This window comes from Pseudoduganella sp. R-34 (genome assembly GCF_049904655.1).
GTDB lineage: Bacteria > Pseudomonadota > Gammaproteobacteria > Burkholderiales > Burkholderiaceae_D > Rugamonas.
Map to the genome: position 1 here is coordinate 3,212,844 of NZ_CP184572.1, position 113,283 is coordinate 3,326,126.

Genomic DNA, 113,283 nt, shown 5'->3' on the forward strand with positions numbered 1-113,283 from the left:
AATCTCAAGCCGGGGACGCTGTTCTCGCACGCGTGGTCCTTGTGCGTGGAGGAGCAGTTCTACCTGTTGCTGCCGCCTGTCGTGCTGGCCATTACCGCCATCACGCGAGTGCGCCGCGCAGGCGGCCTCGCGCTGGTGCTGGGCTGGGCGGCGCTGCTGTCCGCCATTGCAGCCGGCATGTGGCTGCGCGACAGCTGGTGGCAGCCGGCGATGGACCTCGGTGAGCGTGGCAGCCGCAGCTACTACACCCTGATCTACTACTCCACGCTGGCGCGTTTCGATGAACTGCTGGCCGGCGTCGCCCTGGCCATGCTGCGCAACTTCCATCCGAAGGCATGGCAGCGCCTGACCAGTCATGGGAACTGGATGCTGGCTGCCGGCGCAGTGTTGACAGCACTGGCATTCTGGCTGTTCCTTGAGCACCATTTCAGCTGGGGCATGTCGGTCTTCGGCTATCCTCTGTTGGGCGTGGCGTTCGCCGCTTTGCTGCTTGCCGCACTCAGCGAAGGCTCGCTGCTGCACAGCACCCGGATTCCCGGCATGGGCGCGATCGCGCTCTGGTCTTATTCGATCTACCTGACGCACAAACAGGTTTGCATCCTGCTGGCCGAGCATTGGGAGCCGGTTGACCTGGACTCGATCGCCGTCATGATCGCCGCCAGCATTTTTGCCGGATGGCTGCTATATTTTGCGGTCGAAGCGCCATTCATGAGCCTGCGTGAGCGCTTCATTCCGAACAACTGCAGACGGAGAACGATTGACGTCCCCCCCGCCCTAAAGGACGGGGATTCCTGCTTCCAGCGTCGCACGTCCGCGACGGAGAATGTTTAACGCAGCATTACGATCACGATCATGTACCCCACCGCATTCGCTGCATTCCCACTCTCTTATTCCAAGGCCTGCGATACCCTTCGGCCTCGAATCGGGCAGTGCACCACAATTCGAGCAGGTCTGGGTGGTAAAGCGTTCGTCCACTTCCACGTACCGCGCGCCATGCCTCATGGCCTTGTACGCCAGCATCTTGCGGAAGGACGACCAGCCTGCATCAAGCACGGACTTCGCCAGGCTGGTTTGGGCGAGTCCACTGGCATTCACATTGCCAACAGCGATATGGTCGAAAGCGCGGGCAAGCTCCACCGACCTGTTATGCAAGAAGTCCAGCCGTCGCCGCGCCGTGCGCGCCTGGATGGCTTTGATGCTGCGCCGCTTGTGGGCTCGCTGCGCTACCGCCAGCGCAGCTTCAGCCTCACGATAAAAGCCCGGCGCCGGAATCTTTTCTCCCTCGGACGGTGTAGCGAGATCCTTCAAGCCAAGATCGATACCGACACCGTGGTCAAGTGGACGAACCGGCGGCTCGGCCACCTCGATCACGATATTGAGGAACCAGTTGCCGCGGCTGGCAAAGCTTTTCACGGGGCCCGAATTGCTGCGCAATTCGTCTTGCGCAAAGCAACTGCCGTCCTTGATCTTCCCTTCAGGAAGGGGGCGAGAGTAAAACACGCGGAAAGTATTACCTGCAAAGCGAAACGCGTTGCCTTCCCGGTGCAGGTCACGTCCTTTGAGCGGAACCCAGCCCAAGGACCTTCGGCCGCGGTAACGCAAATACGGCCGGCGGTGTTGGGCACGCGATTTGGCAAATTGTTCGCATACAGCATTGATCACACCAGAATGCAGCTCCAATTCTTTGCTGCTGCCGGTAGTCAGCTTGTTCAAGTCGAAGCCGGTCAGCCAAGGGCGCTCAAATCGCAAGGCATCTTTCTGCCGATCATTGCAGTAGTTCCAGACGAAATTCACCTTACGGGCTTGCAGATCAAGCAGCCCGTTTTTCGATTTCACACGGAAACGGTAGACGAGAAGCATACTGTAAGTTTATACAGTATTTCGCAAATCTCAAGGAGAACGGCAGCTTTGCGGCCAGCTCCTTTCACTCCCCGCCCTGAAGGACGGGGTTTCTCGGAGCAAATCTGATGAAGCACCTGTTGGCAACGTCCCTGTTACTCCTTAGCGCAAGCGCGTTCGCACAACCCGCCGCCGGGCCATTCGCCCGTATGGTGGTGATCCAGCCGAAGCCGGGCCAAAGCGCTGCCTTCGAGCAGGGCTACCAGCGCCATCTCGAATGGCACAAGGGCGCGAACGACCGCTGGACCTGGTACGGCTGGTCGTTCGTGCTGGGCGACCGGCTCGGCATGTTCATGGATGGCACTTTCGGCCATGCCGCCGCCAACTTCGACGCCGCCGTGCAGCCGGCAGGCGATGCGGCCGACAACGCGGCCAATGTCGTGCCGCACGCCGATTTCCTGAGTCATGGTGTGTTCCGCCGGCTGGAGTCGGCCAGTGTCGGCCAGCCGTTGCCCGACGCATCGCCGTTCCTGGCGATGGCGACCTACACTGTCGCGCCGGGTGAGGAGACGGCGTTCGAGCGCCAGCTGGTGGCCGGCGCCTCGGCGCCCGCAAACACCGGCCGCGCGGCGCCCGGGTTCACCTGGTACCGCCTGCAAGTCGGCGGCGCCGGCGGCCAGTATGTCCTGATGCGCGCCGTGCCAAGCTTTGGCGCAGCCGCAGAGCTGCCGGAGGTATTGCCGGCAGGGGCGAAGGCGCTGGTGCGAGGCGTCCGAACCGAATTGCTGCGCTACCGCGCCGACATGAGCTATATCCCTAAAGACTAAGCTAGCTGCGCATCTCGATGACGTTGTCGTTCTGGGCGTCCGTCAGGAAGGCAAACAGCGCACGGACGCGGGCAGGGGCTTCGTAGCCTTCGGTCGCTTCGATGGCGCGGCGCATGCCCGGCACCGCTTCGCTGATATGGGGGCTGCCGTAAGCGCGTATCAACAGCGCGGCGAGTTGCGCCGCTTCGCGCTCGTGGTTCTGGCGCAGGCGTCGCTCGATCACGTCGACCAGCACGCGCTGCATGCGCGGCGTCGGGTTTTCGATATGGGCAAATACCAGCGGCGTATTGGCGATCGCTTCGCATATGCGGCGTTCGATGTCGTCGGCCTTGGTGTCGGAGGGGATGTCGAAATATGCGCCCGCCCACCGTGTACGGGCGTACTGGTGGCCGGGCGGGAAGGAGTCGGCGGTGTCGAAGCCGAGCGCGTGGCTCAGCTTCTTCAACCAATCAAGGATGGCGGAGCTCATGGCGGCCATTGTACCGCCACTGCTTACACTGCGTGCGCTTCCTCGCCGAGGCGGCCGGCGCGGAAATCTTCGACGGCCTGGAAAATCTCGGCCTGGGAGTTCATCACGAAGGGGCCGTACTGCACGATCGGCTCATTCAGCGGCTTGCCCGACAACAGGATAAAGCGGCTGTCCGGGCCGGCCTTGATGGTCACGCCATCGGCGCCTGCATTATTGGCCAGGATCGCCATGCTTTGCGCAGGAACCGCCTTGCCATCCACCGACACCTCGCCGCGGTAGGTGTAGATGAAGGCGTTATGGCCCGCCCGGATCGCCTGGCTGAATGCTTCACCAGCCGGCAATTCCACGTCGATATACAGCGGTTCCGTCACTTCGCGTTGCACGGCGCCTTTCACGCCCTGGCTCTCGCCGGCGATGATGCGCACCGTGGCGCCGTTTTCAGTCTTCGCCACCGGGATTTCACCGGCTTCGAAGTCCTTGTACCAGGGTTGCTGCATCTTGTCCTTGGCGGGCAGGTTAAGCCACAGCTGGAATCCTTCCATCAAGCCTTCCGCCTGTTCCGGCATTTCGGAGTGGATCACGCCGCGACCGGCCGTCATCCACTGCACGCCGCCACTGGCCAGCAAACCTTCATTGCCGGCGCTGTCGCGGTGCCGCATGCGGCCGGTCAGCATATAGGTGACCGTTTCAAAGCCGCGGTGAGGGTGGTCGGGGAAGCCGGCGATGTAATCGTTGGCTTGCTCCGAACCGAAATTGTCCAGCATCAGGAACGGGTCCAGGCGACGCTGCAGGGGCTGGGTCAACACGCGGTTGATTTTCACGCCAGCGCCATCCATCACGGCCTGGCCGCGGATAATCCGTTCCACTGTGCGGGTTTGTGCGATGTTGTCCATAGTCTTTTCCTTTGTTGGTTAAGCCAGCAGTTCTTCAACGCGGGCATCGGCAGCGGCTTGCTGTTGGCCGGCCACTTCCGCGCCGTAGGCCTGGCCTTCGATGAACACATATTCCACGTCGGTCAGGCCGATAAAAGCCAGGAACATCTTCAGGTGCGGGAACTGGGTGTCAGTCGGCGCATCTTTGTGCATGCCGCCGCGCGAAGTGGCGACATAGACTTTTTTACCTTGCAGCAGGCCGACCGGGCCGTTCTCGCTGTACTTGAAGGTCACGCCGGCACGGGCAATCGCGTCGAACCACGATTTGAGCTGCACGGTGATGCCAAAGTTGTACATCGGAGCGCCGATCACGATGGCGTCGGCACGCTGCACCTGGGCGATCAGGGCGTCATCCAGGGCGACGCGGGCAGCTTGTTCAGCGGTGCGCTTGTCGGCTGGGGTGAACAGCGCCTGCAGGGTTGGCTCGTCCAGCACAGGGTGCGGGTTGGCTGCCAGGTCGCGCACTTCCACGGTGGCGCCAGGGTTGGTCGCCAGCAGTTTGTTGACGATATTGGTCGCTACGCGGGTGGATTCGGAACCGGAGCTTTTTGCGCTGGAGTTGATTTGCAGGATGTTCATGGTTTGCTTCCTTTCGAGTATTTGATTTGTTGCTGCGATGGAGTAACTATAGTGGTTCCAAATATGATCCAGAAGCCGTTAAAATGGATAACATCGTGCCATCAATGGAACAATCATGAGCGATATCGACCCCAGCGACCTACTGTTATTTGCCCGCATCGTGGAATTTGGCAGCCTGAGCCAGGTTTCCGAACGGCTGCAATTGCCCAAATCGACGGTTTCCCGCCGCCTGACCCAGCTCGAGGCCACGCTGGGCGAGCGGCTGCTGACGCGCACCACCCGCAAGCTGGTGTTGACAGAATTCGGCGCCAGCCTGTTGGAACACGCGCGCCGGGTAGCGGAGGAGACCGAAGCCGCCGGCGCCCTGGCCCAACATCGCCAGCAGGCGCCAAGCGGCTTGCTGCGCGTGTCGATGCCGGCGGACTTTGCCAACGTCCACCTGGCGCGGATGCTGCCGGCCTTCATGGCGAAGCACCCGGCAATTACCCTGGAACTGGACCTGTCGCCGCGCCGGGTCGACCTGGTGGCGGAGAACTTCGATATCGCGATCCGCATGGGGGCGTTGCCGGACGACGCCACGCTGGCGGCGCGCAAGGTGCTGATTTCTACCTGGGGCCTCTACGCAGCGCCGTCTTACACCGTGGTGCATGGCTTGCCCGAACATCCTGACGACCTGTTCAAGCACGAATTGCTCAGCCTGCGGCGTATGCCCAATGGTCTCGTGCGCTGGCCGCTCACGCGCGGCAAAATCACCTGGGAGCGCGACCTGCCAGTGCGGCTGATGGCGAACTCGCCCGAACTGTTGACGCGCATGGCGACCACCGGCATGGGCATCGCCACCTGCACCACGCAGTTCGCGGCGCCGCTGGTGGCGCGCGGTGAACTGGTGCGCGTACTGCCAGACTGGTGCTTCCCGGCAGTCACTGGCTGGGCTGTCTTCCCGGGGCGCCGCCTGATGCCGGCCAAGACCCGGGCCTTCCTCGATATGCTGGAGTCCAATTTTGCCGATCAGGAGCATGGCATTTCTTCACCAAACACGATGTGAGTGTTAAATTTGACAAAGTGGTCACATTGGATCACCCGTTTTTTGTCAAACATGGCGGGATATATTCGACGCTAACCGCGACGGGCTGGGGTGAAGGAGGGCGGGCTACTGCGTTGGTTTCGACGCGGCTTGACCTCGGCGGACGACTACGGCGGTCAGGTCTAGCGTTACTGGCCGGCCGCGGGGTGTTCGCGTGATTGCTGAGTAAGCGACGCTTGTGGCACAACGATGACTGTCGGTGCCGGCGCCGCTGTGGCTTGGGTCGCCCGCGGCACGGCGTTGTTCATCAGGAAGGCAACCAAGGTCGTATAAAGCAAAAGCGCGGTTGCTACTATGCCTGCGCACCATTTGACCGTATCGGCAGTTGTTTTGTGCAACTCGGCGCGCAATTCGTTAAAGCGAGAATCGATCTTTGCTTCTAGCGCCAGCCGGGTTTCGCCAACGGTGCTATCGACCTTGCTGTCCAGGCCGTTGAAGCGCGCATCGAAGTACTCTTTATCGCTGGTCGTCATAACGCCTCCTTTTAGCCAGTTTAGACCAAAGAGAGGCGGTGAATATTTGCGGCGCGTCAAGCGCCGTATGGTTTACTTGAGATTGGCCATCAGCTCACCCAGGCGAACCGGGCCGGCAGGCTGCCAGTGCTGATTAAAGTGCAGTGTGTCTTTCGGGAATAGCATGACAACAGTGGAGCCCAGCAGGAAGCGGCCCATTTCTTCGCCTTTTTTCAGCACGATGTCCTGGTCGGCATAAGTCCATTCGGTGACCTTGGGCAGGCGCGGCGGATTGACCAGGCCGTGCCAGACGGTCGCCATGCTGCCGACGATGGTCGCGCCCACCAGCACCATCACGAACGGGCCGAAGGCCGTTTCGAACTCGCACACCACGCGCTCATTGCGCGCGAACAGGCCCGGCACGCCGCGGGCGGTGGTCGGGTTGACCGAGAACAGTTCGCCCGGCACGTAGATCATGCGTTTCAGCTTGCCGTCACACGGCATGTGGATGCGGTGGTAGTCGCGCGGGCTGAGGTAGAGGTTGGCGAAGCTGCCATGCTCGAAGTGCCTGGCGAGGGAAGCGTCGCCGCCGACCAGGGCGGTGGTGCTGAACTTGTGACCCTTGGCCTGGAAGATCTGGTCGCCTTCAATGGCGCCGAACTGGGAGATGCGGCCGTCGACCGGGCAGACGAAATCGGCCTTGGCCAGCGGGCGCGCGCCCGGCTTCAGCGCGCGGGTGAAGAATTCATTGAAGCTGTGGTAGCTGGCGATATCCGGATTGGCCGCTTCGTCCATGTTGACGTCGTACTTGCCCACGAACCAGCGAATCAGTCGGGTGGTCTTGTCGCCGCCTTTGGCGCCTGCTACGCGGCCGGCGAAGTTGGTCAGGGCGCTTTTCGGAAGCAGGTATTGCGGCAATACGGCAAGTCGGGACACGGTCGGCATTCCAATTGTTTGAAGATCCCGAATTATATCCTTGCTACCGCCTGCACCATAGGGTACAGTTTCGGCCAAGAATTATTTACATTTTTTGCAATAATGATTCGCCTGTCACTCGCAGCAGCCGCCATTCTCGCCGCTACCCAGGCCATGGCGGAGGAAAAAAAGCCGGAACCTGTCCAGAAGGTCGAAATCAAGGGCGCGGCCGAAGTCTACAACCCGCGCAAAGACGACACAGCCAGCAAGATCATTGTCAGCAGCGATGAGCTGAAACGCTATGGCGACACCTCGATCGGGGATGCGCTGAAGCGCGTGCCTGGCGTGTCGGTTGGCGCCGGAGGACGCGATATTCGCATGCGCGGCCTCGGCAGCGGCTATACGCAAATCCTGCTGAATGGCGAGCGTGTGCCGCTGGGCTTCAATATCGAGACGCTGGCGCCGGACAGCATCGAGCGCATCGAAGTGATTCGCGCCGCCAGCGCGGAGTTCAGCACACAGTCGATCGCGGGCACCATCAATATCGTATTGAAGAAGGCGGTCAAGTCGGCGCAGCGTGAGTTCAAGTTCGGCGTCAGCCGCAGCAAGGAAGCGACCAACCCGAACGGAAACCTGGTCCTGTCGGATAAGGACGGCAATTTCTCCTACTCGATCAACCTGGGCGGCGGCCGTTACGAATTCGACCGCAACGGCCTGACCCATGAAGAACTGATTGACATGGTGGGCACGCCACTGATGGATCGCCGCATGCTGACGCATGACCGCGGCCATGCGCGCGGCCTGGAACTGTCGCCGCGCCTGAACTGGAACCTGGAGAATGGCGACACGCTGACTTCACAGTCCTTCATCAACCGTAATGTCTTCAAGAGCGCGATTGACCGCGACTACGACGTCGATGCGGGCGCGGCGCCATTCTTCGACGCCGTGCGGATCAAGAATGAAAACAAGAACCTGTTCGCGCGCACGGACCTGAACTGGGTGCACAAGTTCGGCGACGGGGCCAAGCTGGACGCCAAGATCGGCGGCCACCGCATGCGCAGCAACGGCAACTGGTTCGAGTCCGATGCACACGGCGGTGCGCCCAAGCTTCAGCATGACGTCTTTAGCGGCGTGCGCGAATGGGGCATCAGCAGTACCGGCAAATATTCCACGCCGATCGGGGCCGAACATGCCTTGGCCGCAGGCTGGGAAGCCGGCTACACCGACCGCGACGACTGGCGCAACCAGCGCGACCTGTTCAGCGCCAACGGCGCGCGCGACGACAAGGACGAGGGCTACCAGGCTTCGCTGCGCCGCGCCGCCGCCTATGTGCAGGACGAGTGGAACATCAGCAAGGCCTGGTCGGTCTATGCCGGCTTGCGCTGGGAGGGCATCCGTACGCAGAGCTCCGGCGCCGGCTTCGACCCGGTCAGCAATCGCAGCAGCGTATGGAGCCCGCTGGCGCAAACCTTGTACAAGCTCCCCAACGGCAAGGACCAGTTGCGCGCCGCGCTGACCCGCACGTACAAGGCGCCGCAAGCGTCGAACCTGTCTGGCCGCCGCTTTACTTCCACCAATAACAGCCAGATTGAACCTGACTGGATCGGCAACCCGAAGCTGAAGCCGGAACTGGCGACGGGCATCGACGCCGCGTATGAGCATTACTGGGGCGAGGGTGCGCTGTTCAGCGTGGCCGCTGCCGCCCGCCGCATCAACAACTTCACGCGCCGCACGGTCTTCCTTGACGATGCCGGCCGCTGGGTTTCGACCATGAGTAATAACGGCCGCGCCGACGTGCGCAGCGTGGACGTGGAATTGAAATTCCCGTTGAAAGCAGTCATGGACAAGGCGCCCGCGCTCGACGTTCGCGCCAGCGTCAGCCGCAACTGGTCGCGCGTCGATTCGGTGCCGGGGCCGCACAACACGCTGGACCAGCAAGTGCCGCTGACAGCCATTTTCGGCCTCGATTACAAGACGCCGGACGGCGCCTGGAGCATGGGCGGCAGTTTCAACCTGCGTACCAATGGCGCTGTGCGCATTGAAGAAAACCGATATAGCTGGGCAACAGTAGCGCGCCAACTGGATGCTTACCTGGCCTGGAAACTCGATAGCAAGACGCAGTTGCGTTTCTCCGCCTGGAATCTGCTGAAACAGGATTACCGGTCGAAGAATATCTACAATACCGATAATGGATCGCTGTCCTCGGAGCAGACCAGTTTCGGCGTGCGTAATATACGCCTGCAGCTGGAGACTCGCTTCTGAAAGTAAATGCCCGGCTTATACCGGAATTTAATAGAAATGAAATAAAAGAGCGCCGCCTGTCAAATGTGTGGCGCTTTTTTTTTAATATGGTTAAATTAGGTAGATAAAATCATCGTAACTATGGTACATTGCAGGGAAGAAATCTCACACATTGTCACACTTTGATTTTTCATACACTTAGGGTAAAGAAAGATGACCACTTACCAAGAATACCAGGCAAAAATTGCCGAACTGCAAAACCTGGCCGCTGATGCGCGCAAAGCCGAAGTGCAAAAGGCGAAAGAACAGATCTGGTCCATCATGCGAGAATACGACCTGTCTCCGGCTGATCTCGGTCCAGCGGCCAAGAGCAATAAGCCAGTCAAGCCGCGTGCTCGCGTGCCAATGAAATACCAGGACCCGGTATCGGGTTCCCAGTGGACCGGCCGCGGCCGTGCGCCGAAATGGCTGGAAGGCAAGAAGAAGGAAGACTTCCTGATTAAATAAGCCGTTCGCGGCGAGAGGGGCGGATTAATATCCGCCCCTTTTCTTTTTATACGGCGAGAATATGTCGAGCTTAGCTTTGCGGCCGCTGCTGGCCGCTTTCCTGCTTTCCCTTGCCTCATCCGTGCTGGCGGCAGGGCCCGTGCTGCTGATGCCCGAGCGCGTCTGGACGGGCGAAGGAGCGGCTCGCAGCGGCTGGTCGGTGCTGGTGGCCGATGGCAAGGTGGCGGCAGCCGGCCCGACGGCCGGCATGACGGTTCCCGCCGGCGCCGAGCGCGTCGACTTGCCGGGCAAGACCCTGCTGCCAGGCCTGATGGACCTGCATTCTCATGTGCTGCTGCATCCGTATAACGAGACCAGCTGGGACGACCAGGTGCTGAAGGAGCCGGAAGCGTATCGCGTGCTGCTGGCTGCGCGCCACGTGCAGGCGCAGCTCCAATCCGGTTTCACCACCTTGCGCGACCTCGGTTCGGAAGGCGCGGGCTATGCCGACGTGTCGCTCAAGCGGGCGATCGAGGAGGGCGTGCTGCCCGGCCCGCGGCTGTTCGTGGCTACGCTGGCGATCGTGGCCAGCAGCAGCTATGGCCCGAACGCCAGGTCCTACCGGCCCGACATGGTGCTGCCGGTCGGGGCGCAGGAGGCAACCGGCGTTGATGAAGTGGTGAAGGCGGTGCGCGAACAATCCGCGCGCGGCGCCGACTGGATCAAGGTGTACGCCGATTACCGCACCGGCCCGGATGGCTCGGCGCACGCCACTTTCAGCCAGCAGGAACTGGATGCGCTGGTGGCGGCGGCTCATGGTTCGGGGCGGCGCGTGGCGGCCCATGCGGCCACGGATGAGGGAATGCGCCGTGCAGTGCTGGCCGGCGTGGACACTATCGAGCATGGCTATGGCGGCAGTGAGGCCACCTTCAGGCTGATGGCGGAACGCAAGGTTGCCTATTTCCCGACCCTGGCTGCGCCGGAAGCGACCAGCGAGTACTTCCAGAAGCATGTGCGGGGCGGAACGCCTACGCCTTCCATGCAGGCCGCCGCGCGGGCGTTCCAGCTGGCGCGCAAGGCGGGCGTGACGGTTGGCCTGGGGAGCGACGTGGGCGTATTTGCCCACGGCGGCAGCGCGCGCGAGGCCGAATGGCTGGTCAGGCTGGGCATGACGCCGACCGAAGCGTTGCGGGCAGCGACCGTGGTCAATGCCGGGGTGCTGGACCGTGCTGGCTCGCTGGGCCAGGTAAAGCCGGGCTACCTGGCGGACCTGGTGGCAGTGGAGGGCGATCCGACCGCCGATATCACGGCCCTGTACCGTGTTGCCTTTGTGATGAAAGGCGGCATTGTCTATCGAAACGTGCGATGATGAAGTATGTCCGCGATTCCCTTATTCCCCTTGCATACGGTGCTTTATCCGGATGGGTACCTGCCGTTGCAAATCTTCGAGGTGCGCTACCTCGACATGGTGAAGCGTTGCATCGAACATAAGGAAGATTTCGGCGTCGTGGCGCTGGTGCAGGGCGATGAGGTGCGCAAGCCGGACCAGCACGAGACCCTGTGCGCGGTGGGCACCATGGCGCATATCGGGGAATGGAAGGCGATCTTGCCGGGCCTGATGCAGTTGCGCTGCAGCGGGCGGCAGCGCTTCCGCATTGTCGCCGCGGAACAGCTGAAGCACGGCCTGTGGATGGCGGATGTGGCGCCGATCGACGATGACATGTCGGTGCCGGTGCCTTCCGAGCAGCAGGATGTGGCCGACAGCCTCGGCATCCTGATCCAGACCTTGCAGGAGCGGGGCATTCCGGCCGGGCAGATGCCGATGCAGGCGCCTTATCGCCTGCAGGAAGCGGGCTGGGTGGCTAACCGCTGGTGCGAGTTGCTGCGCCTGTCGCTGGCGCAGAAGCAGCTCTTGCTGGCGCAGGAGAACCCGGTCCTGCGGCTGGAGCTGGTGCAGGATGTGATGGTTGAACATGGCCTGCTGAATTAGGCCATCGCTGGCTCTATGCGCGTTCCGGCGCCCCGCGCTACACTGGGCGCATGTACCTTCCTGCTGCTTTCGCTGAAGACCGACTTGAGGTCAAACATGGGCTGATCCGGGCGTATCCGCTTGGGATGCTGCTTATCCCTGGCGCTGTGCCGACGGCCGACCTGGTGCCGTTTGCGCTTTATCCCGATGAGGGAGAGGCGGGGCTGGGCGTGCTGCGGGCGCATATTGCGCGCGCCAATCCTGCATGGAAGGCGCTGGCTGCAGGCGGCGAGTGCCTGGTCGTGTTCCAGGGGCCAGAGGCTTATATCAGCCCTACCTGGTACGCCTCCAAGGCGACGTCGCACAAGGTGGTGCCGACCTGGAATTACGCGATGGTGCAGGTGCGGGGAAGGGCTCGGGTCGTAGAAGATCCTGCGTGGCTCGGCCAGCAGTTGCGTGCCTTGACTGCCCTGCAGGAGGGCGCCCTGCCGGAGCCCTGGGAAGTGGACGATGCGCCGCTTGATTTCATCGAAGGCTTGCTGAAGGCGATTATCGGTATCGAGATTCCCATTGCGTCCATCGAAGGGAAATGGAAAGTCAGCCAGAACCGTGGCAAGGCGGATGCCGAAGGCGTCGTCGCGGGCCTGAATTCGCGCGCCGCAGCGGCCGGCGAGGGGGCGGCGGCGATGGCCGCGCTGGTGGCGGAGCGCATCGCGCCTGGCTTCAGGCAGGACTGAGTTCTTCTTCCCGGGCGTGGACGTGCATCGACCACGTCACGCCGGCAATCAGCAGCACAATGGCGGCGACTTCCAATGGGCGCGGGAACTGCTGCTTGTAGATAAAGCCATACATCAGCGCAAACAGGGTCTCGAACAGGATCAACTGGCCGGACAGGGTAATCGGCACCCGGCGGCTGGCGACGTTCCACAAATGGTTGCCGATCACCGAGGCGCCGAGGGCCAGCAGGCTATTGCAGATCCAGAACAGCGTCCAATCGCGTCCCGAGGCCGCACCTGCGGCGCCAGTGACGTCGCCATGGAAGACCGCGAACGCCATCGCGCCCACCACCAGTGCAATCAGCCCGGTCGACAGGCCGTACAGTGCCGACCACTCCGCGCTGCTGTAATGCGGATTGCGTTTCAGGTAGCGTGCGTTATCCAGCGTGTACCAGCTCCAGCACAGCAAAGCGCCGGTCGCACAGGCGACGCCGATCACCGTATTCAGCATGGAGGCGCCGGCAGCGGCGGCGTGCTGGAACACGTCGATATTGATGCAGGCAATGCCGGCCGCCGTCACCAGCAACGGCATGGCCAGCTGGCGCAACGGCACCGCGCCATGGTCGTTGCGCCCCATCAATGTCACGGCGATCGGCAGCACGCCAATGATCAGGGAAGTCGGCGCCACCCCCGCCAGTTTGACGCCCAGCGCAAGGAACATGTAATACACCAGGTTGCCGGCCAGGGCGTGCCGCAGCAGTGCGAAATAATCATCGCGCTCCAGGCGGCCGACCAGGTTGCGCAGGCGTGGCAGCATCAGGACCAGGGCGATGGCGCCATAAGCGAGGTAGCGGCCGACCGCCATCTCGAGCGGCGTAAAGGCCGCCAGCAACTCCGGCACGATGAACACCATGCCCCACATCGCGCCTGCCAGCAGGCCGCACACCACACCAGTCCACATGCAATATTTCCCAATTTAAACCTGCGACAGTGTCGCACAGCTTGCGATATCTTGCTGAATCATGGACAAGACGTTGATCGCCGCGTTGCAGCGCGAGGCGCGGCCATTGGAAACAGCGGAGGACCTGGACTACCTGCTCGACTGCATCGGCGACGCTTCGCTGGTGCTGCTGGGCGAAGCCACCCACGGCACCCAGGAGTTCTACCGCCTGCGCGCCGACATCAGCAAACGTCTGATCGTCGACAAGGGTTTCGACGCCATCGCGGTCGAAGCCGACTGGCCGGACGCCTTGCGCGTCAGCCGCTACGTGCAGCATGGCGGCGACGACATGAGCGCCGACCAGGCGCTGTCAGGATTCAAGCGCTTTCCGCAATGGATGTGGCGCAACCATGAAATCGTGGAGCTGGTGAACTGGCTGCGGGTGCACAACCACCACGTCGCCAGTCCGGCGCGCCGTTGCGGTTTCTATGGCCTGGACTTGTACAGCCTGCAGCAGTCGATGCATGCGGTGATCGACTACCTCGACCAGGCCGACCCGGATGCGGCGGCCCGCGCGCGCCAGCGTTACGGCTGCATCGACCACTTCGCGGAAGACCCGCAGCGCTACGGCTACGCCACCAGCTTTGGCATGAAGCCCGATTGCGAGGCCGAAGTGCTGCGCCAGCTGGTCGACATGAACCGCACGGCCAACGAACACCTGCGCACCGGCACGGTGCCGGATGAATTCTTCTACGCCCAGCAGAACGCGCGCGTGACCCGCAATGCGGAGGTGTATTACCGCGCCATGTTCAAGGGCCGCGACGAATCGTGGAATGTGCGCGATTCGCACATGGCGGAAACCCTGCAGGCACTGCGCGAGCACCTGGGCCAGAGCATCGGCCGGCCGGCACGCGTCGTGGTGTGGGCGCATAACTCGCACCTGGGCGACGCGCGCTACACCGAAATGGGCAGGCATGGCCAGTTGAACCTGGGGCAACTGGTGCGCGAGCGTTACCGGCCGCAGGACAGCTTCCTGCTTGGCTTTACCACGCATGCGGGCAGCGTGACGGCGGCCAGCGACTGGGATGGCCCGGCCGAGCTGAAATCCATCGTGCCGTCCAGGCCCGACAGCGTGGAACGCGTGCTGCACGAGGTGGGCATGCCGGCCTTCCTGTTGCCGCTGCGCGGGCGCAACAGCGCCTTGGCGCGGGCAGGCGGTCGCTTGCTGGAAAGGGCGATCGGAGTGATCTACCGGCCGGATACCGAGCGCATGAGCCACTACTTCCGGGCGGACGCGGAGCATCAGTTCGATGCGTTGATCCACATCGACCGTACCACGGCACTCAGGCCGCTGGAGCGTTCAGCTCTGTGGCGCCACGAGGAACCGGCCGAGACTTACCCATCCGGCTTGTAGCGCGACCAGGGTTGCCAGGTTCGCGATGACCGTGAGCCAGAACTTGAGCAGGAATGAGGTCTTGGAAGATTTGTGGCGCAGCAGTTGCTGCGCCGCGAGAGCGCCGGGCCAGCCGCCGGCCAGGCCAAGCAAGAGCAGTGTGCGCTCGGGCGTGCGCCGGCGGCCCCGGCGGGCGGCCGATTTGTCGAGCGCATAGGCGATGAAGCAGGCCGCGCTGGCGATGGCATACAGCGCGGCGGCGAACAGCATCAGAAGTAGTTCAGGCCCAGTGCGGCCTTGACTTCATCGGTGGTGCGGGCGGCAACTTCGCGCGCGCGCATGGTGCCTTCCTTCAACACCTGCATGATGTAGCCCTTGTCCTTGGCCAGTTCTTCGCGGCGGGCGCGGATCGGGGCCAGCATGTCCTGCAGCACGGCTTCCAGGCGCTTCTTGACGACGGAGTCGCCCAGGCCGCCGCGCACGTAGTGGTCCTTCATCTCCTGCAGGCTGGCCTTGTCGGTGTCGAAGGCGTCGAGGTAGATGAAGGCGACGTTGCCCTCCAGGTGGCCAGGGTCCGACACTTTCAGGTGCAGCGGGTCGGTGTAGATCATTTTCACTGCGGCGGTGATTTCGGCGGCGCTCGCACCCAGGTTGATCACGTTGCCCAGCGACTTGGACATTTTTGCCTTGCCGTCGATGCCAGGCAGGCGGCCCACTTCCGGCACCACGGCCTTGCACTCGACCAGGATGTCCTTGTTGGCCAAGCGGTTGAACTTGCGCACGATCTCGTTGGTCTGCTCGATCATCGGGATCTGGTCTTCGCCGACCGGCACGATGGTTGCCTTGAAGGCGGAGATGTCGGCAGCTTGCGAAGCAGGGTAGGTCAGGAAGCCGGCTGGAATGTCGCGTTCAAAGCCGCGCAGCACGATTTCCTGCTTCACGGTCGGGTTGCGCTCCAGGCGCGCGACGGTGACCATGTTCAGGTAATAGAAAGTCAGTTCGGCCAGCTCCGGGATTTGCGACTGGATCAGGATGGTCGACTTGGCCGGGTCGATGCCGCAAGCCATGTAGTCCAGCGCCACTTCCACCACATTACGGTGCACCTTGTTGGTGTCTTCCATATTGTCGGTCAGCGCCTGCGAGTCGGCCAGCATGATGAATTGCTGGTAGTCGTCCTGGTAGGAAACGCGGTTGCGCAGGCTGCCGACAAAGTGGCCGAGGTGCAAGGGCCCGGTCGGACGGTCGCCGGTCAGGATGATTGGTTTGGAATTGGATGCTGGCTGGCTCATAGGGTTCTTTCTCTTGCCCCTACCGATTGCGCCAAGAAAAACGCCACCTGGTCAGAGGCGGCGCTGATATTAAAATCACATCACTTTACAGTGGCCGCGCTATGTCAGCGGCGCCACCAATTGCGGGAAAACAGATGTGATTGGATAAATTTCATCCCGCAATGGTTACAGTTCAGCGCGGCCCTGTCAAGCCCGCTTAATAGCGGTTGGGGTTGTTGGGGCGCTCGTCCACCCGGTTAGGGACGCCGTCGTTGTCGCGATCGCGGTCGTAGCGGTTGGGGATGCCGTCACGGTCACGGTCGCCGCGCTCCCAGCGGCCGCGCTCCATGCGCCAGCGGCCATTGTCCATCTGGGCCCAGGCCGGTTCGCGCCAATAGTAGCCGTGGCGGGCGCGCACGTATTTGCCGTTGACCCAGACGTGGCGGTGGCCGTTCCAGCGCCAATAGCCCGGCGTCCATACGAAGCCGGAACGGGCAGGGGGAATCACTTCTTCTCGTGGTGGCGGTGGAGCAACACGGACTACGACCACATCGGCGCTGGCGACTGGTGCAAAGGCCAGCCCGCCGCCCAGGGAAGCCGCCAGAAGGGTGGCAATGAGTAATTTTTTCATGATTGGCTCCTTCCATTTCATCATAGTGGCCATTGTTGCTGGGGCTGCCGCGGCCGTATGTGCGCGCACTAGCTTTCATATCAGCATTGATTTTCTAGTAATATTGCGAAGTTCATGCCCCACCGGAGTTCCCATGCGTTCTTGCCTCACCCTTATTTCCTTGCTGCTGGCCTCCCATGCAGGCGCGCAAACCTCGCCAATGGCGCCGGATATCGTGTCCGGCTTCGAGGCGCCGCAAGAGCAGGCGGATTACGTCAAACGCGTGGTGATGATCCCGATGCGCGATGGCGTGCGCCTGCATACCGTGATCGTGGTGCCGAAGGGCGCCAGCAAGGCGCCGATCATCCTGACCCGTACGCCCTACAACGCTGATGGCCGCGCGCGTCGCAATGTCAGCCCCTATATGCAGTCCTCGCTGCCGCAGGGCGACGAAGTATTCGGGCGCGATTTCATCCGCGTGTTCCAGGACGTGCGCGGCAAATACGGCTCCGAGGGCGATTACGTGATGAACCGCCCCGTGCGCGGCCCGCTGAATACCAGCCAGACCGATCATGGCACCGATGCCTGGGACACCATCGACTGGCTGGTGAAGAATGTGCCGGAAACGAACGGCAAGGTAGGCATGATCGGTTCTTCGTATGAAGGCTTTACCGTGCTGATGGCGCTGACCGAGCCGCATCCGGCGCTGAAAGCGGCGGTGCCAATGAGCGCGATGGTGGACGGCTGGCGCGGCGACGACTGGTTCCACAATGGCGCCTTCCGCGTCAATACGCTGGACTACATCGCCAGCCAGAATACGGTGAAGGGCCGCGGCGAGCCGCTGGCGACCGGGGCTTATGACGATTACGACGTGGTGCTGCGCGGCGGTTCGGTGGCTGGCCTGGCGCGCAAATATGGGCTGGACCAGCTCAATTTCACCAGGAAGCTGTTCGAGCATCCCGCTTACGACAGCTTCTGGCAGGAGCAGGCGCTGGACCGCATCCTGGCCAAGCGTCCTTTATCCGTGCCGACCATGCATGTAGTAGGGCAGTGGGACCAGGAAGATATCTACGGCACTTACGCGACTTATGCAGCGCTGGAAAAGCAGGACAAGGACAATAAGCTGAATTTCCTCGCGGTCGGGCCATGGCGTCACAGCGGCGTCAATTACGACGGCTCCTCGCTGGGCGCCTTGCAGTTCACCGGCGATACGGCGCTGGAATTCCGGCGCGATGTGATGGTGCCGTTCCTGAAGCAATACCTGGTTGACGGCGCGCCAGCCGCGGACACGCCACCGGTACTGAGCTACCAGACCGGCAGCAACAAGTGGCAGCGACTGGCGCAATGGCCGGTGTCGTGCGCGTCGGGCTGCGCGTCGGCGGCAAAGGCGCTCTATCTGCAGGATGGCTTCAAGCTGTCTTGGTCGCAGGCGGGCAATGCCAAGGGCTTCGACGAGTATGTGGCCGATCCGGCCAAGCCGGTGCCTTTCGTGCCGCGCCCTGTGCGCATGGGCGATGAAAACGTGTGGAAGCCCTGGCTGGTGCAGGACCAGCGCTTCGTCAGCGACCGTACCGACGTGTTGAGCTATGTGTCGGAACCCTTGAAAGAGCCGCTGGTGCTGTCCGGCGCGCCTCAGGTGCACTTGCTGGCGTCGACCTCGGGCAGCGACGCGGACTGGGTGGTCAAGGTGATCGACGTATACCCCGACGAGGTGCCGTCGCAGCCCAAACTGGGGGGCTACCAGCTGCCGCTGTCGATGGATATCCTGCGCGGGCGCTATCGCGACAGTTTCGAGAAGCCGTCGGCTATTCCGTCGAACAAGCCGGTGCAGTTCAACTTCGCGCTGCCGCCGGTGAACCACGTCGTGCAGCCGGGACATCGCTTGATGATCCAGGTGCAGTCAAGCTGGTTCCCGCTATATGACCGTAATCCGCAGACCTTCGTGCCGAACATCTTCCTCGCTGCGCCGGGCGACTACAAGAAGGCGACGCAGCGCGTGTTCCATGGCAGCTCGGTAGAGTTGCCGGTGGTAGGTAAGCAATGAATCTCGTACATGCCCGCTAGGAGCGTTGATGGAATTTCGCTGGACTGACTCGACCGAAAAGCTCGACTGGGAAGAAATGTCGGAGCTGTATCGCATCGCACCTCTTGGCATCAAGAGCGGCGAGTGGCTGAAGACCGGTTATTCGAACAGCATGTTCAAGTGCATTGCGTTCGACGGCGAACGAATCGTCGCCGCGGGGCGCGCTGTTGCCGACGGCGTCGATTGCTCCTATCTCTGCGACATTGTGGTTCACCCGGCTTACCAGGGTTCGGGGCTCGGGAAGGAGCTCATACAAAGACTGGTCGACCTGTCCCGGGGCCACCGAAAGATCATCCTGTATGCCGTTCCTGGGAAAGAGCCATTCTATGAAAAGTTCGGATTTCGCCGCATGAACACGGCCATGGCGATATTTGCGGACCCTCAGAAGGCGGCCGCAGACGGCTATACAGAGTGAGATGTACTCATATTTTATGAACTCTAGAAAGGAGGTTCGTTCAAATGCTGCACACAGCTAACTGCCGAATCACACAAAATGGAGCAACATATGCAAGTACATATCTTCAGAGGTCCCGGCCGCATCTTCGGCTTTACCGCACAACCATCGGGTGAAAACCTGCCACGGAAGTATGCGCCATGGTCGGAATTCAGGACCATCGAGCTTCGCAAGGGCGAGCATACACCGGGTGTTGATGCGAACGAATGCCTGGATGACATCGAGACTTATGGAGTGCACGTCACCGATGCGCACTCCCGAATCACTGAGGAAGCAATTCGTTAAGCGGTTCCCGCTACATGCGTCTGAATTGCGGCCGGGAAGGCCTGCGCTGGTGGCCTAACCCCACCGTTTACCGGTCTGTTGCGACGTATTGCGGCTGACCGGCACTTTGGGTCGCTTCGAAGGAGAAGAAGTTGCAGACCGTCCCATGCGTACTTTCAGGTCAAGTCTTAGCTACTATAGTTGAATGATTATGCGACGTCTCACGAAGGTCGAGGACCGGTTTCAAGTTGCCGGACTAGGTCTGATCGTCGTCCCAGGTCCATCGAGAACAGAAGTGGCGGGCGGGGCCAATATTCCTGTCGAACTCCGCCTACCAGATGGATCAGTCCTGCACGCGCATGCGACACTACGACACGTTTTCCAGTCGCCTCCGCCACCACCGGCTGTGGCAGCGCAGTGGGTTTGCATTCTATCGGGAGTATTAAATGAAAATGTTCCTATCGGTACCGAAGTCTGGAGCTGCAATGTTGCATGACCCATCGCTCCGGCGGTCCGCCCATTGTCATCGCTGGAAACCACAAAAATGAGTTACAGATTTCATTTCACCTTTGAAGCGGATTGGCGCAGTGCTCCGGGAGCGTACTGGGTGCACGTGCCGGCCGCTGATGACCCTGGAACATTTATTCCTTCGGCACCGAAGGAGGTGCCGCATAAGGGCTTCGCCATGCTGCATGTGGAGTTCGATGTATTCGATCTGTGGTTTAGTTCCCGAGCCCAAATCGACCATTACATAGAGGTTCTTTCGATGACCGCTTTGCCAACTACTCGCCAGCTTTCGAGGTCCCGCGGTGTCGGAGCAGGACCTAATCAACATTGGTTAAGCCGCCTTCCCGGTAGGCTAAAATCTTCGCGGGTACGCCCGGCGCTGGTAAAGGCGCTTCGCGAAGCGAGGGAGTTTGCGACCGCAAACTCGCCCAGGAATGCTTTCCATCTGTACTCGAAAGAGGGGACCGCATAATGCCTCGCGGGCAGCTCTTGGCCGCGTTTATTGTCGGCGGGCAAGCCAAACGACGACAGTGATATGCACATAGGGACCTTTTAATTGCTACGCATACTGCCATTTCTCGTACTGCTTCTCTGGTCTTCGATTGCGCTTGCCAAGGATATCTTCATTCATTCGCATCATCCGGTCTCGAAGAGGTTCGCGATCTTCGAAGATAATGAGACGGTTGCCTATCTTTACTTAACAAAACCAGGTGCGCAGCGGCCGGAGAAAGATGCCGTTGCTTACTCCCGCGTCCCGCCAGCTCCAGAAGTGGATTGGAAAGTCATTGGGCAGACCGGCGAAGTGCCTCCGCTTCCAAGAGACGTCGCGAGCTCTCAAGCGCTCATTCGAAATCCGCGTGAACAGGAGTTCACATTTAAATGGTCCTCTAGCGGCGAGGCAGTAGCGTTGCTACGCAGCGGAGTTCCCATTGCCTTCGCAGCTGCATCAGAAAAATTTGGATACTCAAAGGCGGTTTCAAAATCCAGCCACCTTGCCAATGCATGGGACCAGAAACGTTACGACGCCATCTTCGGGAAATAGCTTGTCGAGGGAGAAGAACCAAACTGTTCGCTGTCGCTAACTGCCGCTTAAGTCATAACTCTTATCGACGACCGGGAGAAATACAATTGAAGTCTTCACTGCTCTTTCTTACGGCGTTTGCGTATGCTGCCGTTAGCGCGGCCGAGCCGCCTTACACCTTCATCGAAGGCAAGGTGCCCGAAGATGTGCAGCCGGATGGGAATTCGATTGTGTTCGAGGGCCCAAAGGAGATCCTGGTGATCGATACCGGCCGTCATCCAGAGCACACCGACAAGATCATCGCCGTTGCAAAGGCGCGAAATAAACCCATCACGGCCATCATCAACACGCACTGGCACCTCGATCATGCGACCGGCAATGCTCGCATCCGTTCTGCCTATCCTGGCGCGAAGCTTTACGCGAGTACGGCCGTCGAGGGGGCGTTGCAAGGCTTCTTGATCCGGAATGTCGAAAAGGCGAAAGCGAGGCTGGAAGATCCATCGGTGCCCGAACCGCGCAAGGCCGATACGCGGCTGTACCTGAACGCGATCAACGATCCTGCCAACCTGGTCCCCGACCAGCCAGTCAAGGGAGCGATGTCGATAAATGTTGGCGACCGCGAACTGCAACTGCATCTGGCCAAATACGCGGCAACCGAAGGCGACGTCTGGGTCCATGATCCGGCCAGCAAGACCGTGTTCGTTGGTGACCTGGTGGTGGTGCCGTTGCCGTTCTTTGATACTGGCTGTGCGGAAGGCTGGCGGAAGGCGCTTGCTGAGATCGACAAAGTTGATTTCCAGACATTGGTGCCGGGCCATGGCTTGCCGATGGATCATGCCGCGTTCTCCAATTACCGCAGCGCGTTTGACGCATTCACCGCTTGCGCCGAAAGCAGTCAGCCTACGGCCAGCTGCGTCGCAGTCTGGATGCAGAAGGGGGCGGCCTTCGTGGCCATGCATCCGGACCCCAAGTATTCGGAAGCTGCGCTTGCGTACTATGTTGACCAGGTATTGCGCATACCCGCCAAGCGCGCTGAATATTGCGGCAATCCGAATGAAGCCGCTCGATGAGCCCATCATGGATACTCCCGGTGTGCGAGCTCACCGGCCAGTGGCGCAGGCTTTCCGGGCGAAATTAGTCTGGCGGAGCGTCCTCCTGGCGGCGGTATCGCTGGCGCCGGTCCAGTGTGGGGATATCCCTGGCGGCAGCCGTCGAGGCAGTGGAAGCTGGCTGGTGGCGGGCTTGTGTGGGGATGGGCGGTACTCGGGGAAGGCGTGAATGCCTGGCCGGTGCGGGCGCAGTGGTTGGCGGCAGTACGGTCGAAAATCCAGCCGGTGTCTGCGCGGGCAGCGGCGGTGCAAGCGTTTGCGCAGGCGCGGTTCGCAAGACGGGCATCCTTTCCAGTTCGCGGCGATAGGCATCGGCGCGCTTCCAGTTGTTTTCGTGAGGAAATAGCAGTGCCACTTCTGCCCAGGCACTGCGCGAAATGCCTTTGCAGCGGCAGATGAAAGCATGCGGCGAAACCCGTTCGCCTTGATACATGATGGAATCGCCAAGGACCTCGGCATATGCGAAGCCTGTACGGTTCCATGCACGCAACTGAGTGCCTTCTGGCAGGAAAACGGTTTTCCACTGGTAGCCGCGATGGCGGATGGCCGGTCCTTTGCCCAGCTCGCCACGGGTAAGCCACTCCTCGATCGCTAATGCCGCCAGTTCGCCGGCGCTCGCCTCGCCGGGACTGGCTTCAACATATTGCAATAGCCGGCACAAGGTACCGGCGGGTAACGCCAGAGTCGCTATGTCTTTCATGCTGTTTTCCTCCGCTGTTTTGCGCTGAAACGCGCTGTTTTCCGCTGCTCTTGTCTTGGACCGGGTCGTGCAGAGAGAGTTCCAGAAAAAGCAGCGGAAAACAGCGGAAAACAGCAGAAAACAGCGCGTCATTTCAGCGGAAACGCCATAGGCAGCCAGGTCGATTTACCTGTACCTGTGCCGGGTGCCGCGATCTATGCCAGACGCATCAGGACGGCGCCGGCGGCGATGGCTGCAATGGCGAGGGCGCGCTTGCTGCCTATGCGTTCGGACAGGAAGAATTTGGCGATCAGTGCGGCAAACAGGATCGAAGTCTCGCGCAGGGCTGCGACGGCGGCGAGCGGGGCGACCGTCATTGCCCACAAGGCCAGGCCGTATGCGCCAAGTGTGCCGGCGCCGCCGAGGATGGCGACATGCCAGAATTGTCTGGCATAGGCGCGCAGTTCACGCGGACAGCGGAACAGGCACCAGGCCAGCAGCCCGATGGCGCTCAGAACGTGCAGCCACATCACATAAGCTGCGGGAGCGGCGGAGGCGCGGGCGCCGAGGCCGTCGAGCAGCGTATAAGCGGCGATGACCAGGGCATTCAGCAAGGCGTAGGCGCTTGAGCGGCGGCGCGAACCTGCATCTGCGCCGTCGCCGTCAGCGGGACGTGTGGCGAACCAAAGGCCGAAGATGCCGCCGCTGATGCACGCTACGGCGGCGTATTGGGGCGTGCTAAGGTGCTCGCCCAGCAGGGGCACGCTGGCGATGGCGACCAGCAGCGGGGCGCTGCCGCGCATCAGCGGATACGCGTGGCTCATGTCGCCGTGGCGGTAGGCTGCCGCGAGCAAGCCGTAGTAAGCGTAGTGGATGACCGTGGAGGCCAGCGCGTAAGGCCAGCTAGCGGCGGCGGGTTGTGCGAGGAAGGGCAGCAGCGGCAGCGAGATCAGTGCGGCGCCGCTGGCCACCAGCACGCTGCTCAGGAAGGGATCGCGGCCTTTCTTGACCAGCGCATTCCAGCCGGCGTGCAGCAGCGCGCCGCACAGGACGATGGCGACTACCGAGGGCGCCATCAGCGGGGCCGCACGCTTTCGGCGAGGATTTCCGGGCGGTGGTAGCGCTGGAAGCCTTCCATTACCACGTTCGATTTGGCGGCGCGTTCCAGCAGCTCGAGCAGCAGGGCGCGGTCATCCGGGTCCAGCGAAGACCGGGAAACGTAGACGCCGGTCTGCTGCCATGGCAGTTCGGGAATCGGCTCCATGCGCAGCCGGTCCAGCATGCCGTTCACGCGTGCTTCCCGGTTGATGGCGCCGGCCAGGATGGTCGGCCCCATGATCGTGAGGTCCACCGCGCCAACGTATAGCAGGCGAGCGACTGCGCTCGGCTCCACTTCGGTGAACAGGCGGCCCTGGCGCGCCAGCTCGCGCACGATGGCCTGGTAGGCGTCGCCATAGTCGTAGCCGCGGACAATTGCCACGCGCAGGTCGCGCCGGTCCAGCAAGTCCTGGGCATTGGCAATTTGCGGCCGCGGGCTTTGCAGGGAAATCAGTACGGCGCGGTGCCCCGCCATCGGCACGAAGATGCCGCTGACGTCGCGCGCCGGTGTGCGGGTGGCCGGCACCAGCAGGTCGGCCTTGCCGGACTCGAACAGCAGTTCCTGCCGGGCGCGCGGGACCGAGCTGAAAACGAAGTGGCAGCCTGCGCGCGGGCCAAGGCTGCGGAATATCTCCGGATAGATTCCGCTGTATGTCCCGTTGTTGACGATGACGCTGACACCGGTGGTCGATACCGGCACCACGATGTCGCGCGAGCAGTCGGCATGGGACGGCAAAGCCGCCGCCGCCAGCGGCAGGGCGGCGAGCAACCGGCGGAAGAAGCTGTGCGCGCGTCCGGTCATGGGCTGATTATGCGCCTGTTTCCGAAGTCGCCGTCGTGGCCATATGGTGTTGGCGGAAGTAGCGCCGGGCGACGTAGATGCCGACCGCCTGCATCGCCGCGCACAGGAAGAAGGTGCTGCCGATGCGCCAGTCGCTCGGGGGCAGGTGGCTGACCGTGCCGAGGATGGCGCCGCCCAGCAAAGGCATGATCACCGTACCAAGGCTGCTGATCGACTGCAGGGAGCCCATCAGCTCGCCCTGTTCGTTGGCCGGCGTGGCCTTGGACACGATGCCTTGCAGCGCCGGGCCGGCGGCGAAGGCCAGCAGGTTGCACAGGATGAAGACATACATCATCCAGCCGTGCGTGGCCAGGCCATACAGCATGTAGGTGATGGCGCCCGAGGTCAGGCCCAGCAGCGACAGGCGTACCTCGCCGAACTTGCGGATCAGGACCCCGAGCAGGCCGGCCTGCACCACGGCTGCCGTCAGGCCAACGCAGAACAGCGCCGCGCCGTTCTCCGCCGGGCTCCAGCCGAAGCGGAAGTGGGTGTACAGCACCCAGGTCGACTGCAGCATCATTTGCGCGCCGGTCACCAGGGCGAACGTGATGACCAGGCCGCGGATATCCTGGCGCCGGGCCAGCTTGGCCAGCGAGTTGAACGGGTTGACCGACACCAGCTTGAATTTGGTGCGCTGTGCTTCCGGCAGCGATTCGGGCACGAAGAAGTAGCCGTAGATGAAGTTGGCGAACGATAGCGCCGCCGCGACGTAGAAAGGCAGGTGCAGGTTGACGTCGCCCAGCAAGCCGCCCAGCATCGGCCCGCAGATGAAACCGAGGCCGAAAGTGGCGCCGATTTTGCCGAAGCTCTTGGCGCGGTCTTCATGGCTGGAGATGTCGGAAGCATACGCGGAGGCGACCGACATGCTGGCCGAGGACATGCCGCCGATCACGCGGCCGATGAAAAGGCAGGCCAGGTTGGGCGCCCAGGCCGTGGTCAGGAAGTTGATGCCCATGCCGGCCATGGAGTACAGCAGCACGGGACGGCGGCCGACCCGGTCGCTGATCGCCCCCAGCATCGGCATGAAGATGAACTGCAGCAGGCCGAAGGTGGCGCCCAGGATGCCGTACCACAGCGCGTGCAGTTCACGGTCCTGCACATACTGGCCGACCAGGATCGGCAGCACCGGCACGATGATCCCGATGCCCAGCATGTCGATGAAGATGCTGACGAGGACGAAGTTCAGGTTGCCTTTCGATCTGGTGTCTGGCGCAAGCTCGCTCATGCTGCCACCGCCCATTCTGCGACGAAGCTGTCGCGAAAGGCCAGCAGCTCCTGCAGGCGCCGTTCGCCCAGCGCGCGGCCGGCGGCGGTCTGCATGGTGCCGGGCAGGGTGGCCAGCTTTACCTCAATGTGGTCCAGCGAATAGGCCTTGTCATTGCGCTCGCGGTTCAGCGCGAGCGGATCGTCCGGGTGCGCCAGCGCGGTGCCCAGGCGGCCTGCAATGTAGAACATGCGTGCGAGGCCGACGGCGCCCAGCGCATCCAGCCGGTCGGCATCCTGCACGATGCGCGCTTCCAGCGTGGTCGGCTGCAGCGCGGCGGAGAAGCTGTGGGTTTCGATGGCGTGGGCGACCGCATCCAGGCGCTCGGCCGGGAAGCCCGCTTCGGCCAGTTGGGCGCGCGCCAGCACGGCAGCCTGGCGCGAGGCGAGGTGGCGTTCCGGGTGGTTCTTCGGCAGGTTGACCAAGTCGTGCAGGTAGCAGGCGGCCATCACGACCAGGTGGTCGGCGCCGGGATGCTGTTCCAACAACAGGCTGGCGTTGCGCCACACCCGGTGCAAATGGTTGATGTCGTGGGCGCCGTCGTCGCCCGCTGCTGCGCTGGCCAGCGCGACCAGGCGCGGCTGCCAAGTGCTCAGAGAGATATCCATAAAACCTTGTTTCGTTTTTAGCTGCGCAATTGTGCCATGTATTTATCGCAAGCTTGTATGTTTCTCTAGAGCAAAATTCTTGGTGATTATTTTATTGGTCTACGGTAACATTATGCTGTCATCGTTCATAAGTGAAAAATTATCATGACTGCAACCACCAGCCAAGCTGCCGAGTTCCTGGCCTTTACCCTGGGCCAGGAAGAATACGGCATCGACATCCAGAAGGTCAGCGAGATTCGCAGCTACGAGAACCCGACCCGCATTGCCAGCGCGCCGGACTACGTGAAAGGCGTGATCAACCTGCGCGGCCTGATCGTGCCGATCATCGACATGCGCGTGCGCTTCCAGCTTGGCGAGCCGACCTACGGCCCGTTCACCGTGGTCATCATCCTGCACATCGGCAGCCGCACCGTGGGCATCGTGGTGGACGCCGTTTCCGACGTGACGACCCTGCAGCCGGAGCAGATCAAGGCGGCGCCCGACATCAGCGGATCGATGGATACTGAATACATCACCGGCCTGGGCACCATCGATGACCGCATGCTGATCCTGGTTGATATTGAACGCCTGATGTCTTCGGCTGACATGGGCCTGATCGAGAAGATGGCGGCATGAACTTCCTGAACAACCTGAGCATCGGCAAGCGCCTGGCATTTGGCTTTGCGGTGACGCTTGCATTGTCGATCGTGATTGCCGCCCTCGGCGTCTGGCGCCTGCAGCAAGTGGCCGGGGCCACGCGCCATATGATGGAGACGCCGCTGGCGAAAGAGCGCATGATCTCCGACTGGTATTCGAAGATCGACAGCGCGATCCGCCGCACCACGGCAATTGCCCGCAGCAGCGACGCCTCGCTGGGCTCCTTCTTTGCCGAGGAATCGAAAGTATCGAGCGCCACCTCGGCCGAGCTGCAAAAGAAAATCGAACCGCTGATCAGCGACGCCGACGAGAAAGCCTTGTGGGAGCGCGTGATGGAGCAGCGCAAGGCGTACATCGCTTCGCGCGACAAGGTGGCCAAGCTGAAGACCGACGGTGAGCTGGAACAGGCAAACGAAGTCTTCGAGAAGACCTACCGCCCGGCTGCCGCGCAGTACCAGGAGCTGGTGCAGGACCTGCTGTCGATGCAGCGCGGGAAGATCGACGCCATCGGCAAGGAAATCGACAGTATTTCTTCCACCAGCCGCAAGCTGTTGACGGTATTGGCGGTGCTGGCCGTGGTCTTCGGCGCGGCGTGCGCCTTTATGCTCACCAAGGGCATCACCACGCCGCTGTCGCGCGCAGTCGATGCGGCGCGCCGCGTGGCGGCGGGCGACCTGACCGGCGACATCCGCGTGCACGGCAGCGATGAAACCGGCCAGCTGCTGGGCGCCTTGCGCGACATGAACCAGGCCTTGCTGAACATCGTCAGCGAAGTGCGCAACGGCACCCATTCGATCACGATTGCATCCAGCGAGATCGCGGCCGGCAACCAGGACCTGTCGGCGCGCACCGAGCAGCAGGCCGCGTCGCTGGAAGAAACCGCCTCGTCGATGGAAGAGCTGACGTCGACTGTCAAGCAGAATGCCGACAATGCGCGCCAGGCCAACCAGTTGGCCGGGGCCGCGGCTTCGGTGGCGCGCAAGGGCGGCAGCGTGGTGTCGGAAGTGGTGGGCACCATGGAGTCGATCGATGCCTCTTCGCGCAAGATCGTGGACATCATCGCCGTGATCGACGGCATCGCGTTCCAGACCAACATCCTGGCGCTGAATGCCGCGGTGGAAGCGGCACGCGCCGGCGAGCAGGGCCGCGGCTTCGCGGTCGTGGCATCGGAAGTGCGCAACCTGGCGCAGCGCTCGGCAGCGGCAGCGAAAGAGATCAAGGAATTGATCGGCGACTCGGTCGAGAAGGTCAATGCCGGGACGCGCCTGGTGTCGGACGCGGGTAACACGATGGAAGAAATCGTCTCCAGCGTGCAGCGCGTGTCGGACATCATCAGCGAGATCACTGCCGCCAGCGCCGAGCAGAGCTCCGGCATCGATGAAGTCTACAAGGCTGTCGGCCAGATGGACCAGGTCACGCAGCAGAATGCCGCCCTGGTGGAAGAAGCGGCAGCTGCCGCCGAATCCATGCAGCACCAGGCCAGCAACCTGGCTGACGTGGTCAGCGTGTTCAAGGTGCGCTAAGCGGCGCCTGCGCGGATGGCCTGTTGCGACAGGCGGTCCGCATCGCCATTCCTGTGGCGCGGCACCCAGCGCACGTTCACCAGCGTCAGTGCCGCCATCAAATGCCCCACGCGGGCGCGATGTTCTTCCAATGCTTTGGCGCCAGCCTGCGGCGACAGCAGCACATCCTGCACCACCACCTGGCTGTCGCCGTACACCAGCAGTTCCGCTACGCCCAGTTCCACCGCCTTTTCCAGGGCGGCGATCAGGGCCAGGTATTCGGCGTCGCCGCTGCTGCCGTGGCCTGCGCGGCGGCATATTTCCACGCGTTCGCCGGCCGGGCCGGACAACAGCACGCCGATGCCGATGCGGCCCGGATTGGGATGGGCGGAGCCGTCGAACCAGGCGCGCCATGCTGCGGGAGAGGCGGCGACGGGCTGGCGCGCGAGTTTTTCAGCGCGCGCACGTTCTTGTCTTATCTGCATAGGTGAAGGGGCATGAAAAGGCCGCCTGGACCGCGCAACAGGCTGTTGCGGGCCAGGCGGCCATTTTCACACGCCGTTAGCGGCGGCGAGGATTGTCCGGGCGGTGGTCGTAGCGGTTGGGCACGCCGTCGCCATCGCGGTCGCGGTCATATCGGTTTGGCACGCCGTCGTTGTCGCGGTCGCGGTCATAGCGGTCCGGCACGCCGTCGTGGTCGCGGTCCCGGTAGCGGTCGCGATGGTGGTCGCGATAGTAGTAATTGTCGCGGTGGACATCGCGGTAGCCGTAGCCGGGGCCCTGGACGTAGCTTGGGCGGCTATCGTAGACGGTCCAGCCGCCTTCACGCCATCCCCAGCCGTTGTCGACACGGACCCATTGCGAAGGGGCGTAGCGGTAGCCCGGACGTTCCTGCAGCCAGTGGCCGGCGACCCAGACGTGGCGGTAGCCGTCCCAGCGCCATACGCCAGGGGCCCATACATAGCCGTAACGCGGCGGCGGCACGCTTTCAAAACGCAGTGGTGGAGGAGCGTTGCCGATCACGACGCTGAAATCAACCTGCGCCAGCGCGGCGGTCGGTGCTAATGCAACCGTGCCAAGTGCCAGGGCGGCTGCAGCGATGAGTTTCGATTTGAACATGGCTTTTCTCCTGTTTGGTGATGCGCTGAGTTCAATATACCAAGCGCTGCGAAGAGGCGAAAAGCCTGATTCAGTTTTTTACAAATCCCGCAGGGAAGTAACAATTGCTCAGATCTTGTCGCCCGGGGCAGCTTTGCGTTCTGCCGCCAGCGAGGCCTGCTTTTCCGCTTCGCTCATGCGCTTGGCAGCGACCACCACCACCGGCACCGCAGGCGCTGCCCGGGACGCGCTGGCGGCGGCAGCCGGCGCCGTCGTTTCATCGGCGCGGTTTTCAAGCACCAGGCTGGCGGCGCAGGCCAGGCCGATCATGGCGATGAACAGGGCTTCGAAATTTCGCAGGGCTTTCATGATGTTCTCCGCTTGAGGACTATCCATGTGCACACTGTATCCATGCCGCCTGCCGCCAGCCACCGGCGTGCGACAAGCGGTCCAAAACGTGGTGCGAAATGCAAAAAAGCCGGGCTTTTGCGGCCGAATCGCGAACAGAAGGGAAATCGTCCCTCATACGGAGCGAATGGATGGGCTGCCCATGTGCCAAGATAGGGAGGTGTGTAATGGGCAAATGGGCCCATGGCGCCCTGATACAATCGACAGGCGCAGGGTCAGACAAGGAGTGGGAAATGTTCAAGATGTTTGGTTTTGGCGGCGTGAAGTGCCCGCGATGCGGGCACCGCAACGGCGACAGCTCCGACTACTGCAGCCATTGCGGCCTGTCGCTCGGCGCGCCGCGCGGCGAGCCCGTGGTGCGCGACAACCGCTGGATCCCGGCCAGCGATGAGCTGGCGGTGTTCTTTGGCGTGCGCCAGCTCTCCGGCCTCTTCACCAAGACCCTGCACGTGCCGGCCGCGGCACGCGCTTTCATCCTGCAGGGCGAACAGGTCAGCGAGGTGCCGCAGGGCGACTACGAGCTGGACGGCCTGTTCGCGCGCCTGGGCAAGCTGCGGCGCGACGAGCCGGGCGAAATCCTGGTCACCCGCAGCTCGCCGCTGCCTGTCGAGTTCAATTTCACCGACTTGCTGAGCGCCGAATTCCTGAAGCTGGCCGCGCATTTCACGGTCGGCCTGGTGGTGCAGGACGTGCCCGCCTTTGCGCGCCATTTCATGACAGCGCCGGGTACCGTCACCACGCTGCAGCTGCACGACCTGCTGGCGCCGTCCATGCGCCAGCTTGCGGCCGAATTCCTGGGCAGCCGTTCTGTGCGCGACATGGCCAGTACCAGCGTGCTGCGCGAGCAGCTCAACGAACGCCTGCACAGCGCGCTGGGCCAGCGCCTGGCCGAATTCGGCCTGGCGGCGGCGCAGGTGGAAACCTTGTCACTTCGACACGATAAATACGATGACAACCGCGAGCGGGAGGGGAGCCTGTTCCTGGTGGCGGACGAGCGCCAGCGGCAGCTGGAGCACGTCAAGCAGCTCGACCAGCTGTACAACGAGGAAGAATGGCAGGCCATCAGCCGCCAGGAGCAGAAAATGCGCAGCGATTTCCGGCGCGCCGAGCTGAAGGCCGAAGCCGAGGAGCAGATGCAAGCCATCCGCGCCCGCGAAATCGACCTGTATGGCCGCATCGTGGCGGCCAAATCGCGCAAGCAGGCCTTCGAACACGGCGCCGGGCTGGCCCTGGCCGACCTGGAACATGAACTGGCGCGCCACAAGTCGCTGCATGCCGGCGAGGCGGCCCAGTGGGACCAGGTGCGCCGCCTGGCGCAGATCAAGATGCGCACCGAGATGGAACTGGCGCAGCAGGCGGGCCTTGAGGAAAAGGCACTGGCCAGGCAGCGCTTCTCGCACCAGTTGTACCAGCAGCAGCTGCAGTACCGCGTCCAGCAGGCGCTGGCCATCGAGGACGAAGAGCACCGCCGCAAGCAGCTCCAGCTGCTGCGCAAGGCCGAAACCGACGCCACGCAGCGCGAGCAGGAGATCGAGGCCGAGCACCACCGGGCGAAATTCCAGGGCCTGGCCCTGGCCAACGCCGCCCGCCATCGGGAGGCGGAGCGCATCGTCGAGTGGGAGGAAGAACAGCACCTGGCCCGCAAGCGCGAGCTGGCGCGCGGCGAGCAAGCCAAGGACGCCAGCGCGCATGTCCATGTGGCCGAAATCAGCGCCAAGCTGGAAGAATTGAAGCGCAGCGGCGCAGCCGCCGAATCGGTGGCCCAGTATGAAAAGCTGCTGCGCACCATCGAGGCCGACGGCGTGCAGCAGCGCCAGGGGCAAAGCCTGGCGCGCCAGGCAATGCTCGACCAGGTGGCCGTGGAAGAACAGCGCCTGCAGCTGAAACTGCGCGACCAGGAAGCGCAGTGGCAGCAGTCGCTGAAAAAGATGGAAGCGGAGCGAGAAGAGCGCTTCAACCGCTGGAAGGTGGAATACGACAGCATGGTGGCGCAGCAGCAGCACGCCGCCGACCTGGCGCGCATCGACATCGACCGGCTGGAGGCAATCGGCCGCATGAGCGATACGGCCAAGATTGCGCTGGCAGCGACGCCGAACGCCGAAGCGCTGTCGCGCCTGATGCGCCAGCAGGCCCAGGCCGCGATGTCGCCCGAGCAGCTGCAGGCACTGGCCGGCGTGGTCGCCGCCGAGAACAGCATCACCACGGCCGAGGCGCTGCGCCTGGCGCGCGAGGAAGTGCGGGATGAACGCTCTTATCGCGACACGGTGGGCGACAAGGAACGCCAGCACCAGCTCGACCTGCTGCGGGCGCAAGCGAGCGTCGGCGTGTCGGCGGCGCGCCGTTGCCGGAATGGCCATATGGTGCCGACCGATTGCGGCGACGCGAAATTTTGTCCAGAATGCGGGGCGCCGCTGGCGAGGTAAAGCACGAGAGAGATGCAGACAGCCCGAGACAAGATTCGCGAACTGCGTGCCCTGCACGAAGATGGCCTGTTAAGCCTGCAAGAGTTCGACCGCCGCAAGAATGCCATCCTGGACGCCGAATACGCGCCGCCGGGAGGGGCGGCAGCACCCATCGCCATCCCGCGCCAGGGCACCGAGCTTGGCCTGATGGCCGGCCAGGAAATCGGCCCGCACAACCGGCGCTACCGGCTGGAGCGCCTGATCGGCATGGGCGGCATGGGCCAGGTATGGCAAGCCACTGACCTGGCGACCCATGCTGAACTGGGCCACAGCGCCGTGGTTGCGCTGAAGATCCTGCCGCCGCAGCTTACCCAAAGCCCGGCCCACGCCAAGCTGCTGATCGAAGAAGCGACCCAGGCGCGCCGCCTGGCGCATGACAATATCGTGCGCGTCTACGAATGGGCGCAGGACCCCGCTACTTCCAGCTATTTCATCATCATGGAATGCCTCGAGGGGCAGGATCTCGAGGCTTGGCTGGCGGAGCATGGCAAGGCTACGCCGGCACAGGTCGAGCAGATGCTGCGGCCGGTGGCCAATGCGCTGCAATACGCCTGGGGCAAGCACCGCCTGGTGCACCGCGACCTCAAGCCGGGCAATGTGTTCCTGACCGCGGCCGGCGAAATCAAGCTGCTCGATTTCGGCATCGCCTCGCGCGCGCGGTCGACCGGCACCGACCTTGGCATGGCGACGCCCAATGCCGGCACTGCCGGCTACCGGGCGCCGGAGGCCGGCACCGGGCAGGGCGCGCCGCGGCCGCAGCTGGACGTCTATGCGGTAGCGGTGATGATCTACCAGCTGCTGGAAGGGCGCCTGCCGTTCGACCAGCCCACCGCCCTGCTCGAGCCGCCCAAGCCGGCGGCGCTCAACGCGCAGCAATGGGAAGTATTGAAGCACGGCTTCGCCAACCGCGCCAGCGAGCGGCCGGAATCGGTGGCCGCGCTGCTTGACGCATTAAGGGATGCCGCCGGGCCGAACGCCGAAGAAGCGGCGCAGCGCGAAGCAGCCAGCAAGGAACGGGCCGCTGCGGAACAGCAGGAACGCGAAGCGCGAGCCGCGCGTGAACAACGGGCCCGCAACGATGCCATCGCCCGCGCCGAGGAGGAAGAGCAGCGGCGCCAGAAGGAAGTTGAACTGGCCGCCCGGCGCAAGGCGGAAGCGCAGGCCGCGGCGCAGGAAAAGGCGCGCCAGGAGCAGCTTCGCCGCGAACAGGAAAAGCAGCGCAAGGCGCAGGCCGAGCAGGAAGCGAAGGAGCGCAAGGAGCGCCTGCGGCAGCAACTGATTGCGCGCCGCGATGCCGATGCGTTGAAAGCGCGCCAGGCCGAGGAAGAATACCAGCGCAAGATGGCGCAGCTGAAGGCGGAAGCAGCCTACCGCGCAGAGCAGGAGCGCCACCGCAAGGAGCAGGCGGCGCGCAAGGCCGCCGAACTGGCGGCGCTGCTGCCGAGCGCCAGCAGCCCGGTAGCCGATGCGGAAGGCGTGCTGCGCGACCGCTTCACCGATGGCAGCGGCGTCGGGCCGGACCTGGTGCTGATCCCGACCGGCCGCTTCCAGATGGGCTCCAACGAACATGAGCACAAGGCTGCCGTGAAGGCCGGGGCGCAGAAAACTTCGCTGGACAAGGAATTGCCGGCGCACTGGGTCGGCATCGAGCACTCCTTTGCACTGGGCCGCTATCCGGTGACCGTGGGCGAGTGGCGCGTCTTCGTGAAGGCGACGGGCTGGCAGTCGAAGCTGGACGTCGACTGGCAGCACCCAGGCTTTGCGCAGGATGAGCGCCACCCCGTGGTATGCGTCAGCTGGCACGACGCGCAGCTGTACCTGCAGTGGCTTGGCGAGAAAACCGGCCAGCAATACCGCCTGCCGAGCGAAGCGGAATGGGAATACGCCTGCCGCGCCGGCAGCCACACGGCGTTCAGCTTCGGCGACCAGATCACGCCGGAACACGCCAACTACGACGGCCATTTCACCTACAACGACGGCCCCAAAGGCAACAGCCATGGCGGCACGACCCGCGTGGGCAGCTACCAGCCCAATCCATGGGGCCTGTTCGACATGCACGGCAATGTATGGGAGTGGACGCAGGACACGGTGCACGATAACTACCTTGGCGCACCCATCGACGGCAGTGCATGGGAGCAGGGCGGCGACAAGGCGCGCCGCATCCTGCGCGGCGGAGCATGGCTGTACCAGCCGCGCTACCTGCGTTCGGCCATGCGCAATGGCTATTCGGCACTGCTGGCAAACGATGTGGTGGGCTTCCGCGTAGCGCGCAAGTTGGTGTAAATTGCTGGCTAAATCAACAAGCAGGAAACCAATATGACCGTTAAAGTAGCCCGCGACCAGTCGCTTCCAATGCGCAGCATCCTGCATGTGCGCAACCACATCGTCTCCGTCGACGGCACGATCGAAGAAGGCGGCAACGATGCCGGCCCGTCGCCGCACGACCTGTACGACGCCGCCGTCAGCGCCTGCAAAGCGCTGACCGTCATCTGGTACGCTCGCCGCAAGGGCATTCCGGTCGAAGATGTGCAAGTGACCACTGAGCGCGATGCCAGCGAAGAGCGCAAGGGCGTGTACCGCCTGGCTGCTACGCTGCACCTGACCGGAGAGCTGAGCGCGGAGCAGCGGGAAGAGCTGCTGGCCATCTCGCAGAAATGCCCGGTGCATAAGCTGATGACGGCCGTGACCACCGAAATCTCCACCAAGCTGGGGCCATTGCCATGAACATTGCGCAACTCCTGAAAGGCCATGAGAAGGACCTGGGCGGCGGCTTTGTGGTGCGCCGCTATTTGCCGGCGGCCATGAAGCAGGCGGTTGGTCCATTCATATTCTTCGACCATTTCGGCCCGGTCGACGTGCCTGCCGATGCCGACCATGACGTGCGGCCGCACCCGCATATCGGCCTGGCCACCGTTACCTACCTGTTCGAAGGGGCGATGGAACACCGAGACAGCCTGGGCACCTTGCAGCGCATCGAGCCGGGTGCCATCAACTGGATGACCGCAGGGCGCGGCATCGTGCATTCGGAGCGCACTCCGCAGGACCTGGTGGGCGTGCCGCACCGCACGCACGGCCTGCAGTTGTGGGCCGCCTTGCCCAAGGCGCATGAGGAGGACGAACCTTCGTTCGCCCATACGCCTGCGGCGGCAATTCCGGAAATGCTGGTCGACGGCGCCAGGGTGCGCGTGCTGATCGGTTCCGCCTTTGGCCACGTTTCGCCGGTGAAGACCTTCAGCCAGACGCTGTACCTGGACGTGAGCCTGAAGGCGGGCCAGCAACTGGAACTGAGCGGCTTGCCGGCGGAAGCTGCCGTCTATCCGGTAAGCGGTTCGGTCGACGTCGATGGTGCTCCGGTGCCGCAAAACACGATGGCGCTGCTCGACACATCGAATTCGCAGCGGGTCAGCGCAAACACGGATGCGCAATTCGTGATCATCGGCGGCGAGCCGCTGGACGGCCAGCGTTTCCTGTTCTGGAATTTTGTTTCGTCGAGCAAGGAGCGCCTCCTCAAGGCGGCCGACGACTGGGAAGCGCAGCGCTTTGCCAAGGTGCCCGGCGAGACGGAATTCATTCCGCTGCCGAAAAGGCCTTCTGCCGCGACTTAAGCGGCAGCTTCGGCTGGCGGGATGTGCGCGGCGGCGCTGCGCACAATCCAGTGCTCCGGATAAGGATCGCTGGCGAAACGGGTATGGGCCGGAATGCGGCTCAGTTTTTCCTGCTTCGGTGTTGGCGCCAGCGCGGTTTCCTTGCCGGTGAGCTGGTCGACATGCCAGAAGCCGCCCTGGTGGTGCATCAGCAGCGGCAGGCTGGAGGCCTTCGGCAGCGCGTTATGGCGCGGCAGCGGATAGCCGGGATGGGTGTCCGCCGCCAGCAGCACGAAGCATTCGGCGCGCGCGCCTTCGTCGATACGGTGCAGTATCACGCCGTGCGGCATCACGGCGCTCACTTCCAGCAGCACGATGCCCTTGATGCTGGCGCTCATTTCAATCTTCATGCCGGTGCGCAGCGGCACCGGCTTGTTCTTGCCCGGCCAGACCCCGTCCAGCAGCAGCCCGTAGCGCGACACGTCTTCGATCTCGAAACCATTGCGGGTGCGGCGGATCACGGCATGGCGGCCGGACAGGCGGCGCGTCAGGCCGGCGCAATCGGGTCCTTCCGCGCTGAAGTGGTGCAGCAGCACATCGGCTTCGGGATCGGCCAGTTCGAAGCGGCCGAACGACACTTCTTCCATCGCGAACAGGCGGATGTGGCGGCAGGCGCCATTTTCCGGGGCGGCATTGATGAAGCTTGCGGCCAGGGTAGGGTGGGGATGCGAAGGACCGCTGCGCGGCTGCTCGATCTCGATCAGGTCTTCATCCCAGGCGATGGTCGAATAGCCAACATCCACCTTGCCCGGCGGCGCCCCGAGGTCGAGGTGGGCGATGCCGGCATTGCGGGCGGTGACGTCGATGTCCATGGTATTGCCGCCTTGCGCGGACACGCGGGCAATCGCGGCATCGTCGGCCATGACGCGCACATTCTTGTGGGTGCTGAGGAAGGTGCGGTGAATTTCGTTCAGGCTGGCGTCGACCCGCGGCACCAGGATGACAAAAGTGCATTCCCATTGGCGCTGCGAGCTCTCGTCCTTGCTGACGATTTCGGCGTGGATCTGGTACTGCCCATGTTCCTTGCCGCGCGAGGAGAATTCCACGAATACAGGGCGCCAGTCGCCATGGACAGAGCGGATGAACTGCTGCAGCAGGACGCCATTCGGAATCAATTCGGAGCGCAGCCGGATCGACAGCTGCGGCGCGCAATCCTGCGGCATGCCGCGCAATTCCATTTTCAGCGACTGGCGGCCGCCGGCGGCGCGCGGGTCGAAGCCGCTGATGTGCAGCTGGGGATAGACGCGTGCCGGCGCGGAATAGCCGGCGACCGGGACGACCGGCGGGCCGCTGCGGGCGTTGCGCATGGTGCTCAGCAGCTCGAAGCTGCCGCCTTCCGCATCGGCTGCCGGCTGCGCGTGGCCGCCGGCGCAAGTGCTTTCCCCTGGCATGACCCAGTAGGTGCAATGCGGATGGTCTGGGTTACAGCACTTGTTCATGGGAGGACGTTCGTAGGGATACCGCAACTTTACGCGTTTACACCGTTGCTTGGCAACACGCCTTTCCTTCGATAAAGGGTGTTTTTACCCCTGTATTCCCGATGAAGCAAAAGCGCAACGGTTTGCCGCCCAACGCTTTGCCAAGCCATTGCCAATGGGTAAGATAAACTTCACCAGAGAAGGAGTTGATGGAATGGCATTATTGAAGAAACTGTTGGCGCTGCGCGATCCCCGCCGTGCGGTGCGCGAAAGCCTGCATCGCCAAGCCATTGAACGTGCCCGACTGGACCCGATGCAAAATGCCAAAGCCGGCAGCCGCGAACTGGCAGGCATGGTCGCCGAACAGTTGCAGGCGCGCGGCGACAATCGTCCTGCATCACTGCTGAGTGCCTTGGGCGCCCTGGCCGGGTTTGCCTGCCAGGTCAGCGCCCGCAACAATGCCTTCGCGCATGGGATGCCGCAGCGTGACAGCCTGTCGGAAGACCTGGGCCTGCTGCTGTTCGGGATGGAATTTTCGGTATGGTCACTGGTGGCCGGCGCCGCCCGCCACAACGGCTGCACGCAATTCGTGGAGCCGGCGGAGATCTGGGCGCATGTCGGCAAGTCGATCGGCACACCGGAATTCGGGGTGCCGCGCCTGCCTCCCGAGCATGCAGCAGGAGAGCTGCCTGCCGAATACCTGCAGCTGTTCTGGCCCATGGTGAAGCCGGTGATTGCGCGTTATTGCAGCAATCCGGCGCACTGGCCGGTGATGTGCGCGCTGGCGCTGCAGCAGGCGATTGAACTGGGACCGGGAAAACTGGAGGCAGGGATGGCGATGCGAGTGGCGCTGGAATCAGCGCTGCCGATGGCAAGAATACACGCTGACTTCAGCTGAGAGCGGCGGACAAAAATAGGGACGCCCCCATTTTCTGCTTTCGCGGAAAATGGGGCGTCCCCATTTTTTATGGTTACCAGCGGCCGTGGTGGTGGCCGTGTCCGTGGCCGCGGTAGTAGCGGTCACCGTAGTAGTACACCGGGCGCGGTTCCACGTAGACAGGCGCTGGCTGGTAGTACACGCGTGGCGCCGGTTCGTAATATACGCGAGGAGGCGGGTTGTAGTAGACCGGAGCTGGCTCGTAATACACAGGGGCCGGCTGCGAGTACACGCGGGTCTCGACGTAGCCGCGGCTGTGACGGCCGGTCGGCAGGGAGTTACCAACTGCGGCGCCTACCAGGCCGCCCACCACTGCACCGCCGCTGCCGTTCTGGCTGCCGATCGCGGCGCCGATCACGGCACCTGCTGCGGTGTTGAAGTCACGGTCGCCCGCGGCAAAGGCGGCGGAGGATGCGGTCAGGGCTGCGCCCATCAAAACCAGCCCGGCAAAACGTTTGTTGAACATGGTAAGTTCCCTTTCAATCTCTGTTGGAGTGTAGATTAGCCAGCCGCAAAAAATTGCGCCAGTGCATATACACATTCTTACAAACTCCACAGAGGGGAGAGATTTGTATCGTTAAGTTGCCCTCCATGCAGGAACTTATTAAATACGCTATTGTGTCAAGTTCCGAGCGAAACTTAACCTTCTCACAGGAAACGCATGAACCTCCGCAAGCCCGCACTTTCCGCCCTGTTTGTCTGCCTGCTGGGCGCAGGCTTCTCCGGCATCGCCAGTGCCGCCAGCCCGAACGACGCCGCGACGCTGGGCAAGATCCGCGATGCCGCGATGCAGAGCGACTACGCCTACCAGCGCCTGGAAGACCTGACCGACCTGGTCGGCCCGCGCCTGTCCGGTTCCGTCGGCGGCGCGGCCGCGGTGGAGCAGGTGGCTGCCGCCATGCGTGCGATGGGCGCCAAAGTCACCCTGCAGCCGGTCAAGGTGCCGCATTGGGTGCGTGGCGAAGAGACGGCTGAGCTGGTCGATTACAAAGGCCGGCCAGCCAATATCACCCAGCGCGTGGTGCTGACCGCCCTCGGCGGCTCCGGCGCCACCCCGGCTGCCGGCCTGACCGCGCCGATCGTCGTGGTGCGCGACTTCGATGAACTGAAAGCGCGCGCGGCGGAAGTGAAGGGGGCGATCGTGCTGTTCGACGTGGCCTTCGACCAGGGCATGGCGGACCGCGGCCTGGCGGGCAACGCCTATGGCCAGGGTTCGCGCTACCGCACCAACGGCCCGCGCATGGCTGCGGAGCTGGGTGCTGTGGCCGCACTGGTGCGTTCCGTTGGCGGCGCCGATTACCGCCTGCCGCACACCGGCGCCACCATCCTGAAAGACGAGCAGCGCATCCCGGCCGCAGCGGTGACGGCGGAAGACGCGATGCTGATCAGCCGCCTGATGAGGCGCGGCCCGGTCAAGATGAAGCTGACCCTGACCCCGCAGATACTGCCGGATGCCGACACCTTCAACGTGATCGCCGACCTGCCGGGCAGCGACAAGGCGGATGAAGTCGTGATCGTTTCCGGCCACCTCGATTCCTGGGACCTGGCCACCGGTGCGCACGACGACGGCACGGGCGTGACCACTTCGATGGGTGTGCTTGAAACCATCAAGCGCCTGGGCCTGCAGCCGCGCCGCACCATCCGCATGGTGGCGTGGGCGAACGAAGAGAACGGCCTGAAGGGCGGGAACACCTATTACGAAGCGAACAAGGGCAAGCTGGAAAAGCAGTTCGCAGCCATCGAGACTGACGGCGGCGTAGGCCGTACCTTCGGCATCATGGGCAGCGTGCGCCGCGAAGCGGAGAAGTACTTCGCACCGGTGAGCAACGCCTTGCTGCCGATTGGCGCCGGTGTGTTCAACCGCCGCGATTCGGCATCGGGCTCCGACGTGCACCAGCTGGAAGCTGGCGGCGTACCGGCCTTCATGCCCTACGTCGACACCAGCGCCTACTTCAACTACCACCACACGCCGGCCGACACCTTCGACAAGGTCGACCCGGTGAACATGAAGAAGCACGTGGCGGTCATGTCGGCACTGGCCTGGTACCTGGCCAACACCGACGACCCGATCGGCCGCGCCCCCGAGCAGCTCAAATAAGCCGAGCCCGTGTCACACCTTGGGGTCTGACCCCATGGTGTGACACGGGCTGAGCTGTAGTTGTGCTTACAGGGCGTTGAGGGGGATCTTCAGGTAGCGCACGCCGTTGTCTTCGGCCTCGGGGAGGTGGCCTGCGCTCAGGTTGACCTGGATGGCCGGCAGGATCAGCACCGGCATCTGCAGCGTGGCGTCGCGCTTGGTGCGCATGGCAACGAATTCTTCTTCGCTGACGCCATCGCGGATGTGAATGTTGGCAGCGCGCTGCTCCGCCACCGTGACTTCCCAGCGCGGCTCGCGGCCGGCTGGGGGGTAGTCGTGGCACATGAACAGGCGGGTTTCCGGTGGCAGCGACAGCAGGCGGTGCACCGACTTGTACAAGTCGCCTGCGCAGCCGCCAGGGAAGTCGCAACGCGCGCTGCCCACGTCGGGCATGAACATCGTATCGCCGACAAATACCGCATCGCCGACCTGGTAGGCCATGTCGGCCGGCGTGTGGCCCGGCACATGCAGGGCGCGCGCTTTCAGGCTCCCGATCATGAATTCTTCGTCGGCCTGGAACAGGTGGCCGAACTGCGATCCATCTTCTTTCTCGCCCTTGCGGTTGAAAATCGCGGAGAAGGAATGCTGTACCTTGCAGATGCCGGCGCCGATGCCGATGCGGCCGCCCAGCTTCTCCTGCAGGTAAGGCGCGGCGGACAGATGGTCGGCGTGGGCATGAGTCTCCAGCAGCCAGTTCACCGTCAGCCGATGCTCGCGCACAAAAGCGATTATCTTGTCGGCGGCGGTGGTCGAGGTGCGCCCGGCCTTCGGGTCGTAATCAAGCACCGAATCGACGATGGCGCATGCACTGCCGTCGGTCTCGTAAATCACGTAGCTGACAGTGGAAGTTACGGGGTCGAAGAACCCCTGGATCTCAGGCTTCATATCAAGATAGTAGGATGATTCAAGCCCAACTATTATAAAGAATCCTGATATGGCGGGCGAGGCTTATTCGTTTTGTGATGCAAGTCATCTGTGTGGCGGGAAAAACTATCTCCGTGATAAGATTTTTTCACAGTGCTTCCAGGAAGAGAGGCCGCGATGCCCAAGACAGGCGATTCACTGAAGTGGGTACTGGTTACCGGCTGCATCTGCAGCCAGTCGCTAACGGCAGTCGCTGCCGCCGGCGGCGCTGCTGCGCCGGAAAACTTTGCCAACCTCTCGCTCGAGGAATTGAGCGACGTGCGCGTGGTGTCCGTGTCAAAGCGCGAAGAGCGGCTGGGCGACGCCCCGGCCTCCGCCTTCGTGATTACCGCCGACGATATCCGCCGCAGCGGTGCGCGCAGCCTGGCCGAAGCGCTGCGCATGGCGCCCAACCTGCACGTCGCGCAGACGCCTGCCGGCAATTACACCATTACCGCGCGCGGTTTCGCCGGCAACAGCGCCAACAAGCAACTGGTGATGATCGATGGCCGCTCGGTGTATACGCCGCTGCTTTCCGGGGTGTCCTGGGACGTGCAGCAGGTGCCGGTGGACGCCATTGAACGCATCGAAGTGGTCAGCGGGCCAGGCGGCACGCTTTGGGGGACCAATGCGGTCAATGGCGTGATCAATGTGATTACCAAGCACGCGTCGTCCACCCTTGGCGCGATGGCCGACCTGCGCTGGGGGCAGGCGCAGTCCGGCGCAGCCTTCCGTTACGGCGCGGCGATGGACGATGGCGCCTGGCGCGCCTATGGCATGGATTACGCCATGCCGCACGGCGAAACGCTGGCCGGCAAGCCGCTGGGCGATGCCTGGCACAACGCGCAGGCGGGCTTTCGGGCCGACTGGCTGCGCGGCAGCGATGCGCTGACAGTGCAGGGCGATGTGTACCGTATCGGCGCAGGACAAATACCGACGCCCCCTGTCACCATGCTGCCTGCCGCATCCATGCGCGGCGCCAATCTGATGGGGCATTGGAGCCGCCAGTTGTACGGCGGCGCCAGCTTGTCCTTGCTGGCCTATTACGATCGCACCGAGCGCGACCAGGTCGGCGTTTACAAAGAGAACCTGGATGTGGCCGACCTGCAGGCACTCTACAACTTCGCCCCGCTTGGGCGGCATACGCTGGCGGCCGGCGCCGAATACCGCTTCGCGCGCGACAAGGTGGCGGTCACCAGCGGTACCGCCTTCCATCCCGAGCGCGCCGCCATGCATTGGGTGAGCTTGTACGGGCAGGACACCGTCGCCCTCAGCGAGCAACTGAACCTGACGGGAGGACTGCGCATCGAGCGCAATCAGTACACCGGGACGGAATTCCTCCCCAACTTGCGCCTGGCGTGGAAAGCAACAGCCTCGACCTCCTGGTGGGCCGCCTTGTCGCGCACGGTGCGGGCGCCGTCACGCGTTGACCGCGAGATTTTCTTCGCCAGCCCGCGCGGAACGCTGAGCGGCGGGCCGAATTTCCAGTCCGAGACGGCCCGCGTGCTGGAAACCGGCCTGCGCCAGCAGTTCGGCAACCGCGCCAGCTATTCGCTCACCGTTTATCGCGCACTGTATGACAAGCTGCGAACGATCAAGCCGGTTGCCCTGCAGGTTTTCGAGATCGGCAATGGCATGGAAGGCGAAACGCGCGGGCTGGAAGCCTGGGGCAGTGTCCAGGTCACGCCCGGCTGGCGGCTCAACGCGGGCCTGACCCTGATGCATGAAGAGTTTTCGCTCAAGCCGGGTGAAGCCGATTTCGGCAACCGTTCGGTCACCGGGAACTGGGATCCCCGCCGCGTGGCGAAGCTGCGCTCTTCTTACACCTTCGGCGAAGGGCGCGACCTCGACCTGACCTTGCGCCATGTCGGCCCGTTGCGCTTTACCGCGGTGGCCGGCTATACCGCGCTGGACGTGAACTTCAACTGGCAGGTCAAGCCAGGGCTTGAGTTGGCGCTGGGCGCCAGCAATGCGCTCGACCGCGATCACGAAGAGTTCGGCGGCAACAACCGGCTGTCGCTGGGACGCGGCGCCTATGTCAGGGTGGTAAGGCGCTTCTAAGGCGGGCATGTTAATATCGCTGCCCATGAAATCCATGATCCGTGTCATTGTACTTTGGCTAATGCTGGTGGCTTTGCCTTTCCAGGGTTTTGCCTCGGCCAGCATGCTGCTGTGCGGTACAGCCAAGCCGGCGGCACAGGCGATGCCGGACGGACCACACGATCATGCCGCCATGCAGGCGGCCGCCCAGCACGACGGCGATAAAACCGCCCATTGTGCCGGAGGCCAGCATGGCAGCCCCATGGGCGCTTGCTGCGTCGGCGCCGCGCCGGCCTACGCGATGCCGCAAGCTGCATCGCAGCCGCAGCTTGCCGAGCGCCTGCGCCTGCCCGAACCCGTGCCGCCGTTGCCGGTCGACCTTGCCCTTCCCAAACGCCCGCCGCGGGCGATCCTTGCCTGATCCATGCCAGCCGTGGCGGCTGGCTCATTCCTGCGTCCCCGCGCAGGACGACCAAGCATTGGAAAGACAAACATGAACCAAGCATTCAAGCTGGCGGCAATGGCCGCCGCGGCTGCGCTGCTCTCCGGTTGCGCCACGTTCTCGAACGATGGCGGTTTCGGCGCAGTGGCACAAGCCACGAAGAGCCGTAGCGGCGCCGAGACGCGCCTGTTGCGCAACGACGATGACCGGCGCGCGCTGGACGAACAGCTCAGGAAATTGCTGGCCGAGCCGCTGAGCGCCGACGCGGCTGTCCAGATCGCACTATTGAATAACCGCGGCCTGCAGGCCCGCTACTGGGATCTCGGCATCGCCGAAGCGGAACTGGTGCAGGCGGGCCGCATGGCCAATCCTGGCTTCAGTTTCAAGCGCACGCATGGCGGCGGCGAAGTCGCCATCGAGCGCACCTTGAGCATGAACTTCATCCAGCTGCTGACGCTGCCGCTGGCCAGCCGTATCGAAGCCCAGCGTTTCGAGCAGGTCAAGCTGGAACTGGCGGGCGAGGCGGTCTCGATGGCCCACCAGGCCCGCCTGGCCTGGATCGAGGCGGTGGCGGCGCAACAGGGCGTTGCGTATGCCCAGCAGATCAGCGATGCGGCGGAAGCCAGCGGCGAACTGGCGCGGCGCATGCAGGCGGCCGGCAACTGGAGCAAGTACGACGCCGCCCGCGAAGAAGCTTTCCATGCCGACGCCATGGCCGATGTGGCGCGCGCCCGCAAGGCCGCTAGCGCCAGCCGCGAAAAGCTGACCCGCATCCTGGGCCTGTCCGGCGCGGAAGCTACCAGCTACCGCCTGCCGGAGCGGCTGCCGGAACTGCCGGCAAGCCCGCGCAAGGTGGACGATGCGGAGGCCGCGGCCTTGCGCGACCGGCTTGACGTCCAGGCTGCCCGGCTGTCGTCGCAGCACACTGCCAGTTCCCTCGGACTGACCAAAACCACGCGCTTCATCAACGTGCTGGAGCTGAGCGGCATCAGTGAGCGGGACGGCGAGCGCCGTTCGCGCGGCTACGAGATTTCGCTGGAGGTGCCGCTGTTCGACTGGGGCGGCGCCCGCGTGGCGCATGCCGAAGCGACTTATATGCAATCGGTGAACCTGCTCGCCGCGGCCGCCGTCAATGCCCGCAGCGAAGCGCGCGAAAGCGACCAGGATTACCAGGCTTCCTACGAGCTGGCGAAACATTACCGCGATGTGGTGATACCGCTGCGCCAGAAGATCTCCGAAGAGACCCTGCTGCGCTACAACGGCATGTTGCTGTCGGTGTTCGAACTGCTGGCCGATGCCCGCGAACAGACTACCGCCGTCAATAATTACATCACCGCGCTCAAGGAATACTGGATCGCGGACGCCAATCTGGATGCCGCGATTGGCGGTAAAGGAGTACAGCAATGAGCAATCGTAGAACTTTTCTCGCAAATGGCGCTGCCGCCCTGATCGGAGCAGGCCTGGTGAGCCGCGCCGGCGCCGCCGGCCTGCCGGAAGCGCCTGTGCAATCGAGCGCGTCGACCGCGCCGCCGCTGATGCCGCCCAATGGCCGTCCTTACAACCCGGTCGTCACCCTGAACGGCTGGAGCCTGCCGTGGCGCATGAAAGATGGCGTCAAGGAGTTCCACCTGGTCGCCGAACCGGTCGTGCGCGAAATCGCTCCCGGCATGTATGCCAAGATGTGGGGCTACAACGGCCAGAGTCCGGGCCCGACCATCGAAGTGGTGGAGGGCGACCGCGTGCGCATTTTCGTCACCAACAAACTGCCTGAGCACACCAGCGTGCACTGGCATGGCCAGTTGCTGCCAAGCGGGATGGATGGCGTGTCCGGCGTGAGCCAGCCCGCGATCCAGCCTGGCAAGACCTTTGTCTATGAATTTGTCGCCAAACACGCCGGTACTTTCATGTACCATCCCCATGCTGACGAGATGGTGCAGATGGCGATGGGCATGATGGGCTTCTGGGTGACCCACCCGAAAGACCCGCGCCAGCATGCGGTGGACCGCGATTTCGTGTTCCTGCTCAGCGCTTACGATATCGAACCGGGGAGCATGGTCCCCAAGGTCAACACGATGACGGACTTTAATATCTGGACATTCAATAGCCGCGTCTTCCCCGCGATCGACCCGCTGGTCGTGCGCCAGGGCGACCGGGTGCGCATCCGCGCCGGCAACCTGACCATGACCAACCACCCGATCCACATCCACGGCCACCGCTTCGAGGTCACCGGTACCGACGGCGGCTGGGTGCCGCCAACCGCACGCTGGCCGGAAGTGACCACCGATGTCGCGGTGGGCCAGATGCGCGCCATCGAGTTCGTCGCCGACAATCCGGGCGACTGGGCCTTCCACTGCCACAAATCGCACCACACCATGAACGCCATGGGCCACAACGTGCCGACCCTGATCGGCGTCGACCACAAAGGCGTGGCCGAGAAGATCAACAAGCTCGTGCCGGGCTATATGGTGATGGGCGACAAGGGCGGTTCGATGGGCGGCATGGAGATGGAAATCCCCGAAAACACGCTGCCGATGATGACCGGCACCGGCCCGTATGGCGATATCGAAATGGGCGGCATGTTCACGCTGATGAAGGTGCGTGCGGACCAGAAGAAGGGCGATTACAGCGATCCGGGCTGGTACAAGGCGCCGCAAGGCACTACGGCTTACGAGTGGACTGGCGAACTGCCGCCGGCCCCCGCCGCGCCGAACGCAGCGCCGCCTGCCGGCGTCAAGCCGATGGAAGTGACCCGCGACAAGAAGGGACACGACCATCATTAAGCGACTGCGCTACCTGGGAAAATGGAGCCTGCTTTCCGGCATCGTCGCGCTGCTGGCGGGCAGTGCTTCCGCATTTTTCCTGCTGGCGCTGGACGTGGCCACGGCCTGGCGCGATGCCTATCGCTGGGTAGTGTGGCTGCTGCCGCTGGCCGGCTTTGCCGTCGGCTGGATCTACCTGCACGTCGGCAGCCGCGTCGAGGCGGGCAATAACCTGCTGATCGACGAAATCCACGATCCGAAGAATGTGGTGCCGCTGCGGCTCGCGCCGCTGATCCTGTGCAGCACTGTGGTGTCGCACCTGTTCGGCGCCTCCGTCGGGCGCGAAGGCACGGCTGTGCAGATGGGCGGCGCGCTGGCCGACCAGCTCACCCACGTATTCCGCCTGCCGCGCGAAGATCGCAGCACCGTGCTGATGGCTGGGATCAGCGCCGGTTTCGCCTCGGTGTTCGGCACGCCGCTGGCCGGCGCCATCTTCGGCCTGGAGGTGCTGGTGATCGGGCGCATGCGTTTTACTGCGATCTATCCCTGCATGCTGGCGGCGGTCCTGGCCGACCAGGTCACGCGCTGGTGGGGCGTCGGGCATACGCATTATCCTGCTGGCACGCTGGGAGCACCGGACGGCCCGCTGCTGCTGGCGCTGGCCGCGATCGTTGCCGCGGGCGTCGTGTTTGGGCTGGTGGGACGGGCCTTTGCCGCTGTCACGCATGGCTTGTCGGCATGGTTCAAGGAGCGCTTTGCGTACGCGCCGCTGCGGCCCCTGGCTGGTGGCGCGGTGATCGCGCTGGCCGTGGCCGCCGGCGGCGCGTCCGGCATCGACTTCTACCGCTATCTCGGCCTCGGCATCGGGCCGATGGTGGAGGCCTTCCGCGTACCGCTCGACTGGTGGGACTGGCTGGGCAAGTTCGTGTTCACCGTCGGCTCGCTTGGTTCCGGTTTCAAAGGCGGCGAAGTGACGCCACTGTTCTATATCGGCGCCACGCTTGGCAATGCCCTGGCGCCGATCCTGCACCTGCCGTTCCCGCTGCTGGCGGCAATCGGCTTTGTCGCCGTGTTTGCCGGCGCGGCCAACACACCGCTGGCCTGCACGGTGATGGCGATGGAATTGTTCGGCCCTGAAATCGGGCCATACGCCGCGCTGGCTTGCGCGGTCGCCTTCATGTTTTCCGGCCACTCCGGCATCTATCGCGCCCAGCGCCGGCCGTCAGCCGAGTAGGCGCTGCGCCAGGTTTTGCGCGTCGAACGGCGCGTGCACTTTCACATCGTTGTCGAAGTAGCAGTAGATGTCGCGCGGGGCGCGCTTGGGCGGGGCGCTGTCGGTGATCAGTTTTGCATCTGCCGGCTGCCCTCCCTTTGACCAGGCACGAATGCGGTCGGCCCAGCGGTCCAGGGACTCCGGCGTGTAGCCGCTGGCGTAAAGTTCCTTCTCGCCATGCAGCCGAAGGTACATGAAGCCGCCTGTCACATCTTCGTAGTCGGGCCATTTGCCCGCGGTATCGGCCACGACCAGTGCCACCTTGTACTTGCGCAGCAGCCGCACGAAGGCAGGATCGGCGAAGGATTCGTTGCGGATTTCTACAGCGTGCAAAAGCTTGCGCCTGGCGTCCGTTTCGGTGGCGGCACGGCCATTCATGCGAGGCTCGTGGCGGCGGGCGAGGGCAGATGCCTGTTCGGTGTCCCTCGGCAGCAGGCTGAAAAAGTGCTCGAACAGCTCTTCATCGAACTTGAAATTGGGCGGAAACTGCCACAGGAAAGGGCCAAGCTTCTCCCGCAGCAGCAGGACGCCGCTGGCAAAGACGTTGGCCAAGGCTTTATCAGGTTCGCGCAGGCGGCGGATGTGGGTGATGTAGCGGTTGCCCTTGTGTGCAAACACGAAGCCTTCGGGAGTGGCGTCGTACCAGGCCTGGTAGCTTTCGGGCCGCTGCAGCGAGTAGAAGGAGCCGTTGATCTCGATGGTGCGAACGGCGCGCGAGGCGAACTCCAGCTCGCGCGCCTGGGTCAGGTCGGGCGGGTAGAACACGCCGCGCCACGGGGTATAACGCCAGCCGGAAATGCCGATACGGATCACCGCGCCAGGTGCTTCAATGTGCCAAGCATGGCCAGGCCGGCCAGCAGCATTGCGTATTGTCCGGGCTCGGGGATGGGCAAGGGGGCGCCGCCGACCGTGATGGCATCCAGTGTGAGCCCGGAGTCGAAGTCGCGGTCATCCCAGTTGGTCACGCCGAATTCAAGCCGGTACTTGCCTGCGTTGGCGATGGCATACTGGCCGCGCACCCAGCCAGTGGCGCCGCAACCGGTGTCATAACATTCGTCGGAATCGGGACCCAGCGGCGACCACATGGTCTGGCCCGGCGCCACGGCGACCGGGAAAGGCGTCAGCGTGGCCTCGGACGGCGGCATGTCGAAGCCGGGGATGGCATTGCCGTCTTCGCTGGTGCGGGCAGTGAACAGTAGCGCCACTTGCTTGTCATCGGCATCGAGCAGGCGCGCCCACGCATAGTCGGCGTAGCCCGCACCATCGGTCGTCACGTAATTGAAGCGAAAGTCGAGCGCGGCGTTTGCGCCGGCCATGAACGAGACCGAGCGCAGGATCGAACCGTTGTTTGCGCCCTCAACGCCACCAGCGCCGGGTAGCGAGACTTCACTTGTGGAGTTATAGGTGGAAATCCAGCCGTAGGCGCTGCCTCCACCAGGCGCAAGGCCCACTACGCCGTCCGCGCCCAGGGTGCCGCACATCCCGGTGCAGCGCCAGGGAGCAGGCAAGCCGTTGTCAAACGTGCCTGCGAAAGCAGGTACAGCCAGTGCTGACGATGCCACGCAGGCGGCAAGCATCAGAAAGTTTCTTAGCTTCATTTTGCAACCCCGTCGAAGAGAACGCCATCATTCTCCACGCACAGGACGCATCCGCCGAAAGCTTGCCGCTATCGTGCGGGCGAGGGCCATAGCTAGTTTCGCGAAGGAACGGTAATAATGATGGGCTGCGGAGGCGGTTGGAACGCCGCTTGCCGAAGTGGGGAGGCATAGTTGAGCACGAAGGTCATGATGGTATTTCCCGCGATCAGGCTGCCGGCCAGCGTGTCGTTCTGAACGGGTTTCATACTTCCCCCATGTTCAATATAGGACATGGACTTGGAGTGCGCGGAGCAGGAAAAGTTCTATCTGAATGGTGCGGCAGGGCCCGGCCAGACGGTATCGGCCAACGGGCGGCCCTGGCAGCGCGATGGATCGACGAGGGCGCCGGTCTGTACGCCGCGGCAGGCCCAGATCTGGCTGCCATTCTCGCCGGTGTAGCGATCCCATGCCCACTCGCGGTCGGTGTTCGGGGCGTAGGTTGGCTCGGAAGAGTACCAGTCGTCGTTGTACAGGCCGATCGTGCCGCCAACCCCAATGCTGACATCGTTATGCTTGCTGGCCGCGACGGCGAGCGCGACCACGCCGGCCGTTACGCCGACCGTCACCCAGGTTTCGCGTTCCTTGATGACTTCCGGACAGGCCGCTTCGGCAACGCCGCGCCGCCCCAGTTCCATGCGCAGGGCATTGGCAAAGTTCATGTCGGGCGAGCCGGTCGCGAGCGTCTTGCACATCTCGAACGGGCTCGCTGCCGATGGATTGGCGTAAAAGCTCTGCGCGCCAATGCCGGCGCAGCCAGTGAGGAGCGCAGCCAGTGCCGCGACGGGAAGCAGGGTTTTCATGGCGCTAGTATAGCAACCTCGGTAACGCCCAAGTCATGCCAAGGGCCAGCTGGTGCGCTGCGCCGGGCGTTTTTGCAACGCTGGCGTCAAGGTCCAGGCGCCCCTCGACCAGGGCGTAACGCAAGCCTGCTTGCCTGGTTGGTGGACGGCGATGGCTGCCGTAGCTTTCCAGGGAGACGCTCCAGCGCGGCGCGAATGCATATTCGCCGCCGATGCTCCAGGTGGCACGGCCTGGCGCGCCGCGGGGCCGCATCCAGCCTGCGTTCAAGTGCAGCAGCAGGGCATCGTCCGCAAAGGAAACTGTCAGCGGCACGTTGACATGTGCTGGCGCGTCATGCTATGCTGGGTTGCGATAGCCAAGCCCAGGCCCCAGCCATTCGTTTCCAGCCTGCGCAGGACGGTTTTGGCCTGCAAGGCTGCATTGCTCGCCTGGCCTTTGCCTGCAGCCAGTTCCCATCCGCCGACGCGGCAGGCAGGCATGGCCCACCATTCGCGAAGGTTGCCGGTGTGCTGGTGCCAGGCTTCGACCTGGCAGTCGCTCGGCTCGAGGATGGTTGCATCGTCAGTGGCCAGAGGGCGGCCGGCCCACGCTGTTGTCGACAGCAGCGCGCCGGCCACCATCAGCAGGCAGCGCTTATCAGGCCAGCTGCAGGCGTCGCGTGTGAAAATCAAACTCATAAATTTCTCCATAACGGCCCCATTCAATAGCGGTACGCATGATGCGGCGCGCTTCCTCGGGTTCGTTGGATTCCAATAGCGGCGACAGCACTTGTTCTTCCGGCAGAGCACCGTCGGCGGATGCGCGCAGCCTGCTGTAGATGTGTTGCGGCAGCGTGACGTGGGCCAGAAGCTGCCGTCCGAAGATAGCCTGGCGTCCTGCATGGTCGGCTGCCTCGTAGCGCCGGCCGAGCGTTGTCATGGTGATGTCGCCGCCTTCCACCGTGGCCAGCCCCAGCTGGGATAGCGCTTCGCAGGCCGGGAACAGGGCTTCGTCCGGCAGTTCGCTTTCGTCGGAAAGACGCGGCAAGTCGGCGCGGCCTTCGAAGGGCTCGGATGCCAGCAGCGACAGCACCGCTTCGATGCGCTCGATATCGGCATCGGGCAGGCGGTAGTCAGGACCGGCCTCGCGCGCCGGGCTGGCGGCCGGTGCGCGCATGGTCATCAGGCCATACACTTCGTCGATCAACTGGCGCACGGCCGGGCTGTCCGGATTACGCGGGCGTGGCAGGTCGATGCGGATCTCGGTACGGATGCGGCCCGGGTCGCTGGAGAGCATGATGATCCGGTCCGACATCATCACCGCTTCCTCGATATTGTGCGAAACGACCAGGATGCCACGCGTCGGGATGCGGCCATGGTCCCACAGCTCGAGGATGTCGTTGCGCAGGGTCTCGCCGGTCAGCACGTCGAGGGCGGAGAAGGCCTCGTCCATCAGCAGCACGTCCGGGTTGGTGACCAGGGCGCGGGCGATGCCCACGCGCTGGCGCATGCCGCCCGACAGCTCGCGTGGCAGTGCGCCTTCGAAGCCGGAAAGGCCCATCAAGTCCAGCATCGCTTCGCTGCGTGCTGCGCGTTCGGCAGCCGGAACGCCTTGAGCCTCCAGGCCAAGTTCCACGTTCTGCTGCACGGTCAGCCAGGGGAACAGGGCGAAGGACTGGAACACCATGGCAATGCCCGGCACCGGCTCCGCCAGCGGCGCGCCGCGATACTTGGCAGCGCCGGCGTCGGCTTGCACCAGGCCCGCGATAATGCGCAGCAGGGTCGATTTGCCGGAACCTGACTTGCCAAGCAGCGCCACGATCTCGCCCGACTCCAGCGCGAAGTCGACGCCATCGAGCACGGTGCGGCTGGCGCCATCGCCAGTGCGGAAGGATTTGCCGACGCCTTGCAGGTCGACCAGGATTTCTTTTTTCATGCTTGCTCCTGATACAAACGGCTCCAAACGAAGCGGTTGATTGCCATTACAAATACACACATGACGCCGATGCCGAGGGCGATCCGGGGGAAGTCGCCTGCATCGGTCATCTGCTTCACATAACTGCCAAGGCCATGCGCCACCAGGGTGGTTTTGCCCCAGGTGACGTATTCGGCCACGATGCTGGCGTTCCACGAGCCGCCGCTGGCCGTCACTGCGCCTGTTATGTAACTGGGGAATATGGCAGGCAGGTAGACCCGCCACCATTTCAGCCAGCCCTTCAAGCCCAGATTCGCCGCCGCCAGCCGCAGGTCGGTGGACAGGGTGGACGCACCGGCGACGACATTGAACAGGATGTACCACTGGGTACCGAACACCATTAGTGGACTGAGCCAGATGTCCGGATTGAGCCGCAGGTGCAGAACTGAATACACCACCACCGGGAACAGCAGGTTGACCGGGAACGCGGCGAGGAACTGCGCCACCGCCTGGATCTTCTGTGCATAGCGCGGGCGCAGCCCGATCCACACGGCCACCGGCACCCAGAACAGGGAAGCCAGCGCGATCAGCACTGCCACGCGCGCCAGCGTCGCCAGGCCGAGGCCAAACACGCCTGCTGCCTCGCGCCAACCAACCTCGGTATGGATGAAGGCCGCCACGCGGTAGCTGGCCCAAACCGCGAGCACCAGCAACAGCGTATCGGCGGCGCGCGCCGGCAGGCGCCAGCTGCGCGTGGCCTTGGCCGCAGCGGCCGCTTCGACCGGACGGGCCGGAAACCAGCCCAGGGTCAAGCGCATCAGCTTCCACGCGTTGTCGGTGAGGCGGCTGGCGATACGGCTGCGGCGCACCCAGTCCAGCAGCCAGGAACGGCGGCCCACTTCACCGTCCAGTTCTTCAAAGCGGAACTTGTCCGCCCACACCAGCAAAGGACGGAAGAAGAGCTGGTCATACATGACGATGCCGACGAACATGGCGCCGATAGCCCGTGCGATGGCACGGCCGTTTTCAGCTTCGATGGCCACCGCGATGTAGGCGCCGATGCCGGGCAGCTTGACGTCCTGCCCGGCGACGGAAATGGCCTCTGCCGCCACCAGGAAGAACCAGCCGCCGGACATGGACATCATCATGTTCCACAGCAGGCCCGGCATGGCGAACGGCAGCTCCAGGCGCCAGAAGCGCTGCCAGGCCGAGAGGCGGAACATGCGGCTTGCCTCGTGCAGTTCGGCCGGCACGGCACGCATCGACTGGTACAGGCTGAACGCCATGTTCCAGGCCTGCGAAGTGAAAATCGCAAAGATGGCCGCGCATTCGACGCCCATCTGGCTGCCCGGGAACAGCGCGATGAAGGGCGCGATGGCAATCGCCTGGAAGCCCAGCACCGGCACCGACTGCAGCACGTCCAGCAGCGGCACCAGGACCTTTTCAGCCAGCCGGTATTTGGCCGCCACCGCCGCGAAGACGAAGGCGAATACCAGCGACACTCCCAATGCGGCGAACATGCGCAAAATGGTGCGCAACAGGTAATAGGGCAGCGAGGCCGGGTCGAGGCTGACCGGCATAGACTGGCCAAGCACGAAGGGGCGCGCCATCTGCATGGCGCCATAGGCGACAGCAATCAACACTGCCAGTACCAGTGGCAGCAAGGCCCAGTCCCAGCGATTGGGACGTGTGGTGAATGAAGCGAACATCAGGCTCTCCGCAAAGGATGCGGGCCCGCTATCTTGCGCGCTTGAGTATCAGAGTTTGGGATGGGTGACCATCATCCGCGACGGCGGATGACGTGAGGCGGGAGCCCAGGACGCGATCGTGCCGTTATGCGGGGCCGGAATGAACCGGCTGACAACTATGACTCGAACAAGTGCCCATGAAAGGGGACTCCAAAAATTGATAACGGTGCGGAGTGTAGGCGCATAAGCTCCCCGGAGTCAACTTAGGGAGTCACGTAATTTAATGGCTCTCGGGCCGAATCAACATTGCCCTACCAATGCGGCGGCTTGCGAATTGGCTTTTTGTTTGTGGGTACTATGTCCGGTAAGCGGGCATGCTCAAGTTGACCGTCCTGGAGGTGAGGTAGGACCCAGTCCGCATGCCTGGACAGCGACCCGCTCGTCCGACGGTGCTTTTCTGTGTCAACGTAGACGGCGATCCTTAGAGGAGGCTTTGGAATTGTCGACACCACTGATATCTTTCCAAATGTGAAAAAGCCGCCCATGTGAGCGGCTTTTCCGTCTCAAGAGGAGCCAACCTAATGACACCTCAAAAGATGAGTGGTATGGATAGTGTGACGGATGCTGACAGCACTGTCAACTAGCACGGATCAGAGTGCTGAGCGAAGTTGAAGTTAGTTCAAATTAGTCAGCCGCACTGCAGCACATCTTCGGATATGCAGGCTTGGTGCCCCGGGCCGGAATCGAACCGGCACGCCCTTGCAGGCAACGGATTTTAAGTCCGGTGTGTCTACCAATTTCACCACCGGGGCACTTTGAAGCCCGCTATTATGACATGACTGTTCGTTAACATCCAGTAGTGGCTAATCTGGCAACGCTTGTAATCGCCGCGGAATGTTGTAGCATGCTGGTCGCAGAATCCCCTGGAAAGACCCCATGCAAATCAAGATTAACGACGTCCTGCGGGACTATATCGAGCCGTTGACCGAGGCTGAGCGTACTGCGCTGGAGCGCAGCCTGCTGGCCGAAGGCTGCCGCGATGCGCTGGTGCTGTGGAACGATGTGTTGGTCGATGGCCATAACCGCTATTCGATCTGCCAGCAGCACGGCATTCCTTTTAAAGTCACCCAGAACACGAGCTTCAAGGATATTGAAGACGTGATGCTGTGGATGATCGATAACCACCTGGGCCGCCGCAGCGTGTCGGACTTCCAGCGTGGCGTGCTGGCCCTGCGCCAGCAGGAAATCCTGGGCAAGCGCGAACAGGCTGTGAAAGAGCAGGCCAAGGCGGAAGATGCCGCCATTGCGCCGCCGGACCCGGAAGCCGAGGAACCGGCGGCTCCGCCGAAGGCCAAGGCCAAGCGCGAAGACATTGCCCGCGCGGCGCGCCTGAGCGCCAATACTCTGGGCCAGATCGAAAAGATCACCCGCAGCGCCACGCCGGAGCTGGTGGAAGCCGTGCGCTCCGGCACGATCTCGATCAATGCCGCCGCCACCGTGGCTTCGTTGCCGGAAGAAGACCAGAAGTCGGCTGTCGCCGGCGGCCGCAAGTTCCTGCAGCAGGCAGCGCGCGAGATCCGCGAACAGCGCGCCGCCAACCGCCCGCCGAAACCTCCGAAAGAAGATGCTGGCGAGGCGCATTACGAAGCAGCTGAGCGTCCGGCCCCGCTGACCGAGGTGGAGGTGCTGCGCCTCGAGATCTCGCAATTGAAGGAAAAGAATGCCGCGCTGCGCGCCGAAAACGCCGAACTGCGCGAACGCATTGCACAACTGGTGGAGCAATAAAGCATGCTGAAGCTGAATGCCGCGCTCGTCGCGTTCTGCGCCATTCCTGCGATTGCCGCCCCCGCCGCTTCACAGGCGGGTGGAGCCTTGAGTCCTGCGGAAGTACTGCGCCTGCAAGCGATTGCCAAGCGCGTCACCATCCTGCGCGACAAATGGGGCATTCCGCATATTTACGGCAAGAGCGACGCGGAAGCGGTATTCGGCATGATGTACGCGCAGTCGGAAGATGATTTCAAGCGTATCGAGCTGAATTTCATCAACGCCATGGGCCGGCTGGCGGAAGTGGAAGGCGAAAAGGCGCTGTATCAGGACTTGCGCATGAAGCTCTTCATCACGCCCGAGCAGTTGAAGGCCCAGTACAAGGCCAGCCCGGACTGGCTGAAGAAGCTGATGGTGGCATGGGCCGATGGCCTGAACTTCTACCTGCACACCCACCCGCAGGTGCAGGCGCGCTTGCTGAACCGCTTCGAGCCCTGGATGGCGCTCAGCTTCAGCGAAGGCAGTATCGGCGGCGACATCGAAACCGTCAATATCGAGCAGTTGAAGGCGTTCTACAGCAAGCGCCCTGCGCCGTCCGTGGCTGCCGTTGGCAGCGATCTGGATAACGAGCCGCGCGGCTCGAACGGCTTCGCGATCGCGCCGGCCATGAGCAAGTCTGGCCACGCGCTGTTGATGATCAATCCGCACACCTCGTTCTACTTCCGGCCGGAGATCCACGTGAACAGCCAGGAGGGCCTGAACGCCTATGGCGCGGTAACCTGGGGGCAGTTCTTTGTCTACCAGGGCTTTAACGACCGCATCGGCTGGATGCACACTTCCGGCGGCGGCGACGTGATCGACGAATACCTGGAGACCGTGGTGGAGAAGGACGGTAAATTCTTCTACCAGTATGGCAAGGAGCTGCGCCCCTTCCGCACCGTGCAAGTGCAACTGCCGTACAAGGCGGAGGATGGCAGCCGGGCTGAGAAGACGGTAACGGCCTATTTCACGCATCGCGGCCCTGTGGTGCGCGAACAGGATGGAAAGTGGGTCTCGGTGGCGATGATGAACGAACCGCTGAAGGCGCTGACACAGTCCTTCATTCGCACCAAGGCCCGCAACTATCCGGCTTTCTACAGGTCGATGGAGCTTCGCACCAACTCATCCAACAACACCGTGTATGCGGATGCGGACGGCAATATCGCCTATTTCCACGGCAATTTCATCCCCGTGCGCGACCCGCGTTTTGACTACAGCAAGCCGGTCAACGGCGCCGATCCGGCGACCGACTGGAAAGGCTTGCACCAGGTGCGCGAAACCATCCAACTGTTCAACCCGAAAAATGGCTGGATTCAGAACACCAACAACTGGCCGTTCTCGGCCGCCGGCCCCTATAGCCCGCGCCCCGAGGATTATCCGGCCTACATGTCGGTCAACCCCGAGAATGCGCGCGGCATTCACGCCGTTCGCGTCCTGCAAGGGAAGAAGGACTTCACCATCGACAGCCTGATCGCCGCCGCCTACGACAGCCAGTTGCCCGCCTTCGAACCGCTGCTGCCGCTGCTGGTGCGCGCCTATGACGAGGCACCGGCCAGCGACCTGTCCAAGGCCGCCGTGATCGAACAGGTCACGCTGCTGCGCGATTGGGATATGCGCTATTCGCTGACATCGGTGCCGACTTCGGTCGCCATCTACTGGCTGCAGGACCAGGTGAAGCAATACGGTGCCGCGGCGAAAGCCAAGGGCATGCCGGTCCTCGATTACCTGGCGACCCAGCTGACGTCGAAACAGCGGCTGGAAGCGCTGGTGCGTGCTTCGAACAAGCTGGCCGCCGACTTCGGCAGCTGGAAAACACCATGGGGCGAGATCAACCGCTTCCAGCGCCTGACCGGCGATATCGCGCAGCCGTTTGACGATAACAAGCCAAGCATTCCAGTACCTTACGCGTCCGGCAATTTCGGCGCGCTGGCTGCTTACGGCATGACGTCGCAGCAGCGCACCAGGCGTATTTATGGCGAGCGCGGCAATAGCTTCGTGGCGGCTGTTGAATTCGGGCCGAAGGTGAGGGCCAAGAGCATCCTGGCCGGCGGCGAAAGCGGCGATCCTGCGTCGCCGCACTTCAATGACCAGGCCGAGATGTATGCGCGCGGCGAATTCAAGGACGTGCTGTTCTACAAGGAAGACATCGAAAAGAACCTGGAACGCAAGTACCATCCGGGCGAATAGGGTTCACGTTTGAGCTAGCGCAAAGTCCTCCCCGCCTTGGCAGGCGCACAATGAAGTGACAACATGCTAATAGGGAGGCGGGCATGTCTTCCAATCGTGAGGAAAATGGCGGCGAAGCCTGCCAGCGGATCGAAGAATTCATCTTCGTGCGTGAGCTGAATGAAGTCTTCCTGCTGCTTGACCACATCTCCGGACGCTGGGACAAGAGCCTCTACAATTTCCATAACCACGACGACGGCGAGCCGCACATCGATGAACTGTGTGCGATCGGCCTGGCGCAGCCCGATAGCGAGCAACAGCGCGTGGCGCAGGCGGTCAAGGTATTGTGTGCGAAGGATAAGCTGAATGCCGCGGCACGCCCGGCGACGGGCCTGACCATTGCCTTTACTTTGCTGGTGGTGGGCGAGGACAACCGGCGCGACTGGCGCAACTGGTTGCGCGACAAGATGTTCGGGGGCGGCGGCAGCGGGAACGGCTCCGCACACAGCCCGCACTGGGACAAGCCGACACGCCTGACCCTGGCCCGCACTGCATTTCCAGGCCTGGTACGGGTGGCTTCTAGTTTCAACCTGCGCATGAAGCTGGTGGTCTACCTGCTGCTGATTGGACTGGTGCTGACCTGTGTGACGTCCTGGCATGTTGCCGGTGGCAGCGCCATCCTGCAGCACCTCGATGCGGTGCAGGCCGCGCAAGCCGCCCTGTCCAAAGAGATTGCGGAAGCTGAATTCAAGCACACGGCCAGCACTACCGCGCCTCCGATGCAGTTCTGCACTGAGGCCGATACGGCGGGCTCGCCGCACTTCCGCAGTACGGAGGAGTACCAGCTTTGCACGCGGCACCAGCAGCTGACGGCGCAGGCGGCCGCAATCAGCATGAACCTGCGCGATTGGCTTGTCCCTTGGCAGGCCTGCTACAGCGTGCTGGCTCGCCCGTTCGGCCGCATGCCGGAGAACGGCGCAGTGCAGGCGAGTGCGACACCGGCGGAAATGCAAGGCCGCGTTCAACGCGCCCTGGAGGAGCAGGCGCGCGTCGTCACGCTGGTGGTCGGAACGGCTGTGCTGCCGTTGTGCTACGGCGTGTTGGGCGCGGGCGCCGCAGTGGTGCGCGGCCTGTGGGCCAAGATGCGCGAAAGCCTGTTGTCGCCGCGCGATTTCACCCTGGCCTTGCTGCAGTTGGCGCTGGGCGCCACGATTGGCGCCTGCATTGCCTTGTTCGTCAATCCATCCGGCCAGACGCCGGGCAGTGAGATCGGGCTGTTGGGCAACTGGGCACTCAGCACGTCGGCGTTATCGTTCATTGCCGGCTTTGGGGTGGAGGGCGTGTTCGTGGCGCTGGAAAGCCTGGTCCGGCGCGTCTTCAACATCAGCGATCCTGCACGACGGCCAGCCGATTAACGCGCTTCCAGCACCTCGATGATGTGAAAGCCGTCCTCGGCAAGTAGTGGCGGGCTGATTTCATGGACAGGCAGGCAGAACGCTGCGCGTTCCACTGCGGCCAACGCTTCGCCGCGGCGAAAGAGGCCTGTCGGCAGGCTGCGTGGGTCCGCATTCGGTACGCCGAACTGTTGCTCGAGCATGTCAAATGCGCCGCTGGCTTCCCATTCGGCTCGCACGGTCTTGGCCTGCATGTAGGCTGCCTGCATCGCGCCGTATGTGGCGTTGGCCGGCCCCGGCCCCGGCGCACCTGGCGCGACAATCAATTGGCGCACCCGCACTTCGCGCCTTACCGATGAATGCAGGTCGCACTTCAGCTCCGCCTCCTTGAAGCGCGGAGCGTACGAAATCAGCGGCGCCTCCTGGCGTTTCCAGTTGGCACGTTGCGCCGGCTGCCGGTACCAGGCCATGAGTGTGAGCGCAATGCCGCCAAGCAGGAGTCCGACGGCCAGCCGGAATTCGACATTCCGCAGCCGCTGCGTGCGGCGGTCTTCGCCAAAATTGACCACCGCATGCTGGCTTTCTGTCTTGAGTCGGTGGGAGTCGTCCCGCACGGAGGCCAATGCCGCCTCCGCCGCGCTAGCGGCTGCCGTGGCGGAAGCTGAGGCATCTTCTGTGTCCCGGCGCAATACCGGCGCCTGGCAGTGGGGGCAATGGATGTCGCGTGTCAGGTCAATGGCGCCGCCGCAGGCGTGGCATTGATGCTGCTCGACTGCCGGGGCATTAACGCTACTGGCCGGACCGTCCGGCGCGACGGCCAGCGCCAGGCGGGCGGGGTCGATTACCCCGACGGCCGAGTGACAAGCCGGACACGCTTCGACCGGCCGCGCGGGAAGCGGACAGCCGCAGCCTGCGCAAAAAACTTCCTTCCCTGCGGCATGCAGGGAACGGATATCGGACCATGCGAGGGGGCGGGCAAAGCCTTTCTCGGCCAGGTAGAGAATGTAGGTCTGGTAATAGCCATGCCCGTGCGGGCACTGGAGTTTGGAAGTGCGCCCGAAGCGCGACATGTCGAACACACGCTTGAGCGGCGCGCTGCAGACCGGGCAGGACTGGATGCGCGCCAGCGACACCGCATGCGCGTGCTCGCCGCCGGCTTGCATTGCCCCATGGATCTCGCGCACGAATTCGGCGATGCCGGGGCCTGCCAGCCGCACCGATTCCGTGTCGTCGAACCACACCAGGCAGCAATGCGGGCAGGTGTCGATCTCCACCCGCCGCTGGTAATGGCCGGAGAGATCAAGCACCCGCATCGGGCGCTTGCAGTTGCTGCAGTGGCGTTCAGATGGCGTCAAGGGCATTGCGCAGGTCTTGGCGCAAATCCTCGATGTCTTCGATCCCGACGGAGAGACGGATCAGGCCATCGCCGATGCCCAGCGTGGCGCGCTGGGTCGCCGGAATCGATGCATGGGTCATCAGGGCAGGGTGCTCGATCAGCGATTCCACGCCGCCCAGGCTTTCCGCCAGCGCGAACACTTCGCAGCGTTCCAGGAAGCGGCGCGCGCCAGCCAGGTCGGTATCGAGGTCGATCGAGATGATGCCGCCGAAGCCGTCCATCTGCGCCTTGGCCAGGGTGTGCTGGGGATGCGACTCGAGGCCTGGATAGAACACTTTCCTGACCTTGGGCTCGCGTTCCAGCCAGCGCGCCAGCTCCAGTGCGCTCTTGCAGTGGCGCTCCATGCGGATCGCCAGCGTTTTCACGCCGCGCAGGGCCAGGAAGGCGTCGAACGGACCGGCAATGGCGCCGACGGAATTCTGCAGGAAGGCCAGTTGCTCGCGCCAGGCCGACTGGCGTTCTTCGCCGCCAACCACCGCGATACCGCCGATGATGTCCGAGTGCCCGTTCAGGTACTTGGTGGCGGAGTGCACGACGACGTCGAAGCCCAGCTCCAGCGGGCGCTGCACGATCGGGCTGGCGAAGGTGTTGTCGGCCACGGCCAGGATGCCGCGTTCGCGGCAGATACGCGCGATGGCGGCCAGGTCGGCCAGTTTCAGCATCGGGTTGGTCGGCGTTTCCACCCACACCATTTTCGTTTCCGGGCGCAGGGCGGCCAGCAGGTTTTCCGGGTTGGTCAAGTCGGCATAGGTGAACTCATGGCCCGCGCTGCGCCGCCGCACACGTTCGAACAGGCGGAAGGTGCCGCCGTACATGTCGTCGCCGGCCACGATGTGCGAACCCGCATCGAGCAGTTCCAGCACGGTGGAGATCGCGGCCAGGCCGGAGGCAAAGGCGAAGGCCTGCGCGCCGCCTTCCAGGTCGGCCACGCAGCGCTCCAGCGCCCAGCGCGTCGGGTTGTGCGAGCGGCCGTAGTCCAGGCCCTTGTGAACACCGGGGCTTTGCTGGACGAAAGTGGACGTGGCATAGATCGGCGGCATGATGGCGCCGGTCGATGGATCAGGGTGCTGGCCAGCGTGGATGACGCGCGTGGCCAGGTGGGCTTTGGTCTTTTTTTCGCTCAAGATAAGGTCCTGCGCAGGTGGTTGAGTAAGTCGTAGCGGGTGATCAGGCCATAGAACTTGCCGCCTTCGGCGATCACGGCGGTCAAGCCACGGTCGAGGGTATCACGAAGGGCGGGCATGCCGGCAGAAGGCGCCAGGGTTTCGACACGGCTAGTCATGGTGGCGCCAACGTCGCCCTTGAACCGGGCCGCATCTTTTTCGACCTTCAGCAGGAGGTCTGACTCGTCGATAAGGCCGACCAGCTTGCCGTTGTCGATCACCGGCAACTGCGCCAGGTCGGCCGCACGCATGCGGTTGAAGGCGATCAGCAAGGTGTCGCCCGGCGCCACGCTGACCACGTCGCCGTTTTCGAACAGGCGTCCGATCAGGTCGCGCAGGTCGCCCAGCTTCTGGCGCTGCAGCAGACCCTGGTCGAACATCCAGCTGTCGTTGTAGACCTTGGACAGGTAGCGGGTGCCGGTGTCGCAGACGAAGGTCACCACACGCTGCGGCTTGCTTTGTTCGCGGCAGTATTTCAGGGCCGCCGCCAGCAGGGTGCCGGTCGAGGAGCCGGCCAGGATGCCTTCGGCGCGCAACAGGGCGCGTGCGCTGTCGAAGCTTTCCTGGTCAGTGATGGTGTAGGCCTGCGAGATCGCCTCCATATCGGCGATAGCGGGGATGAAGTCCTCGCCGATGCCTTCCACCGCCCAGGAGCCGCTGGTATCGGCGACTTTGCCGGTATCCACGTATTCCTTCAGGATCGAACCCTTGGGATCGGCCAGGATGAACCTGACGTGCGGGGCGACCTTGCGGAAGTAGCGCGCCAGGCCGGTCAGCGTGCCGGAGGAGCCGACGCCGACCACGATGGCGTCGATCTCGCGCGCCATCTGCTCCCAGATTTCAGGGCCGGTGGTGGTTTCGTGGGCCAGCGGATTGGCCGGGTTGTTGAACTGGTCGGCGAAGAAGGCGCCGGGGATCTCGCTGGCCAGCCGGGCTGCGTAATCCTGGTAATACTCGGGGTGTCCCTTGCCGACGTCGGAACGGGTGATGCGCACGTCGGCGCCGAGCGCCTTCAGGTGCAGGATCTTTTCGGTGGCCATTTTGTCCGGCACCACCAGCAGCACCTTATAGCCTTTGATGGCGCCGACCAGGGCCAGTCCCAGGCCGGTGTTGCCTGCCGTGGCTTCGACGATGGTGCCGCCCGGCTTGAGCAAGCCTTCGCGCTCGGCGGCTTCGATGATGGACAGGCCGATGCGGTCCTTGATGGAGCCGCCGGGATTTTGCGATTCAAGCTTGAGGAACAGCCGGCACGGGCCGGTGTCGAGGCGGGTGACTTCGGCAAGCGGTGTATTGCCGATCAGGCTGAACAAAGCTGCAGGACGGGTATTCTGCATTTTCTCTCCTTGCGAAAAACGCGCATTGTGTGGCGATTCGATTGAACCAAGAAGGAATTTCTTTGCGCTAGCTTATACCTTTTTTGGCGGGTTGAGCCTCGCGTATAATCGCGCAGCGACTTTTAATATAATTTCCACCGTGGCAAAACTCTACTTCCGCTATTCTGCGATGAACGCAGGCAAATCGACCTCCATGCTGCAGGTCGCCCATAACTACGAAGAACAGGGCTTGATCGTGCGCCTGTTCACCGCCGCCATTGACGACCGCTATGGCGTGGGCAAGGTGACTTCCCGCCTGGGGCCGCAGCGCGAAGTCGAGCTGTTCTCGTCTGAGACCAACTTCCTGCAAGACATGCAGAAAGTGGCCTGTGTGCTTGTCGACGAGGCGCAGTTCCTGTCACCGGAGCAGGTCAAGCAGCTGCACCAGCTGGCGCAGGCCAAGGGCGTGCCGGTGATCTGCTACGGCTTGCGCAGCGACTTCCGCGGCGAGCCGTTCCCGGGTTCGGCCTACCTGCTTGCGCTGGCCGACGATATCGAGGAAATCAAGAATATCTGCACTTGCGGCAAAAAGGCCACGATGAACATCCGCGTGGACGAAAAGGGCGAGCGCATTCGCGAAGGCGAGCAAATCAGCATCGGCGGCAACGAGGCTTATCGCCAGGCCTGCGGCCGCTGCTTCTATACGGGTTAATTGGATAGACTGTTTTACCTGATGCCGTCGCTATGCCTTGCGGCGGCAATCTGGGTGCTGTCGCAGCGCTATGTGGCGTTCACGCTGATGCAGCTGCCGGGCACCCTGTGCCATGAATTGGCCCATTTCGTGGCCGGGCTGCTGACGTTTGCGCGGCCGGTTTCCCTGTCCATCATCCCGCGCCGCGAGGGCAAGGGCTACCGCCTGGGCGAGGTCAAGCTGGCCAACGCGCGCTGGTACAACTCCGCTTTCACCGCGCTCGCGCCGCTGCTGCTGGCGCTGATCCCGTGGTGGGTTGCCGTGCTGCGCACGCGCGGCCCCTGGCATTTCGAAGCGCTGGACGCCGGCCTGGCCTTCCTTGTCGCGCCGCAGTTCCTGGCCTGCTGGCCGTCTGCGACGGACTGGAAGCTGGCCGTGCGCTCATGGCCGTTGCTGCTTATCGCAGGCGCAGGGTGGTACGCCTGGACGACGATCCCGTGGCTGCATGGCCTGGTAGCTTGAAGGCGCGCACTTCGCGGACCAGCGCTTCGGCCTGATCCTGCATGGCGCCGGCGGCTGCGGCGGCTTCCTCTACCAGGGCGGCATTCTGCTGCGTGACCTGGTCCATCTGGCCGATGGCCTGGTTGACCTGGTCGATGCCGGCGCGCTGTTCCTCGCTGGCGGCACTGATTTCGCCCATGATGTCGGTCACGCGGCCGACGCTGTTCACCACTTCTTCCATCGTCGCACCGGCCAATTCGACCAGTTTGGCGCCGGCTTCGACTTCACCCGTGGAGTTGGCGATCAATCCCTTGATCTCCTGTGCTGCAGCGGCGCTGCGCTGGGCCAGGTTGCGCACTTCGCTCGCCACCACGGCAAAGCCGCGGCCCTGTTCGCCCGCGCGTGCCGCTTCGACAGCCGCATTCAGGGCGAGGATGTTGGTCTGGAAGGCGATGCTGTCGATCACGGAGATGATGTCTTCGATCTGACGGGAGGCCTCGTTGATGGCTCCCATCTTCTCCACCACTTGCGCCACCTGCGCTCCGCCGCGCGAAGCCACGTCCGATGCTTCGCGCGCCAGCGCATTGGCTTGGCGGGCGTTGTCGGCGTTCTGGCGCACGGTCGAAGTCAACTCTTCCATCGAAGCGGCGGTTTCCTCCAGGCTCGAAGCCTGCTGCTCGGTACGCGCCGACAAATCCTGGTTGCCGGCTGCGATCTGCGACGAAGCAGTGGCGATCTGGTCGGCACCCTCGCGCACGCCTCCAACCACGTTCGCCAGGCGTTCGCTGATGCCGTTCATGGCGCCCAGGACCTTGCCGATTTCATCGCCGGTGGTCACGTCCAGCCGCACGGTCAGGTCGCCGCCGGCAATACGGTCGGCCGCGCCCTGCACCTGCAGCAACGGGCGGCTGACAATGGCGCGCACCAGCAGCAACAGGCTGGCGGCAAAGGCGAGCAGGGCGACGATGCCGCATCCCGCATAACGGTTGCGAGCAGTGACGGCATCCCTGGTGATCTCCTGGACGTAGGTGCCGCCGGCAACGATCCATTTCCAGTCGTCGAAGTAGCGGTACACCAGCAGTTTTTCCTGGGGCGAGGTCTTGCCCTCTGCATCGGACCACATGTAGCGCACCTCGCCCGATTTTTGCTCAAGCATCTCGCGGATGAAGGCCTTGCCGTTGCTGTCTTTGGTCTCCAGCATCGATGCGCCTTCGCTGGAAGGGTGGACCAGCAGCGTGCCGTAGTCCTTGCCGGGGGCTGCATTCAACACGTAGACGTAGCCGGTTTCGCCAATGCGGATGCCCTTGATCTTGTCCTTCAGGGCCGTAATGTTCTTGCTGATGTCCAGGCCGATGAACAGCACGCCGACAACCTTGCCCGAGGCGTCCTTCACCGGGTCGTATTGGGTGATGTAGGGCTTGCCGAACAGTTGTGCGAGTCCGGTATAGGAGCGGCCTTCGCGCAGCCGCGCATAACTTGGGTTGTTGTGATCGAGCTGGGTGCCGACGGCGCGCTCGCCGTTCTCTTTCTTCACCGAAGTGGTCACGCGCACGAATTCGTTGCCGTCGGCTGCAAAAATGGTGGCGATGGCGCCCGTTTGGGCGGTGAAGTTGTCGGGAATGCTGAAATCGTTGTTGACGGCCTTGCCGCCGGCGGCCAGCTCGCTGCCTTCCAGCGAGAACGGGCCGGGCACCTTGGCGGCGAATTGGCGCGCGTAGCTGGCGGCATCGTTGACCATCGCAGCGTTGAACACGTCCAGCATATTGGAGACGCCATTCAGGTCGGCAGCAACCTGGTTGCGAGCGCGCTGCTCCAGCATGGCAGTGCTGTTCCAGTTGATGAAGACAATAAGTAGCGCTAACAGGGCGCTGACAAGGATAAACGTGAAGGCGGCAATCTTGGTGCCGACGCTCCAGCTGCGAATGGGAGGCGTTGGATGGGACATGGTTCTTGATTATTTTTGAGGCAGGGCCGATATGATATCGCGTTGCCACCTGGAAATTTCACCTGTTACAAAATGTTTCTTCGAAAATTCAATGACTTAGCGTAAATCTTGTCAGATGGCTCAGCCTTCAGGCTGGCTTAAGTGAAGCCCAGCACACTGCCCATCGTCCCCTCTCTCCCAGAGAGTGTCCTATCCTGTAGAATGGGATCAGCACTATTCTTATAGAATCACCTACGTTCGGAGCAAGCCGATGAAGAAGCACACCCTGTTGGCCACCCTGTCCCTGGCACTGGTCACCGCTTATGCGGGCGCCGCCCAGGCAGACAAGGCGACAGACGTCACCGTCAAGCCTGCAGCACAGCAGACCCAGGCCGCCTTGTGGGCGTCCCGCGTGCTGTCGCGCTACCATTACAAGGCTACGCCGCTGGACGACGCGATGTCGGAGAAGATCTTCGACCGCTATTTCAAATCGCTCGATGGCGAGAAACTGTTCTTTACCCAGGCCGATATCGATTCCTTCAGCAAGGAAAAGTCGCGCCTGGATGACGCGATCAACAGCGAAAACCTGCAAACGCCTTTCGCTATCTACAACCTGTACCAGCAGCGCTTCGCCGACCGCATGGCCTATGCCCGCGAACTGCTGAAATCCAAGTTCGACTTCACGCAGGACGAGAGCTACCAGTTCGATCGCGAGAAGGCCGACTGGCCGAAGTCGGAAGCCGAAGTGAAAGACCTGTGGCGCAAGCGCGTGAAGAACGACTGGCTGCGCCTGAAGCTGGCCGGCAAGGACGAGAAGTCGATCCGCGAGACGCTGGACAAGCGCTACGAAAACTACGTGACCCGTTCGCGCAAGCTGAATAGCGAAGACGTGTTCCAGATCTTCATGAACGCCTACGCCATGTCGATCGAGCCGCACACCAACTACCTGGGCCCGCGCGCTTCCGAGAACTTCGACATCGCCATGCGCCTGTCGCTGGAAGGCATTGGCGCCGTGCTGCAGAACCGCGACGAGTACACCGTGATTCGCGAAATCGTGCCGGGCAGCCCGGCCGGCCTGTCCAACAAGCTCAAGGTGGGCGACCGCATTGTTGCCGTGGCACAGGGCGAATCTGAGAAATTCACCGACGTGCTGGGCTGGCGTATCGACGACGTGGTGCAGTTGATCCGCGGCCCGAAAGACTCGACCGTCAGGCTGCAGGTGCTGGGCGCTGATGCAGGCCCGGACGGCAAACCCTTCGTGCTGTCGCTGGTGCGCAAGAAAATCAGCATGGAAGAGCAATCGGCCAAGCGCTCGATCCTGGAAGTCAAGGATGGCGCTGTCAAGCGCCGCATCGGCGTGATCTCGCTGCCGACCTTCTACCAGGACTGGGATGCGCGCCGCAAGGGCGACAAGGACTACAAGAGCGCCACGCGCGACGTCGCCCGCCTGCTGGGTGAGCTGAAGAAAGAGAAGGTCGACAATGTGCTGATCGACCTGCGCAACAACGGCGGCGGTTCGCTGACCGAGGCGGTCGAGCTGACCGGCCTGTTCATCGACCGTGGTCCTGTGGTGCAGCAGCGTAACGCCGAAGGCCGCGTCGAAGTGGAGGCGGACAATGTGCCTGGCCTGTCGTGGGATGGTCCGGTGGGTGTGCTGATCAACCGCGGCTCGGCTTCGGCTTCCGAGATCTTTGCGGCGGCAATCCAGGATTACGGCCGTGGCCTCGTGATCGGTGAACCGAGCTTCGGCAAAGGCACCGTGCAGACCCTGGTCAACCTGGACCGCTTCGGCCAGAGCGACAAGTCGCGCTTCGGCGAGCTGAAAATGACGGTGGCCCAGTTCTTCCGCATCAACGGCGGTACCACCCAGCTGCGCGGCGTGACGCCGGACATCAAGCTGGCTTCCACCAGCGATGCTGAAAACTTCGGCGAATCGAGCTACGACAACGCGCTGCCATACACCCAGATCAAGCCTGCGGTGTATATCCCGGCCGGCGAGTTGAAGGAAATCGTGCCGATGCTGGATAAAAAGCACGAGGCGCGCGTTGCCAAGGACAAGGACTACCAATACCTGCTGGACGACATCAGCTATGTCAAAAAGCAGCGCCAGGACAACGTGGTGTCCCTGAACGAAACCGTGCGGCGCAAGGAGCGCGACCAGCAGGAAGCGCGCGCCAAGCTGCGTGAACAGCGCCTGGCTGCCGGTCCATCGCCGGATGATCCGATCCTGGTGCCGGACCCGAAAGATGCGCTGAACAAGGCGATTGCCGCCAAGCCAGCCAACCCGCGCGCCGCCCAGCGCCAGGCCAACCAGGTGCGTGGCGCGATCCGCACCGATGACGGCCTGCAAGCGGACGAGCGGTCGCTGTCGGCGGAACTGGATGCCGAAAAGGCCGCCAAGAATGCCAAGGACGTACTGCTGAACGAAGCAGTGCATATCCTGGCCGACGAGGTCAGCGTGCTGCGCACCGATACCCGTCTGGCCAGCCGTGTGCTGCCTTACGTCAGCGACAAGTGATATTCCGGATGGTTATATCTAGTATTACTACAATAAAGTAGACAGATATACCGCGCCGCAGCATACTTGCACCTGTCTCCTCTATTCTCCTCCAAGGAAATAGACTTCAGCCCGCTCCCAGAGCGGGCTTTTTTTTGGTTCATCGCGGATGACCAGGCCAGTGCCGGCGGCAAAGGACGGGTCAGACCCTTGGGTCTGACCCGGATCCGCTACGGCCGCTCCCGATGAACCTTGTTTGATTGCCCCGGCGATGGGACGGTAAAATCCCGCCTGTGCGTACATCTATCAAATTGACTGTTTTTGCGGCTGCAGCACTGGCGATTGCCGGGGCGGGTGGCTATTTCTATTATTCTTCGCCGGCGAACACCGTAGCGGCGCGTTTGCCCGAACTGGTCAAGCGCGGCCCGGCGCCGACCGAGCGCGCCTGGCCAGCGCGGCTGGAAACCTTGCTGGACGCCGGCTTGGCCGACCCCTACGGCATTGCTGCCGACAAGCAGGGCAACGTCTATTTCTCGGACGGCGGCGAGAAAAATACCGTGTCGGTGTTGGCGCGAGATGGCAGCGTGCGCGTGCTGGCGGGTGGCATAGAGGGTTACCGCGACGGTGCAGGCGTCGCCGCCGCCTTCAACACTCCTTCCGGCATCGCGCTGGACAAGCAAGGCAACGTCTACGTCGCCGATACTGGCAACCACGTGATCCGCAAGATCGCAGTGGACGGCACGGTATCGACCCTGGCCGGCAGCGGCATTGCCGGCTTTGCGAACGGGCAGGGCGCCCAAGCCCAGTTCAATGGCCCTGTCGGCGTGGCGGTCGATGCAGCCGGCGCGGTGTATGTCGCCGATACCTATAACGACCGGATTCGCAAAATCGCTCCCGATGGCACCGTCACCACGCTGGCGGGCAGCGGGCGCCCCGGTTTCGTTGACGGCATGGGCGAGGGAGCGCAATTCGATACACCTTGCGGGATTGCGCTTGGCAAGGACGGCATCTACATCGCCGACACCAGCAACGATGCCGTGCGCCGCATTAACAATGACGGCTCGGTGGTGACGATTGCCGTCGCGCCGGAGCTGGAAAAAGAGCCGCTGCTGCGCCGCCCCATGGCGCTGGCGGTGACGCATGATGGATTCGTCTACATCGCCGTGTCGTCGCGCGGACGCCTGCTGCAACTGGCGCCCGACGGCAACCTCGCCGGAATGCCGGACGCCGCGCGGCCCGCCGATCCTGTCACGGGCATCGATGGCAATATCCAGCTCTACGGCCCGCGCAGCCTCGCGCTGGCGGCTGACGGCACCCTGGTCATCGCCGACGGCTCCGCCCAGCGCCTGCACCGCGTGGTACATGCCGGCGCGGGGGCTGCCCCTGCGCAGCCAGCCGCGCAGGTCGCCAAGGCGCTGTCATCCAGCCCGGGCGTGCAGGCTGGCGCGCCGCTGATCGGCGCTGCACACGCCGCGGAGCCGATGCCGCCCGCCGGCGCACCGGCCGCGGCAGCCAGCGATCTCATGGCCCGGCGCAACGAAGGCCCAATGCCGTGGCCCGTTCTTCCGCAAAACCAGCCGCACGAGGTGGTTGGCCTGATGGGCGAGGTGAGGGGAAGCTATGACGGCGACAGCCGCCACCACTTCCACGCTGGCCTCGATGTACAGGCCGATGTCGGCAGCTCGGTCCATGTGGTCGAGAAAGCCAAGGTCAGCGACCCTCTGCCCAACTGGGCGTATGGTTCGCTCGGCGAGGGCATCAACCTCGGCACGACCAGCTACATCCATATGAAGGTCGGCCGCGACAAGAAGAACCGTGCGCTGGACGACCGGTTCCAGCTCCTGCTGAACGATCAAGGTAAGCCGGAACGGGTGCGCGTCCGCCGTGGCACGCGCTTCTATGTTGGCGAACAACTGGGCGTGGTGAACCAGATGGCCCACGTCCACCTCAACCTGTACGACCACGGCCGCGTGGTGAATCCGCTTGCGCTGCCATTCCCCGGCCTGCGCGACACCATTGCGCCGGTCATCCAGGGCATTGCGCTGTATGACGCCAGCGACAAACGCCTGCCGGCCAGGAAAGGCAAACGCCTGGAAGTAGCGCGCATACTGGGCGAAGTGAACGTGGTGGTGGACGCTTTCGACCAGATGGACGGCAACCTCGCACGCCGCCGCCTGGGCTTGTACAAGCTGGGCTACCAGTTGCTGCAGGCTGACGGCACGCCGGTTGCGGGCTATGAGCAGCCCCGCATCATGCAAACCTACGACCAGTTGCCCAAGCAGCGCGAAGCGGTGAAGGTGGTGTACTCCGCCGACAGCGGCATCACCGTTTACGGGAGCAAGGCCACGCGCTTCACCTATTCGCTGCTAAGCCATCTGTCTGAGGGCGAAGTCGTACCCGGCCGCTGGCAAGTAAGCGAACTGGCGCCGGGCGACTACACGCTGCGCATTTACGCCGCCGACTACGCCGGCAATACCGCCACCTCCGGCCGCGACCTCGCACTAACGGTCAACTGACTTCGTTATTGTATCGAGGTATTGCGGCCGTACAGGCTGCGCTGGGATGGGTTGCCGGTGACGGCGATGCGTCCGGAACCGTTGGCGCGGGCGTCGACCTTGTGCTGGACCCAGGCTTGCACGCCGCCGGAGCCGTTGCTGGTGATGTTGGCTTCGTCGGCGCGCAAGTCGTTCAGCTGGGCGCTACCCGAGCCTTGCACCTGCACGTCAAGCGCGTGCACGATGCCGCGCGCGTAGAAGCTGCCGGAGCCGGATGACGTGACGCGCAAGGCATTGCCGCGCACGGAGCCGATATTCACGCGGCCCGAGCCGACCATATCCACCACCGCCGACTTGCTTTCCAGGCCGTCCGCATACAACTGGCCCGAGCCGGCGTGGCGCAAATCCAGCTGCTCGACGCGGCCGCGCAGCTCGAGATAGCCGGAGCCTGTGTGCGAAACGGCCAACGGTCCGCCTGCCAGGCCTTGCACCTCCGTGCGCACGGAGCCGCTCGATTCCAGATTGTCCAGGCGCTGGACCGTGTACCGCACGTGGATCGGCTTGCGGCTGTCCAGGCGATCTTCCGTCCACACGCGCAGCGTATCGCCGCGCACTTCGGTATGCACCAGCGGCACCAGATTGCCGTCGCCCTCGATCACCAGCGATGGCGCGCTGCCTACCTTGACGTCGACATCCATATCGACGCGATGGCGGTTCTCGATTCGCAGGCCGGTGGCGCTGGTGATGTCGCGGGTTTCAGTAATGGTCGTTCCGTTGCCCTTGACGTAGTCGCTGCTGTCGTTCAGCACGATGACGCAGCCTGCCAGGGTGAGGGAGATCATGGCGGCGAGGGGGAGCTTGGTGCGCATGGTTGTGTCCTTGTTGTGCGAGCCAGTTTGGATGAGAGCATCCTATCGGCCATCTCGGTTGCATATGGCGGGAATGCGACGAAATGCAGAAATTGAGTGCTGAGTTGTAAAAATTGATAATATGAAAGTGTCGGCATACGGCCGGCCCGGCAGCTCCGCTGCTGAGAACAATCTAGGTAATACCCCTTACTTACGCCGCGGATAGGCCATCTGCGGCGCTTCTTTTTGAGTAAAGAATTTTCGCAATAGATTCAATCGCTTATTCCTTGTTGATAGCGGTCGTCTTCCAAGAACGACGGAGTGCAGGCCTCACCGCATCTTACCAATCGTCCGATTTCGTAGATGTATGCCTGGCAATTACGTTTAAGCCGTTGGTGAAGTAGACGAATTGCACTGATGTTAAGGCAACGGAGCGCTTTAATCGACAAACTCCCTTGTTTTGTTGGCAAGTTGCATTATTATGATGCAATTACTTTGGCCCGAGCGCGTCTCGGTCGTGCCATCATCTGGAGTGCCAATGAGTCAGTACCTCTTGAGCTTTGCCAAGGAGAACTTGGCCGATAAGTCTGACGCTTATCTCGCGCTGCTGTGGTGTATGTACAAAGGGCGCCAAGATAAAGGCAGATATTCCGATCACATTAAGGTTCACCTGAATTCTGCCAACAGCGATTTAGTCAAAACCAACTATCAACGTATTGCGGCGCGCTTCAAACGCATTCTAAATGCGCGGCCAGAGTTGGACTGGGTCGCCCCTGCTGGGCTGAGGCCATTGGCGACACTGCAAGTAAAGAACTTCCGTGGATTTGGAACTTTCGGTCCCGACGACAAAGGCTCGTTGCTTCACTTTAGCAAGATCAAAAACATCTTTTACGCACCCAACGGCGGCGGCAAGTCCTCGTTATGTGAAGCGCTGGAATATGGCACAACCGGCCATATAAAGGAGGCGGACCGCCGTAAGACTAAGGTTAAGCAGTACATTGCGCGGGGTGCCGGTAAAGTCGAACTGACCTTGATGGGCACGGACCGGAAACGCGTTCAAGCCAACTTGACGTGGAGCAGTTGCTTTATCGATCGCAATCGCCTGCAGGAATTCTCATTGTTGGGGTCAAAAGACACCAATAGCGCCGAGGGCGATGTGATCGCGACCTTGTTTGGACTCGAAGAATTCCAGGAAGTGATCTCGCGCTTTGTGAAGCCCGAGAGTTTCAATCTCGCACCGCATCGGCGGCCGAGTCAAAATGATGCGGTGCAAGCGCTGGACTCCAATAGAAACACGCTCCGTGAACAGAGACGACGGCACCGCGACAACGTAGCTCTCATTAACAAGGATGTCTGCGCGCGCCTGGGCCTAGAGACTGATCAGCAATTCGCTGTGCGTGTAAGACATGCGCGTCTAGCACGACTGGCGGAACTCAAACTTCGAAATGCTGAGCGGTTGAAGGCCGCGACTGTGCCATTCACCGCACCGATGTCGCAGATCGTATGCACCATACGGATTGCGTCTCGCTTGCTCAGGCGAAAAGTCAAGGTGGATGAAGCGTTCATGCAGAACGTCGTCGCGGTCAACTATCGTGCCGTCTACCAAGCTTTGCAGGTAATTGAACACAATAGCGCCGACGAGTACTGTCCGGCCTGCTCGACGCCATTGGATCGCGTAGTCGAGAATCCTTTGAGAAAGCACGACGCGAGCTGGCGTCACTTGGAGTACTGGACCAACTGAACACGTCACGAAAGCGGCTCGAAGGACGCATGACTCAGTTGGTCGTTGCCGTTGGCACTGCCATTTCAGCGGTTGATGCCAACACCCGTCTGGGTCTTCCTTGTTTCCTGGCGTTGGAGACGCTTCGGGTTAGCTACGCTGCTTTTCATACTGCAACCGATAGGGTGGAAGCCGCCACGCATGTGCTCACTAATTTGACTAAACTGTTCGCGAACGATGAAGCCGGGATCGAGGCTTACTTGCGCGCTTGTCAGTTGAAGTACGACGAGGTCACGCAGTCGGACTTTCAGGTTAAACGCCTGGAGCATGAAGCGGCGCTGCTTAAGCACGAGGTAGAAGTCCTTCGAGGTCTGTTTGATGAAAAAAGGACATCACTGGCAGCATTAAAAGAAGTTGGCCGACAACTCGCCGCTCTCGCGCTGCAGCGCGCCACCCTGCAAGGGAACGACGCAGATAATCTGCGCTTCAATGGGCTCATAGACCAGTTACAGTTCGAGTACGGCAACCTCTATCGTGATTTAATGGGATACAAATTCAGGCTAGAGAAAGATCGCATCGCGGGCATCGAAGGCAAGGCGGCTGAATACTACAAGGCGATCAATCATCATGACGGTGACCACGAACGCATTGACGCGCTCAGTTTCAAAAAAGACGGAGAGAATTACCGCATTAAGATCTTAAATTCGGATGGTAGCGTCATGGATGCTTTCTCTGTGTTGAGTGAGGGGCACTTACGAGCATTGGGTTTGTCGTTACTGTTGGCGATGGCAGAAAAGAACAACTTTCCATTAATCGTGTTTGACGACGTCGTTAACGCCATCGACAGCGACCACCGGTCCAACATCATTGACCTGTTCTTTGCCGACCCGTACCTGCGGCAGACGCAGATGATCATCACGACGCATGATCGCTTATTCTGGGAGCGTTTCTGCATTATCGCGGACCGCCATCCGCAGGATGTGCAATACACCAGCAGTGTACTGAGTTACACGAACCAAGGCGTCGTGATGGTCGACCATGCCGGTGGATTCCAGGAAAAAGTTCTTCGTGCCCTTGAGGTGTACGATATTCGGCAGGCTCTAATCTACTGCCGCATCTGGTTCGAATCGATGGTCTTGGAATATTGCCTCGAAAACGCGGTCTCAGTCACGGCGAAGTTCCAGAAGTCGGCTTTGAAGAAGAACATCTACTTGCAACTCAGTTTAGAAAGGACCTTCACGCTTGTGGAGCCGCACATCGCATATGACCGCGTACACTTTGATCTAATTAAACAGGACCTAGTGAATTGGAGCGGCCAGAACCAGGAGCATCACGCGTTTGACGAAGGAAGCTTGAACTTCGTTCATTCGAAGACCAGCAAGGAAGTCGTCAAGATTTACGATGCGATTCGGCTGTTCGAATGCCAACTGTTCCCGCAGAAAAAGCACGACGCCAGCACCAAATTGCTCGCGGACTTGGGCCAGAAGATAGCTGCGTGCGCAACCAAGATTGCACAGTTAAGTAAAGCGCCAATGGAAGTCCAGAAGGAACACCAGCAACGCTTGGAAACGCTGCAAAAGCGCGAAGAGGAAGTGAACCAGGAACTGGCCTACGCCAGGATATGCCTTGCTGCGTTAGCCGCACAGGGCGGCGAAGTGTGATCCACTTGTAAGAATTTATACTTGAATTGACATACAAAGACCCATTGCCCTCCGGCGGCGTCCGCCCCTATTTGAAGTAGGACGATAACCCAATTATCGTGTTAAAACTCGGAGGTCGTAAGGAGTGGCTGAAAATGGGCACAATATGAAGGAAACGTCGCAGTCGAAGTGCCCGTTCGTTCCCTGCGGCATCGCAATCGCAGAGTGTCAGTCGAGTAGTGTTGAGATCAGCGTAAGGAGCTCGTCTCCCTTCATCGACGACATGTGCTGTCGATGAATCGAGATTTTCTCTCCGTCGTTGAGATCTCCAAAAAAATGCGGGTTTAACCAGTTGTTGACTACGACTGCGGGTGCAGGTTCACTGCCATCAAGAATCAGGAGTTTTTTTCCTTCAGTGTTCGCAAAACGCAAGAGACGGGCTGCTATGCCTTCGTCGTTCCAGCCAAACCCGGCGACGACGACCAAGCGGACACGCGAAAGCGCGATCTCGAATGCTGAAAAGAGCTCGGCGTAGATTCCGTATGCATACACATGAGCCTTTGACATCGAACCGCGAAGCATTTCAGGTGAGTGCTTCGATGAGAAGTTACACGGTGGCATATGTATCGATGCCTTAAACCCGTCGTCAGCCGATAGCTCGGGATCGCCCACGGCAAAGACACCAGCGTCGCTTCCGAGCGTGTCGTGGGCGCGGAACCAATTGATGGAGCCATGAAGCTTCAGCAACGCGCTGCTGCGAGCGCCAAAGAACACGAGGTGATTTCCAACTCGCCAGCTACGTCCCGCGTCGTCCAAGTACCTGCCCGAGGGGAAACCGTCGTGGAACGGGACCTCTATCTGCGTCAATAAGCGCTCAATGTTGCAATCGTAGTTTGTCGTAACGAAGTGGCTCTTGTAGCCTCGCTTGCCCAGTCCTTTGACCGCGGATGCGAATGCCTCATATCCGTTCAGAGGTGGAGCTATTTGTATGCGTTTTGCAACCAGCCATCCTACGAAGTCCTCGATCACCATGAGTTGCTCAGCGGGGTCCATGTTGAAGTAGCGGTGGTTCGAGGGAAACTTGATTGCCGCAAGTCTGGCGACGATGTGATGCTCTTCTAGAAAACTATTGATCAGCGGGTCGTTGGTGCGGCGACGGCTCGCTCCGGCGATAACGCTCAACAGCCCGCAAACATCCTCGTAGTTTGGTTTCTGGACCCACGACGGGAGCTCAGCGATGTAGCGGAGGAATGCCTGAATGGATGCTGCTGGTGTTCTCCAAGGGGCGAGCTGCTCGGTAGTTGCTTTAGGGTCGAATGCTTGCAATTCTTCCACTGTGCCCCAACGCGGATACGAGCCGTCAAGCCCGTAATAAAATGCTGATTGGTCATCCAACCCCTCCATAAGGTAAAGCTCGCGCGTGAGCATGTCTCGGGTGAGATCCCCAACCATCGGCTGTCCAGAAGGCCTTGAGCAACCAGAACCCAGAAAGAACGCAATTTGATCAGGCATTCCATAAACCTCACAGGGCAGTAAAGGGTACTATGGTCGACGCTACAACGGATAGCACTCAACATGTCTCAATTTGCACGAGGTGGGGCAAAGGCTCCTACGGATTGGAGAATAGGTGGCATAACGAGATCCCCAAGCCGACTGCCCCTGATGGCCGGCTTTGCTGGTAGCGGCCTTTCAGAACTCTAACTCATCTGGCCACGGGTGTCAGGTCGCATCTGCGCGGGTACAACCACAGCGTGTTTCATGCCATCCGAAAGGGAATCTCTGGGCAAGCCCACGGTACTACAACTAAAGTCACGGCCATCTTGGATCCTTGCCAGTCGTTCCACCCTGACATATCCATTCAGCTTTTTTTGGAGTCTGTTGTGGTCTGGCCACGCGCCGAGATAGGCCATCTGCGGCGTTTCTTTTGCATGCCCGTGCTTTTTCGGCCAGCCCAGGCTTGTGCCCGAACAAACCCCTCTAACGCCGGGCTACCTAAGCTGTTGAAAGGTTCAGTCTTTTTCAGAGGGGAGGGCTCTATCATGTGCGCAATTGCAAGAAAGCTGGCCTTGGCCGCCACCAGTCTGTTATTGGCGGCAAGCGCTTTTGGCGCGACTGGCATCGGCAATACATCGGCCGATGACGTCACGCTCGGTGGTTTCGACGCGGATGCCTTTGTCTTTTCCGCAGGCTGGAATCCGCATGCAGGGGTGAACGGCGACACCAGTGGATTTGGTACTGCCTTCGATGCGTATGGCAGCGGTGCCTGGAGCTTGCTCGACAAATACGACCTCAATGCCGGCTTCGCCAATATGGGCGTGTTGCAGTTCGGCTTTGCAATGAACAGCGGCACGGCGGGTACCTGGTCGGTGCACAACGCGGGCCCAGCGAACATGGTGCTTGACCTCGTCTTCGCCATGCACGCGGCAGATGCGGGCGCGGGCTTCCTGTTCGATAACCAGGCCATCAACGCCGGGCAGACCCTGAACGGTACCTGGCGCATCGAATGGTTCACGGGGGCCAACAACGCGTATCCGGACTTTTCCAACCTCGCCTTGTTTGGGCGCGACGTGTCGGCCCTGCCTGAGCCTGGCGAATACGGCATGCTGCTGGCGGGCCTTGGCGTGCTTGGATTGCTTGCCCGCCGGTGCAGCACGGAGTGACTATATTTCGGAAAGGTAATGAACGCCGTCGAGGTCGCTAAACCGCTACATTGAAGTGGCAGTCTTAACTTCACCAGAAGGGGAATCGGAATGGAACCAATTGCAAAGAAGTTTGCATTGGCTGCCAGCAGCATGCTCCTGGCGGCAAGCGCCTTCGGCGCTACAACTATCGGTAATACCTCCGCAGACGATGCCACGCTCGACGCGCAAAGCGCCGACGCCTTCGTTTTCACCTCGGGCTGGAATCCTCAGGCGGGCCTGAGCGGCAACACCAGCGGCATGGGCGCCACCTTCGACAGCTTCGGCAGCGGCGACTGGACCTTGCTGGGCAAGCACGAAGGCGGTTCCGGTACGGGCTTCAGCCTGTTTAACGCGTTGAATTTCAGCTTCGATGCAGGGGACGGCAAGACCGGCACCTGGACCGTCACCAATACCAGCGCGCAAAGCGTTTCGCTGGACCTGGTGCTGTCGCTCAAGGCTGCAAACGGCGCCGGTGCCTTCCTGTTCGATAACCAGGCCATCAATGCCGGCCAGACCCTGAGCGGCACCTGGAATATCGGCTGGTTCACCGGAAATAATCAAGCCCATCCCGACTTTTCCAACCTGACCATGTTCGGCCGTGATATCGCTGTTTCGCCGGCGCCTGAGCCTGGGGAATATGCCATGTTGCTGGCTGGCCTGGGCCTGATCGGCTTTGTGGCGCGGCGGCGCAAAGCGCTGTAGACTCTTTGAAACGGTCGTGCTATTTTGCTGGCGCGACCAATTCAAGGAGACAGCATGGACCTGAATTACTCTGCCAGGGATGAGGCCTTCCGCGCTGAAGTGCGGGCTTTCCTGGCAGCGAACCTGCCCGCCGACCTGCAAGCCAAAGTCCGCAAGCACCTTCGCCTGAAGCGCGAAGATTATGTGCGCTGGCACAAGATCGTCGCCAAACAAGGCTGGGCTGCACCGGCCTGGCCGACCGAATTCGGCGGCCCGGGTTGGGATGCTACCCAGCGCCACATATGGGAAGAGGAGTGCGCAATTGCCGGCACCCCGCCCATCCTGCCCTTCGGTGTCAACATGGTGGCGCCGGTCATCATGGCTTTCGGCAGCCCGGAGCAGAAGGCCTATTACCTGCCGCGCATCCTCGATTGCACCGACTGGTGGTGCCAGGGCTATTCCGAGCCGGGCGCAGGGTCCGACCTGGCGTCGTTGAAGACTACGGCGGTGCGCGCGGGCGATCATTACATCGTCAATGGACAGAAGACCTGGACCACGCTGGGCCAGCACGCCGACATGATCTTCTGCCTGGTGCGCACCGACCAGGACGTGCGCAAGCAGGAGGGCATTTCCTTCCTGCTGATCGACATGAAGACCCCAGGCATCACCGTACGGCCGATCATCATGCTGGACGAAGACCACGAGATCAATGAAGTCTTCTTCGACAATGTGCGTGTGCCGGTTGCGAACCTGGTCGGCCAGGAGAACAAGGGCTGGACTTACGCCAAGTACCTGCTTGGCCACGAGCGCACCGGTATTGCGGCGGTGGGACGCTCCAGGCGCGAACTGCTGTTCCTGAAAAAGATAGCGAACCAGCAGCAGAAGAACGGCAAGTCCTTGCTCGAGGACCCGCTGTTCGCGACGCGCGTGGCGAACCTGGAAATCGAGTTGATGGCGCTGGAGGTCACCGTGCAGCGCACCATCGCGCAGGAAGCGCATGGCCCCGGGCCGCAGGCTTCGGTGCTGAAGGTGCGTGGCTCCGAGATCCAGCAAATGCTGACGGAGCTGATGGTCGAAGCACTGGGCCCGCAAGCCTTGCCCTTCGATCCGGATTACCTCGATGGCAAGCGCGAACATGCATTGGCCGGTGACGACGAGGCGTCGCCCCTGGCAGCCTGCTATTTCAACTTCCGCAAGACTTCGATCTACGGCGGCTCGAACGAAATCCAGAAGAACATCATCACCCAGATGATCCTGGGACTGTAAGGAGGCGGCATGGACTTCAGCTTCAAGGAAGAGCAACAACAATTTGCCGATGCGCTGCGCCGCTGGGTCGACAAGGACTACAGCTTTGAAGCGCGCAAGAAGATCATCCATTCGGAGGCCGGTGTTTCCAGCCAGGCCTGGGCTACGCTGGTGGAGCTGGGGATGCTGGCGCTGCCTGTGCCGGAGGAGCAGGGCGGTTTCAACGGCAGCGCGGCCGACATGATGGTCGTGATGCAGGAACTGGGTCGCGGCCTGGTGGTCGAGCCGTACTTCGCCACCGTGCTAGGGGCGCAGTTCCTCAAGCTGGAGGGAGGCCATGACGACGTGCTGGAGCGCGTTGCCGCTGGCGAGCTGAAGCTGGCATGCGCGCTCGGTGAGCAGCAGTCGCGCCACGCGCTGAACGACATCTTGGTTACCGACGGCGCCGGCGCTGGCCGCATTTCGGGCCGCAAGACGGTGGTGCTGCATGGCGGCCAGGCCGGCGCCTTGATCGTCTCCGCACGCAGTAGCGGCGCCCAGGGCGATACTGACGGCATTTCGCTGTACCTGGTGCAGCGCGACGCGCCAGGCGTGCAGGTCACCGACTACCGGACCATCGACGGCCAGCGCGCCGCAACGGTGGAATTCAAGGACGCGCAAGGCACGCTGCTCGGCGCGCAGGGCCAAGGTTGGCCGCTGATCGAGGCGGCCACCGACTACGGCGCTGCGCTTCTCTGCGCGGAAGCCATTGGCGCCATGGACGCGCTCTTCGCCGCCACGCTCGAGTACTTGAAAACCCGCCAGCAGTTCGGCGCACCGATCGGGAAATTCCAGGTGCTGCAGCATCGGATGGCTGACATGTTCATCCACCTCGAGCAGGCGCGCTCGATGGCCATGCTGGCGGCGGCCAAGGCCGGGTCGGACGACCACGAAGAGCGCCGCCGCGTGGTTTCAGCCGCCAAGGCGCGGATAGGGCAAGCTGCACGCTTTGTTGGCCAGCAGGCGGTGCAGCTGCATGGCGGCATGGGCGTGACGGACGAACTGCCCGCCGCACACTATTTCAAGCGACTGGCGATGATCGAGGTCACGCTGGGCGACGCAGATCATCACCTGGAGCGCTTCATCGCGCAGCCGGGATTCAAGGAGGCAGCTTGATGGCGCGCTTGGTACGTAACGTGGCGGAACTGGAAGCATTGGTGGGGCAGGAAGTCGGCGTCTCCGGCTGGGTCGACATCACGCAGGATCGTGTCAACAGCTTCGGCGTTTCCACCAACGACGAGCAGTGGATCCACACCGATCCGGCGCGCGCCGCTGCTGAATCGCCCTATGGCGGCACGGTGGCGCATGGCTTCCTGACGCTGTCATTGTTGCCCGGGCTGCTGCAGGATGCCGTGTTCATGGAAGACATGCGCATGGGCGTGAACTACGGCCTGGACAAGGTGCGCTTCCCCGCGCCGGTCCCGGTCGGCAGCCGCGTGCGCGGCCACGTCGTCCTGCGCAGCATCAGCGCGGTGGCCGGCGGCCATCAGCTGGCATGGGAAGTCACGGTCGAATGCGAAGGCAGCGAAAAGCCCGCCTGCGTAGCGGAATTCCTGATGCGCCGCTACTCCTGATCTCAAACCTCGACATAGAAGCGGTTGCGGCCATCTTTCTTGGCCCGGTACAGGGCGTTGTCGGCGCAGCGCACCAGCGCATCCGGGGTGCCGCCCGTGCCGGGCAGCAGGGTGGCCACGCCCAGGCTGACCGTTACCGTGTCGCCGGCTGACGACATGCGGTGCGGGATTGCCAGCGCGCGCACGCTGGCCAGGATCCGCTCGGCCACCGTCTCCGCGCCCTGGGCACCGACCTGGGGCAGCAGGATGACGAACTCCTCGCCGCCGTAGCGCGCCAGCAGGTCCGGCGAACGGCCAGCGCATTGCAGCATGGTGTCGGCGACTTGCTTGAGGCAGGAGTCGCCGGCCTGATGGCCGTAGGCGTCGTTGTAAAGCTTGAAGTGGTCGATGTCGATCATGATCACTGAAAGCGGCATGGCCGAACGGGCGCAGCGCCGCCATTCGTTCTGGATTGCTTCGTTGAAGCTGCGGCGGTTGGCGACGCCTGTCAGGGCGTCGGTCAGCGTCAGCTCACGCATGGCGTCGGACTGGCGCTTCAATGTAAGGTGGGTGCGCACCCTGGCGCGCACTACGGCTACATTGAATGGCTTGGTGATGAAGTCGACCGCGCCCGCTTCCAGCGCCCGGGTCTCGTCCTCGGGCGTGGTCAGCGCGGTGACGAAGATGATCGGGATATCGCGCACATCCGACGCGGCGCGCAAGGCGGCGCATACTTCGTAGCCGTCCATGCCCGGCATGACTGCGTCCAGCAGGATCAGGTCGGGCTGGTGCTGGTGCGCCAGTTCCAGCGCCTTCTCGCCATTCATGGCAAACAATACTTCATGCTCCTCGCCCAGCACGTGGTTGAGGATCTGGATATTCTCCATGGCGTCATCGACGATCAGCAGGCGCCCATTGTGCGCCTGGTCGGTCCATGTCATGCGGTTTCCTCCCGTTTCATGATCTCCTGCAGCCATTGCTCGGCGTCGCTGAAGTCGAGCGTTTCGATGGCATTGGCCAGGCCGGGCAGCAGGTCCGGGCAGCGCTGCTCAAGGATGGGGGTGAGCGCCTTGAACGCCGCCAGGGCGCGCATATTGCTGTTCCGGAGCAGCATTTGCAGGTCCCCAAGGGCTTGCGGCAAGTTGGACACGGGCGTGCTGCCGGCGGCGGAATGCACCGGCGCCGGCAATTCGCGTGCGGCGTTGATCACCACGGCCAGTGCCTGTTCAAGCGCCAGCAGCAGGGCGGCGGCCGAACTGTCCTGCCCTTCGGCGACAGCGCTCTCGGCCTGGGCGCTCAGGCGCGCCACATCGGTGGCGCCGAGGTTGGCGGCCACGCCTTTCAGCCGGTGCAGCACGCGCGTGGCGGCGTAGCGCTTGTCCTGGGCCAGGCAATCGCGCACTTCGCGCACGGCGTCGCCCTGCGAATTCTCGAAGCGCTTCAGCAGGCCGGCGAAGGCCGAATAATTGCCGGCCACGCGCCGCAATGCAGCTTCCAGGTCGATGCCGGGCACCGTGGACGGGCGGCCATCCTTGCGCTGCTCAGCGCGCGTTGCGGCCGATGGACCGTTCGCCAGCTCCGGGTGCAGGGGCGCGAGGCGCCTCAGGGTAGCGATCATTTCGTCGACGTCGATCGGCTTGGCGATATGCGCGTCGACGCCTGCCTCGATGGCGCGGATGCGGTCTTCCGGCATGACGTTGGCGGTCATGGCGATGATGGGCATGCTGCGCAGGCCCATGGAGCGAATCGCTTCGGTGGCGCGGTAGCCGTCCATCACGGGCATCTGCAAGTCCATCAGTACCGCGTCGAAACGTTGCGGGTCGTCGCGCAGCATGTCCAGTGCGATCTCGCCGTTGGACGCCACTTCCACCAAGGCCCCGCAGTGAAGCAGGATGTAGCGCGCCATTTCCTGGTTGATCTCATTGTCTTCCACCAGCAGCACGTGCATGCCGGCCAGGCTGCCGGAAAGCGCCGCCTGGCTGCCGCGGTGCTCCGGCTGGTTGATGCCGGTGATTGCGGCCAGGGCCGCATCGTGCAGGCGCGACGGGGTGAAAGGCTTGGCCAGCACCGCATCGATCTGCAGGCTGTCGGCCAGTTGCTGCAAATCGTCGCTGGCGCGCTCCGGCGCCATCAACACGACCTTGGGCAATGCCAGGTTTTCGTCGCGCGCCTGCACCAGCATGGCGATGCCGTCCGTGGCGGGCATTGCGCTGTCGAGCAGGAGCAGATCGAAGCGACGCTGGCGCAGCGCCTGCAGGGCCTCGGCAGCGGTGGCCAGGGTGGTTGTCGTCCATTGCATGGCGTTGCCCGCCCGCTGCAGCATCTGGCGTACGCTGGCGTTGTCGTCGACAGCCAGGACCTTGAGCCCGTGCAGGCTGGCTGTTGATGCGCGCGGTGCGCTGCCGGCAACGCGCTGCAGGGGACAGGTAAAGCGGAAGGTCGAGCCCCGGCCCAGCGTGCTTTCCACGGCGATGACCCCGCCCATCAAGTCCGACAGGCGGCGCGCAATGGCCAGGCCTAGCCCCGTGCCGCCGTAGCGGCGGCTGGTGCTGCTGTCGCCTTGCGAAAAGGCGTCGAACATATGGGGCTGCTGTTCGGCCGGGATGCCGATGCCGGTGTCGCGCACGGTGAATTCCAGCGTCAGCGAATTGGCGCTGCCTGGCGCCTCGCGTACCGTCAGCACGACTTCGCCCCGCTCGGTGAACTTGATGGCATTGCTCAGGAGGTTGAGCAACACCTGCTGCAGGCGCATCGCATCGCCCACCATTTCCGGCGGCAGCGCAGGCGCGATGTCGAACACGGGCTCCACGCCTTTGTCCCAGGCGCCGTTTGCCACGAGTACGGCAGTCGCGGCCAGCAACTGCTCGAGGTTGAAGCGCGCTTGCTCGAGCTGCAACTGGCCGGCCTCGATCTTGGAAAAGTCCAGCACGTCATTCACGACGCCAAGCAGGCTTTGCGTCGCGAGCTGGATCTTGCTGACGTAGCTGCGCTCGCGCCGTTCCAGCGGCGCCTCTTCCAGCAAGCGCGCCAGCCCGGTGATGGCGTTCATCGGCGTGCGGATCTCATGGCTCATGTTGGCCACGAATTCACTCTTGGCCCGGCTGGCGGCTTCCGCCCGGTCGCGGGCGCGCATCAGTTGTTCGTTCAGCTCCTGCAATTTCAATTCGCCGCGCTTTAGTTCGGTCACATCCGAGCCTAGGGCATAAAAGCCTCGCACGGCGCCCGCTTCGCCGCGGTCCGGAATGAAGTTGATCCACGCATAGCGCGGCTCGCCCGTCGGCAGTTCCAGCTCGCGCAGAAAGTGCTGCGGACTGCCATCGAGCACGGCATTGATGTGCGGCCGGATCTGTTCCAGCAGCGCGGCTGGCAGCACGTTGCCGATGGGTTCGCCCATGGCCTGCTCCAGCGTCTTGCCGAACCAGGCCAGGAAGTACTTGTTGGCGAAATGGCAGCGCAGCTCCGCGTCCCAGTAAGCCACCAGGCCCGGCAGGTTTTCCGTCACCGTATGCAGGAAGCTGGTGCTGCGCGCCAGGCTCAGGGAGGTTTGCTGCAGGGCTTCGTCGGCACGTTTGCGGTCCGTGATATCGAGCGAGATGCCCAGCAGGTGGGTGGCGATGCCCTGTTCGTTGCGCAGGGCCACCTTGCGGGTGGTCAGGTAGCGCATTTCCCCGGCGGCGATGCGCACCGCTTCTTCAGGTATTTCCATCACCTGTTCCGACGCCAGCACCTTGCGGTCGGCTTCCACGAACGCCGCTGCCTGCTCCGGCGGGAAGAAATCGCGGTCGCTCTTGCCGAGCAAATCCTCGCGCGGCCGGCCAAGCAGCAGTTCACCCTGGCGGTTGAGCAGTTCAAAACGCAGGTGCTGGGCATCCTTGACGAAGACCATGGCCGGCATGTTCTCCAGCACCGACTTGAACAGGGCCTTGGACTGGCGCAGCGCCGCTTCCGACTCCTTCTGCTGGGTGATATCCATCAGCACGGCGGTAATGCCGGCCATCGCGCCATCGGCGCCAAAGACCGGGTAATAGCCGGCAATGAAATGGTTGCTGCGGCCGGGGCGCGAAGCGGTAGTGCCGCAGATTTCGGTGTTCGGCACCGCTTCCCCTGTGGCGAGTACCCGGCGGTAGGCCTGGTTCACCTGGGCCACCAGGTTGCGGTCGCTGATGACTTCATCGAAGCGGCGCCCGATATGGTCGTTGACCGCCAGTCCGTTCATCGAGGCGAGGTAATCGTTGATCATCAGGATGCGCAGGCGGGTATCGACAAAACTCAGGCCCACCGGCGCCGTGGCGTAAATCGTTTCCAGCAGGGCGTTGGAATTTTCCAGTTGCTGCGTGCGCTCTTCGACCACGCGTTCCAGGTCTTGCCGATGGCGGGTCAGGTCGCGGTCGAGCCGCAGCAGGGTGTCGCCAATCTGCTTCGCCTCCTGGAAGGATGCGCGCGGCGCTTCGATGGGCGCGCCGCTTGCCAGCGCCTGGGCCGGCGCGTGCAGGGCATCGATCGAGCTTGCGATGCGGCGCGCAGCCAGGGCAGCTGCGGCAAAGCCGGCCAATACCAGCGCCGCCAGCACGGCGAACACCGCGAAGAACAGGCCGTCGAAAGCAAGCAGCGCTTCCGGCCTTGGCGAGGCCACCGCCACGCTCCACGGGCTGGCTGCACCGCGCAGGTAGCCGACCTGCAGCGGCAGGCCATGCAAGGCGTCGGCCGCCGGCTCGCCGCTGGCCCGGCCGTCGTCATGGCTGCGGGCCACCAGCTTGCCGTCGGGCGCCAGTACGGCGATCACGGCGCCGGGGGCAAGCTGCATCTCCTCGGCCACCTTGTCCAGCGCGTCGCCGGGCAGCAGGACGCTGAGGGTGGCGGGCGCCTTGGCGGCGCGCTGGATCGGCACGTCAACCGCCAGGTGGGCCGGCTCCTTGCCGTTCGCGCGCAGCAGGCTGACTGCGGAACGCGCATTCGGCGCTAACCTGATGCGGGCCGCGTTGGCGGCGCGGTCGACCGGCAGCTCATTGCCGGCAATGAGCTGTGCCGCGCCGCTTTCGGTGAACAGGATGTGGGATTGGTAGGGCAAGGCTGGCGGCAGCGCGCCGCTTGCCTGGCTGCGCAGGGCCACCAGGTCGCCGCTACGGGCGCTGGGGCTGCTGGCCAGCGCGAGGGCCGCAGCTTCCGCGGCCAGCAACTGGCGGTCCACGATGGCGGCCGCAGCGCGTTCGACGCGCTGGACCTGCAGCTCGGCGCGGCCCAGGTCGCGCTGCTGGAAATACACCAGCAACAGGGCCACCGCCAATAGTGCTGGCGCCGCGCAGGCCGCGGCCAGCAGTGCGAGCTGCGACCGCAATGGTGGCAAGGGCTTGCTGGATTCATCCCGCACGGCACGTCCTTTCGGAAAAGTGACTGCAGGATGATGATAGCTTAGCTTGTCGTGGACGAGAAGCGCGCAATCTCCAGTTTGGCGATGGCGTTGCGGTGCACTTCATCCGGCCCGTCGGCCAGGCGCAGGGTGCGGTTGCCCGCCCACTGGTAGGCCAGCGGGAAATCGTCCGATACGCCGGCCGCGCCGTGGGCCTGGATCGCCCAATCGAGCACCTGTTGCGCCACATTGGGCGCCAGCACCTTGATCATGGCGATCTCGGACTGGGCGACCTTGTTGCCGACCGTGTCCATCATGTAGGCCGCTTTCAGGGTCAGCAGGCGCGCGGTATCGATCCTGATGCGCGATTCGGCGATGCGTTCGCGCCACACGCCCTGGTCCGACAGCCGCTTTCCAAATGCAACTCGCGAGGTCAGGCGCTGCACCATCAGTTCCAGCGCACGCTCGGCGACACCGATGGCGCGCATGCAGTGGTGGATGCGGCCCGGACCGAGGCGGCCCTGGGCGATTTCAAACCCGCGCCCTTCGCCGAGCAGGATGCTGGAAACAGGCACGCGCACGTTTTCGAACACCATTTCGCAGTGGCCGTGCGGCGCGTCGTCGTAGCCGAAGACCGGCAAGGGACGCAGCACCGTCAGGCCCGGCGCATCGGCCGGCACCAGGACCATCGACTGCTGCGCGTGGCGCGGGGCGCTGAAATCGGTCTTGCCCATGGCGATATACACCTGGCAGCGCGGATCGCCGGCGCCGGAGATCCACCATTTGCGGCCGTTGATCACGTAGTGGTCGCCGTCGCGCTCGATGCGCGTTTCGATATTGGTCGCATCGGACGATGCCACCGCCGGTTCGGTCATCGCAAAGGCGGAGCGGATCTCGCCGCGCAGCAGCGGTTCCAGCCAGCGCTGCTTGTGTTCTTCCGTGCCGTAGCGCTCAAGCGTTTCCATATTGCCGGTATCGGGTGCGGAGCAGTTGAACACTTCCGCCGCCCACGGTACGCGGCCCATGATTTCGCACAAAGGGGCGTAATCGAGGTTGGACAGGCCTTCCGGGGCGCGGCTGGAGCGGGGCAGGAACAGGTTCCACAAACCCTGCTCACGGGCCAGCGGCTTGAGGCGCTCAATCAGCTCGGTGGGAATCCAGCGGTTGCCTTTCTCGCGGCCGTTGCGGTCCACCTCCTCATGGAAGGCTTTCTCGTTCGGGTAGATGTGCTGGTCCATGAAGGCCAGCAGGCGCGCCTGCAATTCCTTGGTGCGCGGGGAGTAGTCGAAGTCCATGCCGATTCCTTATTCGATTGCCTTGCCCTGGGCATAGGCCCAGCCCATGGCCGCCATCGGGCGGGCCAGCTTGCCTGATTCCAGTGCCTGGGCGCTGGATGCCGTGCCGTCCACGTAGCGCTTCATGATGCCCTGCATGATGCTGGCCAGGCGGAACATATTGAAGGCGAGGTAGAAGTTGAAGTCCTCCAGGCGGATTGCCTTGCCGGTGCGTTCGGCGTAGCGCGCGATGTATTCGCGCTGCGAGGGAATGCCGAGCGCCTTCAGGTCCAGGCCGGCGATGCCGCGGAACTTGCCCGGCTCGATGTGCCAGCTCATGCAGTGGTAGCTGAAGTCCGCAAACGGATGCCCGAGCGTCGACAGTTCCCAGTCCAGCACTGCGAGGATGCGCGGCTCGGTCGGATGGAAGATCATGTTGTCGAGGCGGTAGTCGCCGTGCACGATCGAGGTGTCCTCGCCGGGCGGGATGTTGGCAGGCAGCCAGGCGATCAACTGGTCCATCGCCTCGATGGTCTCGGTCTCGGATGCCTTGTACTGCTTGCTCCAGCGTTCGATCTGGCGCTGGAAGTAGTTGCCCGGCTTGCCGTAATCGCCAAGCCCGATGGCGTTGTAATCGATGGTGTGCAGCTGCGCGATGACGCGATTGAGTTCATCGTAGATCGCAGCACGTTCGGCAGGCGTCATGCCGGGCAGGGACTGGTCCCACAGCACGCGGCCTTCGACAAATTGCATCACGTAGAAAGCGCGGCCGATCACTTCTTCGTCCATGCACAGGCAGTATTGGCGGGCCGCCGGGAAGCCTGCCTTGTGCAGCGCGTCCATGACGCGGAATTCGCGTTCGATGGCGTGGGCGGATGGCAGCAGCTTGGCCGCCGGAGCCGGCTTGGTGCGCAGGACGTACTGCTGGCCGCCGACCGTCAGCTTGAAGGTGGGATTCGACTGGCCGCCCTTGAACTGCTCGACCTTCAATTCGCCCTGCGGATAGCCTTCCACGTGCTGGCGCAGGTATGCGTCCAGCGCGGCGGTGTCGAAACGGTGGCGCTCCGACACCTCCTTGGTGCCCATGAATTCTTCGAACATAATGCCTCCTTCCGAACGATCGTACTATTTTTATGGGCGGGAAAGCAAGCGGGATTTGGAATATTCCTTGAACAACTGCTCCATGGTGGTGCTGCGGGTGGCCGCTTGCAGTGGCGCGGGCGGGGCGAAGTTCGAAAACCGCACGATCCAGTCGTGCCGTTCCTGGCCCACGTCGAGGGCGTTGATGCAGCCGGCAGCCTGCGACAGGTTGCCGAGGAAAAGGCGCTGGCCACCGGTCAGGGCATAGGACAGGATGGCGCGATTGACGCCGCCGTGCAGGACCAGCAGCACGGTATCCCAGCCATCGTCGGCCAGCAGCCTGGCGATGGCGGGATGGATGCGGTCCATCAGCTCGCCGACCGATTCGCCGCCGAGGAAGCGGCGCTGCTCCGGCACCACGCCCTCAAAAGCGCCGGTGAAGGCTTCCCGCAGTTGATCGTCCGGGATGCCGGACAGCTTGCCGCCGCGGATTTCGGCCAGCTCGGGCCAGGTTTCGAGCTGTACCTGCTGGCCGGTTTCCGCCAGCACGCACTGCGCAGTTTCGACCGTGCGCGGCAGGCCGGAGACGATGACGCGGTCGAACTTGATGCCATCGGCGGCGAAGGCCTGGCCGGCGGCCGCAGCCTGCGCGCGGCCGGCCTCGTTGAGGGGGACGGTTTCGGGCAGGTAGGGTTTGCCGGCCTGGTCGAAATAGGTGACGCTGCCATGCCGCATCAGGAAGATGCGGCGCCGTTCAGGGTTTGCTGTCATAGGTCCGTTAGAAGAAGATTGCGAGGCGCGTAATGATGGTTCCGTTATTAGTATAAGGCCCAGTTGCGCGCACGTTGCCGGAATCGGGTTTGCCGTCATCCAGCTTGGCGTCGATCTGCTCGGCAAAGGTGTCGGGCAGGTTGTCGAAGCGGATGCCGTTGCCGCCACGGCCACCCACGACGTCGTTGTAGATGTACACCGCGCCACCCTGGGCGCTGGTCATGAAGTCGGTGGTGCCGTTGTAGGAACCGGTGATCAGGCCCGCCAGTGCCAGATGCTGCGGCGCCAGCTGGTATTCCGTGATCTGGCCGTCGCCGTTGCCATTGCCGGCCGCGCCGGGAACGTGGGTGGTGGACAGGATATCGTCGCCGGGCAGGGCGCGGAAGCGGTCCTGGTAGGAGTTGACGGCCGCCTGCAGGGCAGTAGCCTGCTGGATGATGCTCTTGACCTTGGCGCTGTCGATCAGGGCCTGGCCTTTCAGCACGCCGCCCAGCAGCAGGCCGATGATGACCAGGACGATGGCGATTTCAACGAGGGTAAAGCCGCGGTGTCTCATGGCGCTCTCCTTGGGTTGCATGTCATGGCAGCCTTTGCGCTGCGAGCATTCGATTGAACAGGATATTGGGCGACAGCCAGACGACGATGTCGTCGTAGGCGCCGCCCGCGGCGGCGGGATTGTCGGCGCGGTCGCGTGCAATGAACATGCGGCCGTCGGCCTGGAAGTTGGCCTTTTCGTCGACATTGCCCTGGCCCATGTCGGCCGCCTGCACGCCGACGTCGCTGAAGGCGCCGAAGCCATTGCGCCCTTGCGACAGCACGACCGCGGGAATATCGTTCTGCCCGCTGGCCGGCACCAGCGCGCCGCTGGCATCGCGGCTGGCAATGGTGATGTCGCGCGGGGTGCTGAGGCGGAACAGGGCGCCGCTGTCGCTGAAGGATGGCGAGACGCTGTACAGGTAGAGGTGTTGCCAGGCGTCGAGCTTCGGCAGGCCCAGGGTTGCCCACGGCAGGAATCCGAGGCGGCGTTCGTTGCTGCAGCGCGTGCCGCTGCGGTCTTCCAGGCCATTCGAGGCGGAGATGGCGGGGCAGGGAAGGTAGCCGTTGCGGGCGGCGAATCCGGCCAGCGCATCGCGCGCTTCTTCCAGCGCCCTGCTGGTGTCGGCGGCGCGCCGTTGTTCCATCTGCGCCGACAACGGGGCCAGCATGCCGCCCAGCAGCAAGCCGACGATGACCAGTACGATCGCCATTTCAACCAGGGTGAAGGCTGTCTGCTTTCTCATGGCAGGGTCTTGGCGGCGGCCATCCTTTCATAGAGTACTTGCAGCGGCACGGCGGCGAGCAGGTCGTCGAAGGCGCCGCCGGGAGCATTCGCCTCTGCACTTCGCGGGCGCTGCATGAAATCGGTGGCGGCCTGCAGGTTGCCGGCTTCGTCCTGGCTGCCAGGCATATCGCTGGGACCACGCGAGAAGATGACGGCCGGTGCGCACTGTGCGGCCAGCGAGCAGTTATCCTGTCCGGCGACGAAGAACAGCGTGCCGCTCGCGTCGCGCGACAGCACGCGTTTGCTGGCGATGAGCGCAGTGCGTGCCAGGGGCGCGACCGTGAATGCTGGCGTTACGCTGTAGCGCAAATGGCGGCCCCAGTTGTCCGCGGCCGGCAGCCCGAGATCCATCCATGGCAGGAGGCCGGTGCAGTCGGCCTCTGTGGCGCAGGGTACTGTTCGTTCGCGCCCGGCCTCGCCCATCCCCGGTGCGGGTCCGGCCGGTGCGGGACGCGGCAGGCGGCCATGGGTCGCGGCGAAGCCGACTAGCGCCTCGCTGGCCTGCGCCAGCAAGGCGTGGGTGCGCTCTTCGCGGGCGCGCTCGCCGCTGCCGCCGCTGAATGCCGACAGCAAGACCGCCGACAGCGCCACTGTGGCGATCAGCAATAGCGTCAGGAGCGCTGCGCCGCGCTGTCTAGCGTGCCGCTTCATGGACCTCTCCCGTTGCCGGGTCATAGCGCTGGCCGGGCTTGAGCACGACGGACCGCCCGTCCGCCTGCAAGGTGACCGAGCCGCGCATCACCCCGCCCGGCGGCGCGGCTTGCGCTTCGCCGTTCACGATGATCATCGTGGGCCCATTGCTGCGGCGGATCACGCCCCCCAGACGAAGCCCGGGCGGCGCAGTCTCGCCAGCGCCTGGGCCCCCAGGCGTTTCGGCTGCCGCCGTGCCAGGCGCCGCAGCCGGCGGACATCCAGGCGCAGAGCCAGGCTGGCAATGCGCCGATGCCTCCATTCCCGGTGCGACAGGACCCGGGCCGGCTGCCTGGGCGTTGCCTCCCGGTGCCGGGACGGCCGCCGCTCCGGGAAGAGTGCCCTGGTTGCGCTGCGTATCGAGCTGCGCACGTTCGTCCGGGGTGGTAAACAACCTTCCCATGCTGACGAAACCCTGCGCGCCGGCCTGCGTCGCCAGCAGCAGGAGAAGTGCCGACAATCCCGTTTTCATGACGACCCTCGCTGCGGCTTGGCCGAAGCGGAAACCGGCGTCAGCGTCAGCCAGTTCAGGGTGCAGTCGGCATTCAGGGTCGGCGACAGCACACCCGCCACAGGCGCGGCGCCGGCAGCGCGGCGGATGACGCAGTCCTGGACCGCAAAGGTGCCTGACAGCCGCAGGTCCGACAGGAAGTTCAGCAGATCCAGTTCATGAAGGAGATCCATATGCAAGGCCATCCTGCTGCCCAGCAAGGCATACTCGCCCGTCGGCAAGCTCGTCTCGAGCCGGTACGGTTGCTGCACCTCGATCTCGTAGGTCAGGGGCAACAGGCGCCGCTGTTCCTGGATCTGCCGGATCGCCTCCACCCAGTCGAGCCGGCGTTCGGGTCCCACCAGGCCCCGGCGCCGCAATTCGACGAACTGCGGCTGGTACTGGCGGATTTCTTCCTTTTCCGTTTCGGCATGGGCAAGCCGCAAGCGCGCGGCATCACGCTCCAGCAGCGCCGCAGCCTCCTCGAAATGAACGCGCCTCAGGTGCCACGAGCTCGCGAAGACCGCGGCAAGCGACACTGCCAGCGTGCCAAGGAACGCCAGCACGGCGTTGCGCAGCAAGGAGAACTCGCGTAACACCGTCATGGCGACCACCTGAGATTCAAAGTGAATTTGGCGCGCTCGCCCAGCCCAGCCGGCGAACCGGCCTTGCCGCTCAGCTTCACGTTGGGCCGTATATCGAAGGGCAGCTGTTCGATTTCCACCACCATGCCGGGCGTGCGCGCCAGTTCCTGCGCAAAGCGGTTCATGCTGAGCAGCACGCTGCGATAGTCGTCCTGCTCCACCAGGACCTCGGCCTGCAGCCGCACCTGCTGCGGCGGCGCCTTCGGTATCCCGATCAGCATGGACGATTGCGGCGCCACCAGGGCCGGCGTGGTGGCCGCACCGGGAAAGGCGCTGCTGGCGGTCACCGGCACGACGCCCGGTGCGTTGACCCGCCAGTCGAGCTGCGTGAGACGGATCTGCGGCGAACGCTCCAGTGCTTCGCTCAGGATGGCCATCGCTGCCTGCGGCCATGGCCCCTGGCGAGCCACCATCTGCGCGATCTGCACGGCCGCCTTCATGTTGGCGGTCTTGTCGACAGCCGGCGGCATGCTCGACATGCTGCGTCGATAGGCAGCCGTGAACCCCTGCGTCTCCTGCTGCAATGCCTGCGTATGGCTGCGCGCCAGCGAGTAGCCGGCAATGTTTGCGCCGGTCCACAGCAGGCAGCAGGCCGCCATGACCGCACTTGAAGCGTACAGGCTTTGGCGTGTGCGCCACAGGCTGTAGTAGCGCCGGCGCGGCCCGAGCGGATAGTGGCTGGGCGGCGCCGTGCGCGCAGCCAGGCCAAGGAATACTTCATCGGGATTGTCGCAAGCAGCCAGCCGTTGCAGGGACGCCGCTTCTCCCAAAGGCATGACCCGCCAGTCCAGCAGCGGCGAAAGATTTGCCGCCGGTGGCGACGCGATCCGTGCCAGCGGTAGCAGGGCCAGCACCTGCAAGGGCACGTCGCGCCCCAGCATGTGCGCGCCGACGAGGAACTGCCGGGTGCGTTCGGCTTCCTGCTCGGCGTTGACTGCCGCCTGGGCGAGCCGGGAGAAGCGCACCTTGCCGTGCTGGAAAAAGGTCTGCCGTATGCCGCTGCCATGCTCGGTCACCAGCAACAGTTGCGCCTCCTGCCGCGCCTGGTCCGGCAGCAAGGCGCCACTGAGGAGGGCAGGCGTATACAGCGCCGCCAGCGGCATGCGCTGGCTTTCCAGCGCGTCGAGCCAGGGCGCCAGGGTGGCCGGGTTGGTCAAGGCCGAAAGGAGCACGATATCGTCGCGCCGGCCGCCTTCCTCGCGGCCCTGGATGTGCGCGCAGCGGAAAGGCGTGTCGCGCCATGACTGCGCCAGGCGGCGTTCGCGCATGGCCAGGCCTGCGCGGCCGGCAACGTGCGGCAGCAGGTGGCGCTGGAAGTCCTCTTCCACCAGGTCGGCCAGCATCAGGGCCGGCGTGTCCTGGCGGCCATCGAGCCAGGTGGCGAAACTTGCCCAGCCATCCGGCGACGGATCGAAGCACGGCCCCGTCCCGAGCCTGCCGCGCTCCCAGAGCCAGCAGCACAGCCGCTCGCCGGTCAGGTGGAGGAGGAGTTTGCGGGTCATGGCATCAGATCCTGATTGAGCTGATGGTGTCGTAAATCGGGCCGAGCACGGACAGCATGATCCATCCCAGCAGGATGCCGAGGATGACGGTCATCGCCGGTTCGATCATCGATTGCATGCGTTCGATCCGTTCCCGCACTTCGCGGTTGTAGAAGTAGGCCACGTTGCGCAGCGTCGCATCGAGAGCGCCGGTCGATTCCCCGACGCGCAGCATGCGCACCACCAGCGGCGGAAACAGCTCGACCTGCCTGAAGGCTGCCGCAACGCTGTGTCCCTCCGAAATCAGTTCGCGCGCGCGGCGCATGGCGGCTGCCACGACGCGGTTGCCTGCTATTCCCTCCGAGAGCCGTATGCATTCGAGCACGGGAATTCCCGCGGCATACATCAGCGCAAAATAGGTCGCAAAGCGCGCCATGATCAGCTTTTGCAGAACCGGGACGGTACGTAGAAGCAGGCGGTCGAAGGCGAAGGCCGTGCGCTCGTTGGTGCGCAACTGCCAGCGCAGGAGCCACCAGGCCGCAAAGGGCAAAGCCAGCAGCAGATACCAGTAATGGATGAAGATGTCCGACAAGGCAATCAATGCGCGCGTGTGCAGCGGCAGTTCCTGGCCCATGTTCTTGATGAAGGCTGTCAGCTGTGGAACCAGGTAGATCATCAGGAAAAACAGTACGCCGCTGACGATCACCAGTACGAAAGCAGGGTAGGTGATGGCCTTGCGCGCCTGTGCCGCCAGCTCGTCCTGCCACTTCAGGTTCTCGGCCAGGTCGCGGAAGATCTCGTTGACCTTGCCGCTTTGCTCGCCGGCCCTTACCAGGCTGGTAAAGCCCTGGTCGAATACTTCCGGATAGGAGGCCAGGGCGTTGGAGAGCTGCAGGCCGCCTTCGATCTTTTCGACCAGGTCGGTGATGATTTCCCGCAGCCGCAGGTTGTCGGCGCTGTCGCGCAAGTCGCGCAAGCCGTCCAGCATCGGCACGCCGGCACTGCTCATTTGCTCCAGGTGGAAGCAGAAGTTGATCAAGTCGCGCCGCGTGACGCGCTGGCCGCCGATGCGCAGCTTGCGCCGGCGTGTTTCGCGGTAGTCGATCAGGTCGAGCGCCATGCGCTGCAAGCGCAACTCGAGGTCCGGCACATTATGCGCGTCCATATTCCCCGGCACGATGCTGCCGTTGGCGTCCATGGCGCGGTAGATGAACTGGGGCATGTCAGCTCAACCTGTCAGTGAGGTCGACCACGCGCGAGACTTCGTCCAGCGTGGTCAGGCCTTCCATCACACGGCGCATGCCGTCGTCGACCAGCGAATGCAGGCCGGCGGCGCCGGCTGCATTGCGCAATTCGCGGGCCGGCGCCCGGCGCGCCACCATGTCGTCGAGTTCACCGTTCATGCGCAGCAGCTCCATGATTGCCATGCGCCCTTTGTAGCCCTGGTGGGCGCAGCGGTCGCAGGCGCCGGCGCGGTAGATGGTGGCCGGCGGATGGTCGGCCGGAAGCCCCAGCAGCCGCCGTTCCAGCTCGTCCGCTTCGACTGCCTGCCGGCAGTGGGGGCACAGCTTGCGCACCAGCCGCTGGGCGATGATGCCGATGATATTGCCGGCCAGGACGTCGGCTACCACGCCCAGGTCAAGCAGGCGCGGGATGGCGCCGACGGCGGAATTGGTATGCAGCGTGGAATAGACCTGGTGGCCGGTCATGGCTGCGGCCAGCGCCATGTCCGCGGTTTCCTTGTCGCGGATCTCGCCGACCAGGATCACGTCGGGGTCTTGCCGCATCATGGAGCGGATGCCGTCTGCGAATCCCAGCTTGGCCGATTCGTTGACCGAGGTCTGGCGGATCTGGTGCATCGGGTATTCGACCGGGTCCTCCATCGTCATGATGTTCACGGATTCCGTGTTGATGTGGTTCAGGATCGAATACAGGGTGGTGGTCTTGCCGCTGCCGGTGGGCCCGGTGACCAGGATCAGGCCGTCGGGACGGGCGATCATCAGTTTGAGCACATCGAGTTCGTGCTCGGCCAGGCCCAGCTTTTCCAGCGGGACGATCCCTTTTTGCCGGTCCAGCACGCGCAGCACGATGTTTTCGCCGTGGGTGGTGGGCTGGCTGCTGGCGCGGAAATCGATCTGGCGGCCTGAGAACTGGATCGATATGCGCCCGTCCTGCGGCGCGCGCGTTTCGGCGATGTTCATCTGGCTGATCACCTTCAGGCGCACCGCCATCGCAGGCCAGTAGGAGCGGTGCAGGCTGCGGATCTGGCGCAGGATGCCGTCGATGCGGTAGCGCACGCGCAGGAAGCTGTGCTCGGGCTCGAAGTGGATGTCTGAGGCGCTGTTCTGTACGGCGTCGGCCAGCAGGGCGTCGATCAGGCGCACCATGGGCTGGCTGTATTCGTCGGAGGAAGCGTCCAGCGTGACCTCGCCGGTTTCGATTTCATGCAGGATGCCGTCGATCGACAGCTCGAAGCCGTAATAGTGGTCGATCGCGTACGCAATGTCGGAGTCGTTGACCAGCAGCGGCACAAGCGTGATGCCTTTGACCAGCATGGCGCTGATCTGGTCCAGCGCGACGATGTTGGTGGTGTCGGACATGGCCAGCACCAGTTCGTCGGTGGCCCGTTCATACACGATGGGGAAGACGCGATAGCGCTTGGCCACCTCCTTGGGAATCAGCTTGAGCGCGACGGCGTCGACCACCAGGCTTTTCAGGTCCGCCGAGCGTGTATTGAGCTTTTCGCTGAGCGCCTCGCGCATCGTCGCTTCCGTCACGAAGCCGAGCGCGATCAGCAACTTGCCCAGGGGTTCGTTGTTGCGCGTTTGCTCGGTCAGTGCGATCCGGAGCTGGTCTTGGCTGATGACGCCCTTCTGGATCAGCAGTTTGCCGAGCGGGATTTTCTGCGTGTCGGCCATTGTGCTTTATTGGGGCGGCGTTTCGAGGGCTTGCAATCGCTTGCGGACTGTATCGACATTGAAGCCGGGAGGGGTGGCCTGCGCCAGTTCGAGCGCGCGCCGGTAATAGGTTTGCGCAAGGCGCGGCTGGTTCATGCGGTCCAGGCCAACCCCCAGGTTGAAGGCGTAGTCGGCGTTTTCGGGCATGGCGCTGAAGGCGCGGAAGTAGCTTTGCTGGGCTTCCGGCCAGCGTCCCTGGCGCGCAAACAGGTTGCCAAGGGCGAATTGCACGGGGCCGGAGTCGGGATGCTGGCGCGCCAGCCCGCGCAGCCTGGTTTCATCGGCCTGCAAGTCGCCGGGCCGCAGTTCGGTGAGGCCTGCCAGGGCTTCGGGGTCGTTGGGGTCCAGTTCGAGCAGGCGCAGGTAATTGCCCGATGCCTGCCTGCCATCGTGTTCGCGCAGCGCCACGGCGGCCGATCCGAGCAGCGCGTCGCGGTTGTTGGGGTCTTGCAGCAGGGCGAGATCGTATTGCTGGCGGGCCGTGGCCAAGTCGCCGGACTGCAGGGCAGCATAGCCGTTCTGCACGGCAGGCACAACCTGTACCGATCCTGTCCCGCGTACAAACTGCACCTTGCCTTGCTCGCCGACGGCGGTTTGTACGGTGGCGGCGCGTTCGCTGCCGGCACCTGCTTCGCCCTGGGGCCGGGCAGCCGGTGCCGAACGGCGTACCTTGAAAGTCTCTTCTGCGTGCGCGCGCGTCGCGGCTGATTCATGGGCCGGCGCCGGAGTGCCTTCCGCGCGGACCTGGCGGGCCGCGCGTTCGGCGGCATCGCGCATCGCTTCCGCACGAATCGCGGGGTCCGTGATGGCTGCCAGTTGCTCGGGCGTCGGGATGGTGACATCGGCAGCAGGCCTGGTGGCCGGTGCTTTTGCGCCGGGAGCCGTCGCAGTGCCGGTGGCCGCTGCGCTGCTGTCGGGTGTGCTTGTGCCGGCAAGGCTGGCAGTACCGTTCGCAGCTGCGCCTCCGGCGCCTGAGGCTGCGGCCGTGCTGCCGCCTTCGGCTGCTCCGGCGACGCTGGCGGGCGCCGTGGCCGGCAGGGCTGGATCAGCGCCCGGCGGCGTGACGTAAGGCGTCACAGGTATCGGTGCTCCCTGCTGCGAGCCGGCTTGTGCTACCGGCGCCGATCCCGGCGCCGGCATCGGGACCATGGGCAGGCGCGCCCCGGGGCCTGGGGCCGACACTGCACGCCAATAGATGAAGGCAAATACTGCAAGCAAGGCAGCCAGCGTCCCTGCCAGGAGGGCAAGCCGGCGCTGGGGCGAGGCGGCTGCACGGGACAAGCCCGGCCTGCGTGCGGGGCCAGGACGGGCGGCAGGGTCCCCGCCGGGGCCGGCGCCAGGACCCGCGGCGCGGGCGCCGTTGCCTGCGCCGTAGCCAGGGGATGCCGATGCGCGCAGGCTGTCGCCGGTGCTGGCCGCTGGCGGCAGGCGGGATTCGGCCGCTGGCCGCATTGGCTCATGGCGTGCCTGCGGCGGTACCGGATCATGCACGGCTTCCTGCGCCGCCATGACAGGCGGCTCGGCATCGAGAGGTTCGAGCCGCCACGCATCGGGCATCACGGCAAATGCCGGCCCGCCTTCGATTGGCGGAGGCGAGGGCACGGCATCGGCGCCAAAAGGCTGCTGCTCCCGGCCATGACCGAGCTCCGCGTCATGTCCGTTTTGCGTACGGGCGCGTTCGGCCTTGCGCAAGGCCTGCATCAGCAAGCTCATAGTTCCCCCGCCGGCCGCGCAGGCATGAGATAGCGGTAGTTGCGGTAATCGCCTGCAAGGCTGGCGTCCTTCACGACGACAGGCCGCAGGAAAATCACCAATTCGGTCTTGCTGGCAGTCTCGTTCCGGTACGAGAACAGGTTGCCGAGTAGCGGCACGGAGCCGATCAGGGGGATGCTGTCCTTCTTGTTGTCGACGGAATCCTGCATCAGGCCGCCCATCACCGCCACCTGGCCGCTCTGGACTTTCAGGATCGATTCCATTTCGCGCGCCTGGATCACCGGCACCCGGCTCTTGACGTTCTGCTTGCTCAGTTCAGGATTGGGGTCTTCCACATAGTCGACGATGCGCGTTATGGTCGGCCGCACGTTCAGCGTGACTTCGTCCTCCGCCGAGATCTGCGGCGTCACGCTCATCACGAAACCCACGGGCACTGTTTCGACCTTCGATTCGTAGGTCGCGGGCGTTGCAATGGTGCCGGTCGACGTCAGCACGGCCGGCGTCACTTTCAGCGTGAAGAAGATGCTGTTGTCGACCACCTTCAGCAAGGCAGTCTGGTTATTCAGCACGCTGATCTTGGGACTGCTCAGCACTTTCACCTTACCGAATGATTCGAGCAACTGGATGGTAGCCGTGATATTGCCGAAGCGCGTGGTCGGGTTGGCATAGTCGAAGATGAAGATCCCGGCCGAACCGTTCGGCGCCACGCCGGAAGGCAGTGGCGTTGTGCCCACCTGTCCCTGTCCCAGCTTGCCGTTGTTGTTGATGCGCGCCCAGTTGATGCCCTGCTGGTACTGGTCGCTGAGCTTGACCTCGATAATGGTCGCTTCGATCAGCACCTGGCGCTTGGCAGTGGACATGATGATGTCCAGGAATTCCTGCACCTTTTCATGCTGCCGGCTGGTGGCGCGCACGGACAACAGGCCGCCTTCGGGATTGGCAATCACCGATGGCGCATTGCGTCCCTGCGAGGATGGGCCGGCGCCGAAAGCGGTATTGGCGCCCGGCCCGCCGGCCGGGGTTCTTGCTTGCGCGGCAGCCGCCTGGGCGCCGGGGTAGCCGGCATCGGGCGAGGCGGCGCCGGCCTGCATCTGCTGGACCATGGCGTTGGCCTGCTCGCGCATCTGAGCAAGAGGATCGGTGAGCTGGTCATTCAGCGTGGTCGGGCGCAGCATGTCGCGCACGTTCTTTTCCAGGCTGTACCAGAAATTGTTGTCCGAGCGATTGGCAACCGAGGTGGTCGAATTATTGTTGCCGCCGTTGCCCAGTGAGCTGCTGCTTGCCGGCACCGGGTTGGAGGGCGTGCCGCCGCCGTTGCTGTAGGCCGAACCGCCCGTGGTGGAAATCTGCGTTGCGATGTTCACGCTGCTGTTGGTACTGCGGGCGATATTGACGTAGTCGATCTTGTAGTGGTTCCAGTAAGGCTGGTCCGGCAGCACGAGCAGGTTATTGCCCTGCAATTCGTAGCGCATGTCGACCTGCTTGCTGATCCGCGCCAGCAATTGCGGCAGGGTTTGGTCCAGCGCGTTCAAGGTCACCGTTCCTTCCACGGCGGGATGCACGTCGACATTCAATCCCGCGTCGCGCGCCAGCGCAAACAGGACCGACTGCACCGGCACGCGGTGCACCGACACGCTATAGGTCTCCTGCCGCGCTGCCGGCCGGGGCGGCGCAAGTGCGGCGCTTTGCTGCACCGGTTCCGGAATCGCACCCGCCACCGGCTCCGGCTCGGCCACATGGGTTGGAGACAAGGGAAGTTTCGGCGCGGCACAAGCCGCAAGCAGGACGCATAACAGGGAAGCCGTCAGGTTCTTCATGCTGATCGCCGCCTGAAGCAAGTTGCCAGGAGTTTATCGAAAACGATCATACTGCGATTGCCCGGAACCGCCGCGCACGAATAACGGCTGTCCTCGATCGCCTGGCGCACGTGGTACGAATTTACAAAAGGCAAATCTTCGGCATAGGCTGCCATCAGCGATTTGTCGGCCAGCACATTGATGCGCCGAACGATGCCCTGCGAGCTGCGAGCGATCAGGCGCACGGCGCCACGGCTGAACAGTTCGGGACCCTGGTAACCGGCGGCCCGCAAGCGATGCGAGAGGAAATAGGGGATCTGGTCGCGTGGCATCGGCGGCACATTGAAGCTGTGCGTGATGCGTTCACGCAGTTGCCGCATGCGCGGCAGTGCCAGGTGCTCATCGAGTTCGGGCTGTCCGAACAGCACGATCTGCAGCAGCTTGCTGCGGGCGGTTTCGAGGTTGGTCAGCAGGCGCACTTCCTCCAGCGTTTCAAGCGGCATGGCTTGCGCTTCTTCCACCAGCAGCACGACCCGGTGCGCGGCCGCGTGGCGGGCGATCAGCTCCGCGTGCAAGGCGCGCAACACCTGATCGGCGCGGCGGCCGGTGGTGTTGAGTCCCAGCTCGGCGGCAATCGCGTGCAGGACTTCCTGCGGGCCGAGCGTGGGATTGACGAGGTAGAGCACGTCGACGCCGCGCGGCAGGCGCGCTTCAAGCATCCGGCACAGCATGGTCTTGCCGCAGCCAACCTCGCCCGTCACCTTGACGATGCCTTCGCCCTGGGTGACAGCGTAGAGCAGGGCGGACAGGATCTCGCCGCGCGTATTCCCGCTGTAGAAAAAAGCGGGGTTCGGCGTAATGCCGAAGGGGGCCTCGTGCAGGCCAAAATGTTGCTGGTACATGGCGGCGTGCAGGCATCGGGTGGGTTGGAATAGGCCCTGCAATTGGAGCACGTATCGCAAGAATTCGTCGCCCTCCAGCCACGCTATGTGGTGAATCTATTAACGAGTTTTGCTTTGCTTGCACGATTCGTTCGCATACAATGCCAGCAAATATTGGATACGGGGAAGCGGTATGACGAGGCCGGAAAAGGTTCGTTTGGGTGAAATCCTGGTGCAGCAGAAACTGCTGTCGGAAGAACAGTTGGGCATGGCGCTGGCGGAGCAGAAACGCAGCGGCCGAAAACTGGGGCGGGTGTTCGTTGAACACGGCTTTGTCACCGAGGAGCAGATTTCCGGTGCGCTGGCGCGCCAGCTCAATATCCCGTATATCAACCTCAAGTTCTACCAGATCAGTTCGGAGCTGGTGCGGCTGTTGCCGGAGACCCAGGCCCGCCGCTTCCGCGCCCTGGTGCTGGAAGACCGCAAGGGATCGATGCTGGTCGGCCTGTCCGATCCGACCGACCTGTTTGCGTACGACGAAATCTCGCGCCTGCTGAAGCAGTCCATCGAGCTGGCCGTGGTCAACGAAACGGAAGTGCTGGCAGCAATCGACCGCATCTACCGCCGCACCGAGGACATCTCCGGCCTGGCGCGCGAGCTGGAACAGGAAATGGGCGAGGGCTCGGTGGACTTTGGCGCGCTTGCCGCCGCCAGCCCCGGCCTGGAAGAAGCGCCGGTCGTCAAACTGCTGCAATCACTGTTCGATGACGCCGCCCAGGTGCGCGCATCGGACATCCACATCGAACCGCAGGAAAGCAGGCTGCAAATCCGCTTCCGCATCGACGGCGTGCTGCACCTGCAGACGGAAGCCGATATCAAGATCGCGCCCGCCCTGGCGCTGCGCCTGAAGCTGATGTCCGACCTGGATATCTCAGAGAAGCGCCTGCCGCAAGACGGCCGCTTCGCCGTGCGGGTCAGGAACGCGCGCATCGACGTGCGTATCTCCACCATGCCGACGCAGTACGGCGAATCGATCGTCATGCGTTTGCTGAACCAGAGCGGCATGACCTTGCGGCTTGACGCCATCGGCATGCCCAAGCAGCTGCTCGAGCGCTTCCGCGCCATCGTGGCGCGTCCGAATGGCCTGGTCCTGGTGACCGGCCCGACCGGCAGCGGCAAGACCACCACGCTGTATTGCGCACTGGCGGAATTGAATTCGATGGAGAAGAAGCTGATCACCGTCGAAGACCCGGTTGAATACCGCTTGGCAGGCATCAACCAGGTGCAGGTCAATGAAAAGATCGAACTCGATTTCGCGCGCGTGCTGCGTTCGGCCCTGCGCCAGGATCCGGACATCGTGCTGGTCGGCGAGATGCGCGACCAGGAAACCGCGCAGATCGGCCTGCGCGCCGCCATGACCGGCCACCTGGTGCTCTCGACCCTGCACACCAACGACGCCGCAAGCACGCCGCTGCGCCTGATGGACATGGGAGTGCCGCGCTACATGGTGGGCAGTTCGCTGCAAGCGGTGCTGGCACAGCGCCTGTTGCGCGTGATCTGCGAGTCCTGCACCACGCCCTACACCCTGACGCCAAACGAGCACGAATGGCTCAGCCTCGAATTGAAGGACAAGGTCGACCTGGGCAGGTACTTCCATGGCAAAGGCTGCTCGCATTGCAATGGCCTCGGTTATCGCGGACGCACCGGTATCTACGAGCTGCTGGAAATGACCCAGTCCGTGGTCGACGCGGCCAATGATCCCGATCCGGCCACGTTCCTGAAGGCGGCGCAGCAGCAGATGGCTGGGCAGACGTTGCGGCGCCAGGCGGTACAGCTGGTGGTGCAGGGACGTACCACCGTTTCCGAGGCGATGCGTATCAGTAACCAGCTAGAGGATTGAGTTGCCTTACTTTGCATACAAAGGCCGGAATGGCCGTGGTGAATTGCTCGCCGGCGTGCTGGAAGGGGCCGACAGCGGGGCCGTTGCCGACCAGCTGTTTGCAACGGGCGTGACGCCGGTCGAGATTACCGAAACCGCCGACCGCGCGCCGGGCAAGTCGGGGCTGGCCAACTTGTGGGAACGGCTGACGGAAAAGAGCGTCAATTCGATGGACGTGCAGCTGTTCAGCCGCCAGATGTACACCTTGCTGAAATCGGGCGTCCCCATCATGCGCGGCTTGGCAGGCTTGCAGGAATCGGCGATCAGCAAGGCCTTTGGCCGCGTGATCGCGGACCTGCGCGAGTCGCTCGATGCCGGCCGAGAACTATCGGCATCCATGCGCCGCCATCCGGAAGCGTTCACGCCGTTTTACCTGTCGATGATCCGGGTCGGCGAAATGACCGGCCGGCTGGACGAAGTCTTCCTGCGCCTGTTCGACCACCTTGAATTCGAGCGCGACATGAAAGAGCGCGTGCGTACCGCCTTGCGTTATCCGACCTTCGTGATGATCGCGATGGCCGTGGCGATGGTGGTGATCAATATGTGGGTGATCCCCGCTTTCGAAGGGGTGTTTCGCAGCTTGAATGCCGAGCTCCCGCTGATGACGCGCATCCTGCTGGCGACGTCGAATTTCACCGTGCAGTACTGGCCGTTCTTCGCGGCGGCGCTGGTGGTTGCCGGGTTTGGATGGCGCTCATGGATCGCAACCGAAAAAGGGCGCTATAAATGGGACCGATGGAAGCTGCGCCTGCCGATCGCCGGCAAGATCATCCATAAGGGCACCATGTCGCGCTTTGCGCGGAGCTTTTCGCTGTCGGCCCGCAGTGGCGTGCCGATCGTGCAGGCCCTGACGGTGGTGTCGCAGACGGTGGACAATGCCTACCTGGCGGCCCGCGTTGAGCAAATGCGCGATGGCGTCGAGCGCGGCGAAAGCATCCTGCGCACTGCGGTGGCGGCAAACGTGTTTACACCTGTGGTGCTGCAGATGATCGCCGTCGGTGAAGAGACCGGATCGCTGGATGACCTGATGGAAGAAATCGCAGCGATGTATGAGCGCGAGGTCGATTATGAGCTGAAGACCTTGTCGGCACAGATCGAGCCGATCCTGATCACCTTCCTGGGCATCATGGTGCTGATCCTGGCGCTTGGCGTGTTCCTGCCGATCTGGGACCTGGGCAAAGTCGCTTTCAAAAAATGAGAAGGCTGAGCAGGTTCAGGCGGTTTGAAGGGTTGGCGTGGTTGATCGTTGGTTTGGCGCTACTGGCGGTTTTCCTCAGCAAGATTCCGTTCTACACTAAAAGCGCAGAAGAGCGGGCAATAGATGTGACGCTGGCACAACTGCGCGCCGCAGTCGAATTGCATCGCCTAAGATCAACCGCAACAACTGATGATCTCGAGGGTAGCAATCCCATGCAATTGCTCGAGGTGAAGCCCGTCAACTACGACGGCGAGTTTGCAAACCGTGGCAGCGCTCCTGCACGACCGGGAACGTGGTTCTTTGATAGGGAGTCGAAAGAGCTGGTCTATGTTTTACTTGCTCCGGAGAAATCTTCATTGAAGCAACAACAAATGCTCTATTTCAAGTTAGAATTGCGCCGCTTGCCCGAACGAACTGTCAGGCCTTCAGAGCTGCCCGCAGAAAATGCCGGTGTTGTTCTGAATCAACTAAATGACTAGCCACGAAGCTGGTCCATATGATTTTTGAACTCATGGGAGAAGTGATGAAAAAGTTTCCAAATTCGATGCCCCGCTCGCAGCAAGCTGGCTTTACCCTGATCGAACTGATCGTTGTGATCGTGATTCTCGGCATCCTGGCCGCCACTGCGCTGCCGCGCTTCATGGACGTCGGCAGTGAGGCGCGCGCTGCGAGCGTCGCAGCAGTGCGTGGTTCGCTGAACGCTGCAAATTCGATGGTCCATAGCCGCTGGCTGATCTCGCAAGGGAGCACGGTCAAGATGGAAGGCCTGGATGTCCCGGTTGATACCGCCGGCTATCCAACTGTCTCGGCTACCGTAAATTCCCACATCGCCGACATGGCCGGCATCAATAGCAACGACTATACGACCATCGCCCCAAGCTCGTCGGGGACCACTAGCCCTACGACCTCGAGTAGCGAGGTTGCTTTTGTACCGAAGAGCGTGGCAGGTACCACTAAAGCTGCCAAGTGCTACGTGAAATTTACAGCAGCGATCATCTCTTCGGCGACTCCGCCGGTTGTAACGCCGCCTGCCATTTCGACGGACACGTCCGGCTGCTAAGCCGCCAGGCACTATAAGGAATCGATGGCAACCAGCGGAGCTTCGCCTGGGCGCGGCTTCACAATGGTCGAGCTGATCATTGTGCTGGTTGTTGTCGGCATTCTGTCGGCAGTCGTGTTCGGCCGCTTTTTCGTGCGCGGTGACTACGACGCGGCGGGATTTGCAGCGCAAATGAGGGCGACGCTGCGCTACGGCCAGCAGCTGGCCATTGCGCAGAACCGGCCGATTTATGTCTACCTGGACAGCTCAAGCGTGGCGCTTTGCTTCGCCGCCACCTGCAGCGCCGCCAATCACGTGCGCGATCCAGGCGGCGGCAACAGCTTCAGCGGTGGACAGTGCGGCACCGACCGCTCGTGGGCCTGCGTAGCCCCGCCGGCCAATGTGGTCCTGGGACTGTCGCCGGCGGGCGCAGCAAACAACCATTTCTTTTTTGACGCTTCCGGCAAGCCGCAGTTGTCTTCCGGCGCGGAGTTCAGCTCCCTCAACCTTCAGGTGAGTGCCGGCAACACACAGCAGGCCGTCCGGGTGCAATGGGAAACCGGCTATGTCTATTAGACACGATCGCCAGTCGGGCCTGACTTTCATCGAACTGATCCTGTTCATCATCATTGTCGGCATTGCGGCTGCAGCCATCCTGCGCACGCTGGCCAATACCAGCAATGCCAGCGCGGACCCGCTACGCCGCAAGCAGGCCTTGCTGATTGCCGAAGGCTTGCTGGAGGAAGTCCAGCTTGCCGCGTTCACGTTCTGCGATCCGCTCGACACCACGGAAAACCCGACAGCGCCGGCCGACTGTGCGACGCCGGAAGCGGTCGGCAACGAGGGTGGCACACGGCCGTACAACAACATCAATGACTATGTGCCGAGCCTTGGGATGCCATACGCCGCCTTCAATAACGGGGCCGGAAAGCTGGTCGATGCCGCCGGCAACGAGCTGGGCGTGAGCGGCTACGCAGCGACGCTGACCTTGCGCGCCGAGCCGCTGAACGGCATCCCGTCGACCGCCGCCTTGGCGACGCAGGAAGTGCTGCGCCTGACGGTGCGCGTGACGCACGGCCCGCTGGCAAGCGACTTCGTGGAGCTTGACACCTATCGCACACGCCATTCGCCGCAGGTGGCGCAATGAAGCGGGCAGCGGGCTTTACGCTGATCGAGATGATCGTTGTGATCGTCCTGACCGGCATCGTGGCCGGCATGGTTGCCGTATTCCTGCGCGCGCCGGTGCAAGCCTATGTCGACAGCGCCGCGCGCGCCGAGTTGAGCGACGCCGCCGATATCGCGGTGCGGCGCATTGCGCGCGAGGTGCGCAGGGCGCTGCCCAATAGCCTGCGGGTCAGCGGCGGCGGGGCCACCGTGGAGTTCTTTCCGACCAAATCCGGCGGACGCTATCTTGCCGAAGAAGACGACGAAGGCGCCGGCTACCTGGACTTCACCGATAGCACCAAGCGCAGTTTTACCGTAGTGGGCCAGATGCCTTCGCCTGCGATCGTGCCGGGAACCGATTCCATCGTGGTGTACAACCTGGGACCCGGCATCGACCGCGCAGATGCTTATGCTGGCGACAATATCGCCCTGGTCAGTTCCGTGGCGGGCAATGTCGTGACCCTGGCCAGCAATCCTTTCGCCAGCGCGGGCGCCACTGCTCCCATCCTGAGTTCGCCGGCGCGCCGCTTCCAGGTGGTGACCGGCCCGGTCAAGTTCGTGTGCGACCTGGCGAACCGCCAACTGGTCCGGCAATGGAACTACACGCCGCCGGCGACAGCCGATACTGCGATCCTGGCGACCAATGTCACGGCTTGCCGCTTCACCTACGAGGCGAATATCGCCAATACCCGCTCCGGATTGCTGGGCATTAGCTTGACGCTGGCGCGGCCGGACATGCCGGCGGAATCGGTGCAGCTATTCCACCAGATCCACGTGGACAACCCGATATGACAAGCATGCGCCAATATTCGCGGCAGCGCGGCGTGAGCCTGGTAGCGGCCATTTTCCTGGTCGTCGTGCTGGCATTCCTGGCGGTGGCGATCGTCAGCGTCACCTCCACGCAGCAGGCGGCCTTCGGGCTGGACGTGCAGGGCACGCGCGCTTACCAGGCCGCGCGCTCGGGCGTGGAATGGGGGCTGCACCGCCAGTTGCGCAGCAGCGCCTTGTGTCCGGCAGCGAGCGGGGCCTCGTCCACGTCGAGCTTTGCCATGCCCGCCAACACTACCCTCAGCCCCTATACTGTCACGGTGACCTGCACCACCACCGTGCTGGGAGCGATCAAGCGCTATCGGATGCGATCGGTCGCCTGCAACCAGCCTGCGGCGGGCGCTTGCCCGAATGCGAACAATAGTTCCGACTACGTGCAACGCGTCATCCAGGTCGATTTCGGAGAATGAAGAAGTGAATAGCCTGTTGTGCCTTCGCCGCCTGCTGCACACTGTCGCCATGCTGATGGCGCTGGTGGCGAGCGCGCACGCCGACACCACCATTTCGCTGTTCAAGAGTTTTGCCGGCAACGTCAATTTTGTCGGGGCGGAAAGGACGCTGCGCAAGGCATCCAATACGACCAATCCTTGCACCATCTATGCGGCCAACGAGACCACGGACGTGACCTTGAGCGGGATTCCAACAACCGCCAAGATCCTCAGCGCCCAGCTTTACTGGGCCGCTTCCGGCACCACCACCGACTACGCCGTGGTGTTCGAAGGCAAGGCGATTACCGCGCCTGCCTCGCGCCAGTACAAGAGCGCTACCGTGGGCTACGATTTTTTCAGCGGCGCCTACGATATTACGGCCGAGGTCACAGCCAAGCGCAATGGCAAATATACGTTTTCCGGCCTGACCATCAATAACTCGGCGAAATGGTGCGATGTGCAGGCCGTGGTTGGCGGCTGGTCAATGGTGGTGGTCTACTCGCTGCCAAGTGAAACATTCAGGGTGCTGAACATCTATGAAGGCTTCCAGTACATCCAGTACAGCAGCGTGAGCCTGTCGCTGTCGAATTTCAAGATTCCGCCGCTGACGACCCATACCGGTCGTGTGGCGCACATTACCTGGGAAGGCGACGCAACGCTGAGCAGTACTTCGAGCGGCGAATTCCTGACTTTCAACGGCTATTCGATGTCGAATAGCGTGAATCCGCCTGGTAACCAGTTCAATTCGGTCAGCACCATTGCCGGCACGGACTCGGTTTCCTATGGTATCGACTATGACTCGTACACGGTCAGCAGTCCGGTGATCCAGTCCGGGCAGACCAGCGCGACCACCGTGTACCGTTCCGACCAGGACTTGGTGCTGCTGAGCGCGGAGATTATCGCGGTACCGAATACGCCGGTGACCGACCTGGGCATTTCGATCTCGCGCGACCAGGCGCCGACGCTTGGCCAGACCATGGTGTACACGGTAGATGTCACCAATTACGGACCCGCGGCCGAGCCGGGAACCGTGCAGGTGGTCGACAACCTTCCTTCGCAAGTCAGCCTGGTGTATGCGGGCGGCGATGGCTGGACCTGCGCCCAGGCTGGCCAGAAAATTGCCTGCAACTACAACACGCCGCTGGATGTGGGCGCCAGTGCGCCGCCGCTGCAACTGACCGTGATGGTCAACGCCGTGACCAATTCGCTCAGCAACACCGTCACCGTCAGCGGAAGCGAGTTCGACAACCAGATGTCGAACAACAGCGACACCGATACCGCTTCGGTCGCCGTCGCGCCTTATGTCTTTACGCAATCGAAGTGCACCAAGGGCGTGGCATTCGGCAGCACCGGGCAATGCCTGTTCATCGACTGGAAGAGCGTGATCGCCGGCGACGATATTCCGGTCTATATCACGCTGGTCAATTCTTCCGGCGTCCCAACCGCGCCAAGTACGACCTTGCCGACGGTGGTGTCGATGCGCTTTGGCATGTCCTGCCAGGACCCGGTCAAGGGATCGTCGGAGTTCGCATCCTTCCCCGACCGCGCCTCGCTGCTGCCGAAATGCGCCGAGAGCAGCGCCACGCCAAGCGGTGCGCAATGGTCGCTGTACCGTGCCCTGGTGGTCGATGCCAACCAGGCCAGCATCAGCAGCCCGCTGACGTTCAATTATTTCGATGTCGGCCGCATCAAGCTGTTCATGCAGGATTCGACAGGCAAGACCGGGGCCAGCGGGCCGGTGGTCATGCGTCCGTACATGCTGGAGATGGAGGTCTTCAAGACTGCCGCCAATGGCACCCGCACCGACAATCCGGGCGCCAGCACCGCCAGCGGCGGCAAGTTCGCTGCCGCCGGCGAGCCGTTCACGATCCGCGTGGGCGTGCGCACCCGGGACAAGACCAGCGGCACCAAATATTTTGCACAGAACTTCGGCAACGAGATTTCACCGCGCAGCGTGAACTTCGATCCGAATCCCAGCGATGGGCTGAGCTTCACCGACATGGTGGCGCAGCCAGAGCTGCAAGGCAGCCTCGATCCGTTTTCGCTGGGCCGCTCAAGCGGCACGTTCAAATATCCGGAGGTCGGCATCATTACCGTGAAGGCGACCCTGGCCGGCAACGACTACCTTGGCAGCGGCGGCATCAGCCCGGCCACCACCAATATCGGCCGCTTCGTGCCCGATCATTTCAATACCGCGGTGGAAGCCCCGGATTCGCTGGGCCCAATACTGCCGTGCCCGGCCGACGTTCCTTGCTCCGCCACCAGCGGCATGGTGTATTCGGGGTTGCCGTTTGCCGCCACGGTGACGGCGCATGACGTGGACGGCAACCTGCTGAAGAACTACCGCGGTGCATTTTCCAAAGCCCTTTACATGTGCGGCGCGGGCAACCAGACCCTTGCTCCGCCCAGCGGCGGTGTGTGCCCCGTACTGGTCTTCGGCGCCAGCGCGCCCGACAACGCGCTGCGGCGCGACAAGAAAGCGGCAATGGTGAAAGACAGCGGCGACATCGATTTCGATAACGACGACGGGACTCTGTCGCTATCGGTCGACTACAAGCTGGCGAACCCGTATTCGATTGCCGGCGCCGCAAACACCGGCCGCCAGGCGCCGGTGCTGGTGTACGTACGCGCGACCGATGCCGACGGTGTCAGCTCGCTGTATGGCTACGACGCCGCGCGCGACCTGGTCGAAGGCCAGGTGGTGCTGGTCAACGCGCGCCTGCAGCTGCCGAATCTTTTCGGCTCGGAGCTGCAGTACCAGCCGGTCAACGCGACCGTGCAATATTGGAACGGTACGCGCTGGGCCACCAGCGCCGGGAATTCCATGGCGGACGTGGTCAATCCGGCCTTGTTGCGCTTTACGAACTGCAAGAAAAACCTGCTGTCCGGGACTGCATGCAAGACCGTCCTCGGCGCGACCTCGACCGCGCTGCGGTCCATCAGCAATGGCCAGACGCGCTTCCTGATGAGCGCGCCGGGGGCGGGCAATAGCGGCACGGCGGATTACTACTTCGACCCTCTGCTGGCGCCGGAATGGCTGCCCAGTACCGTGGGCAGGGCAACTTTTGGCATTTATCGCAACACACCTGTCACCTATATAAGAGAACTGTACTGACACCGGGGCTGAACGATGGCAAAATATGGCATATTAATCAAACAATTACGGTTGTTTCTTCATCTAAAAGTTTGAAGACAGGGCGCAATGCGATTCTTTTCGAAAGCTAAAAAGGAAAAAGACGCCTGGCTGGTCTTTGCGCCTTTGCCGCAGGGTATGGCCCTGGCGACGATGCGCCGCCAGGGCGCCAGCACGCCCGTGCTGCTTGGCTGTGTGGAGGCGGGGCTGGAAGGCCAAGGGGCGGAAGAAACCCTGGCGCGTGCGGCGCGGTCGCGCAACGCCGCGCGATTCCGCTGCAGCACGCTGCTCGCCCCCAGCGATTACCAGCTGTTGACGTTGGAGGCGCCCAATGTGCCGCAAGACGAACTGAAAACCGCGGTGCGCTGGCGCATGAAAGACATGCTGGATTTCCACGTCGATGACGCGACCTTCGACGTAATGGCCATTCCGGTGGAACGCGCCAGCGGCCGCACGCCGAGCATGTTTGTGGTGGCGGCACGCAACAGCGTGATCCGCCAGCGCCAGGAACTGTTCTTCGGCGCCGGGATCGACCTGGAAGTGATCGACATCCCCGAGACTGCCCAGCGCAATGTATCGGCCCTGCTGGAACAGGATGGGCGCGGCCTGGCCCTGCTGTCGCTTGGCCCGCAGGGCGGCCTGTTGACCGTTACCTACCTGGGCGAGCTGTACCTGGCGCGCAGGATCGATGTCACGCCGGCGCTGCTGGAAGAAGGCGATGCCGATCGCCGCCATGCCGCGCTGGATCGGCTGATGCTGGAGGTGCAGCGTTCGCTCGACCACTTCGAGCGCCAGTTCGGCTTTGTTTCAATCTCCAGGATGGTTCTGGCCCCTGGTTGCGGCGAATCGCTGCTGAATTACCTGTCGTCGAATATGTACATGCCCGTGGTCCAATGCAAGCTGGAGGAAGTGATCGACTTGTCCGGGGTGCCTGAATTGCTGGACAGCGCGCAGCAGGCGCATTACTTCTTTGCCCTCGGTGCGGCATTGCGCCAGGAAGTGATCGTGCCATGAGCCAGCAGATCAACCTGTT

Annotated in this window: 102 protein-coding genes and 1 tRNA gene (2 of these 103 running past the window's edge); 52 read left to right on the forward strand and 51 right to left on the reverse strand. The window is 63.0% G+C overall.

Translation table 11 applies throughout. From position 1 onward, the window contains the following. Positions 1–831, forward strand: the 3' portion of a protein-coding gene (locus tag ACN9MW_RS14880; RefSeq protein ID WP_426171834.1) for an acyltransferase family protein. The gene continues 360 nt to the left of window position 1, outside the view; only the last 831 of its 1,191 coding nucleotides appear in the window; its start codon lies beyond the left edge, outside the window; its stop codon occupies positions 829–831. Here the strand turns inward: ACN9MW_RS14880 and ACN9MW_RS14885 are convergent. Next, a complete protein-coding gene (locus tag ACN9MW_RS14885) occupies positions 775–1,860 on the reverse strand; it encodes an RNA-guided endonuclease InsQ/TnpB family protein (RefSeq protein ID WP_426171835.1) in 1,086 nt (361 codons plus the stop codon). The two genes, ACN9MW_RS14880 and ACN9MW_RS14885, sit on opposite strands and share 57 nt — an antisense overlap. Before the next feature lie 107 nt (positions 1,861–1,967). Between ACN9MW_RS14885 and ACN9MW_RS14890 the strand changes: the two genes are divergently transcribed. Next, positions 1,968–2,666: a hypothetical protein gene (locus tag ACN9MW_RS14890; protein ID WP_426171837.1), complete on the forward strand. Its 699-nt coding sequence runs from the start codon at positions 1,968–1,970 to the stop codon at positions 2,664–2,666. A gap of 1 nt (position 2,667) precedes the next feature. Here the strand turns inward: ACN9MW_RS14890 and ACN9MW_RS14895 are convergent, their stop codons facing one another. The 3 genes from ACN9MW_RS14895 to ACN9MW_RS14905 are packed head-to-tail and all read right to left on the reverse strand — an operon-like array spanning position 2,668 to position 4,646. Then, the gene (locus tag ACN9MW_RS14895; protein ID WP_426171838.1) at positions 2,668–3,144 is read right to left on the reverse strand and encodes a hypothetical protein; all 477 of its coding nucleotides are present in this window, start codon (positions 3,142–3,144) and stop codon (positions 2,668–2,670) included. Between the two features lie 14 nt (positions 3,145–3,158). Beyond that, positions 3,159–4,028: a pirin family protein gene (locus ACN9MW_RS14900; RefSeq protein ID WP_426171839.1), complete on the reverse strand. Its 870-nt coding sequence runs from the start codon at positions 4,026–4,028 to the stop codon at positions 3,159–3,161. An 18-nt stretch (positions 4,029–4,046) separates the two neighbouring features. Continuing rightward, entirely contained in the window at positions 4,047–4,646 is a 600-nt protein-coding gene (locus tag ACN9MW_RS14905) for an FMN-dependent NADH-azoreductase (RefSeq protein ID WP_426171840.1), read from the reverse strand. A 115-nt stretch (positions 4,647–4,761) separates the two neighbouring features. Here ACN9MW_RS14905 and ACN9MW_RS14910 point away from each other — a divergent pair, with 115 nt between their 5' ends. Continuing rightward, positions 4,762–5,691 carry a LysR family transcriptional regulator gene (locus ACN9MW_RS14910; RefSeq protein ID WP_426171842.1) on the forward strand — a complete coding sequence of 310 codons (930 nt, stop codon included), beginning with the start codon at positions 4,762–4,764 and terminating at the stop codon, positions 5,689–5,691. Between the two features lie 167 nt (positions 5,692–5,858). Here ACN9MW_RS14910 and ACN9MW_RS14915 read toward each other — a convergent pair whose 3' ends face one another. Both ACN9MW_RS14915 and asd read right to left on the reverse strand, forming a co-directional pair. Next, on the reverse strand, positions 5,859–6,203 hold the full coding sequence (locus ACN9MW_RS14915; RefSeq protein WP_426171843.1) for a hypothetical protein: 345 nt from the start codon (positions 6,201–6,203) through the stop codon (positions 5,859–5,861). 72 nt (positions 6,204–6,275) lie between these two features. Further along, positions 6,276–7,127, reverse strand: coding sequence for an archaetidylserine decarboxylase (gene asd / locus ACN9MW_RS14920; protein ID WP_426171845.1), 852 nt, complete (start codon positions 7,125–7,127; stop codon positions 6,276–6,278). A 93-nt stretch (positions 7,128–7,220) separates the two neighbouring features. On the opposite strand from asd, the gene ACN9MW_RS14925 reads away from it, so the two are divergent. The 5 genes from ACN9MW_RS14925 to ACN9MW_RS14945 all read left to right on the forward strand — a co-directional run bounded on the left by ACN9MW_RS14925 (position 7,221) and on the right by ACN9MW_RS14945 (position 12,530). Beyond that, on the forward strand, positions 7,221–9,359 hold the full coding sequence (locus ACN9MW_RS14925) for a TonB-dependent receptor plug domain-containing protein (protein ID WP_426171847.1): 2,139 nt from the start codon (positions 7,221–7,223) through the stop codon (positions 9,357–9,359). Between the two features lie 192 nt (positions 9,360–9,551). After that, the gene (locus tag ACN9MW_RS14930; protein WP_426171848.1) at positions 9,552–9,845 is read left to right on the forward strand and encodes an H-NS family nucleoid-associated regulatory protein; all 294 of its coding nucleotides are present in this window, start codon (positions 9,552–9,554) and stop codon (positions 9,843–9,845) included. Positions 9,846–9,906: 61 nt separating this feature from the next. Continuing rightward, a complete protein-coding gene (locus tag ACN9MW_RS14935) occupies positions 9,907–11,193 on the forward strand; it encodes an amidohydrolase family protein (protein WP_426171850.1) in 1,287 nt (428 codons plus the stop codon). Positions 11,194–11,199: 6 nt separating this feature from the next. After that, entirely contained in the window at positions 11,200–11,814 is a 615-nt protein-coding gene (locus tag ACN9MW_RS14940) for an LON peptidase substrate-binding domain-containing protein (RefSeq protein ID WP_426171852.1), read from the forward strand. Positions 11,815–11,864: 50 nt separating this feature from the next. Then, complete coding sequence (locus ACN9MW_RS14945) at positions 11,865–12,530, forward strand: FMN-binding negative transcriptional regulator (RefSeq protein ID WP_426171854.1); 666 nt, start codon at positions 11,865–11,867, stop codon at positions 12,528–12,530. Here ACN9MW_RS14945 and ACN9MW_RS14950 read toward each other — a convergent pair. Further along, complete coding sequence (locus ACN9MW_RS14950) at positions 12,517–13,470, reverse strand: DMT family transporter (RefSeq protein ID WP_426171856.1); 954 nt, start codon at positions 13,468–13,470, stop codon at positions 12,517–12,519. The two genes, ACN9MW_RS14945 and ACN9MW_RS14950, sit on opposite strands and share 14 nt — an antisense overlap. A 61-nt stretch (positions 13,471–13,531) precedes the next feature. Here ACN9MW_RS14950 and ACN9MW_RS14955 point away from each other — a divergent pair, with 61 nt between their 5' ends. Next, positions 13,532–14,863: an erythromycin esterase family protein gene (locus ACN9MW_RS14955; RefSeq protein WP_426171857.1), complete on the forward strand. Its 1,332-nt coding sequence runs from the start codon at positions 13,532–13,534 to the stop codon at positions 14,861–14,863. Here ACN9MW_RS14955 and ACN9MW_RS14960 read toward each other — a convergent pair. The 3 genes from ACN9MW_RS14960 to ACN9MW_RS14970 form a co-directional block, all read right to left on the reverse strand. Continuing rightward, positions 14,810–15,112, reverse strand: a complete 303-nt coding sequence (locus ACN9MW_RS14960) for a DUF1294 domain-containing protein (protein ID WP_426171859.1) — start codon at positions 15,110–15,112, stop codon at positions 14,810–14,812. The genes ACN9MW_RS14955 and ACN9MW_RS14960 overlap by 54 nt on opposite strands. Beyond that, the gene (trpS, locus tag ACN9MW_RS14965; RefSeq protein ID WP_426171860.1) at positions 15,112–16,131 is read right to left on the reverse strand and encodes a tryptophan--tRNA ligase; all 1,020 of its coding nucleotides are present in this window, start codon (positions 16,129–16,131) and stop codon (positions 15,112–15,114) included. The genes ACN9MW_RS14960 and trpS overlap by 1 nt, the downstream gene beginning before the upstream one ends. A 196-nt stretch (positions 16,132–16,327) precedes the next feature. Then, entirely contained in the window at positions 16,328–16,741 is a 414-nt protein-coding gene (locus ACN9MW_RS14970; RefSeq protein ID WP_426171862.1) for a YXWGXW repeat-containing protein, read from the reverse strand. Positions 16,742–16,874: 133 nt separating this feature from the next. On the opposite strand from ACN9MW_RS14970, the gene ACN9MW_RS14975 reads away from it, so the two are divergent. The 5 genes from ACN9MW_RS14975 (at position 16,875) to ACN9MW_RS14995 (ending at position 22,119) form a co-directional block, all read left to right on the forward strand. After that, positions 16,875–18,764, forward strand: coding sequence for a CocE/NonD family hydrolase (locus tag ACN9MW_RS14975; protein ID WP_426171863.1), 1,890 nt, complete (start codon positions 16,875–16,877; stop codon positions 18,762–18,764). Positions 18,765–18,792: 28 nt separating this feature from the next. Further along, positions 18,793–19,218, forward strand: coding sequence for a GNAT family N-acetyltransferase (locus ACN9MW_RS14980; RefSeq protein ID WP_426171865.1), 426 nt, complete (start codon positions 18,793–18,795; stop codon positions 19,216–19,218). A gap of 90 nt (positions 19,219–19,308) precedes the next feature. Continuing rightward, positions 19,309–19,542 (forward strand): hypothetical protein, encoded by a 234-nt coding sequence (locus ACN9MW_RS14985; protein ID WP_426171867.1) that lies wholly within the window; start codon positions 19,309–19,311, stop codon positions 19,540–19,542. Positions 19,543–20,584: 1,042 nt separating this feature from the next. Beyond that, a complete protein-coding gene (locus tag ACN9MW_RS14990) occupies positions 20,585–21,070 on the forward strand; it encodes a hypothetical protein (RefSeq protein WP_426171868.1) in 486 nt (161 codons plus the stop codon). 86 nt (positions 21,071–21,156) lie between these two features. Continuing rightward, entirely contained in the window at positions 21,157–22,119 is a 963-nt protein-coding gene (locus tag ACN9MW_RS14995) for an MBL fold metallo-hydrolase (protein WP_426171870.1), read from the forward strand. Positions 22,120–22,183: 64 nt separating this feature from the next. On the opposite strand, the gene ACN9MW_RS15000 is transcribed toward ACN9MW_RS14995, so the two are convergent. From ACN9MW_RS15000 to ACN9MW_RS15020, 5 genes are all read right to left on the reverse strand, one after another. Beyond that, positions 22,184–22,990 (reverse strand): hypothetical protein, encoded by an 807-nt coding sequence (locus ACN9MW_RS15000; protein ID WP_426171872.1) that lies wholly within the window; start codon positions 22,988–22,990, stop codon positions 22,184–22,186. Positions 22,991–23,052: 62 nt separating this feature from the next. Then, the gene (locus ACN9MW_RS15005) at positions 23,053–23,913 is read right to left on the reverse strand and encodes an EamA family transporter (protein ID WP_426171873.1); all 861 of its coding nucleotides are present in this window, start codon (positions 23,911–23,913) and stop codon (positions 23,053–23,055) included. Beyond that, a complete protein-coding gene (locus tag ACN9MW_RS15010) occupies positions 23,913–24,737 on the reverse strand; it encodes a substrate-binding periplasmic protein (RefSeq protein WP_426171875.1) in 825 nt (274 codons plus the stop codon). The genes ACN9MW_RS15005 and ACN9MW_RS15010 overlap by 1 nt, the downstream gene beginning before the upstream one ends. A 7-nt stretch (positions 24,738–24,744) precedes the next feature. Beyond that, the gene (locus ACN9MW_RS15015; RefSeq protein ID WP_426171877.1) at positions 24,745–26,001 is read right to left on the reverse strand and encodes a TCR/Tet family MFS transporter; all 1,257 of its coding nucleotides are present in this window, start codon (positions 25,999–26,001) and stop codon (positions 24,745–24,747) included. Beyond that, entirely contained in the window at positions 25,998–26,648 is a 651-nt protein-coding gene (locus ACN9MW_RS15020; protein WP_426171879.1) for an HD domain-containing protein, read from the reverse strand. The genes ACN9MW_RS15015 and ACN9MW_RS15020 overlap by 4 nt, the downstream gene beginning before the upstream one ends. A 144-nt stretch (positions 26,649–26,792) precedes the next feature. Between ACN9MW_RS15020 and ACN9MW_RS15025 the strand changes: the two genes are divergently transcribed. Together ACN9MW_RS15025 and ACN9MW_RS15030 are read left to right on the forward strand one after the other, a co-directional pair. Then, positions 26,793–27,263, forward strand: coding sequence for a chemotaxis protein CheW (locus ACN9MW_RS15025; protein ID WP_426171881.1), 471 nt, complete (start codon positions 26,793–26,795; stop codon positions 27,261–27,263). Next, positions 27,260–28,807, forward strand: coding sequence for a methyl-accepting chemotaxis protein (locus ACN9MW_RS15030; protein WP_426171883.1), 1,548 nt, complete (start codon positions 27,260–27,262; stop codon positions 28,805–28,807). Before ACN9MW_RS15025 ends, ACN9MW_RS15030 begins: the two co-directional genes overlap by 4 nt. On the opposite strand, the gene ACN9MW_RS15035 is transcribed toward ACN9MW_RS15030, so the two are convergent. The 3 genes from ACN9MW_RS15035 to ACN9MW_RS15045 form a co-directional block, all read right to left on the reverse strand. Further along, positions 28,804–29,271: a ribonuclease HI family protein gene (locus ACN9MW_RS15035; RefSeq protein ID WP_426171884.1), complete on the reverse strand. Its 468-nt coding sequence runs from the start codon at positions 29,269–29,271 to the stop codon at positions 28,804–28,806. The two genes, ACN9MW_RS15030 and ACN9MW_RS15035, sit on opposite strands and share 4 nt — an antisense overlap. A 76-nt stretch (positions 29,272–29,347) precedes the next feature. Next, the gene (locus ACN9MW_RS15040; RefSeq protein ID WP_426171886.1) at positions 29,348–29,905 is read right to left on the reverse strand and encodes a YXWGXW repeat-containing protein; all 558 of its coding nucleotides are present in this window, start codon (positions 29,903–29,905) and stop codon (positions 29,348–29,350) included. A 108-nt stretch (positions 29,906–30,013) separates the two neighbouring features. Further along, positions 30,014–30,253 (reverse strand): hypothetical protein, encoded by a 240-nt coding sequence (locus ACN9MW_RS15045; RefSeq protein ID WP_426171888.1) that lies wholly within the window; start codon positions 30,251–30,253, stop codon positions 30,014–30,016. 272 nt (positions 30,254–30,525) lie between these two features. On the opposite strand from ACN9MW_RS15045, the gene ACN9MW_RS15050 reads away from it, so the two are divergent. The 4 genes from ACN9MW_RS15050 to ACN9MW_RS15065 are packed head-to-tail and all read left to right on the forward strand — an operon-like array spanning position 30,526 to position 36,359. Further along, the gene (locus ACN9MW_RS15050; protein ID WP_426171889.1) at positions 30,526–32,715 is read left to right on the forward strand and encodes a zinc-ribbon domain-containing protein; all 2,190 of its coding nucleotides are present in this window, start codon (positions 30,526–30,528) and stop codon (positions 32,713–32,715) included. Positions 32,716–32,727: 12 nt separating this feature from the next. Next, complete coding sequence (locus ACN9MW_RS15055) at positions 32,728–35,037, forward strand: SUMF1/EgtB/PvdO family nonheme iron enzyme (RefSeq protein WP_426171891.1); 2,310 nt, start codon at positions 32,728–32,730, stop codon at positions 35,035–35,037. A 33-nt stretch (positions 35,038–35,070) separates the two neighbouring features. Further along, positions 35,071–35,478, forward strand: a complete 408-nt coding sequence (locus ACN9MW_RS15060; protein ID WP_426171892.1) for an OsmC family protein — start codon at positions 35,071–35,073, stop codon at positions 35,476–35,478. Continuing rightward, entirely contained in the window at positions 35,475–36,359 is an 885-nt protein-coding gene (locus ACN9MW_RS15065) for a pirin family protein (protein WP_426171894.1), read from the forward strand. Before ACN9MW_RS15060 ends, ACN9MW_RS15065 begins: the two co-directional genes overlap by 4 nt. On the opposite strand, the gene ACN9MW_RS15070 is transcribed toward ACN9MW_RS15065, so the two are convergent. Further along, on the reverse strand, positions 36,356–37,837 hold the full coding sequence (locus ACN9MW_RS15070; RefSeq protein ID WP_426171896.1) for an FHA domain-containing protein: 1,482 nt from the start codon (positions 37,835–37,837) through the stop codon (positions 36,356–36,358). The two genes, ACN9MW_RS15065 and ACN9MW_RS15070, sit on opposite strands and share 4 nt — an antisense overlap. Before the next feature lie 193 nt (positions 37,838–38,030). Here ACN9MW_RS15070 and ACN9MW_RS15075 point away from each other — a divergent pair, with 193 nt between their 5' ends. After that, positions 38,031–38,714: a hypothetical protein gene (locus ACN9MW_RS15075; protein WP_426171897.1), complete on the forward strand. Its 684-nt coding sequence runs from the start codon at positions 38,031–38,033 to the stop codon at positions 38,712–38,714. A 73-nt stretch (positions 38,715–38,787) separates the two neighbouring features. Here ACN9MW_RS15075 and ACN9MW_RS15080 read toward each other — a convergent pair whose 3' ends face one another. Continuing rightward, complete coding sequence (locus ACN9MW_RS15080; RefSeq protein ID WP_426171899.1) at positions 38,788–39,219, reverse strand: hypothetical protein; 432 nt, start codon at positions 39,217–39,219, stop codon at positions 38,788–38,790. Between the two features lie 195 nt (positions 39,220–39,414). On the opposite strand from ACN9MW_RS15080, the gene ACN9MW_RS15085 reads away from it, so the two are divergent. Beyond that, entirely contained in the window at positions 39,415–40,851 is a 1,437-nt protein-coding gene (locus tag ACN9MW_RS15085) for a M20/M25/M40 family metallo-hydrolase (RefSeq protein WP_426171901.1), read from the forward strand. Between the two features lie 66 nt (positions 40,852–40,917). On the opposite strand, the gene ACN9MW_RS15090 is transcribed toward ACN9MW_RS15085, so the two are convergent. After that, the gene (locus ACN9MW_RS15090; protein WP_426171902.1) at positions 40,918–41,775 is read right to left on the reverse strand and encodes an MBL fold metallo-hydrolase; all 858 of its coding nucleotides are present in this window, start codon (positions 41,773–41,775) and stop codon (positions 40,918–40,920) included. Between the two features lie 156 nt (positions 41,776–41,931). Between ACN9MW_RS15090 and ACN9MW_RS15095 the strand changes: the two genes are divergently transcribed. The 5 genes from ACN9MW_RS15095 to ACN9MW_RS15115 all read left to right on the forward strand — a co-directional run bounded on the left by ACN9MW_RS15095 (position 41,932) and on the right by ACN9MW_RS15115 (position 48,268). Beyond that, positions 41,932–43,854 carry a TonB-dependent receptor plug domain-containing protein gene (locus ACN9MW_RS15095; protein ID WP_426171904.1) on the forward strand — a complete coding sequence of 641 codons (1,923 nt, stop codon included), beginning with the start codon at positions 41,932–41,934 and terminating at the stop codon, positions 43,852–43,854. 34 nt (positions 43,855–43,888) lie between these two features. Next, positions 43,889–44,254 (forward strand): hypothetical protein, encoded by a 366-nt coding sequence (locus tag ACN9MW_RS15100; RefSeq protein WP_426171906.1) that lies wholly within the window; start codon positions 43,889–43,891, stop codon positions 44,252–44,254. Positions 44,255–44,326: 72 nt separating this feature from the next. Continuing rightward, positions 44,327–45,682 carry a TolC family protein gene (locus ACN9MW_RS15105; RefSeq protein ID WP_426171908.1) on the forward strand — a complete coding sequence of 452 codons (1,356 nt, stop codon included), beginning with the start codon at positions 44,327–44,329 and terminating at the stop codon, positions 45,680–45,682. Next, on the forward strand, positions 45,679–47,055 hold the full coding sequence (locus ACN9MW_RS15110) for a multicopper oxidase family protein (RefSeq protein WP_426171910.1): 1,377 nt from the start codon (positions 45,679–45,681) through the stop codon (positions 47,053–47,055). Before ACN9MW_RS15105 ends, ACN9MW_RS15110 begins: the two co-directional genes overlap by 4 nt. Beyond that, a complete protein-coding gene (locus ACN9MW_RS15115) occupies positions 47,051–48,268 on the forward strand; it encodes a voltage-gated chloride channel family protein (protein WP_426172204.1) in 1,218 nt (405 codons plus the stop codon). Before ACN9MW_RS15110 ends, ACN9MW_RS15115 begins: the two co-directional genes overlap by 5 nt. Here the strand turns inward: ACN9MW_RS15115 and ACN9MW_RS15120 are convergent. From ACN9MW_RS15120 to ACN9MW_RS15155, 8 genes are all read right to left on the reverse strand, one after another. Continuing rightward, positions 48,257–49,120, reverse strand: a complete 864-nt coding sequence (locus ACN9MW_RS15120; RefSeq protein ID WP_426171911.1) for a DUF72 domain-containing protein — start codon at positions 49,118–49,120, stop codon at positions 48,257–48,259. The two genes, ACN9MW_RS15115 and ACN9MW_RS15120, sit on opposite strands and share 12 nt — an antisense overlap. Beyond that, the gene (locus ACN9MW_RS15125; protein ID WP_426171912.1) at positions 49,117–49,884 is read right to left on the reverse strand and encodes an NF038132 family protein; all 768 of its coding nucleotides are present in this window, start codon (positions 49,882–49,884) and stop codon (positions 49,117–49,119) included. The genes ACN9MW_RS15120 and ACN9MW_RS15125 overlap by 4 nt, the downstream gene beginning before the upstream one ends. A 323-nt stretch (positions 49,885–50,207) precedes the next feature. Then, positions 50,208–50,744, reverse strand: a complete 537-nt coding sequence (locus tag ACN9MW_RS15130; RefSeq protein WP_426171914.1) for a hypothetical protein — start codon at positions 50,742–50,744, stop codon at positions 50,208–50,210. A 4-nt stretch (positions 50,745–50,748) separates the two neighbouring features. Next, the gene (locus ACN9MW_RS15135) at positions 50,749–51,057 is read right to left on the reverse strand and encodes a hypothetical protein (protein ID WP_426171915.1); all 309 of its coding nucleotides are present in this window, start codon (positions 51,055–51,057) and stop codon (positions 50,749–50,751) included. After that, a complete protein-coding gene (locus ACN9MW_RS15140; protein WP_426171917.1) occupies positions 51,048–51,422 on the reverse strand; it encodes a hypothetical protein in 375 nt (124 codons plus the stop codon). The genes ACN9MW_RS15135 and ACN9MW_RS15140 overlap by 10 nt, the downstream gene beginning before the upstream one ends. Beyond that, positions 51,382–52,659, reverse strand: a complete 1,278-nt coding sequence (locus ACN9MW_RS15145; RefSeq protein WP_426171919.1) for a nitrate/sulfonate/bicarbonate ABC transporter ATP-binding protein — start codon at positions 52,657–52,659, stop codon at positions 51,382–51,384. The genes ACN9MW_RS15140 and ACN9MW_RS15145 overlap by 41 nt, the downstream gene beginning before the upstream one ends. Beyond that, on the reverse strand, positions 52,656–54,347 hold the full coding sequence (locus ACN9MW_RS15150) for an ABC transporter permease (protein WP_426171920.1): 1,692 nt from the start codon (positions 54,345–54,347) through the stop codon (positions 52,656–52,658). Before ACN9MW_RS15150 ends, ACN9MW_RS15145 begins: the two co-directional genes overlap by 4 nt. A 704-nt stretch (positions 54,348–55,051) precedes the next feature. Continuing rightward, positions 55,052–55,138 (reverse strand) — tRNA-Leu (locus ACN9MW_RS15155). 124 nt (positions 55,139–55,262) lie between these two features. Here ACN9MW_RS15155 and ACN9MW_RS15160 point away from each other — a divergent pair. The 3 genes from ACN9MW_RS15160 to ACN9MW_RS15170 all read left to right on the forward strand — a co-directional run bounded on the left by ACN9MW_RS15160 (position 55,263) and on the right by ACN9MW_RS15170 (position 59,710). Next, complete coding sequence (locus ACN9MW_RS15160; RefSeq protein WP_426171922.1) at positions 55,263–56,111, forward strand: hypothetical protein; 849 nt, start codon at positions 55,263–55,265, stop codon at positions 56,109–56,111. A 3-nt stretch (positions 56,112–56,114) separates the two neighbouring features. Continuing rightward, positions 56,115–58,316, forward strand: coding sequence for an acylase (locus ACN9MW_RS15165; RefSeq protein WP_426171924.1), 2,202 nt, complete (start codon positions 56,115–56,117; stop codon positions 58,314–58,316). An 83-nt stretch (positions 58,317–58,399) separates the two neighbouring features. Further along, positions 58,400–59,710 carry a hypothetical protein gene (locus ACN9MW_RS15170; RefSeq protein ID WP_426171925.1) on the forward strand — a complete coding sequence of 437 codons (1,311 nt, stop codon included), beginning with the start codon at positions 58,400–58,402 and terminating at the stop codon, positions 59,708–59,710. Here ACN9MW_RS15170 and ACN9MW_RS15175 read toward each other — a convergent pair. Genes ACN9MW_RS15175 through ACN9MW_RS15185 form a run of 3 tightly spaced genes read right to left on the reverse strand, consistent with a single transcriptional unit; the run spans position 59,707 to position 63,582 of the window. Beyond that, entirely contained in the window at positions 59,707–61,044 is a 1,338-nt protein-coding gene (locus tag ACN9MW_RS15175; protein WP_426171926.1) for a zf-TFIIB domain-containing protein, read from the reverse strand. The two genes, ACN9MW_RS15170 and ACN9MW_RS15175, sit on opposite strands and share 4 nt — an antisense overlap. Then, entirely contained in the window at positions 61,031–62,209 is a 1,179-nt protein-coding gene (locus ACN9MW_RS15180; RefSeq protein WP_426171928.1) for a trans-sulfuration enzyme family protein, read from the reverse strand. Before ACN9MW_RS15180 ends, ACN9MW_RS15175 begins: the two co-directional genes overlap by 14 nt. Further along, the gene (locus ACN9MW_RS15185; protein WP_426171929.1) at positions 62,206–63,582 is read right to left on the reverse strand and encodes a pyridoxal-phosphate dependent enzyme; all 1,377 of its coding nucleotides are present in this window, start codon (positions 63,580–63,582) and stop codon (positions 62,206–62,208) included. The genes ACN9MW_RS15180 and ACN9MW_RS15185 overlap by 4 nt, the downstream gene beginning before the upstream one ends. A 139-nt stretch (positions 63,583–63,721) precedes the next feature. Here ACN9MW_RS15185 and ACN9MW_RS15190 point away from each other — a divergent pair, with 139 nt between their 5' ends. Then, positions 63,722–64,273 (forward strand): thymidine kinase, encoded by a 552-nt coding sequence (locus tag ACN9MW_RS15190; RefSeq protein WP_426171930.1) that lies wholly within the window; start codon positions 63,722–63,724, stop codon positions 64,271–64,273. Next, positions 64,274–64,774, forward strand: a complete 501-nt coding sequence (locus ACN9MW_RS15195; protein ID WP_426171931.1) for a hypothetical protein — start codon at positions 64,274–64,276, stop codon at positions 64,772–64,774. Here the strand turns inward: ACN9MW_RS15195 and ACN9MW_RS15200 are convergent. Next, a complete protein-coding gene (locus ACN9MW_RS15200) occupies positions 64,710–66,698 on the reverse strand; it encodes a methyl-accepting chemotaxis protein (RefSeq protein WP_426171932.1) in 1,989 nt (662 codons plus the stop codon). The two genes, ACN9MW_RS15195 and ACN9MW_RS15200, sit on opposite strands and share 65 nt — an antisense overlap. 250 nt (positions 66,699–66,948) lie before the next feature. Here ACN9MW_RS15200 and ACN9MW_RS15205 point away from each other — a divergent pair, with 250 nt between their 5' ends. Continuing rightward, positions 66,949–69,195 (forward strand): carboxy terminal-processing peptidase, encoded by a 2,247-nt coding sequence (locus ACN9MW_RS15205; RefSeq protein WP_426171934.1) that lies wholly within the window; start codon positions 66,949–66,951, stop codon positions 69,193–69,195. A gap of 272 nt (positions 69,196–69,467) precedes the next feature. Further along, on the forward strand, positions 69,468–71,690 hold the full coding sequence (locus tag ACN9MW_RS15210; protein WP_426171936.1) for an SMP-30/gluconolactonase/LRE family protein: 2,223 nt from the start codon (positions 69,468–69,470) through the stop codon (positions 71,688–71,690). A gap of 5 nt (positions 71,691–71,695) precedes the next feature. On the opposite strand, the gene ACN9MW_RS15215 is transcribed toward ACN9MW_RS15210, so the two are convergent. Continuing rightward, the gene (locus tag ACN9MW_RS15215) at positions 71,696–72,538 is read right to left on the reverse strand and encodes a head GIN domain-containing protein (RefSeq protein ID WP_426171938.1); all 843 of its coding nucleotides are present in this window, start codon (positions 72,536–72,538) and stop codon (positions 71,696–71,698) included. Between the two features lie 517 nt (positions 72,539–73,055). On the opposite strand from ACN9MW_RS15215, the gene ACN9MW_RS15220 reads away from it, so the two are divergent. After that, complete coding sequence (locus tag ACN9MW_RS15220; protein ID WP_426171939.1) at positions 73,056–74,258, forward strand: ATP-binding protein; 1,203 nt, start codon at positions 73,056–73,058, stop codon at positions 74,256–74,258. Between the two features lie 29 nt (positions 74,259–74,287). Next, positions 74,288–75,898, forward strand: coding sequence for an AAA family ATPase (locus tag ACN9MW_RS15225; protein ID WP_426171941.1), 1,611 nt, complete (start codon positions 74,288–74,290; stop codon positions 75,896–75,898). Between the two features lie 207 nt (positions 75,899–76,105). On the opposite strand, the gene ACN9MW_RS15230 is transcribed toward ACN9MW_RS15225, so the two are convergent. Next, positions 76,106–77,389: a hypothetical protein gene (locus ACN9MW_RS15230; RefSeq protein WP_426171943.1), complete on the reverse strand. Its 1,284-nt coding sequence runs from the start codon at positions 77,387–77,389 to the stop codon at positions 76,106–76,108. A gap of 527 nt (positions 77,390–77,916) precedes the next feature. Here ACN9MW_RS15230 and ACN9MW_RS15235 point away from each other — a divergent pair. The 5 genes from ACN9MW_RS15235 to ACN9MW_RS15255 all read left to right on the forward strand — a co-directional run bounded on the left by ACN9MW_RS15235 (position 77,917) and on the right by ACN9MW_RS15255 (position 82,097). Further along, positions 77,917–78,537 carry a PEP-CTERM sorting domain-containing protein gene (locus tag ACN9MW_RS15235; protein ID WP_426171945.1) on the forward strand — a complete coding sequence of 207 codons (621 nt, stop codon included), beginning with the start codon at positions 77,917–77,919 and terminating at the stop codon, positions 78,535–78,537. A gap of 90 nt (positions 78,538–78,627) precedes the next feature. After that, complete coding sequence (locus ACN9MW_RS15240; RefSeq protein WP_426171946.1) at positions 78,628–79,260, forward strand: PEP-CTERM sorting domain-containing protein; 633 nt, start codon at positions 78,628–78,630, stop codon at positions 79,258–79,260. Between the two features lie 54 nt (positions 79,261–79,314). Then, complete coding sequence (locus ACN9MW_RS15245) at positions 79,315–80,505, forward strand: acyl-CoA dehydrogenase family protein (RefSeq protein ID WP_426171947.1); 1,191 nt, start codon at positions 79,315–79,317, stop codon at positions 80,503–80,505. A 9-nt stretch (positions 80,506–80,514) separates the two neighbouring features. After that, positions 80,515–81,639, forward strand: coding sequence for an acyl-CoA dehydrogenase family protein (locus ACN9MW_RS15250; RefSeq protein WP_426171949.1), 1,125 nt, complete (start codon positions 80,515–80,517; stop codon positions 81,637–81,639). Further along, positions 81,639–82,097: a MaoC family dehydratase gene (locus tag ACN9MW_RS15255; RefSeq protein ID WP_426171951.1), complete on the forward strand. Its 459-nt coding sequence runs from the start codon at positions 81,639–81,641 to the stop codon at positions 82,095–82,097. The genes ACN9MW_RS15250 and ACN9MW_RS15255 overlap by 1 nt, the downstream gene beginning before the upstream one ends. A gap of 2 nt (positions 82,098–82,099) precedes the next feature. On the opposite strand, the gene ACN9MW_RS15260 is transcribed toward ACN9MW_RS15255, so the two are convergent. Genes ACN9MW_RS15260 through ACN9MW_RS15335 form a run of 16 tightly spaced genes read right to left on the reverse strand, consistent with a single transcriptional unit; the run spans position 82,100 to position 102,542 of the window. Then, the gene (locus ACN9MW_RS15260; RefSeq protein ID WP_426171953.1) at positions 82,100–83,017 is read right to left on the reverse strand and encodes a diguanylate cyclase domain-containing protein; all 918 of its coding nucleotides are present in this window, start codon (positions 83,015–83,017) and stop codon (positions 82,100–82,102) included. Then, a complete protein-coding gene (locus ACN9MW_RS15265; protein WP_426171955.1) occupies positions 83,014–87,444 on the reverse strand; it encodes a PAS domain-containing protein in 4,431 nt (1,476 codons plus the stop codon). The genes ACN9MW_RS15260 and ACN9MW_RS15265 overlap by 4 nt, the downstream gene beginning before the upstream one ends. Before the next feature lie 41 nt (positions 87,445–87,485). Continuing rightward, on the reverse strand, positions 87,486–88,718 hold the full coding sequence (locus ACN9MW_RS15270; RefSeq protein WP_426171957.1) for an acyl-CoA dehydrogenase family protein: 1,233 nt from the start codon (positions 88,716–88,718) through the stop codon (positions 87,486–87,488). 9 nt (positions 88,719–88,727) lie between these two features. After that, positions 88,728–89,798, reverse strand: coding sequence for a phosphotransferase (locus tag ACN9MW_RS15275; RefSeq protein ID WP_426171959.1), 1,071 nt, complete (start codon positions 89,796–89,798; stop codon positions 88,728–88,730). 30 nt (positions 89,799–89,828) lie between these two features. Next, positions 89,829–90,548, reverse strand: coding sequence for a histidine phosphatase family protein (locus ACN9MW_RS15280; protein ID WP_426171961.1), 720 nt, complete (start codon positions 90,546–90,548; stop codon positions 89,829–89,831). 7 nt (positions 90,549–90,555) lie between these two features. Next, entirely contained in the window at positions 90,556–91,104 is a 549-nt protein-coding gene (locus ACN9MW_RS15285) for a prepilin-type N-terminal cleavage/methylation domain-containing protein (RefSeq protein WP_426171962.1), read from the reverse strand. 22 nt (positions 91,105–91,126) lie between these two features. After that, positions 91,127–91,828: a type II secretion system protein gene (locus ACN9MW_RS15290; protein ID WP_426171964.1), complete on the reverse strand. Its 702-nt coding sequence runs from the start codon at positions 91,826–91,828 to the stop codon at positions 91,127–91,129. Beyond that, positions 91,825–92,520, reverse strand: coding sequence for a hypothetical protein (locus ACN9MW_RS15295; RefSeq protein ID WP_426171965.1), 696 nt, complete (start codon positions 92,518–92,520; stop codon positions 91,825–91,827). Before ACN9MW_RS15295 ends, ACN9MW_RS15290 begins: the two co-directional genes overlap by 4 nt. Then, positions 92,504–93,031, reverse strand: coding sequence for a hypothetical protein (locus ACN9MW_RS15300; RefSeq protein WP_426171967.1), 528 nt, complete (start codon positions 93,029–93,031; stop codon positions 92,504–92,506). The genes ACN9MW_RS15295 and ACN9MW_RS15300 overlap by 17 nt, the downstream gene beginning before the upstream one ends. Continuing rightward, the gene (locus ACN9MW_RS15305; protein ID WP_426171969.1) at positions 93,028–93,654 is read right to left on the reverse strand and encodes a hypothetical protein; all 627 of its coding nucleotides are present in this window, start codon (positions 93,652–93,654) and stop codon (positions 93,028–93,030) included. The genes ACN9MW_RS15300 and ACN9MW_RS15305 overlap by 4 nt, the downstream gene beginning before the upstream one ends. Beyond that, positions 93,651–95,195: a hypothetical protein gene (locus ACN9MW_RS15310; RefSeq protein WP_426171970.1), complete on the reverse strand. Its 1,545-nt coding sequence runs from the start codon at positions 95,193–95,195 to the stop codon at positions 93,651–93,653. The genes ACN9MW_RS15305 and ACN9MW_RS15310 overlap by 4 nt, the downstream gene beginning before the upstream one ends. Positions 95,196–95,199: 4 nt before the next feature. Continuing rightward, positions 95,200–96,396 carry a type II secretion system F family protein gene (locus ACN9MW_RS15315; protein WP_426171972.1) on the reverse strand — a complete coding sequence of 399 codons (1,197 nt, stop codon included), beginning with the start codon at positions 96,394–96,396 and terminating at the stop codon, positions 95,200–95,202. A gap of 1 nt (position 96,397) precedes the next feature. Further along, positions 96,398–98,092, reverse strand: a complete 1,695-nt coding sequence (locus ACN9MW_RS15320) for a GspE/PulE family protein (RefSeq protein WP_426171973.1) — start codon at positions 98,090–98,092, stop codon at positions 96,398–96,400. 6 nt (positions 98,093–98,098) lie between these two features. Next, the gene (locus tag ACN9MW_RS15325; protein WP_426171975.1) at positions 98,099–99,844 is read right to left on the reverse strand and encodes a hypothetical protein; all 1,746 of its coding nucleotides are present in this window, start codon (positions 99,842–99,844) and stop codon (positions 98,099–98,101) included. Next, positions 99,841–101,661 carry a pilus (MSHA type) biogenesis protein MshL gene (gene mshL, locus ACN9MW_RS15330; protein ID WP_426171976.1) on the reverse strand — a complete coding sequence of 607 codons (1,821 nt, stop codon included), beginning with the start codon at positions 101,659–101,661 and terminating at the stop codon, positions 99,841–99,843. The genes ACN9MW_RS15325 and mshL overlap by 4 nt, the downstream gene beginning before the upstream one ends. Beyond that, complete coding sequence (locus ACN9MW_RS15335) at positions 101,658–102,542, reverse strand: ExeA family protein (RefSeq protein WP_426171978.1); 885 nt, start codon at positions 102,540–102,542, stop codon at positions 101,658–101,660. Before ACN9MW_RS15335 ends, mshL begins: the two co-directional genes overlap by 4 nt. Positions 102,543–102,714: 172 nt before the next feature. Here ACN9MW_RS15335 and ACN9MW_RS15340 point away from each other — a divergent pair, with 172 nt between their 5' ends. The 11 genes from ACN9MW_RS15340 to ACN9MW_RS15390 all read left to right on the forward strand — a co-directional run. Further along, positions 102,715–104,421: a GspE/PulE family protein gene (locus ACN9MW_RS15340; protein WP_426171979.1), complete on the forward strand. Its 1,707-nt coding sequence runs from the start codon at positions 102,715–102,717 to the stop codon at positions 104,419–104,421. A 1-nt stretch (position 104,422) separates the two neighbouring features. Further along, positions 104,423–105,658: a type II secretion system F family protein gene (locus ACN9MW_RS15345; protein ID WP_426171981.1), complete on the forward strand. Its 1,236-nt coding sequence runs from the start codon at positions 104,423–104,425 to the stop codon at positions 105,656–105,658. Between the two features lie 32 nt (positions 105,659–105,690). Then, positions 105,691–106,137, forward strand: coding sequence for a hypothetical protein (locus tag ACN9MW_RS15350; protein WP_426171983.1), 447 nt, complete (start codon positions 105,691–105,693; stop codon positions 106,135–106,137). A 44-nt stretch (positions 106,138–106,181) separates the two neighbouring features. Further along, positions 106,182–106,718: a type II secretion system protein gene (locus ACN9MW_RS15355; protein WP_426171985.1), complete on the forward strand. Its 537-nt coding sequence runs from the start codon at positions 106,182–106,184 to the stop codon at positions 106,716–106,718. Between the two features lie 24 nt (positions 106,719–106,742). Next, positions 106,743–107,273, forward strand: coding sequence for a prepilin-type N-terminal cleavage/methylation domain-containing protein (locus tag ACN9MW_RS15360; protein WP_426171987.1), 531 nt, complete (start codon positions 106,743–106,745; stop codon positions 107,271–107,273). Then, positions 107,263–107,844 carry a type II secretion system protein gene (locus tag ACN9MW_RS15365; RefSeq protein ID WP_426171988.1) on the forward strand — a complete coding sequence of 194 codons (582 nt, stop codon included), beginning with the start codon at positions 107,263–107,265 and terminating at the stop codon, positions 107,842–107,844. Before ACN9MW_RS15360 ends, ACN9MW_RS15365 begins: the two co-directional genes overlap by 11 nt. Further along, on the forward strand, positions 107,841–108,653 hold the full coding sequence (locus ACN9MW_RS15370; protein WP_426171990.1) for a PulJ/GspJ family protein: 813 nt from the start codon (positions 107,841–107,843) through the stop codon (positions 108,651–108,653). The genes ACN9MW_RS15365 and ACN9MW_RS15370 overlap by 4 nt, the downstream gene beginning before the upstream one ends. Further along, positions 108,650–109,099 (forward strand): agglutinin biogenesis protein MshP, encoded by a 450-nt coding sequence (locus ACN9MW_RS15375; RefSeq protein WP_426171992.1) that lies wholly within the window; start codon positions 108,650–108,652, stop codon positions 109,097–109,099. The genes ACN9MW_RS15370 and ACN9MW_RS15375 overlap by 4 nt, the downstream gene beginning before the upstream one ends. Before the next feature lie 4 nt (positions 109,100–109,103). Further along, entirely contained in the window at positions 109,104–112,232 is a 3,129-nt protein-coding gene (locus ACN9MW_RS15380) for a DUF6701 domain-containing protein (protein WP_426171994.1), read from the forward strand. A gap of 87 nt (positions 112,233–112,319) precedes the next feature. Continuing rightward, a complete protein-coding gene (pilM, locus tag ACN9MW_RS15385) occupies positions 112,320–113,264 on the forward strand; it encodes a type IV pilus biogenesis protein PilM (protein ID WP_426171996.1) in 945 nt (314 codons plus the stop codon). Beyond that, on the forward strand, positions 113,261–113,283 hold the start of the coding sequence (locus ACN9MW_RS15390; protein WP_426171998.1) for an MSHA biogenesis protein MshA. 712 nt of this gene lie beyond the right edge of the window; only the first 23 of its 735 coding nucleotides appear in the window; it begins with the start codon at positions 113,261–113,263; the stop codon falls past the right edge of the window. Before pilM ends, ACN9MW_RS15390 begins: the two co-directional genes overlap by 4 nt.

Bases quoted from the DNA above. Each gene is read 5' to 3' on its own strand.
- ACN9MW_RS15340 (WP_426171979.1), top strand. From the start codon at position 102,715: ATGACGAGGCCGGAAAAGGTTCGTTTGGGTGAAATCCTGGTGCAGCAG.
- ACN9MW_RS15240 (WP_426171946.1), top strand. From the start codon at position 78,628: ATGGAACCAATTGCAAAGAAGTTTGCATTGGCTGCCAGCAGCATGCTC.
- ACN9MW_RS15335 (WP_426171978.1), bottom strand. From the start codon at position 102,542: ATGTACCAGCAACATTTTGGCCTGCACGAGGCCCCCTTCGGCATTACG.
- ACN9MW_RS15260 (WP_426171953.1), bottom strand. From the start codon at position 83,017: ATGACATGGACCGACCAGGCGCACAATGGGCGCCTGCTGATCGTCGAT.
- ACN9MW_RS15085 (WP_426171901.1), top strand. From the start codon at position 39,415: ATGAACCTCCGCAAGCCCGCACTTTCCGCCCTGTTTGTCTGCCTGCTG.
- ACN9MW_RS14895 (WP_426171838.1), bottom strand. From the start codon at position 3,144: ATGGCCGCCATGAGCTCCGCCATCCTTGATTGGTTGAAGAAGCTGAGC.
- ACN9MW_RS15280 (WP_426171961.1), bottom strand. From the start codon at position 90,548: ATGACAGCAAACCCTGAACGGCGCCGCATCTTCCTGATGCGGCATGGC.
- ACN9MW_RS14970 (WP_426171862.1), bottom strand. From the start codon at position 16,741: ATGAAAAAATTACTCATTGCCACCCTTCTGGCGGCTTCCCTGGGCGGC.
- ACN9MW_RS14985 (WP_426171867.1), top strand. From the start codon at position 19,309: ATGCAAGTACATATCTTCAGAGGTCCCGGCCGCATCTTCGGCTTTACC.
- ACN9MW_RS14930 (WP_426171848.1), top strand. From the start codon at position 9,552: ATGACCACTTACCAAGAATACCAGGCAAAAATTGCCGAACTGCAAAAC.
- ACN9MW_RS14945 (WP_426171854.1), top strand. From the start codon at position 11,865: ATGTACCTTCCTGCTGCTTTCGCTGAAGACCGACTTGAGGTCAAACAT.
- ACN9MW_RS15090 (WP_426171902.1), bottom strand. From the start codon at position 41,775: ATGAAGCCTGAGATCCAGGGGTTCTTCGACCCCGTAACTTCCACTGTC.
- ACN9MW_RS15290 (WP_426171964.1), bottom strand. From the start codon at position 91,828: ATGAGAAAGCAGACAGCCTTCACCCTGGTTGAAATGGCGATCGTACTG.
- ACN9MW_RS15050 (WP_426171889.1), top strand. From the start codon at position 30,526: ATGTTCAAGATGTTTGGTTTTGGCGGCGTGAAGTGCCCGCGATGCGGG.
- ACN9MW_RS15005 (WP_426171873.1), bottom strand. From the start codon at position 23,913: ATGGCGCCCTCGGTAGTCGCCATCGTCCTGTGCGGCGCGCTGCTGCAC.
- ACN9MW_RS15270 (WP_426171957.1), bottom strand. From the start codon at position 88,718: ATGGACTTCGACTACTCCCCGCGCACCAAGGAATTGCAGGCGCGCCTG.
- ACN9MW_RS15075 (WP_426171897.1), top strand. From the start codon at position 38,031: ATGGCATTATTGAAGAAACTGTTGGCGCTGCGCGATCCCCGCCGTGCG.
- ACN9MW_RS14980 (WP_426171865.1), top strand. From the start codon at position 18,793: ATGGAATTTCGCTGGACTGACTCGACCGAAAAGCTCGACTGGGAAGAA.
- ACN9MW_RS15300 (WP_426171967.1), bottom strand. From the start codon at position 93,031: ATGAAAACGGGATTGTCGGCACTTCTCCTGCTGCTGGCGACGCAGGCC.
- ACN9MW_RS15130 (WP_426171914.1), bottom strand. From the start codon at position 50,744: ATGAAAACCCTGCTTCCCGTCGCGGCACTGGCTGCGCTCCTCACTGGC.
- pilM (WP_426171996.1), top strand. From the start codon at position 112,320: ATGCGATTCTTTTCGAAAGCTAAAAAGGAAAAAGACGCCTGGCTGGTC.
- ACN9MW_RS14950 (WP_426171856.1), bottom strand. From the start codon at position 13,470: ATGTGGACTGGTGTGGTGTGCGGCCTGCTGGCAGGCGCGATGTGGGGC.
- ACN9MW_RS14905 (WP_426171840.1), bottom strand. From the start codon at position 4,646: ATGAACATCCTGCAAATCAACTCCAGCGCAAAAAGCTCCGGTTCCGAA.
- ACN9MW_RS15020 (WP_426171879.1), bottom strand. From the start codon at position 26,648: ATGGATATCTCTCTGAGCACTTGGCAGCCGCGCCTGGTCGCGCTGGCC.
- ACN9MW_RS14960 (WP_426171859.1), bottom strand. From the start codon at position 15,112: ATGCTGTTCGCCGCCGCGCTGTATGCCATCGCCAGCGCGGCCTGCTTC.
- ACN9MW_RS14885 (WP_426171835.1), bottom strand. From the start codon at position 1,860: ATGCTTCTCGTCTACCGTTTCCGTGTGAAATCGAAAAACGGGCTGCTT.
- ACN9MW_RS15225 (WP_426171941.1), top strand. From the start codon at position 74,288: ATGACTCAGTTGGTCGTTGCCGTTGGCACTGCCATTTCAGCGGTTGAT.
- ACN9MW_RS15235 (WP_426171945.1), top strand. From the start codon at position 77,917: ATGTGCGCAATTGCAAGAAAGCTGGCCTTGGCCGCCACCAGTCTGTTA.
- ACN9MW_RS15000 (WP_426171872.1), bottom strand. From the start codon at position 22,990: ATGACGCGCTGTTTTCTGCTGTTTTCCGCTGTTTTCCGCTGCTTTTTC.
- ACN9MW_RS15150 (WP_426171920.1), bottom strand. From the start codon at position 54,347: ATGTTCGCTTCATTCACCACACGTCCCAATCGCTGGGACTGGGCCTTG.
- ACN9MW_RS15360 (WP_426171987.1), top strand. From the start codon at position 106,743: ATGGCAACCAGCGGAGCTTCGCCTGGGCGCGGCTTCACAATGGTCGAG.
- ACN9MW_RS15015 (WP_426171877.1), bottom strand. From the start codon at position 26,001: ATGAGCGAGCTTGCGCCAGACACCAGATCGAAAGGCAACCTGAACTTC.
- ACN9MW_RS14915 (WP_426171843.1), bottom strand. From the start codon at position 6,203: ATGACGACCAGCGATAAAGAGTACTTCGATGCGCGCTTCAACGGCCTG.
- ACN9MW_RS15030 (WP_426171883.1), top strand. From the start codon at position 27,260: ATGAACTTCCTGAACAACCTGAGCATCGGCAAGCGCCTGGCATTTGGC.
- ACN9MW_RS14925 (WP_426171847.1), top strand. From the start codon at position 7,221: ATGATTCGCCTGTCACTCGCAGCAGCCGCCATTCTCGCCGCTACCCAG.
- ACN9MW_RS15295 (WP_426171965.1), bottom strand. From the start codon at position 92,520: ATGAAGCGGCACGCTAGACAGCGCGGCGCAGCGCTCCTGACGCTATTG.
- ACN9MW_RS15055 (WP_426171891.1), top strand. From the start codon at position 32,728: ATGCAGACAGCCCGAGACAAGATTCGCGAACTGCGTGCCCTGCACGAA.
- ACN9MW_RS15070 (WP_426171896.1), bottom strand. From the start codon at position 37,837: ATGAACAAGTGCTGTAACCCAGACCATCCGCATTGCACCTACTGGGTC.
- asd (WP_426171845.1), bottom strand. From the start codon at position 7,127: ATGCCGACCGTGTCCCGACTTGCCGTATTGCCGCAATACCTGCTTCCG.
- ACN9MW_RS15310 (WP_426171970.1), bottom strand. From the start codon at position 95,195: ATGACCCGCAAACTCCTCCTCCACCTGACCGGCGAGCGGCTGTGCTGC.
- ACN9MW_RS15285 (WP_426171962.1), bottom strand. From the start codon at position 91,104: ATGAGACACCGCGGCTTTACCCTCGTTGAAATCGCCATCGTCCTGGTC.
- ACN9MW_RS15255 (WP_426171951.1), top strand. From the start codon at position 81,639: ATGGCGCGCTTGGTACGTAACGTGGCGGAACTGGAAGCATTGGTGGGG.
- ACN9MW_RS15065 (WP_426171894.1), top strand. From the start codon at position 35,475: ATGAACATTGCGCAACTCCTGAAAGGCCATGAGAAGGACCTGGGCGGC.
- ACN9MW_RS15355 (WP_426171985.1), top strand. From the start codon at position 106,182: ATGAAAAAGTTTCCAAATTCGATGCCCCGCTCGCAGCAAGCTGGCTTT.
- ACN9MW_RS15140 (WP_426171917.1), bottom strand. From the start codon at position 51,422: ATGAGTTTGATTTTCACACGCGACGCCTGCAGCTGGCCTGATAAGCGC.
- ACN9MW_RS15010 (WP_426171875.1), bottom strand. From the start codon at position 24,737: ATGACCGGACGCGCGCACAGCTTCTTCCGCCGGTTGCTCGCCGCCCTG.
- ACN9MW_RS15230 (WP_426171943.1), bottom strand. From the start codon at position 77,389: ATGCCTGATCAAATTGCGTTCTTTCTGGGTTCTGGTTGCTCAAGGCCT.
- ACN9MW_RS15165 (WP_426171924.1), top strand. From the start codon at position 56,115: ATGCTGAAGCTGAATGCCGCGCTCGTCGCGTTCTGCGCCATTCCTGCG.
- mshL (WP_426171976.1), bottom strand. From the start codon at position 101,661: ATGAAGAACCTGACGGCTTCCCTGTTATGCGTCCTGCTTGCGGCTTGT.
- ACN9MW_RS15375 (WP_426171992.1), top strand. From the start codon at position 108,650: ATGACAAGCATGCGCCAATATTCGCGGCAGCGCGGCGTGAGCCTGGTA.
- ACN9MW_RS15320 (WP_426171973.1), bottom strand. From the start codon at position 98,092: ATGGCCGACACGCAGAAAATCCCGCTCGGCAAACTGCTGATCCAGAAG.
- ACN9MW_RS15305 (WP_426171969.1), bottom strand. From the start codon at position 93,654: ATGACGGTGTTACGCGAGTTCTCCTTGCTGCGCAACGCCGTGCTGGCG.
- ACN9MW_RS15325 (WP_426171975.1), bottom strand. From the start codon at position 99,844: ATGAGCTTGCTGATGCAGGCCTTGCGCAAGGCCGAACGCGCCCGTACG.
- trpS (WP_426171860.1), bottom strand. From the start codon at position 16,131: ATGAGCCAGCCAGCATCCAATTCCAAACCAATCATCCTGACCGGCGAC.
- ACN9MW_RS15100 (WP_426171906.1), top strand. From the start codon at position 43,889: ATGATCCGTGTCATTGTACTTTGGCTAATGCTGGTGGCTTTGCCTTTC.
- ACN9MW_RS15170 (WP_426171925.1), top strand. From the start codon at position 58,400: ATGTCTTCCAATCGTGAGGAAAATGGCGGCGAAGCCTGCCAGCGGATC.
- ACN9MW_RS14900 (WP_426171839.1), bottom strand. From the start codon at position 4,028: ATGGACAACATCGCACAAACCCGCACAGTGGAACGGATTATCCGCGGC.
- ACN9MW_RS15045 (WP_426171888.1), bottom strand. From the start codon at position 30,253: ATGAAAGCCCTGCGAAATTTCGAAGCCCTGTTCATCGCCATGATCGGC.
- ACN9MW_RS15220 (WP_426171939.1), top strand. From the start codon at position 73,056: ATGAGTCAGTACCTCTTGAGCTTTGCCAAGGAGAACTTGGCCGATAAG.
- ACN9MW_RS15145 (WP_426171919.1), bottom strand. From the start codon at position 52,659: ATGAAAAAAGAAATCCTGGTCGACCTGCAAGGCGTCGGCAAATCCTTC.
- ACN9MW_RS15315 (WP_426171972.1), bottom strand. From the start codon at position 96,396: ATGCCCCAGTTCATCTACCGCGCCATGGACGCCAACGGCAGCATCGTG.
- ACN9MW_RS15275 (WP_426171959.1), bottom strand. From the start codon at position 89,798: ATGTTCGAAGAATTCATGGGCACCAAGGAGGTGTCGGAGCGCCACCGT.
- ACN9MW_RS15185 (WP_426171929.1), bottom strand. From the start codon at position 63,582: ATGCAGAATACCCGTCCTGCAGCTTTGTTCAGCCTGATCGGCAATACA.
- ACN9MW_RS15025 (WP_426171881.1), top strand. From the start codon at position 26,793: ATGACTGCAACCACCAGCCAAGCTGCCGAGTTCCTGGCCTTTACCCTG.
- ACN9MW_RS15080 (WP_426171899.1), bottom strand. From the start codon at position 39,219: ATGTTCAACAAACGTTTTGCCGGGCTGGTTTTGATGGGCGCAGCCCTG.
- ACN9MW_RS15215 (WP_426171938.1), bottom strand. From the start codon at position 72,538: ATGCGCACCAAGCTCCCCCTCGCCGCCATGATCTCCCTCACCCTGGCA.
- ACN9MW_RS15250 (WP_426171949.1), top strand. From the start codon at position 80,515: ATGGACTTCAGCTTCAAGGAAGAGCAACAACAATTTGCCGATGCGCTG.
- ACN9MW_RS15245 (WP_426171947.1), top strand. From the start codon at position 79,315: ATGGACCTGAATTACTCTGCCAGGGATGAGGCCTTCCGCGCTGAAGTG.
- ACN9MW_RS15370 (WP_426171990.1), top strand. From the start codon at position 107,841: ATGAAGCGGGCAGCGGGCTTTACGCTGATCGAGATGATCGTTGTGATC.
- ACN9MW_RS14890 (WP_426171837.1), top strand. From the start codon at position 1,968: ATGAAGCACCTGTTGGCAACGTCCCTGTTACTCCTTAGCGCAAGCGCG.
- ACN9MW_RS15035 (WP_426171884.1), bottom strand. From the start codon at position 29,271: ATGCAGATAAGACAAGAACGTGCGCGCGCTGAAAAACTCGCGCGCCAG.
- ACN9MW_RS15105 (WP_426171908.1), top strand. From the start codon at position 44,327: ATGAACCAAGCATTCAAGCTGGCGGCAATGGCCGCCGCGGCTGCGCTG.
- ACN9MW_RS15040 (WP_426171886.1), bottom strand. From the start codon at position 29,905: ATGTTCAAATCGAAACTCATCGCTGCAGCCGCCCTGGCACTTGGCACG.
- ACN9MW_RS15200 (WP_426171932.1), bottom strand. From the start codon at position 66,698: ATGTCCCATCCAACGCCTCCCATTCGCAGCTGGAGCGTCGGCACCAAG.
- ACN9MW_RS14975 (WP_426171863.1), top strand. From the start codon at position 16,875: ATGCGTTCTTGCCTCACCCTTATTTCCTTGCTGCTGGCCTCCCATGCA.
- ACN9MW_RS15095 (WP_426171904.1), top strand. From the start codon at position 41,932: ATGCCCAAGACAGGCGATTCACTGAAGTGGGTACTGGTTACCGGCTGC.
- ACN9MW_RS15125 (WP_426171912.1), bottom strand. From the start codon at position 49,884: ATGCTTGCCGCCTGCGTGGCATCGTCAGCACTGGCTGTACCTGCTTTC.
- ACN9MW_RS14935 (WP_426171850.1), top strand. From the start codon at position 9,907: ATGTCGAGCTTAGCTTTGCGGCCGCTGCTGGCCGCTTTCCTGCTTTCC.
- ACN9MW_RS15060 (WP_426171892.1), top strand. From the start codon at position 35,071: ATGACCGTTAAAGTAGCCCGCGACCAGTCGCTTCCAATGCGCAGCATC.
- ACN9MW_RS14955 (WP_426171857.1), top strand. From the start codon at position 13,532: ATGGACAAGACGTTGATCGCCGCGTTGCAGCGCGAGGCGCGGCCATTG.
- ACN9MW_RS14910 (WP_426171842.1), top strand. From the start codon at position 4,762: ATGAGCGATATCGACCCCAGCGACCTACTGTTATTTGCCCGCATCGTG.
- ACN9MW_RS15110 (WP_426171910.1), top strand. From the start codon at position 45,679: ATGAGCAATCGTAGAACTTTTCTCGCAAATGGCGCTGCCGCCCTGATC.
- ACN9MW_RS15160 (WP_426171922.1), top strand. From the start codon at position 55,263: ATGCAAATCAAGATTAACGACGTCCTGCGGGACTATATCGAGCCGTTG.
- ACN9MW_RS15365 (WP_426171988.1), top strand. From the start codon at position 107,263: ATGTCTATTAGACACGATCGCCAGTCGGGCCTGACTTTCATCGAACTG.
- ACN9MW_RS15205 (WP_426171934.1), top strand. From the start codon at position 66,949: ATGAAGAAGCACACCCTGTTGGCCACCCTGTCCCTGGCACTGGTCACC.
- ACN9MW_RS14940 (WP_426171852.1), top strand. From the start codon at position 11,200: ATGTCCGCGATTCCCTTATTCCCCTTGCATACGGTGCTTTATCCGGAT.